This window comes from Ruegeria sp. AD11(2025), from assembly GCF_056542405.1.
The window spans coordinates 54,154-142,700 of the sequence record NZ_JBQFZU010000012.1 but is presented as its reverse complement, the minus strand read 5'-3'; the positions used below and the strand labels follow the sequence as shown (position 1 = coordinate 142,700).

The 88,547-nt window shown below is 58.4% G+C and carries 83 protein-coding genes and 2 pseudogenes (1 of these 85 running past the window's edge); 49 read left to right on the top strand and 36 right to left on the bottom strand.

The features are described from left to right. Window positions 1–93: pseudogene (locus tag ACR1XY_RS13550) on the top strand (bifunctional methylenetetrahydrofolate dehydrogenase/methenyltetrahydrofolate cyclohydrolase); the annotation flags it as partial. Window positions 94–298: 205 nt separating this feature from the next. Next, window positions 299–1,045, top strand: coding sequence for a LytTR family DNA-binding domain-containing protein (locus tag ACR1XY_RS13545; protein ID WP_480593952.1), 747 nt, complete (start codon window positions 299–301; stop codon window positions 1,043–1,045). 6 nt (window positions 1,046–1,051) lie between these two features. Here ACR1XY_RS13545 and pdeM read toward each other — a convergent pair whose 3' ends face one another. The 15 genes from pdeM to ACR1XY_RS13470 all read right to left on the bottom strand — a co-directional run bounded on the left by pdeM (window position 1,052) and on the right by ACR1XY_RS13470 (window position 16,302). Beyond that, complete coding sequence (gene pdeM, locus ACR1XY_RS13540; protein ID WP_480593950.1) at window positions 1,052–1,714, bottom strand: ligase-associated DNA damage response endonuclease PdeM; 663 nt, start codon at window positions 1,712–1,714, stop codon at window positions 1,052–1,054. A 41-nt stretch (window positions 1,715–1,755) separates the two neighbouring features. Next, on the bottom strand, window positions 1,756–4,167 hold the full coding sequence (locus tag ACR1XY_RS13535; RefSeq protein WP_480593949.1) for a ligase-associated DNA damage response DEXH box helicase: 2,412 nt from the start codon (window positions 4,165–4,167) through the stop codon (window positions 1,756–1,758). Between the two features lie 40 nt (window positions 4,168–4,207). Beyond that, a complete protein-coding gene (locus tag ACR1XY_RS13530) occupies window positions 4,208–5,515 on the bottom strand; it encodes a P-loop NTPase family protein (RefSeq protein ID WP_480593947.1) in 1,308 nt (435 codons plus the stop codon). 117 nt (window positions 5,516–5,632) lie between these two features. Next, window positions 5,633–6,178, bottom strand: coding sequence for a prepilin peptidase (locus ACR1XY_RS13525; RefSeq protein WP_480593945.1), 546 nt, complete (start codon window positions 6,176–6,178; stop codon window positions 5,633–5,635). A 3-nt stretch (window positions 6,179–6,181) separates the two neighbouring features. After that, window positions 6,182–7,033, bottom strand: a complete 852-nt coding sequence (locus tag ACR1XY_RS13520) for a tetratricopeptide repeat protein (protein WP_480593943.1) — start codon at window positions 7,031–7,033, stop codon at window positions 6,182–6,184. Window positions 7,034–7,062: 29 nt separating this feature from the next. After that, window positions 7,063–7,545 carry a tetratricopeptide repeat protein gene (locus ACR1XY_RS13515; RefSeq protein WP_480593942.1) on the bottom strand — a complete coding sequence of 161 codons (483 nt, stop codon included), beginning with the start codon at window positions 7,543–7,545 and terminating at the stop codon, window positions 7,063–7,065. Between the two features lie 103 nt (window positions 7,546–7,648). Then, window positions 7,649–8,635, bottom strand: a complete 987-nt coding sequence (locus ACR1XY_RS13510) for a type II secretion system F family protein (RefSeq protein ID WP_480593940.1) — start codon at window positions 8,633–8,635, stop codon at window positions 7,649–7,651. A gap of 10 nt (window positions 8,636–8,645) precedes the next feature. Next, window positions 8,646–9,614: a type II secretion system F family protein gene (locus ACR1XY_RS13505; protein WP_480593938.1), complete on the bottom strand. Its 969-nt coding sequence runs from the start codon at window positions 9,612–9,614 to the stop codon at window positions 8,646–8,648. An 11-nt stretch (window positions 9,615–9,625) separates the two neighbouring features. After that, window positions 9,626–11,059, bottom strand: a complete 1,434-nt coding sequence (locus ACR1XY_RS13500; RefSeq protein WP_480593936.1) for a TadA family conjugal transfer-associated ATPase — start codon at window positions 11,057–11,059, stop codon at window positions 9,626–9,628. A 26-nt stretch (window positions 11,060–11,085) separates the two neighbouring features. Continuing rightward, window positions 11,086–12,318: a CpaE/TadZ family protein gene (locus tag ACR1XY_RS13495; RefSeq protein WP_480593935.1), complete on the bottom strand. Its 1,233-nt coding sequence runs from the start codon at window positions 12,316–12,318 to the stop codon at window positions 11,086–11,088. Between the two features lie 198 nt (window positions 12,319–12,516). Then, on the bottom strand, window positions 12,517–13,137 hold the full coding sequence (locus ACR1XY_RS13490) for an OmpA family protein (protein WP_480593934.1): 621 nt from the start codon (window positions 13,135–13,137) through the stop codon (window positions 12,517–12,519). Window positions 13,138–13,153: 16 nt separating this feature from the next. Next, window positions 13,154–14,560, bottom strand: coding sequence for a type II and III secretion system protein family protein (locus ACR1XY_RS13485; protein ID WP_480593933.1), 1,407 nt, complete (start codon window positions 14,558–14,560; stop codon window positions 13,154–13,156). A gap of 192 nt (window positions 14,561–14,752) precedes the next feature. Next, complete coding sequence (gene cpaB, locus ACR1XY_RS13480) at window positions 14,753–15,628, bottom strand: Flp pilus assembly protein CpaB (protein WP_480593932.1); 876 nt, start codon at window positions 15,626–15,628, stop codon at window positions 14,753–14,755. A gap of 150 nt (window positions 15,629–15,778) precedes the next feature. Next, window positions 15,779–15,994 (bottom strand): Flp family type IVb pilin, encoded by a 216-nt coding sequence (locus ACR1XY_RS13475; protein ID WP_480593930.1) that lies wholly within the window; start codon window positions 15,992–15,994, stop codon window positions 15,779–15,781. Between the two features lie 98 nt (window positions 15,995–16,092). Beyond that, window positions 16,093–16,302, bottom strand: coding sequence for a Flp family type IVb pilin (locus ACR1XY_RS13470; RefSeq protein ID WP_480593929.1), 210 nt, complete (start codon window positions 16,300–16,302; stop codon window positions 16,093–16,095). Window positions 16,303–16,655: 353 nt separating this feature from the next. Here ACR1XY_RS13470 and ACR1XY_RS13465 point away from each other — a divergent pair, with 353 nt between their 5' ends. Then, window positions 16,656–17,522, top strand: a complete 867-nt coding sequence (locus ACR1XY_RS13465; RefSeq protein ID WP_480593928.1) for a lytic transglycosylase domain-containing protein — start codon at window positions 16,656–16,658, stop codon at window positions 17,520–17,522. A 42-nt stretch (window positions 17,523–17,564) separates the two neighbouring features. Here ACR1XY_RS13465 and ACR1XY_RS13460 read toward each other — a convergent pair whose 3' ends face one another. The 5 genes from ACR1XY_RS13460 to tldD all read right to left on the bottom strand — a co-directional run bounded on the left by ACR1XY_RS13460 (window position 17,565) and on the right by tldD (window position 24,553). Next, the gene (locus ACR1XY_RS13460; RefSeq protein ID WP_480593927.1) at window positions 17,565–18,191 is read right to left on the bottom strand and encodes a CoA transferase subunit B; all 627 of its coding nucleotides are present in this window, start codon (window positions 18,189–18,191) and stop codon (window positions 17,565–17,567) included. After that, window positions 18,191–18,895 (bottom strand): CoA transferase subunit A, encoded by a 705-nt coding sequence (locus ACR1XY_RS13455; protein WP_480593925.1) that lies wholly within the window; start codon window positions 18,893–18,895, stop codon window positions 18,191–18,193. Before ACR1XY_RS13455 ends, ACR1XY_RS13460 begins: the two co-directional genes overlap by 1 nt. Window positions 18,896–18,998: 103 nt before the next feature. Continuing rightward, window positions 18,999–21,617, bottom strand: coding sequence for a type I DNA topoisomerase (topA, locus tag ACR1XY_RS13450; protein WP_480593924.1), 2,619 nt, complete (start codon window positions 21,615–21,617; stop codon window positions 18,999–19,001). A gap of 159 nt (window positions 21,618–21,776) precedes the next feature. Then, complete coding sequence (gene dprA, locus ACR1XY_RS13445; protein ID WP_480593922.1) at window positions 21,777–22,904, bottom strand: DNA-processing protein DprA; 1,128 nt, start codon at window positions 22,902–22,904, stop codon at window positions 21,777–21,779. Between the two features lie 227 nt (window positions 22,905–23,131). Continuing rightward, on the bottom strand, window positions 23,132–24,553 hold the full coding sequence (tldD, locus tag ACR1XY_RS13440; protein WP_480593921.1) for a metalloprotease TldD: 1,422 nt from the start codon (window positions 24,551–24,553) through the stop codon (window positions 23,132–23,134). 176 nt (window positions 24,554–24,729) lie between these two features. On the opposite strand from tldD, the gene coxB reads away from it, so the two are divergent. From coxB to ACR1XY_RS13395, 9 genes are all read left to right on the top strand, one after another. Next, window positions 24,730–25,641, top strand: coding sequence for a cytochrome c oxidase subunit II (coxB, locus tag ACR1XY_RS13435; protein ID WP_480593920.1), 912 nt, complete (start codon window positions 24,730–24,732; stop codon window positions 25,639–25,641). 74 nt (window positions 25,642–25,715) lie between these two features. Continuing rightward, window positions 25,716–26,672 carry a heme o synthase gene (cyoE, locus tag ACR1XY_RS13430; RefSeq protein ID WP_480593919.1) on the top strand — a complete coding sequence of 319 codons (957 nt, stop codon included), beginning with the start codon at window positions 25,716–25,718 and terminating at the stop codon, window positions 26,670–26,672. Then, window positions 26,669–26,830 carry a hypothetical protein gene (locus ACR1XY_RS13425; RefSeq protein WP_480593918.1) on the top strand — a complete coding sequence of 54 codons (162 nt, stop codon included), beginning with the start codon at window positions 26,669–26,671 and terminating at the stop codon, window positions 26,828–26,830. Before cyoE ends, ACR1XY_RS13425 begins: the two co-directional genes overlap by 4 nt. Continuing rightward, entirely contained in the window at window positions 26,830–27,405 is a 576-nt protein-coding gene (locus ACR1XY_RS13420; RefSeq protein ID WP_480593916.1) for a cytochrome c oxidase assembly protein, read from the top strand. Before ACR1XY_RS13425 ends, ACR1XY_RS13420 begins: the two co-directional genes overlap by 1 nt. Before the next feature lie 22 nt (window positions 27,406–27,427). After that, a complete protein-coding gene (locus ACR1XY_RS13415; protein WP_480593914.1) occupies window positions 27,428–28,243 on the top strand; it encodes a cytochrome c oxidase subunit 3 in 816 nt (271 codons plus the stop codon). Window positions 28,244–28,398: 155 nt separating this feature from the next. After that, window positions 28,399–29,076 carry an SURF1 family protein gene (locus ACR1XY_RS13410; protein WP_480593913.1) on the top strand — a complete coding sequence of 226 codons (678 nt, stop codon included), beginning with the start codon at window positions 28,399–28,401 and terminating at the stop codon, window positions 29,074–29,076. Continuing rightward, window positions 29,073–30,461 (top strand): threonine synthase, encoded by a 1,389-nt coding sequence (gene thrC, locus ACR1XY_RS13405; protein ID WP_480593911.1) that lies wholly within the window; start codon window positions 29,073–29,075, stop codon window positions 30,459–30,461. The genes ACR1XY_RS13410 and thrC overlap by 4 nt, the downstream gene beginning before the upstream one ends. Beyond that, the gene (locus ACR1XY_RS13400; RefSeq protein WP_480593909.1) at window positions 30,458–31,720 is read left to right on the top strand and encodes a M16 family metallopeptidase; all 1,263 of its coding nucleotides are present in this window, start codon (window positions 30,458–30,460) and stop codon (window positions 31,718–31,720) included. Before thrC ends, ACR1XY_RS13400 begins: the two co-directional genes overlap by 4 nt. Continuing rightward, window positions 31,720–32,304 carry a GNAT family N-acetyltransferase gene (locus tag ACR1XY_RS13395; protein ID WP_480593908.1) on the top strand — a complete coding sequence of 195 codons (585 nt, stop codon included), beginning with the start codon at window positions 31,720–31,722 and terminating at the stop codon, window positions 32,302–32,304. Before ACR1XY_RS13400 ends, ACR1XY_RS13395 begins: the two co-directional genes overlap by 1 nt. 219 nt (window positions 32,305–32,523) lie before the next feature. On the opposite strand, the gene ACR1XY_RS13390 is transcribed toward ACR1XY_RS13395, so the two are convergent. Further along, complete coding sequence (locus ACR1XY_RS13390) at window positions 32,524–32,709, bottom strand: hypothetical protein (protein WP_480593907.1); 186 nt, start codon at window positions 32,707–32,709, stop codon at window positions 32,524–32,526. Window positions 32,710–33,015: 306 nt separating this feature from the next. Between ACR1XY_RS13390 and ACR1XY_RS13385 the strand changes: the two genes are divergently transcribed. Beyond that, window positions 33,016–33,834, top strand: a complete 819-nt coding sequence (locus ACR1XY_RS13385) for an MBL fold metallo-hydrolase (protein ID WP_480593906.1) — start codon at window positions 33,016–33,018, stop codon at window positions 33,832–33,834. 38 nt (window positions 33,835–33,872) lie between these two features. Beyond that, on the top strand, window positions 33,873–35,285 hold the full coding sequence (locus ACR1XY_RS13380; RefSeq protein WP_480593905.1) for an FAD-binding oxidoreductase: 1,413 nt from the start codon (window positions 33,873–33,875) through the stop codon (window positions 35,283–35,285). 39 nt (window positions 35,286–35,324) lie between these two features. Here ACR1XY_RS13380 and ACR1XY_RS13375 read toward each other — a convergent pair whose 3' ends face one another. After that, entirely contained in the window at window positions 35,325–35,807 is a 483-nt protein-coding gene (locus ACR1XY_RS13375) for a fasciclin domain-containing protein (protein ID WP_480593904.1), read from the bottom strand. Window positions 35,808–35,975: 168 nt separating this feature from the next. Next, complete coding sequence (locus tag ACR1XY_RS13370; RefSeq protein ID WP_480593903.1) at window positions 35,976–36,515, bottom strand: adenine phosphoribosyltransferase; 540 nt, start codon at window positions 36,513–36,515, stop codon at window positions 35,976–35,978. Window positions 36,516–36,837: 322 nt separating this feature from the next. Here ACR1XY_RS13370 and ACR1XY_RS13365 point away from each other — a divergent pair, with 322 nt between their 5' ends. Further along, the gene (locus ACR1XY_RS13365; protein WP_480593902.1) at window positions 36,838–37,011 is read left to right on the top strand and encodes a hypothetical protein; all 174 of its coding nucleotides are present in this window, start codon (window positions 36,838–36,840) and stop codon (window positions 37,009–37,011) included. Between the two features lie 3 nt (window positions 37,012–37,014). On the opposite strand, the gene ACR1XY_RS13360 is transcribed toward ACR1XY_RS13365, so the two are convergent. Beyond that, window positions 37,015–37,644: a LysE family translocator gene (locus ACR1XY_RS13360; RefSeq protein ID WP_480593901.1), complete on the bottom strand. Its 630-nt coding sequence runs from the start codon at window positions 37,642–37,644 to the stop codon at window positions 37,015–37,017. 246 nt (window positions 37,645–37,890) lie between these two features. Between ACR1XY_RS13360 and ACR1XY_RS13355 the strand changes: the two genes are divergently transcribed. Then, entirely contained in the window at window positions 37,891–38,763 is an 873-nt protein-coding gene (locus ACR1XY_RS13355; protein ID WP_480593900.1) for an alpha/beta hydrolase, read from the top strand. On the opposite strand, the gene ACR1XY_RS13350 is transcribed toward ACR1XY_RS13355, so the two are convergent. Then, window positions 38,760–39,632, bottom strand: coding sequence for an S-methyl-5'-thioadenosine phosphorylase (locus ACR1XY_RS13350; RefSeq protein ID WP_480593899.1), 873 nt, complete (start codon window positions 39,630–39,632; stop codon window positions 38,760–38,762). The two genes, ACR1XY_RS13355 and ACR1XY_RS13350, sit on opposite strands and share 4 nt — an antisense overlap. 204 nt (window positions 39,633–39,836) lie before the next feature. Between ACR1XY_RS13350 and ACR1XY_RS13345 the strand changes: the two genes are divergently transcribed. After that, window positions 39,837–41,471: a SulP family inorganic anion transporter gene (locus tag ACR1XY_RS13345; protein ID WP_480593898.1), complete on the top strand. Its 1,635-nt coding sequence runs from the start codon at window positions 39,837–39,839 to the stop codon at window positions 41,469–41,471. Window positions 41,472–41,598: 127 nt separating this feature from the next. On the opposite strand, the gene ACR1XY_RS13340 is transcribed toward ACR1XY_RS13345, so the two are convergent. Then, window positions 41,599–42,204, bottom strand: a complete 606-nt coding sequence (locus tag ACR1XY_RS13340) for a flavin reductase family protein (protein WP_480593897.1) — start codon at window positions 42,202–42,204, stop codon at window positions 41,599–41,601. A gap of 72 nt (window positions 42,205–42,276) precedes the next feature. On the opposite strand from ACR1XY_RS13340, the gene ACR1XY_RS13335 reads away from it, so the two are divergent. From ACR1XY_RS13335 to ACR1XY_RS13315, 5 genes are all read left to right on the top strand, one after another. Then, on the top strand, window positions 42,277–42,771 hold the full coding sequence (locus ACR1XY_RS13335; protein ID WP_480593896.1) for a GNAT family N-acetyltransferase: 495 nt from the start codon (window positions 42,277–42,279) through the stop codon (window positions 42,769–42,771). Window positions 42,772–42,824: 53 nt separating this feature from the next. Beyond that, window positions 42,825–43,568 (top strand): EcsC family protein, encoded by a 744-nt coding sequence (locus tag ACR1XY_RS13330; RefSeq protein WP_480593895.1) that lies wholly within the window; start codon window positions 42,825–42,827, stop codon window positions 43,566–43,568. 15 nt (window positions 43,569–43,583) lie between these two features. Next, the gene (locus ACR1XY_RS13325; RefSeq protein ID WP_480593894.1) at window positions 43,584–44,153 is read left to right on the top strand and encodes an NUDIX hydrolase; all 570 of its coding nucleotides are present in this window, start codon (window positions 43,584–43,586) and stop codon (window positions 44,151–44,153) included. 71 nt (window positions 44,154–44,224) lie between these two features. Then, the gene (locus tag ACR1XY_RS13320) at window positions 44,225–44,680 is read left to right on the top strand and encodes a DUF1178 family protein (RefSeq protein WP_480593893.1); all 456 of its coding nucleotides are present in this window, start codon (window positions 44,225–44,227) and stop codon (window positions 44,678–44,680) included. 3 nt (window positions 44,681–44,683) lie between these two features. After that, on the top strand, window positions 44,684–45,322 hold the full coding sequence (locus tag ACR1XY_RS13315) for an SDR family NAD(P)-dependent oxidoreductase (RefSeq protein WP_480593892.1): 639 nt from the start codon (window positions 44,684–44,686) through the stop codon (window positions 45,320–45,322). On the opposite strand, the gene ACR1XY_RS13310 is transcribed toward ACR1XY_RS13315, so the two are convergent. Beyond that, a complete protein-coding gene (locus ACR1XY_RS13310) occupies window positions 45,316–45,669 on the bottom strand; it encodes a hypothetical protein (protein ID WP_480593891.1) in 354 nt (117 codons plus the stop codon). The genes ACR1XY_RS13315 and ACR1XY_RS13310 overlap by 7 nt on opposite strands. A gap of 164 nt (window positions 45,670–45,833) precedes the next feature. On the opposite strand from ACR1XY_RS13310, the gene ACR1XY_RS13305 reads away from it, so the two are divergent. From ACR1XY_RS13305 to ACR1XY_RS13280, 6 genes are all read left to right on the top strand, one after another. Next, window positions 45,834–47,072, top strand: coding sequence for an aspartate kinase (locus ACR1XY_RS13305; protein WP_480593890.1), 1,239 nt, complete (start codon window positions 45,834–45,836; stop codon window positions 47,070–47,072). A gap of 46 nt (window positions 47,073–47,118) precedes the next feature. Beyond that, the gene (gene ptsP / locus ACR1XY_RS13300) at window positions 47,119–49,362 is read left to right on the top strand and encodes a phosphoenolpyruvate--protein phosphotransferase (protein ID WP_480593889.1); all 2,244 of its coding nucleotides are present in this window, start codon (window positions 47,119–47,121) and stop codon (window positions 49,360–49,362) included. Window positions 49,363–49,501: 139 nt separating this feature from the next. Next, the gene (zwf, locus tag ACR1XY_RS13295; RefSeq protein WP_480593888.1) at window positions 49,502–50,947 is read left to right on the top strand and encodes a glucose-6-phosphate dehydrogenase; all 1,446 of its coding nucleotides are present in this window, start codon (window positions 49,502–49,504) and stop codon (window positions 50,945–50,947) included. 1 nt (window position 50,948) lies between these two features. Beyond that, entirely contained in the window at window positions 50,949–52,754 is a 1,806-nt protein-coding gene (gene edd / locus ACR1XY_RS13290; protein WP_480593887.1) for a phosphogluconate dehydratase, read from the top strand. Between the two features lie 5 nt (window positions 52,755–52,759). Continuing rightward, the gene (locus ACR1XY_RS13285; protein WP_480593886.1) at window positions 52,760–53,392 is read left to right on the top strand and encodes a bifunctional 4-hydroxy-2-oxoglutarate aldolase/2-dehydro-3-deoxy-phosphogluconate aldolase; all 633 of its coding nucleotides are present in this window, start codon (window positions 52,760–52,762) and stop codon (window positions 53,390–53,392) included. Window positions 53,393–53,442: 50 nt separating this feature from the next. Continuing rightward, a complete protein-coding gene (locus ACR1XY_RS13280) occupies window positions 53,443–54,633 on the top strand; it encodes a pyridoxal-phosphate-dependent aminotransferase family protein (RefSeq protein WP_480593885.1) in 1,191 nt (396 codons plus the stop codon). Between the two features lie 14 nt (window positions 54,634–54,647). Here the strand turns inward: ACR1XY_RS13280 and ACR1XY_RS13275 are convergent, their stop codons facing one another. Continuing rightward, a complete protein-coding gene (locus tag ACR1XY_RS13275; RefSeq protein WP_480593884.1) occupies window positions 54,648–55,757 on the bottom strand; it encodes a pyridoxal phosphate-dependent aminotransferase in 1,110 nt (369 codons plus the stop codon). 131 nt (window positions 55,758–55,888) lie between these two features. Here ACR1XY_RS13275 and ACR1XY_RS13270 point away from each other — a divergent pair, with 131 nt between their 5' ends. Then, the gene (locus ACR1XY_RS13270) at window positions 55,889–56,671 is read left to right on the top strand and encodes a crotonase/enoyl-CoA hydratase family protein (RefSeq protein ID WP_480593883.1); all 783 of its coding nucleotides are present in this window, start codon (window positions 55,889–55,891) and stop codon (window positions 56,669–56,671) included. Here the strand turns inward: ACR1XY_RS13270 and ACR1XY_RS13265 are convergent, their stop codons facing one another. The 3 genes from ACR1XY_RS13265 to ACR1XY_RS13255 all read right to left on the bottom strand — a co-directional run bounded on the left by ACR1XY_RS13265 (window position 56,672) and on the right by ACR1XY_RS13255 (window position 61,520). Next, the gene (locus ACR1XY_RS13265) at window positions 56,672–57,004 is read right to left on the bottom strand and encodes a DnaJ family domain-containing protein (RefSeq protein ID WP_480593882.1); all 333 of its coding nucleotides are present in this window, start codon (window positions 57,002–57,004) and stop codon (window positions 56,672–56,674) included. It abuts the gene before it with no gap. Between the two features lie 39 nt (window positions 57,005–57,043). After that, window positions 57,044–58,207 (bottom strand): benzoate/H(+) symporter BenE family transporter, encoded by a 1,164-nt coding sequence (locus ACR1XY_RS13260; RefSeq protein ID WP_480593881.1) that lies wholly within the window; start codon window positions 58,205–58,207, stop codon window positions 57,044–57,046. A gap of 136 nt (window positions 58,208–58,343) precedes the next feature. Then, a complete protein-coding gene (locus ACR1XY_RS13255) occupies window positions 58,344–61,520 on the bottom strand; it encodes a valine--tRNA ligase (protein WP_480593880.1) in 3,177 nt (1,058 codons plus the stop codon). 139 nt (window positions 61,521–61,659) lie between these two features. On the opposite strand from ACR1XY_RS13255, the gene ACR1XY_RS13250 reads away from it, so the two are divergent. Further along, window positions 61,660–63,951: a xanthine dehydrogenase family protein molybdopterin-binding subunit gene (locus ACR1XY_RS13250; RefSeq protein WP_480593879.1), complete on the top strand. Its 2,292-nt coding sequence runs from the start codon at window positions 61,660–61,662 to the stop codon at window positions 63,949–63,951. Beyond that, the gene (locus ACR1XY_RS13245; RefSeq protein ID WP_480593878.1) at window positions 63,929–65,005 is read left to right on the top strand and encodes a DUF2235 domain-containing protein; all 1,077 of its coding nucleotides are present in this window, start codon (window positions 63,929–63,931) and stop codon (window positions 65,003–65,005) included. Before ACR1XY_RS13250 ends, ACR1XY_RS13245 begins: the two co-directional genes overlap by 23 nt. Window positions 65,006–66,918: 1,913 nt before the next feature. Here the strand turns inward: ACR1XY_RS13245 and ACR1XY_RS13240 are convergent. Beyond that, window positions 66,919–67,572: a GntR family transcriptional regulator gene (locus tag ACR1XY_RS13240; protein WP_480593877.1), complete on the bottom strand. Its 654-nt coding sequence runs from the start codon at window positions 67,570–67,572 to the stop codon at window positions 66,919–66,921. 208 nt (window positions 67,573–67,780) lie between these two features. Between ACR1XY_RS13240 and ACR1XY_RS13235 the strand changes: the two genes are divergently transcribed. The 14 genes and pseudogenes from ACR1XY_RS13235 to ACR1XY_RS13170 all read left to right on the top strand — a co-directional run bounded on the left by ACR1XY_RS13235 (window position 67,781) and on the right by ACR1XY_RS13170 (window position 81,858). Then, window positions 67,781–68,872, top strand: coding sequence for a Gfo/Idh/MocA family protein (locus tag ACR1XY_RS13235; RefSeq protein WP_480593876.1), 1,092 nt, complete (start codon window positions 67,781–67,783; stop codon window positions 68,870–68,872). An 88-nt stretch (window positions 68,873–68,960) separates the two neighbouring features. Beyond that, window positions 68,961–69,971, top strand: a complete 1,011-nt coding sequence (gene dctP, locus ACR1XY_RS13230; protein WP_480593875.1) for a TRAP transporter substrate-binding protein DctP — start codon at window positions 68,961–68,963, stop codon at window positions 69,969–69,971. Window positions 69,972–70,001: 30 nt separating this feature from the next. Then, a complete protein-coding gene (locus ACR1XY_RS13225) occupies window positions 70,002–70,577 on the top strand; it encodes a TRAP transporter small permease (RefSeq protein WP_480593874.1) in 576 nt (191 codons plus the stop codon). Further along, the gene (locus ACR1XY_RS13220) at window positions 70,574–71,869 is read left to right on the top strand and encodes a TRAP transporter large permease (RefSeq protein WP_480593873.1); all 1,296 of its coding nucleotides are present in this window, start codon (window positions 70,574–70,576) and stop codon (window positions 71,867–71,869) included. The genes ACR1XY_RS13225 and ACR1XY_RS13220 overlap by 4 nt, the downstream gene beginning before the upstream one ends. Next, window positions 71,869–73,761, top strand: coding sequence for a bifunctional sugar phosphate isomerase/epimerase/4-hydroxyphenylpyruvate dioxygenase family protein (locus ACR1XY_RS13215; RefSeq protein WP_480593872.1), 1,893 nt, complete (start codon window positions 71,869–71,871; stop codon window positions 73,759–73,761). The genes ACR1XY_RS13220 and ACR1XY_RS13215 overlap by 1 nt, the downstream gene beginning before the upstream one ends. Then, window positions 73,758–74,594, top strand: a complete 837-nt coding sequence (locus ACR1XY_RS13210) for a citryl-CoA lyase (protein ID WP_480593871.1) — start codon at window positions 73,758–73,760, stop codon at window positions 74,592–74,594. The genes ACR1XY_RS13215 and ACR1XY_RS13210 overlap by 4 nt, the downstream gene beginning before the upstream one ends. Further along, a complete protein-coding gene (locus ACR1XY_RS13205) occupies window positions 74,581–75,771 on the top strand; it encodes a Gfo/Idh/MocA family protein (RefSeq protein WP_480593870.1) in 1,191 nt (396 codons plus the stop codon). The genes ACR1XY_RS13210 and ACR1XY_RS13205 overlap by 14 nt, the downstream gene beginning before the upstream one ends. Beyond that, window positions 75,761–76,435 carry a hypothetical protein gene (locus ACR1XY_RS13200; protein ID WP_480593869.1) on the top strand — a complete coding sequence of 225 codons (675 nt, stop codon included), beginning with the start codon at window positions 75,761–75,763 and terminating at the stop codon, window positions 76,433–76,435. Before ACR1XY_RS13205 ends, ACR1XY_RS13200 begins: the two co-directional genes overlap by 11 nt. Then, window positions 76,428–76,568 carry a hypothetical protein gene (locus ACR1XY_RS13195; RefSeq protein ID WP_480593868.1) on the top strand — a complete coding sequence of 47 codons (141 nt, stop codon included), beginning with the start codon at window positions 76,428–76,430 and terminating at the stop codon, window positions 76,566–76,568. Before ACR1XY_RS13200 ends, ACR1XY_RS13195 begins: the two co-directional genes overlap by 8 nt. Before the next feature lie 18 nt (window positions 76,569–76,586). After that, window positions 76,587–76,865: pseudogene (locus tag ACR1XY_RS13190) on the top strand (Gfo/Idh/MocA family protein); the annotation flags it as partial. A gap of 15 nt (window positions 76,866–76,880) precedes the next feature. Further along, entirely contained in the window at window positions 76,881–77,618 is a 738-nt protein-coding gene (locus ACR1XY_RS13185; protein ID WP_480593956.1) for a Gfo/Idh/MocA family protein, read from the top strand. Between the two features lie 154 nt (window positions 77,619–77,772). Then, window positions 77,773–78,687 (top strand): sugar phosphate isomerase/epimerase family protein, encoded by a 915-nt coding sequence (locus tag ACR1XY_RS13180; RefSeq protein ID WP_480593867.1) that lies wholly within the window; start codon window positions 77,773–77,775, stop codon window positions 78,685–78,687. Next, entirely contained in the window at window positions 78,668–80,077 is a 1,410-nt protein-coding gene (locus ACR1XY_RS13175; RefSeq protein ID WP_480593866.1) for an aldehyde dehydrogenase family protein, read from the top strand. Before ACR1XY_RS13180 ends, ACR1XY_RS13175 begins: the two co-directional genes overlap by 20 nt. Then, window positions 80,077–81,858, top strand: a complete 1,782-nt coding sequence (locus ACR1XY_RS13170; RefSeq protein ID WP_480593865.1) for a thiamine pyrophosphate-binding protein — start codon at window positions 80,077–80,079, stop codon at window positions 81,856–81,858. The genes ACR1XY_RS13175 and ACR1XY_RS13170 overlap by 1 nt, the downstream gene beginning before the upstream one ends. A 370-nt stretch (window positions 81,859–82,228) precedes the next feature. Here the strand turns inward: ACR1XY_RS13170 and ACR1XY_RS13165 are convergent, their stop codons facing one another. After that, window positions 82,229–82,804 carry a GcrA family cell cycle regulator gene (locus tag ACR1XY_RS13165; protein ID WP_480593864.1) on the bottom strand — a complete coding sequence of 192 codons (576 nt, stop codon included), beginning with the start codon at window positions 82,802–82,804 and terminating at the stop codon, window positions 82,229–82,231. Between the two features lie 125 nt (window positions 82,805–82,929). Between ACR1XY_RS13165 and ACR1XY_RS13160 the strand changes: the two genes are divergently transcribed. Further along, window positions 82,930–83,733, top strand: coding sequence for an ABC transporter permease (locus ACR1XY_RS13160; RefSeq protein ID WP_480593863.1), 804 nt, complete (start codon window positions 82,930–82,932; stop codon window positions 83,731–83,733). Here the strand turns inward: ACR1XY_RS13160 and ACR1XY_RS13155 are convergent. Further along, entirely contained in the window at window positions 83,715–84,605 is an 891-nt protein-coding gene (locus ACR1XY_RS13155; RefSeq protein ID WP_480593862.1) for a DMT family transporter, read from the bottom strand. The genes ACR1XY_RS13160 and ACR1XY_RS13155 overlap by 19 nt on opposite strands. Window positions 84,606–84,898: 293 nt before the next feature. On the opposite strand from ACR1XY_RS13155, the gene ACR1XY_RS13150 reads away from it, so the two are divergent. Both ACR1XY_RS13150 and argF read left to right on the top strand, forming a co-directional pair. Beyond that, window positions 84,899–86,086 (top strand): acetylornithine transaminase, encoded by a 1,188-nt coding sequence (locus ACR1XY_RS13150; RefSeq protein ID WP_480593861.1) that lies wholly within the window; start codon window positions 84,899–84,901, stop codon window positions 86,084–86,086. Window positions 86,087–86,158: 72 nt separating this feature from the next. Then, window positions 86,159–87,085 (top strand): ornithine carbamoyltransferase, encoded by a 927-nt coding sequence (gene argF, locus ACR1XY_RS13145; protein WP_480593860.1) that lies wholly within the window; start codon window positions 86,159–86,161, stop codon window positions 87,083–87,085. On the opposite strand, the gene ACR1XY_RS13140 is transcribed toward argF, so the two are convergent. Together ACR1XY_RS13140 and ACR1XY_RS13135 are read right to left on the bottom strand one after the other, a co-directional pair. After that, window positions 87,082–87,678 (bottom strand): ferric reductase-like transmembrane domain-containing protein, encoded by a 597-nt coding sequence (locus ACR1XY_RS13140; RefSeq protein ID WP_480593859.1) that lies wholly within the window; start codon window positions 87,676–87,678, stop codon window positions 87,082–87,084. The two genes, argF and ACR1XY_RS13140, sit on opposite strands and share 4 nt — an antisense overlap. Before the next feature lie 6 nt (window positions 87,679–87,684). After that, the gene (locus ACR1XY_RS13135) at window positions 87,685–88,173 is read right to left on the bottom strand and encodes a twin-arginine translocation pathway signal (RefSeq protein WP_480593858.1); all 489 of its coding nucleotides are present in this window, start codon (window positions 88,171–88,173) and stop codon (window positions 87,685–87,687) included. Window positions 88,174–88,353: 180 nt separating this feature from the next. Here ACR1XY_RS13135 and ACR1XY_RS13130 point away from each other — a divergent pair, with 180 nt between their 5' ends. Next, window positions 88,354–88,547 carry the 5' portion of a phytanoyl-CoA dioxygenase family protein gene (locus ACR1XY_RS13130; RefSeq protein WP_480593857.1) on the top strand. 637 nt of this gene lie beyond the right edge of the window, so only the first 194 of its 831 coding nucleotides appear in the window; it begins with the start codon at window positions 88,354–88,356; its stop codon lies off the right edge, out of view.

Sequence of the window (88,547 nt, the reverse complement as noted above, 5' to 3'; positions counted from 1 at the left end):
GGCCCCATGACCATCGCATGCCTGCTGGCCAACACTCTCACAGCATGCTGCCGCACAAACAAACTACCAGAACCAGAAGGCCTGACCGCCTGATCCTGCGCGCACTACAATCTATTCGGGGCCGAGGGTTGGAAACACTCCTCGGCCTAATTGTTTCAACATACTCGCGTTAAGTTTTAAATCTTGGGGTTTGAATGTAACGGGTATCAATGATAAACAAGTGAATCCAGCCAGTTACGTTGTGATATTGCAAGTCTCTGGGGTTGCGCTGGACCCGCAGGCTTATTGTTGAGTTGGTATGAACATATTCCTGAGCCCAATTCTGGCCGAGGTCTCGTTGCGCAAAGTGATTGCCGCCGTTGCCTTTCCGCCTTTGCTGGCCTCTGCTTTCCAACCTTTTTCAACCATTGACCTGACCTTTTTTCAACGCCTGGTGTTTTGGGTCGGGGTCATGGGACTGGCCCTGATTGTGACAAGGATCGCAAGACACGTGACGCGGACCATTTTTTTGGGCGTTCACGTTTCCAGGCGCGATACCGCGTTGGTTCTGGTCAATATGGCGCTTTTCGTTCCGGCCCTTTGGGTGTTGTCCTACCTTTTGATTACCTTCAACGGGCAACAAGCCCCCGGTTTCCTGTCAGTGGCTCCGTACGGAGCGCTGTTTGTCACCGGTTTAGTGCTGGTACCGGGGCATACACAGAAAGAGACGCCGCCGGAAAAGGCTGAACCCGCGCCGCCGCGGCTGGCAAAGCGTCTGCCGGAAACGTTTAAGGGCCAGATTTATCGCCTGACTGTCCGGGATCATGCCGTTGATGTCGTAACGTCCGAGGGAACATTCACCATCCGGTCGCGCCTGAGCGATGCGGTCGCCGAGATGGAGCCGGTGCCGGGCCATTGTACGCATCGCTCGCACTGGGTGGTGGATGATGCCATTGCCGGGGTTGAGCGGCAGGGCGGCAAGACCTTTGTGCGGCTGAAGAATAACAATCTTGTTCCAGTCAGCCGAAAGTACAAACCGACATTGGAACGGGATGGTTTAATCTGAGCCACCTTACCTGGGCATGGGAATGATCTGTGGATGGGGGCCGGTCAGGATGGCCAGGGCCCCGTCGTGCATCAAAGCGTTCAGCACGTGGTCCGAACTGCGCAGCCCGCCTGTATAGGTGCCGTAGGCGGGCAGGATCAGCCGCGTCTTGTCGACCAGAAAAGCCGGGCGGCTGATCGAGCATCCGCGCGCCCTCAGCCGGGCCTTGGGGTGGTAATGGCCGGACACCTCCGCCTGTGCCTGGGGGTGTGCGATGTGCCGAAACGTCAGCGGGTCGATATTGCATTCAGACAGGTGTGTCCCACCCAGATCAATCGGGCCGGGATCGTGGTTGCCTTCTATCCATATCCAGCGACGACCAGCTTGCAGGGCGGTGACGTCCCGTTTCTCGGCCGTACCCATTGCCATCGAGGCATCCAAATCGTCAAAGCTGTCGCCCAAACAGACTACGGTGCCCGGATTGGTGTGCGTGATGTCGGTGGCCAGGCGGGTCAGGGTCTCCCGGCTGTCGTAGGGCGGCAGGGTCGAGCCTCCGTGCCGGGCGATGCGCTCGGACTTGCCCAGATGCAGGTCAGAAACACAGAGCAACTTCTTCTCGGGCCACCAGAGCGCCCCGGACCCCAGCGCGCTGAGGCATTGCCCGGCAAAAGAAAACGCGATGCTGTTCATGATCCGTTCTTTGCGCGTTTCGAGCCGGGGCGCAAGCGGTATCAGCCGGGTTCCAGCCCCGCAGCCTGCAACAGGCGGGCACTTTCCTCGGCGAGCAGGCGTTCCTCGGCCGCGCCCTTGACCGGAACCTTGCCGACCTCAAGGAACAGCGGTGCCGCAAGGGGTGAGACGCGATCCAGACGCAGCAGATCAATCCTGTCTCCAATGCGTTCAATCATCGCCTCGACTCGCCCGAAGTCCACCAGCCCGCGCATGGCTTCTTCTCGGGTGATCTGCATAAGCAGGTGATCGGGGTCGTATTTCAGCAACGTGTCGTAAAGGATATCCGAGGAAAATGTCGCCTGGCGTCCGCTTTTCCTTTGCCCACCGGTGTTGCGCTCAATCAGACCGGCGATGGTGGCCGAGGTTCGAAAGGTCCGTTTCATCACCGCATTCCCGGCCAGCCAGGTTTCCAGCCCATCACGCAAGGCATCCAGTTGAAACAGGGGGCGTGGATCAGTCACCGCGTCCAACCCCCAGATCAGAGTTGCATAGTCGGTGGCCACGAAACCCAACGGCGCCAGTCCGGTCTCCTCCATGCGTTTGGTCAGCAGCAAACCCAGCGTTTGCTGCGCGTTTCGGCCCGCGAAACCGTAGACACACAGATGCTCGCGCCCGTCATTGGGAAAACTCTCGATCAGCAGGCGGTCGCGTTGGGGCAGGCGGGACATGTTCCGTTGCAGGTCCAGCCAGTCCGCCGTGTGCGCGGGCAATTGCGGCCAGTTGGGTTGCGCGAACATCCGCAGGATACGGTCGCTTAGCTGCGTTGAGGTTGCGAATTTCGTGCCAGAGAAAACAGCCACCTTTGGCTTACGATCCGCGCGGCGGCTGACCTCGACCACCATTTCGCGCAGCCCTTCATAGCGGACGATTTGCCCGCCGATCAGAAACGTGTCTCCGGGGGTCAGAGAGGCAGCGAAGGCTTCTTCCACCTCGCCCAAGGGTTTGCCGCCGCGATTGCGCTTCAGGCGCACCTTAAGCGTGTCGGTATCCTGTATGGTGCCAAGGTTCATGCGGATACGCTGTGCCGCGCGGGGGTCGCGCAACTGCCAGCGACCATCGGCGCGCTGTTGCAACCGTTGCCACCTATCGTAGGCGCGTAGGGCGTAGCCCCCGGTGGCGCAGAACTCCAGACAGGCGTCGAACTCTGCACGACTTAGCTGCGCATAGGGCCCGGCGGCGGTCATTTCGGTGAATAGTGTATCCGCATCGAACGGCCCGGCTGCCGCTGCGATCAGTATATGCTGACACAACACGTCGCGGGGCCCCCGACCGCGCGGTTCTCCGTCAAGTTCGTGCGCCTTGGCAGCCTCGAGCGCAGCGACGCATTCCACCACCTCAAACCGGTTTGCAGGCACCAGTACAGCCTTGGAAGGCGCGTTGTACCGGTGGTTCGCCCGCCCGATCCGCTGCACCAGCCGTTTGACGTTCTTAGGAGCACCGATCTGGATCACCAAATCCACATCGCCCCAGTCGATGCCCAGATCCAGAGAGCCGGTGCAAACGATGGCACGAAGGTCCCCGCGGACCATGGCGGCTTCAACCCGCTCGCGTTGCTGCCGGTCCAGACTGCCGTGATGGATGCCAATGGGCAGGCCGTCTTCGTTGGCGAGCCAGAGGTTGTGAAAAAAAATCTCGGCCTGTGCGCGGGTGTTGTGAAAGATCAGCGTGGTCTTGTGTTGCTTGATCTGGTCCAGAACCGACGGGATCGCGTAAGCTGCACCGCCGCCGGACCAAGGCGGCATTTCCTGCGTTTCCAGCATCCGGATCTCGGGGTCGGGGCCTGGGTCGGCCTTCACGATCTGACACGAGTCAGGGTGCCCGGCCAGAAAGCGCGCGATGGCATCGGGGTCCTCGACCGTGGCTGACAACCCGACCCGGCGCAGGTCGGGGCACAAGGTTTGCAACCGTGCCAAGGCCAGCATCAGTTGATCGCCGCGTTTGCTTTCAGCCAAGGCGTGTATTTCGTCTACGATCACCCGCTGCACACCCGCAAACATCCGTGGTGCGTCCTCATATGAAGTCAGCAGGGCGAGGCTTTCCGGTGTGGTCAGCAGAATATGCGGCGGGTCCACGCGTTGGCGTTTCTTCTGCGTGGCAGAGGTGTCTCCGGTGCGATCTTCGATCCGGATGGGCAGACCGATCTCATCCGCGGGGCCGCGCAGATTGCGGCGGATATCGGCGGCCAGCGCCTTTAAGGGCGATACATAGATCGTGTGCAGGCCCGTGTGATCCTGTTCCGCCAACTCGGCCAGCGTCGGCAGAAACCCCGCCATGGTCTTGCCGCCGCCAGTAGGGGCGATCAGCAAAGTCGCCGGGTTCGAGGCCCGGTCGAACATGTCCTGTTGATGGGGGTGGATCGACCAGCCCTTGGTGGCAAACCAATCGGTGATCCGGGCGGGAATCTGCGTCATGGTCGCATGATTACCTGCCCGGGATCAGAATGGCAGGGGGTCAGTGAATGATCTTTTCTTCCTTGACGAACATGTTGGCCCAGGCGCGATCGATCAGATCGGGGCTCATCTGATAGGGGATACCTTCGAATTCGCAAATCGAGATCATCTGATCGATCAGGAAGATCGGCTGATAGTTCGCGTAGATATTGTTGATGGTCGGGTATTTGACCTTCAACAGATGTACCAGAGCCGCTTCGTCCAATGGCATACCGCGTTTGCGAGCCACCATGGCAAAGATTTTCAGGAAGTTTTCCTGATTCGGCCCGTCGATCTTGATCTTGAAGAAGATCCGGCGCAGGGCCGCTTGGTCGAAAATCTCGTTGGGGTGGAAGTTGGTCGAGAAGATGACCAGCGTGTCGAAGGGCACCTCGAACTTTTCGCCCGATTGCAGGCCGAGAATATCCTTCTTCTCTTCCAAGGGAACAATCCAACGGTTGATCAGCGCCTGCGGTGGTTCCTGCTGACGTCCAAGGTCATCCACGATGAAGATGCCACCGGTCGATTTCAGCTGCAGCGGTGCCTGATAGGTCCGCGCGGTGGGGTTGTAGACCAGGTCCAACATGCTCAGCGACAGTTCACCACCCGTCACAACGGTCGGGCGTTCGCACTGAACATAGCGCGTGTCGAATCTTTTGCGGCGGCGCAGGCTGTTGGGATCATCAGGTTCCTGCTCAACGGCGGTGTGCACGATCGGGTCATATACGGTAATCACCTGACCGGCATACTCGATGGCAAAGGGAACATAGACATTATCCCCCAGCGCATCCTTGATCCCGTTTGAAATCGAGGATTTCCCGTTGCCCGGTGGGCCATACATTAGGATCGAGCGACCGGCGCTGACTGCGGGGCCGAGATGGTCCAGCAGGCTGTCTGGCAGAACCAGATGGCCCATCGCGCCGGTAAGTTGGTCTCGGGTCACCTGAATGTTGCGGATCGACTGGCGTTTGACCTGTTCGCGATAGACATCCAGCGGTACGGGCATCGCGCCGAAATACTCTGACTGGCTCAGCGCATCCAGTGCACGGGCCTTGCCGGCATCGGTCAACTGGTAACCCATCTCGTTCCCGCTGTTGGCGTTCAGCGTCCCGGTTGCCTCGATCAACTTTTGCTCGCGGGCCATGTCGATCAGTTCCTGCGTGACAGAACCCGGCAGACAGACCGCAGCGGCGATTTCGGAGACGGTGTCCACATTCTTGCGGAAGATTGTTTTCAACAAGATGTCGCGCATCATGACGATGGGCAGTCTCATTTCGCCCAAGCCTTTTGGGGCAGGGGGGGCCATTACCGAGGTCGTCTGCATATTCATGAGCGTTGCCCGTCTATCCAGTTTTCGCGCAAAAGGCCCCGAAAAGGGCCGTTAGTGGAAAATCTGGCCCGGCTTTGTGTCAGCACCAAGGCGCGGACAAGGCGGCTTAATGATAGTTTACGAGCCGTAAACAGTGCCGAGAATCAGATAGAGGGCTAGGCTGCCGCCGAGAGAAAGACCCATCGGTATGTGTTTGGCCCTGCTCCAGCTTTTCCAATCGGGCGCGAAACTCCGAAGCCCCGTAGTGCGCGCCAGCCGGTGGGTGGCCAAAGCCGCCACATTCATCGTGGCCAGAATGAAAACCACCAGGAAATAGTCGCCGGGCCAGATAAATGGCGAGGCTGCGGCCAGAAACTTGGCGTCTCCAGCCCCCATTTGGCGCATCACGTTGAACAGGATACCAATGGCTAAAGCCGGAATGACATGCAATAAGTGCCAGACGTAGGGGGGCAGCGAGATCGACACTGGGCCTACGGTAGCCGTTGACCACGTGGTTGACCAAGGTGGCAGAACGAAAAGGCCAACGATAACGAACACCGCCAACAGCGCGTAGACCGCCTGATTTCTGATCTTCATGGCGCGCAAGTCCGTGAAGGTCACGTACAGGCAGATCGGTAGAACAAAGGGCAGAAATAACAGCGCCGCACTCGCGGGAATGTTCATCTATCAGGCATCCTCGAGCGCCCGGAGCGAGCGGACGGCCTCGTCAAAATGCTGAGGGTGCGTGGCGATGGCTTCCCGGAACAGGTTCTTGGCCGTGGCCACATCCCCTTGTTTGACTGCAGAAATCCCCATCGTGTTCAGCAACATGGCGCGCTCGGTCTGAGACATTGGAACAACCGGCAAACTGTAGTTGCCCTGCGCGGCCCGGGCCAGAACCAAATTGTTCTTGGCGGTGAACAGGTTCTTGTCCTGCTGGATCGCCTCATTGAACAAGCGTTCGGCTTCGGCATATTGACCGCGTGTCAGCTTGGAATAGCCCCAGTTGTTCATTACCCCGCCGGGGCGTGTGGTCAGGCCAACCGCGGTTTCATAGAAGTGATCCGCGCGTTTCCAATCCTTTTTGGAATCAGCCACCACTGCTTCAAGGCGATAGCGTTTGAAGGTTTCATACGTGGGCGGCACTGAGTCCAGTACGGATTTGGCCTCACTCCAGTTGCCGGCACGCACAAGGGCGTCGGCATATTCAACCTTGTCGACACTTGCGGCGCCCTTCATGGTCGTCACTTTTTTCCAGGCGGCGACGGCCTCGGTCGAACGTTTTGCCCGGGAAAGAGAGATCGCCAATCCGCGCTGCAGGTCAATCCTGCCGGGGTTTTTGGCTGCCGCGCCCTGAAAGTAAGTAACTGCTTCGTTCGGGTCCGCGGCGGTCAAAAGCACCTCGCTCAGGTTGGTCTCGTCAATGACGTTGACCTCCTGATAGGTGCGCTCGACTTTTTCTTCCTCGGTCTCTTTTTCGCAGGCGGACAGGATCAGCCCGCACATCATCATCGGCGCAATCAAGAATTGTTGGCGCATTTTTGCGTCCCTTACTGCTCTTGCCTGTGTTATGGGAGCTTGCGCAGCTTGTATTGCCCGTCGCCTTGCCGCTCCAGCGTATATTCTTGTTCTTCCGCTGTATTATTAGCAGGATTTTCCATTTTTGCGAGTGCTAAGCGCAGATTGTCGCGGATTGCGTCACTTTCGCCATTGTCCAGCGCATAGGCACGTTTGAAGACCTGTGCGGCCTCAGAGTATTCGCCTGTCTCGACCAGCAAAACGCCAAGATTGTTCCAGGCAACCGACCACTCGGGGTCAGCTTTTACGGCACGGCGCAGCAGGGTTTCGGCCTGCCCCAGGCGCTTGAGCCCAAGGTTGGCAGTACCCATCGCGGTCAGTATCTGCGACGTCATCCCCTGATCCAGAGCGGCGCGCGTGAAGGAATCCAGCGCCAGTTCGTATTCTCCGGCTGCCATCAACCGGTTTCCAACTGTAAGCTCGTCTGCGCCCCTACCGTTCGGATCAATCCCGGGGGCATCCAGATCATTCATTGAACCCGTATCAGTACAAGAGGCCACCGTGGCGATCACCACGGCGGCCCTTAGTGTGTGGCATATCCCAGAGCAGATACGCCTGAAGCTGAACTTCGCGGGCTTATCCGCCGGCACTTTTTCCAAAATCTGCGATCCCTTTTGCCGAAGGTCCGACCAGAATGACCAGCAAAGGCGGCACCGTCAGCATCATTGTGGCAAGTGTCATCTTGGTTGGCAACTTGTTCGCGGCCTCTTCGGCCCGCATCACGCGTTTGTCACGCATCTCGCTGGCATAAACCCGCAGAGCTTCGGCAATGGATGTACCGAATGTTGCCGATTGAATCATCACGGTCACGAATGAGCTGACATCCTGAACGCCGCAACGGGTTCCGAAATCGCGCAACACCGTATCCTTGTCCTTACCGGCTTTCATTTCATGGGCGACAACTTCGAATTCCTGCGCGATATCCGGGTAGGAGGTGCTCATCTCGCGGGCCACGCGCACAATGGCCTGATCCAGTGACTGACCGGCCTCGACACATACCAGCATAAGGTCCAGCGTATCGGGAAACCCGGCGGTGATTGCCTCTTTCCGTTCCTCGACGCGCCGGGTGACCCAATAGCGCGGCAGGAAATACCCTGCGGCTGACGGAATCAGAACGCGAATTGTCATTTGGCTTCCGGTGAATTCTTCTCCGCCTGACAGCACCGTTACCAACAACACACCGATCAGAATTCCGACGATACCCAGTGCAAACTGCGCAAAATGGAAGAATCGCACCGCATCCTTCGAGTGATACCCGGCCTGACGCAACTTGAGTTGCATCGCCGAAAGCTCTTCTTCGTTCTGGGGCTCGAGGAAGGTGGCGAATTTCTGAAGTTGTTCGTTGCGGCTGGCGTTGCGGAGCTTGTCCTTTTTGGACTTTTTATCCGACTTGGGTGCCGCGGTTGATTTCTGTAGCTTTTTCAGCGGATCCTCTGGCTGGTTCAGCATCAGAGAAACGGCGATCAGGATCATGAATAGCCCAAGAACGCCGATAACGATCAGCGGTCCGAACTCACCCAGGTATTGTTTGATCAGGTCGTTGATTTGGGTCAGGAATTCCATTGCTATGCCCTCAGACCTTAATGTTGGTAAGAACGCGCATCACAATCAGGTTCAGCGTCAGCATAATGCCGACAAAGAAACAGAGTGGGATGAACAGAGGGTGATCGATCACGTCGTCATAGTATCCGGGATCGTTCACAAGAATGAACAGCAGGCAAAAGACCGGGAAACCGGACAGGAATTTGCCGGACCATTGCGCCTCGGCGGTGATCGCCTTGACGCGCCGGAACAGGCGAAAACGGGCGCGGATCACCTTGGCCAGACCGGCCAGGATTTCGGCAAGGTTACCACCCGACTGTTGCTGAATCCCGACGGCCACCGACAAAAAGCGAAGGTCCTGCATGCCCAGACGCTCGGCCATGTCTTTCAGAGCCTCACCCACGTCACGGCCATAAGCGCATTCATCGGCGATGATGCCAAACTCTGTGCCCAACGGGTCCTGCACCTCGTTTGCGACGATCTGGACGGATGAGACGAACGGGTTACCGACACGCAGCGAACGGACCATCAGCTCAACCGCATCAGGCAGTTGCTCTTCCATCAGGGCCATGCGTGTTTTTGCCTTGCGATTTACCCACGTGTAAACGCCGCCAACTCCGATAAAGCCTGACAGAGCGACCCGAAGAACCATATCCGTCGCGGTGCCGATGCTCAGGCCTACAAAGGCAAAGCCGGACAACAGGATCATAACCATGATCAGTTGTCGCGGAGTAAAGGCGATCGCTGCCTTTTGTGCCTTGTCGGCCAGCAGCGAATAGAGCGGGATGCTCTGCGTCTTCATATGCTGCTGCATTTCCTTGCGCAGCTGTTCCAGAACCTGCTCCCGCCCGACCCCTTTGTCGAGCATGTCGAGACGGCGGTTGACTTTGCTGTTCAGGCTGATGGATTTCCCGAAGGCCACCAGATAGATGCCTTCGACCAGAAAGAACACCGCGATGAAGATCACGACATATATGAGCGCCTCAAGAGGCAGTTGCATATCCAGATCTCCTACATAGTCGTCGGTTCATAGATCGAAGTGGGCAGATCAAAGCCCCACAGGCGGAATCGCTCGGAATAGTGGCTTCGCACGCCTGTTGCCGTGAAGTGGCCGATGATCTTGTTGTCCGGTGTCAGGCCAACCCGCTGGAATTTAAAGATTTCCTGCATCGAAATTACATCACCTTCCATGCCGGTAATCTCGGTGATCGAGGTCATACGGCGCGAACCATCCTGCAGGCGGCTGGCCTGCACGATCAGGTTCACAGCGCTTGAGATCTGGCTGCGGACCGCCTTGATAGGCATTTCAATACCGGCCATAGCGATCATGTTTTCCAAGCGCGAGATACCATCACGCGCCGAGTTGGCGTGGATCGTGGTCATCGAACCGTCGTGGCCGGTGTTCATGGCCTGCAGCATGTCGATCACCTCGGCGCCCCGCGTCTCACCCACGATGATGCGGTCAGGACGCATCCGCAGAGCGTTTTTCAGGCAGTCGCGGGGACTGACTTCACCTTTGCCTTCAACGTTGGGCGGGCGGCTTTCCATCCGGCCCACATGGGTCTGTTGCAGCTGAAGTTCCGCTGTATCCTCGATGGTCAGGATGCGCTCGGCGTCGTCGATAAAGCTGGACAAGGCGTTCAGAGTCGTCGTCTTACCCGAACCCGTACCACCAGAAACGATGATGTTCAGCCGAGTTGACACAGCGGCCTGCAGGTAGGCCGCCATCTCCTCAGTAAACGCGCCAAAATTGACCAGGTCATCGATGCCCAGCTTGTCTTTTTTGAACTTACGAATCGACACCAGCGAGCCATCCACCGCAATCGGCGGGACCATTGCGTTGAAACGCGAACCATCAGCCAGACGGGCGTCAACATAGGGGTTGGATTCATCAACGCGACGACCCACAGCGGACACGATCTTGTCGATGATCCGCATCAGGTGCTTTTCATCCTTGAAGGTGATGTCGCTGATTTCCAGCTTACCGTTGCGTTCCACGAAGATCTGCTGAGGACCGTTGACCAGAATATCGTTGACCGTGTCGTCCTGCAGCAAGGTCTCAAGCGGACCCAGGCCAGTTACCTCGTCATACAGCTCCTTGTTGAGCTGCGTGCGATCCTCGCGGTTCAGGACGATGTTGCGCGATTCAAGAACTTCGCTGGCAATCGCACTGATTTCTGCGCGTAACTCCGCTTCGCCTGCGTTCTCAAGCGCGGCGAGGTTCAGGTTCTCCAGCAGCTCGCGGTGCAGTTCGATCTTGATTTCACCAAGACGCTCTTTGCGTTTGCGGTCGCGATCGGCCACCACAGGCTCGGCGGTTTTCTTTGGCTGGGGGCGTCGGGCGACCGCATTGGCCGACGGAGCTTTTTCAACCGTAGGCTTCGGTGTTGCGGCCGGGGATTGAACCGGCTGCGCTTCGGACTGTTTCTTGTATCTTGAAAACACGGCGGCTCGTTCCCTTTCAGACTGAGTTACGCAGCTTCAGCGTTGCTGCTGCCCAAGCTGTGAAGCGATTTAGCAAGTTTCGCGATTTCGCGACGCAGTGGGTTCTTGGCGGCTGCATTGGCCAGCGGTTGTCCGTGGTCACCGCTTTGCATGACTGGTTTGCCACCATCAGGCAGTTGCAGATCGATAGAGATACCCAGGCTTTCCGCCATCCGCTTTACCCGGCCCTTGCCGTTCAGATCGGTGAATTTCGGAGCCCGATTTAGGGCGAAACGCAATTTTTCGAACGGCAGTTCTTCGGCCTGCAGGGCACGTTTAAGCCGCAGCGCGTTCTGGGCCGAGCGCATGTCCAGTTCGATCAATGCGAAATACACGTGCGAGGCCTGAAGAACTGTCTCCGACCAGTGAACAAGCGTCGATGGCATGTCCACGACGACGTAGTCAAAGTGGCGGCGGGCCGTGTCGATCACCCGCTGGATATCTTCCGGCGTGATCAGGTCCAGTGGAACCATATCCGACGGTGCGGTCAGAACCTGCAGCTTTTCCTCGTAGGTTTGCAGCGCCTGCGCAAACACCTCCTCATCCATCGAGGCTGTGTCAGACAGCATTTCAAAGACGGTTTCGCGGCGCGGCAGGTCCAGATAGGTCGATACCGTGCCAAACTGCAGGTCCAGATCGAGCAGGCAAACCGACGGTTCTTCTTTTTCGGATACGGTGGCCAGTTCCCAGGCCAGGTTGACCGCCATCGTAGTGGATCCCACGCCTCCGGCCAGACCGTGCACGACGAACAGGGCACCTTCCTTTGATTCGCCTTGCGTTAGCGGCGAAGCCGTCTCGTGAACTGCGACCGGATCGGGCTGGTTCATTCGGGTGATCGCTTCCTGCAGCTCGCCTTCGGGCAGGGGGTAGGGGACAAATTCATCTGCACCCTTGCGCAGCAGCTGATGCAGAGACGCCGGTGTGACATCTTCGGCGATCAGAACAATCTTGATCTTCTTTTCTTTAGCGCGGGTTATGATTTCGCCCATCAGTGACAGGTTGTCTTCATCTTCGCCATCGATTGCCAGTGCCACAAATTCCAGAGAATCGGCATCGGGTTGGCTGAAAAAGGCCAGCGCTTCAGCGAAACCCAGGTCACCCCAGCGTTCCCCCAGTGCCGCCTCCATGTCCTCGATCAAAAGATCGAAGTTCTGGACATCACGGCTGATGGTGCAAGCCTGAATGGCATTCTTGTCGTCTTGTGGCGAAGCGCTCGTCATTAACACAATCCTCGTCGCGGGAGCAGGCAAACACAGTGGGCTTGAATACCCTGTCTGGTTCGCTCTTGCCCCAGTGCGGCCAGGATCGGCCGCAAGTCACCTAATTGTTGAAAATTTGGCTTGGAACTTAGGCAAGATTTGGGCGCAAAAGAACCAATTGTAGGGAAATGGGCGACGATGCCGCCCATTTCCTAAAGATTATTCACCACCAGAGCCGTCTTCGCGTTGGATGTAGCTCGCTCTTGTCGCGCTCTCGACATATTCGCGATAGATGACTTCGGCGTACTTGCCATCCAGCAGCTGCGGTGCACGATCCACAAAGCCTGAAACTTCTGTCACGGTGCGGCGGTTGCGGCGATCCCTGTCCGGCGTGTCGATAAGAGGCCGCGTTTTCCCAAAGGACACGACAGCCTCGAGGCGCGAGCGCGAGATGCCTTGCCGTGTCAGGAACGCAACGGCCGCATTAGCGCGCCGCTGACCCAGTGCTTTGTTATATGACGTCGAACCAACCGCATCGGTATGGCCATACACGCGGAATCGTGCTTCGGGGAATTGTTTGATCCACGAGGCCTGCCGCAACAGAACACGTTGAGCCGTTTCATCTAGCTGTGCACTGTCGAATGCAAAGTTGATCTGCGTCGGAACCTCGGCTGCGAAGCGCTGGCCTAGGATCTGAGCGTAGGTCAATTCGCCATTCATGACCTTGAGGTTATTCAGAGTCGCATTTCCGAATGCGCCTTGGTCTACTTCGTACCCCGCCTCACGCGTGCATGCGGAGACAGCGACCGAAAGACCCAGTGCGATAATCCACTTCTGCATTGGTCCTATCCTCCTATCAATCCAGAATGTAGCCGTAGGAGCTGCCAAAGTCCTGTTTGGCCACTTCCGAAGCCGCACCGGAACCCGGACGCGTTGTACGACCGACTCTGCCGTTTACGAACAGATCAAATTCGCTGGGCGGTTTGACCCGGTCCGTTGGCAATGCCAGGGCTTCGCCACGTGTTGGGGACACAAGATGAACTGTGACGATGATGACTAGCTCGCTTTGTTGGCGCTGGTAATTCGAGCTACGGAACAGGGCGCCGAGCACCGGAACATCGCCGATCCATGGAAGTTGACTGGCAGCGTCCCTGAAATCATCCTGAATCAGGCCGGCAATGGCAAAGCTTTCACCGTCTCGTAGTTCAACCGTCGTCTTTGTCTGTCGAACGATAAAGGTTGGGACGTTGTTACCTGCAATTGTGAAGGACGAGTTAGAATCAATGCTTGAAACTGAAGCCCCCATCTCGAGATTGATCAGATCACTGTCCACTACGCGCGGTGTAAAGAGAACCTGAACACCGAAGTTCCGGTATTCGATGGCGATTTGCCCGTCATCCCCGGGGACCGGGATCGGAACTTGGCCACCTGCCAGAAATTCTGCTTCTTGCCCCGAAAGGGCGGAAAGGTTCGGTTCTGCGAGGCTGCGTGCAAGCCCTTTGGCCTCAAGGGCCTCCAGCAGCAGGCGGACCTGAGTAGAGCCTGCGCCAAAACCGAACAAGATCGCGCCGGTATTAGTTTGCTGAACAGGAATGTTGTTGTTCAAGGCGTTGGCCAACGCACCAGCAGTGTTCAGTGTGTTGATACCTCCGGTTACGTCACCGCCGCCAAAACCTAACGATGCGGTCAGGCTTTTGGCCACACTACGGCTCATCTCGGCAAAACGTACCTTCAACATTACTTGTTGAACGTCGCCGACGGACATCAAGTTCGAAACGCGGTCGGGTGCGTATCGTTCGGCCAGTTCCAGTGCACGGCTAAGTTTCGCGCTGCTTGAAACCACACCTGAAAGCACGATTCCGTCATTGGCGGTCCGGACTTCGATCTGCTCAGCCGGAAGAATCTGCCGCAGCCGCTCCTTAAACTCGGACACATCCGGAGACACACGCACCCGAACGTTCGCCAGCAGGTTGCCCGCGCCGTCAAACAGGGTCAGCGTGGTCAGACCCGGTGTTTTGCCCAACACATAAATCGTACGATCCGAAAGCGACGAGATATCAGCGATGCCGGCATTGGCGATGCTGAGCTCGGCGAACGGTTCTTCGCTTTCCACGACAATTGCGCGGTTCATCGGAACGTCCAGCGTTTCCGCTGTGCCATTCTTCACCACGCGCAAAGTTTCAGCCCAGGCCGTTTGGCCGACCGGACCAACTGTAAGCGCCAACCCAAGCAGGGTTGCGCTGATCCAAGAACGTATTTTCATGTGACCTGCCTCTCCGATCACGCCTCGTTTTTTGGGTCTAATGCCCTATGCTGGGTAACACTGCGCGAATTACGAATTTATTGCAATAATCAATGGTTTCCGGAATTTTCCTTATGTGGACAATGCGCAACATCCAAAACGTAACAAGCCGCGCACATGGCGCGGCTTGCGGTCGTAAATCTCTGATTTACATCAGTTTGTACAAGGAATTTGGGTTTTGACGATCTCACCGCCGCGCCGCGTGTTCACGGTGCAGACCTTTTCTGTGACCGGGGCCGGAGCAGGAGCCGATTCCTTGAGGTTCAGCAATTTGCGCTGGTCCACTTCAACTGCAGTTGCGACCGTATCGTCCTGCACACCAACCAGGGCCAGTGACAACTGGCCAGTGTTCTGCGCCTGCGCCAAAGCCGCGATCTGTTCCGGTGTTGCAGCAACGGTCACGGTGCGCGCGATCGTCGCGCCGGTCAGGTCAGATCCGGCGGTCTGGTCCACTGCGATCAATTCGATGTTGGTCTGAATCAGGCGGGTGATTTGGTCACCGCCGCCTTCGAATTCTCGGCTGACAGAGCCGGTCCAATACACATCCACGCTGTCGCCTGGACGCAGAAAGCCGGAAACGCCCGACGAAACATCGACGCTGATAGCAAACGCGCGCATACCCTTTTCAATTCGGGAAACAAGGCCTGCTGCCTGGCCAGGCTTGGTGACCTTGACCTCCATCAGCGCTTCGTCTTTTTCCAACGCCCTTAGCACGAATCGATCACCTTTGGCGTCTTCGGGGAACAGTACTTCCATGTCCAAAAAGCTGCCTTCTGGAATGGCATCCTCGGGCCAGTTCACGATTCGAACATCATCCTCGACCAGCGGCTCGCCGTATTTCATGGCCCGGTTGGAAACGATGACGCCTACGGTTGGCACCGATTTGACGTTTGCCAGCGCATCCTTTGTGGCTTGGCGTTCACGGGCGAGCTGATCCTGGTGCTGAGCGATGTAGTCGCGAGCCATATAGACCGCACCCCCGGCCAAAGCCACCCCGGCAATCAGGACAAGTCCAAATACCAAACGCATTCGCGTCCCCTCGTTTTTCTTTTTCGTTTAGTTGCCGCAGAAACTACGACAAAGATCAGTTTTGGATAAAGGTAGATTGTGTCGAAAAAGGGGACAATATTTGAAATATTTTGCCTCCGTGGCATTCGGGACAATCAAGGGCCGTGTCGATCAGGGATCGGTTGCGCCGAATTTGACGCTGATCTCTTCAGCGACATCAACCTTGCTCAGGGCTGCGCCAGCTCTGGCATCCAGTTCTTTGACGGGTTGGCCAAAGTAAGCGTATACACCTGCGCCGATGCCCACGATCGCAGCTGTCAGCACGACCCAGTCAACAGTGACTGCCCCGTCTTCGTGCTCTATGAAAGTTTGGATTCTGTTCATCATGAAAGCGCCGGAGTTGGAGTTGTTGCAAAACAAATGGGGCCACGCCTGAACAGGCAAGGCCCCACAAAAGAATTTCTCAGACTAAGCTGTGGTTCCGATTACTTCGGGGTGATCGGAATATCGCTTGCAACGTTGGAGGCTGCGACATCCAGGGTCGAGCCAACGGCGTCTGCGATTGCTTTGGTACCATCACCAACTTGGGTGTAGGCAACGGCGGCCAGGCCAACAACAGCTGCGGTCAGAACAACCCAGTCAACAGTTACGGCGCCGTCTTCGTCTTTGCGGAAGTTCTTGATGAACTTGATCATGTTACGTCCCTCCTAAAGGATCAAAAAAGTCATTTAAACCTCGGCGTCTAACAGAGCTTTCTCTCTCAGTCCGCTCCCGACCGTCTCGGTATGGCATTATGTTTGCCTGTCTGGCATGGCAGGAATTGGGCCAAACACCGTCTTTTTTCTTCCGGGCTTAACTTTTTGGTAGTTTTATTTCTAACATATTGAAAATAAAGGTTTAAAAAATCACAAGGGAGGGCGCCCCATGTTGCCGCCGATGCAAAATTGCGGCAAATGAGGCGAAATTGCCCCAATTCGACGTGTTTTTCTGGCTTTTCAAAGGGATTCGCGCTTCAAACTGTTGAAAAGAAAAAGCACGAGGCAGGCAAATGAAACTCCGGGACGCTATGACCTGCGCCGGCATCTTGGCGCTGGTGGTGGCAGCACCAATGTCAGCTGTCGCAACCGAGACTGAACCCAGGGGCGTATATAAGAGAGTGAAGGCGCCAAAGCCTGGCACGCGGCCCAAGGTGACTGTTCAAATATCGCCCGAGGAACATGCGGCGGCCCCATACGCACCCAGCACCGGGGCTGAGATTTCCGTTCCCGAGGTTGCAACGCGCACAACAGCTGTCCCCCCTAGCGTTCCGGGCACAGGGCCAAAGAACAAGCCGGTCGGGTCATACAAAGCCTTCTGGGACAAAATTTCTCCGGCGCTCTCCGCATCGGGTGCGGGGCGGTTGAACGACGCTATAAAAGCGTTGGCCGCGACCAATGTGGCCTCACCACGACTGCAGACTCTTCAGAACATCGCACAACAGCAGGGCATCGAGATCCTGCGCTCGACCGTGGGGACCAATGTTTCTCCCGCATTGGTGCTGGCCGTAATTTCTGTTGAATCCGCTGGTCGCGCGGATGCAGTCAGTTCTGCCGGGGCGCAGGGGTTGATGCAGTTGATGCCAGCAACCGCCAAACGATTTGGTGTTAAAGACAGCTTTAAGCCCTCTCAGAATATTTCGGGTGGGGTGAAATACCTGAACTGGTTGATGGAAGAATTTGGCAATGATCCGATTCTGGTGTTGGCTGGGTATAACGCGGGTGAAGGCGCGGTCCGCAAGCACAGTGGTGTGCCACCTTATGCCGAGACGCGCGACTATGTGCCCAAGGTCCTTGCGGCCTTTCAGATTGCCAAGGCCCTGTGTTCAACTCCGCCTGAGCTTATTTCGGACGGGTGCGTCTTCCAGACCCAGAACTGAAAAAGACCCGCCAGTAACGGCGGGCCATTTTGGTGTAAAGGATCAGTTGACGATCTTGGCTTCGGTGGCGGCGCGGATTTCGTCCTCGGTTACGCCCTCGGCAATTTCGACGATCTTCAGGCCACCTTCGACCACATCCAGAACACCCAGATTAGTGATGATGCGATCCACCACCTTCTTACCGGTCAGCGGCAGGGTGCATTTCTTCAGCAGTTTGGACTTACCGTGCTTGTTGGTGTGATCCATCACGACGATTACACGGCCCACGCCGGCCACAAGGTCCATCGCGCCGCCCATGCCTTTGACCAGCACGCCGGGAATCATCCAGTTGGCCAGATCACCTTCCTCGTCCACCTCCATCGCGCCCAGAACGGCTGCGGCGATCTTGCCGCCTCGGATCATGGCGAAAGAAGTCGCGCTGTCGAAGTAGGATGTGCGGGACAATTCGGTGATAGTCTGTTTGCCTGCGTTGATTAGGTCGGGGTCTTCCTCACCCTCGAACGGGAATGGTCCCATGCCCAGCATACCGTTCTCGGATTGCAGGGTGATGTCTTTGTCACCCACATAGTTCGCCACCAGCGTCGGGATGCCGATGCCGAGGTTCACATACATGCCGTCTTCCAGCTCTTGCGCTGCGCGTGCGGCCATCTGATTACGATCCCAGGGCATTATGCTTCCTCCTTCTTACGGGTGGTGCGTTGTTCGATGCGCTTTTCGTGCTGACCCTGAATGATGCGATGCACGTAGATGCCGGGCAGGTGAATCGCGTCGGGGTCCAGCGAGCCGCGGGGTACGATTTCTTCGACCTCAGCGATGCAGATCTTGCCGCAGGTTGCCGCGGGCACGTTGAAGTTGCGCGCGGTCTTGCGGAAGATCAGGTTGCCGGTGTCATCGGCTTTCCAAGCCTTGACGATGGCCAGATCGGCGAAGATGCCCTCTTCCAGAATATAAGTCTCGCCGTTGAAGTCTTTGTGCTCTTTGCCCTCGGCAATCACGGTGCCCACGCCGGTCTTGGTATAGAAGCCGGGGATACCCGCACCACCGGCGCGCATCCGTTCGGCAAGGGTGCCTTGCGGATTAAATTCCAGCTCCAGCTCTCCGGCCAGGTACTGACGCATGAATTCGGCGTTTTCTCCGACGTAAGAGCTGATCATCTTTTTGACTTGCTTGGTCTGCAGCAGAATGCCGATCCCGAAATCGTCGACGCCCGCGTTGTTCGAGGCAAAGGTCAGGTCCTGAGCGCCCGAGTCCTTGATGGCCTCTAGCAGCAACTCGGGAATACCGCACAGGCCGAAACCGCCCGCGGCGATCATCATGCCGTCCGAAATCACTCCATCGAGCGCCTCGGTGGCATTGGCATAGACTTTCTTCATGGAAAACTCCCCCAATGACATGGTGATGGCGCAGGTTGTGCCGCCGCGTCACGGGGAAGTCAATGAAACCAAGGCGTAGGTAGTATTTCTACCTAGCCGACAGTCAGGTGGCCGCCTTTTTGGCCGTTTTCTTGGCGGCAGCTTTCTTCTTGGGAGCTGCTTTTTTCTTGGTGCCCTTTTTGGCCGCGCGCTCGTTGACCAATTCGATGGCCATTTCCTGCGTCACGTCTTCGGGCTTGATGTCCTTGGGAATGGTCGCGTTGACCTTTTCCCATTTCACATACGGCCCATAACGCCCGTCCAGAACCTGCATCGCACCGCCATCGGGGTGTTCGCCCAATTCTTTCAACGCTTTGGCTGCTGCGCGACGGCCCCGCCCGGGGTTGGCGCGCTTTTCGGCCAGCATTTCAACCGCGCGGTTCATGCCGATCTCGAACACGTCGTTGGGGTCTTTGAGGTTGGCATAAACCGGTTTGGCCTCATCCGCCAGCTGATGCATCAGATAAGGACCAAACCGCCCGAAGTTCGAGCTGATCATGCCGCCCTCGGGGTGTTCGCCGATCTGTCGGGGCAGGGACAGCAGGGTCAGAGCCTTGTCCAGATCCATGTCATCCTTGCTCCACCCGCGCGGCAGAGACGCACGCGGCGGTTTCTTGTTCTCGGGCGTCGGTTCGCCCCGCTGGACATATGGCCCAAACCGACCGGATTTCAGCCAGATCTCATCGCCAGCATCTTCGCCCAGCAGACGTTCATCGCCCTCGGCACCTTCACCGGCAATGGGGCGCGTGTATGTACACTCCGGATAGTTGCCACAACCAACGAAACCACCAGTGCGCGAGGTTTTCAGGTGCAATTGGCCCACGCCGCATTTCGGACAGACACGCGGGTCGGACCCATCCTCGCGCGGCGGATACAGCTGTGGCGCCAGCGCTTCGTCCAGCTTGTCCAGAACTTCGGAAATGCGCAGTTCGGACGTCTCACCAATGGCGGCCGAGAAATCGCGCCAGAACTTGCTCAGCAACTCCTTGTAGTCACGACCACCCGCGCTGACGTCGTCCAGCTGTTCCTCAAGATTGGCGGTGAACTCATAGCCCACGTATTGCCGGAAGAAATTCAGCAGGAAGATCGTGACGATCCGTCCCTTTTCCTCGGGGATCAGCCTGTTCTTGTCCTTGCGCACATACTCCCGGTCCTGAATCGTGGTCACGATCGAGGCGTAGGTCGAGGGGCGCCCGATGCCCAGCTCTTCCATGCGCTTGACCAAGGTGGCCTCGGTGTAACGCGGCGGCGGTTGGGTGTGGTGTTGCAAGGCTAGAACAGCCTCGTTGTCCGATAGGAGGGCGGCCTTGTCCTCCGCCTTCGCGTACTGATCTTTCAGAGAGGTTTTGGCGAACGGCGCCGGATCGCCCTGCATGATCTGCGGCAGGCGCTTTTCGTCGTCGTCAGAGACGTCATCGCGACCTTCTTCATAAACGCGCATGAACCCGTCGAACAGAACCACCTGACCGGTTGCGCGCAGGCCGACCTGGCCATCGGCGCTGCCAATCTCGACCGTCGTCCGCTCCAACCGGGCGGCGGCCATCTGGCAGGCGATGGTGCGTTTCCAGATCAGGTCATACAGTCGGCGCTGATCCTCATCCGTGACCTTCAGTGCCTTGGCGTCGCGCGACATATCCGTCGGACGGATACACTCGTGGGCTTCCTGCGCGTTCTTGGCCTTGTTCTTGTACATGCGCGGGCTGTCAGGCACGTATTCCGCGCCATATCGCTCGGTAATCGCGTCGCGGGTGGCTGCGACGGCTTCGGGCGCCATGTCGATGCCATCGGTCCGCATATAGGTAATGTAACCCGCCTCATACAGCCGCTGCGCCACCTGCATCGCGTGACGCGCACCCATGCCGAACTTGCGGCTGGCTTCCTGCTGCAGGGTCGAGGTCATGAACGGCGCGCTGGGATTGCGGGCGGCGGGTTTGGCCTCGACCGATGTGACGCTGAGCGCGCGGCTGGAGATTGCCTGAACCGCCAGTTCCGCCTGCGTGGCATTCGCCAGATCGTGTTTGTCCAGTTTTCTTCCGGCCAGAGTGACAAGCCGCGCTTCGTAGGTCTGACCACGCGGTGTTTCGAATAGGGCGCGCACCGACCAGTATTCAACCGGCTTGAACGCCTCAATCTCCATCTCGCGCTCGACAATCAGACGCAGGCAAACCGATTGCACCCGGCCCGCCGATTTCGCGCCCGGCAATTTGCGCCACAAAACCGGAGACAGGTTGAAGCCTACCAGGTAATCGAGTGCGCGGCGGGCCAGATAAGCCTCGACCAGAGGCATATCGACCTCACGCGGGTTCTGCATCGCCTCGGTCACCGCGTCTTTGGTGATGGCGTTGAAGGTGACCCGGCTGACCGGAGTGTCCTTCTTGATCGAGCGCCGCTTGGTCAGCGCCTCCTGAAGGTGCCAGCTGATCGCCTCGCCTTCGCGATCGGGGTCAGTGGCCAGGATCAGGGCGTTGTCTTCTTTCAGCGCGTCAGCGATGGCTTTGACGTGCTTGCGGCTGTCATTGCCGACTTCCCATTTCATCGCAAATTCATGCGCGGGATCGACCGATCCGTCCTTGGGCGGCAGGTCCCGCACATGGCCATAAGACGCCAAAACCGTGTAGTCGGGGCCAAGATACTTATTGATTGTCTTGGCTTTTGCCGGGGATTCTACAACAACTACAGGCATTTAAGGGAAAACCTCGCTCGACGAATTGGGCGCCTTCTATGATCGTGCAAAATGTGTAGGGCAAGAGCGAATTGTCAATGCGTTCCTTCAAAAACCGAAATTAGACGGCAATTTCAGCGTGCTAGAAGTGAAAATACCCGTGCGTCACGCGAAAGTGCGTCAGGCCGTCAGGGACAGCAAACCGCCGGGCTGGCGCTGAACTCGCCCTTCCAGTTCCAGATCGACCAAAGCCGGACCAATCTCGCCCGCAGTGGCGGAGATGTCGCGGATCAACTGGTCTTCGGCTATCGGTGACGGTCCCAGCCGGGCCAGTATCTCATCATGTAATGCTGCACTCGAGGGGGCCTGTTCCACAGATGCTTCAGGCAGCGAGGCCTCAAACAAGTCTGCCTGCTGCTGCGGCAGCGCTTCGATTACGTCTTCGACGGACCGCACCAGGTTGGCCCCGTCGCGGATCAAAAGGTTGCATCCGGCCGCACGGGCATCAAACGGGTGGCCGGGTACAGCCAGAACCTCGCGGCCCTGATCCAAGGCGTCCCGCGCGGTGATCAGGCTGCCGGATTTAGCGGCGGCTTCAACCACGACAACCGCCTGAGCCAGCCCCGAGATGATCCGGTTGCGGCGCGGAAAGTGCCGTGCTTGCGGGGTCACGCCCATCGGTTGCTCGGACACGCGCAGCCCCGATTGGGCGATCTCTCTGGCCAGATCGGTGTTTTCTGCTGGGTAGATTACGTCCACGCCGCCAGCCATGACAGCAACAGTGCCGGTATCCAATGCTGCCATATGTGCAGAGGTGTCGATTCCGCGCGCTAACCCTGACACAACGATATACCCTTGCTTTCCAAGGTTGACCGCCAACCCACGCGCCATCCGTGCACCCAGTGACGAACAGTTTCGCGCCCCGACCATCGCAATGCAGGGTTTACGCAGCAAAGACACATCTCCAATCGCCCACAACATCGGAGGGGCATCCGACAAGTTATTCAAGGCATCAGGAAAATCAGCGGACCCAAGGCACAAAAGCCGCGCATTTGCGGCTTTTGCGGCCTTGAGTTCCGCCTCAATCACGCCGGGCGGGCAAATTTCATACCCTTCAATTCCGGCTGCACGTGCCATTTCAGGCAGCGCGGCCAGCGCGTTCTGCGCCGAACCATGTTCGCGCAACAGCCGACGAAACGTCGCCGGACCGACCTTGCGCGAGCGCAACAGACGAAGCCAGGAAAACCGATCCTCTTCCGTGGTGGGTGGGAGTGTGGGGTGATAGGAAGAAAGCTGCTCTTCGGTCATCCGTTGCTCCGCCTGATTGCAGAGCTGGTTTACGGCTGCAGGGGTTAACAGCTTGTGAATCCTGTCAAATTATTCGGATTATTTTCGGGGCTTTATGTGCGAAACTTTGTAATAATCTGATTTTAAAGCGAAAAATAATGGCGCCCACTTGAGGTGTGAGTCAAGCAGACGCGAAAAAACCAAACTTCCAATTGCTCGGCGTTAACCATCGCGGGGGCGATTCTCTGTCAGGCTGCTGATCCGCCGACCGTCAGACCATCCAGCAGAACTGTAGGCTGACCGACGCCTACCGGCACCCATTGACCGTCCTTGCCACAGGTTCCCATGCCCGGATCCAGTGCCATGTCGTTGCCCAAGCCGCGGATGCGGTTCAGTGCGGATGGCCCGTCGCCGATCAGTGTCGCGCCTTTGACCGGCGCGCCGATTTTACCGTTTTCGACACGGTAGGCTTCGGTGCAGGAAAACACGAACTTGCCGTTGGTGATATCCACCTGACCACCGCCGAAACCCACGGCCCAGATACCGTCTTTGATATCTGCAACCAAAGAGGCAGGATCGTCGTTCCCGCCCAGCATCACCGTATTGGTCATGCGCGGCATGGGATTGTGCGCATAGCTCTGACGCCGCCCGTTTCCGGTGGGTGCAACCCCCATCAATCGGGCGTTCTGCCTGTCCTGCATGTAGCCGGTCAGAATGCCGTCCTCGATAAGCACGGTTCGCGAACTTGGCGTGCCTTCGTCATCCACCGTGATCGAGCCGCGCCGGTTCGCGATGGTGCCGTCATCGACGACTGTCACGCCTTTGGATGCAATCTGCTGGCCCATTAGTCCGGCAAAGGCTGAACTTCCTTTGCGGTTGAAATCGCCTTCCAGCCCATGCCCGATGGCCTCGTGCAGCAGGATGCCGGGCCAGCCGGGTCCAAGGGCGACCTCCATCACACCGGCCGGGGCAGGGACGGCGTCCAGATTGACCAGCGCGATCCGCAGCGCCTCGCGGGCTTTGTCCTGCCAATCAGAGGGATCAATCAGCCCGTCCAGACCCACGCGACCTCCACCACCTGCCGAGCCACTTTCGCGGCGGCCGTTCTGTTCAACTATGACCGAGATATTCAGGCGGGTCATCGGACGCACATCGCGCACCAGAACACCATCTGGGCGCAGGATTTCGACCTCTTGCACGGCGGCGGCAATGGTGGCGCTGACCTGTACGACGCGCGGGTCAAGGTCGCGGGTGTAGGCATCGATCTCGCGCAGGGTTTCGATCTTGACCGGGAAGCTGGCGGATTCGATCGGGTCTTCGTCCGTATAAAGTCGCGTATTTGTAGGGCGCGGTGCTTCTGCCAATGTACCGCCACCGTCGCCCACAGCCAGGCGGGCGGTTTCTGCTGCCCGTTTCAGCGCGGGAATCGAGACGTCGGTAGAATGGGCATATCCTGCAACCTCACCTTGAACGGCGCGCAGGCCGAACCCTTCGGATGCGTCATAGGATGCGGTCTTCAAACGCCCGTCATCAAAGACCAGAGATTCGGACTTTCGCCGTTCTACGAACAGTTCTCCGTCTTCCGCCCCGGCAGTAGCAGACTGCAAAACCGCGAGCGCTTCGTCCTGCGGAAGAGCGCTTTCAAAGGGGCGAAACGGGTCGTTGGGCATCACTTGGTACCTTTCGGGTTTGATCCAGATCAAAAATAGCGTCTGTTTGACGCAAGCATTTTGCTTTATCTAGCATCAGGAATATGGTTTTTAACTTCGCCAAAGACAACGGGAGAGGTGCGACCGATTCACACCTTTTCGCCAGGGACGCAAAGATCAAACGATCAGGACAGAAAATGAAGAATGCTTTGATGCTTTCGGGGTTCATGACAGCCCTCTCCAGCCTTCCCGCCATGGCTCAGGAGCTTGAGATTATTGGCAAACCGGTTGACGGCGGCTTGGGTTTCCAGCCCGCGGCCACCAGTCTTGCCGACGGGATTCAGCGGCTGGACAGCATGATTCTGGTGATCATCACCGCGATCTGCCTGTTCGTGGCTGCGCTGCTGGTCTATTGTATCTTGCGTTACAACCAGCGTGCGAACCCGACACCGGCGCGCTTCTCGCACTATACCCCGGTTGAAATCGCCTGGACGTTGGGCCCGATCCTGATTCTGGTCTTTATCGGTGCCTTCTCGTTGCCGGTTCTGTTCAAGCAGCAGGAAATTCCCGAGGGCGATGTTGTAATCAAGGTGGTGGGCAACCAGTGGTACTGGACCTACGAGTATGTCGATCACGATTTTGCATTCGACAGCTACCTGCTGGGCCACCCGGCCACGCTGGACGAAGGTTCGCGCCCGGGTGATGCGGATGTTACTCCGTTTGTTCTGGATGACGCCATGCGCGCCAAGCTGGCCGATGCCGGTTACAGCGATGACGAATGGCTGCTGGCCACCGACACCGCCGTTGTCGTGCCGGTCGGCAAGGTCATCGTGATGCAGGTCACCGCCTCCGACGTGATCCACTCGTGGACCATCCCGTCCTTCGGCGTAAAGCAGGACGGTGTACCGGGTCGTCTGGCGGAACTGTGGTTCCAGGCCGACAAGGAAGGTGTCTATTTCGGCCAGTGCTCGGAACTGTGCGGCAAAGACCACGCCTATATGCCGATCACGGTCAAAGTGGTCAGCGAAGAGGCGTATGAGCAATGGCTGCAAGGCGCTCTGGAAGAGTATGCAGGCCAGCCTGCTGCCTATCAGGTTGCCTCGAACTGAGCCTGCCAAGGCTTAGGTAAACACTCGCAGGCTGCGCGGGGATCGCGCGGCTTTGGCCCCCAGAAGGACCGGACATGAGCGACGCAAGCATCAATGCCAGCACTGTGACCGCCACGGCGCGCGCGGACGAGGCCAGTTTTGGCGACTATTTCGCCCTGTTGAAACCGCGCGTGATGTCTCTGGTTGTGTTTACCGCTCTGGTCGGTCTGCTGGCTGCGCCGGTACTGGTACATCCGTTTGTGGGCTTTTGTGCCATCCTGTTCATCGCCATCGGTGGTGGCGCGTCCGGCGCGCTGAACATGTGGTGGGATGCGGATATCGACAAGGTGATGAAACGCACGAAACGTCGCCCGATCCCGTCCGGTAAGGTCGATGAGGGTGAAGCTCTGGCGCTTGGACTGGCGCTTTCCGGCCTGTCCGTGATCATGCTGGGGCTGGCGACAAATTGGTTCGCTGGTGCCTTTCTGGCTTTCACCATCTTTTTCTACGTGGTCGTCTATACTATGTGGCTGAAGCGCTCGACGCCTCAGAACATCGTGATCGGCGGCGCAGCCGGGGCATTCCCGCCGGTGATCGGCTGGGTGGCAGCCACCGGGTCGATGACGCTGGAACCGTGGTTGATGTTCGCGCTGACCTTCATGTGGACGCCGCCGCATTTCTGGGCGCTGGCGCTGTTCATGCGTTCGGACTATGACGATGCGGGCGTGCCGATGCTGACCGTAACACACGGTCGCCGCGCGACACGCTGGCATATTCTGGTCTATACTGCGTTGTTGGCCGCGCTGGCAGTTGGCACCGCATTTTCGGGCATTGGCGGCCCGATCTATCTGACTGTTGCGGTGGTGATGAACGCTCTGTTCCTGCGCGGTGCGTGGCAGATCTCGCGTCGGACCGAGGACGACGCAGAGGAGGACAATTTCAGGGTTGAGCGCGCTTTCTTCAAGCTGTCACTGCTCTACCTGTTCCTGCACTTCGGTGCGATTCTGGCCGAGGCGCTGTTGAAACCCTATGGCTTGGGAGGATGGTCATGAGCCTGCGCAAAGGCCACGAACTGCATGAACGCCGCTTTAGCCGAAATCTGGGGGTTGGCCTGACACTGGCGGCCTTCATCGTGATCATCTTCGGCCTGACCATCGTCAAAGTCTCAGGCACAAGCCTGGGTGTGCCGGCGCAGGAGGTGCAGAACTGATGGCATTGACCGGTCCACAGAAAACGGTGGCGCAGACGGTGGGTGTGGTTGTCTTGATGGGCAGCCTGGCCTGGGCCGCTGTCCCGTTCTACGACTGGTTCTGCCGCGTCACCGGTTTTGGTGGCACCACCGGCGTTTCCGCACAGGCGCCCGAGGATATTCTGGACCGCACCGTGACCGTCCGCTTTGACGCCTCGAAGGCCAAGGACATGGCTTGGGAGTTCAAGCCCGTCGAGCGCGAGATGGAAGTGCGCATCGGTGAGACCGGGTTGGCCTTCTATGAGGCCTATAACCCGACCGACCGACCGATTGCAGGGCAGGCGTCCTATAACGTCGCGCCTTATTCGGCCGGTGGGTATTTTCAGAAAATCGCCTGTTTCTGCTTTGAAGAGCAGGTGCTGAAGCCCGGTGAACGGGTTCAGATGCCGGTAACTTTCTTCGTCGAACCTGAAATGGTCGAGGATCTTGAAGCCAAGTATGTGCATACGATCACTCTGTCGTATACATTTTATGAAATAGACCTGCCCGAGGGCTACGCCGCCCTTGAAACGCAGGCAGATACAAACACGAACTAACGCCTGTAGGTGAGGGACGCTGATGGCACACGCTAAAAACCATGATTATCACATTCTGACCCCGTCGATCTGGCCGCTATTTGGCGCGGTCGGCGGCTTTGTGATGCTGTTCGGAGCCGTCCTCTGGATGCACGGCATCACCTCGTTCATGTTCTGGGCCGGTCTGGTGGCAGTTCTCTACACCATGTTTGCATGGTGGTCCGAAGTGGTGGCCGAAAGCCGCGCGGGCGATCACACACCAGTTGTTCGTATCGGCCTGCGCTATGGTTTCATCCTGTTCGTGATGTCCGAGGTGATGTTCTTTTTCGCCTGGTTCTGGTCGTTCTTCAAACATCGCATGTACCCGATGTACGATTATGCAGGCACCGAATACATCCAGCCGGATATCCATGCGGTTGACCCGTTCCACCTGCCGCTGATCAACACTCTGGTTCTGCTGCTGTCGGGGTGTGCCATCACCTGGGCGCACCATGCTCTGGTCCATGGCAATGATCGCAGGGCGCTGGTGCAGGGTCTGGCCATCGGTATTGCTCTGGGCATCGCATTTACCTTCCTGCAGGGCTTTGAATATTATGAACTGCTGGCCCATGAAGGTTGGAAATTCGGCGATGACCAGTTCTATTCGAACTTCTTCATGGCCACTGGTTTCCACGGTGCGCATGTGATCATCGGCACCATCTTCCTTTCGGTTTGTCTGATCCGGGCTCTGCGGGGTGACTTTACGCCCGAAAAGCACGTCGGGTTCGAGGCCGCGGCCTGGTACTGGCACTTCGTTGATGTTGTGTGGTTGTTCCTGTTCTTCGCCGTCTACATCTGGGGTCAAGCGCCACTGATGTAACGCCGGTTGGGCTGTTCAATTGCAAAAGCCGCCCTTTGGGGCGGCTTTTTCTCAATTAGGTAGCAAGATTGCGCCCCATACAATTGCGTGGTTGCAATTCGGTCCGCGTGCCCCTTAACAAGACGCCGGTTCCGGATTTGCAACATGGTCTATAGATGCGCCGCATTCTCTTTTTGATGATTTTCGGTCTTGCCGGCTTGGGCGTGTTGCTCTGGCTGGGCATCTGGCAAGTGCAGAGGTTGGCGTGGAAACAGGAAGTGCTGTCGGACATCGAGGCCAGGATTGAGGCGAAGCCTGTGGGCTTGCCACGGGATATCTCGCCAGAGCGAGACAGATATTTGCCGGTGACGGTGGCCGGAGAAATGGAGCCGGGAGAAATCCATGTTCTGGTTTCGGTCAAGCAGGTTGGGGCGGGGTATCGGATCATTCAATCCTTCAGCACGGAAGCCAGGACCATTCTTGTGGACCGGGGTTTTGTGCAGACGACTGCCAAGCAGGCTGATCGCTTAACCGGGCCGATGGAGGTTACTGGCAATCTGCACTGGCCGGACGAGATCGACGGTTACACGCCCGAACCAGACATTGACGACAACATTTGGTTTGCCCGGGACGTGCCCAATTTGGCTGCGGCCCTGGGGGCCGAGCCTGTACTGTTGATCGCCCGATCGGAAACGGACCCGGGTGTTACGCCTCTGCCGGTGGATACGGCGGGCATTCCCAACGATCATCTGCAATACGCAATCACATGGTTTGGTCTGGCTCTGGTCTGGGCCGCGATGACCGGCTATTTCCTGTGGCGCAGTCGCGCCCCTTCTGAAAGTGAAGAACAATGAAATACATCTCGACCCGTGGCCAAGCGCCTGAACTGACCTTTGAAGAGGCGATGCTGACCGGGCTGGCCCGTGATGGCGGCCTGTACCTGCCCGCCGAGATCCCGGTGATGTCGAAGGACGAGATCGCTGCGCTGGCCGGTCTGCCCTATGAGGAGATCGCGTTTCGGGTGATGTGGCCGTATGTCAGCGGCTCGTTCGCCGAGGATGAATTCAAGGCGATCATCGCCCGTGCGTATGAGGGCTTTGACCATGATGCGCGTGCGCCGCTGAAGCAGCTGAATGAGAACCACTTCCTGCTGGAACTTTTCCACGGTCCAACGCTGGCGTTCAAGGACTTTGCCATGCAGCTGATCGGACAACTGTTCCAGGTGGCCCTGAAGCGGCGCGGTGAACGTGTGACCATCGTGGGCGCCACCAGCGGGGATACCGGCTCGGCCGCGATTGAGGCGTTCCGGGGGCTGGACGCAGTGGATGTGTTCATCCTGTTCCCGCATGGCCGTGTCTCGGAAGTGCAGCGCCGCCAGATGACGACGCCTGCGGATAGCAACGTGCATGCGTTGGCCGTGGATGGTGATTTCGATGATTGTCAGGCCGCGCTGAAAGACATGTTCAACGATTTCGATTTCCGGGATGACGTGAAGCTGGCGGGTGTGAACTCGATCAACTTCGCGCGGGTTTTGGCGCAGATCGTTTATTATTTTTCGGCTGCCGTCAGCCTTGGCGCACCCCATCGCAAGGTCAGTTTTACAGTGCCGACCGGTAACTTTGGCGACATCTTCGCGGGCTATCTGGCAAAACGTATGGGACTGCCCATTGACCGTCTGGTCGTGGCGACCAACCAGAATGACATCCTGCATCGCTGCCTGTCTGGCGAGGGGTATTTCAAGGGCGACACCATCCCCTCGATCAGCCCGTCGATGGATATTCAGGTCAGCTCGAACTTTGAGCGCGCGCTTTATTATACCTATGGCGAGGATGGCGGTGCTGTCGCTCAGTTGATGGATGAACTCAAGACCGGAGGCTTCAACGTCAGCCAGGGCGCGATGGAAGCCCTGCGCGAAAGCTTTGACTCGGGTCGCGTGTCTGAGGACGAAACTTTGGAAACAATCAAGCACACGCTGGCTCACAGCGCTGAGCTGGTCTGCCCGCACACCGCAGTCGGCATCAAGGTTGCGGAAGAGCACCGCGCGGCAGACGTGCCGATGATCACTCTGGCCACTGCACACCCGGCGAAATTCCCGGCGGCGGTCGAGAAGGCGAGCGACGTGCATCCGCCTCTTCCCTCCCGCATGTCTGATCTGTATGAACGTCCGGAACGGGTGACCCGCATTGCCAACGATCTGGGCGCCCTTGAGGATCATATCAGAAGGCATATTGCTGAGTGACAGTCAGACAAGACCAACTGAAGAACGGGTTTCGTATCGTCAGTGAAAACATGCCGGGGCTGCAATCTGCGGCCATCGGCATTTGGGTGACCGCCGGCGGGCGGCATGAGCGGATCGAGCAGAACGGGATTGCGCATTTCCTTGAGCACATGGCGTTCAAGGGCACCGAGCGGCGTTCTGCGCTGCAAATCGCCGAAGCGATCGAGGATGTGGGCGGGTACATCAACGCCTATACCTCGCGCGAGGTGACGGCCTATTACGCGCGGGTTCTGAAAGACGATGTGGCGCTGGCGATGGATGTGATCGGCGACATCGTTCTGAACCCGATCTTTGATCCGCGCGAGATCGAGGTCGAGCGCGGCGTGATCTTACAGGAAATCGGCCAGGCTTATGACACGCCCGATGACGTGATCTTTGACTGGTTGCAAGAGCAGAGCTATCACGATCAGCCGTTGGGCCGCACCATTCTTGGCCCGACCGAGCGCGTAAGTGCGTTCTCGCGTGAGGACCTGTCGGGATTCGTGGCCGAGCATTACGGCCCCGAGCAGATGATCCTGTCGGCCGCTGGCGCCGTGGATCATGACCAACTGATGAAAATGGCTGAAGAGATGTTTGGCTATCTACAGCCGCGCAGGGGCCTTATCCCCGAAGTAGCACGGTTCACAGGTGGCGAAGCGCGGCAGGAGAAAGAGCTGGAACAGGCGCATTTCGCGCTAGCGTTGGAAAGCCCGGGCTATCGCGACGATGCGATCTATACGGCACAGATTTACTCGACTGCATTGGGCGGGGGTATGTCCTCGCGCCTGTTTCAGGAAGTGCGGGAAACGCGCGGGCTCTGCTACACGATCTTCGCGCAAACCGGGGCCTATGCGGATACCGGGACGACGACGATCTATGCAGGGACCTCCGCCGATCAGGTAGCGGAACTGGCGACAATTACTATCGACGAGATGAAGCGCGCCGCCGAGGACATGTGCCCCGAAGAGGTTGCTCGTGCGCGTGCCCAGATGAAGGCTGGAATGCTGATGGGGCTGGAAAGCCCGTCGAACCGGGCGGAACGTCTGGCGCGGTTGGTGCAGATCTGGGGCCGAGTACCCTCGCTTGAGGATACCGTCGCCAAGATCGATGCGGTCAGCACCGAGGACGTGCGTGCCTTTGCCGAAGACATGGCCGTAAAGGCCCCGGCAGCGCTGGCCCTTTATGGTCCGGTTTCCGGTGCACCCACCTTGGCTGAATTGCAGGAGAGGCGCGCGGCGTGATGCTGTTGGGCAGACGCAAGCTGAAACTCGAAACCGAGCGCCTGAGCCTGCGCCCGCCCGTGCATTCCGACTTCAATGACTGGGCGGCGCTGCGGCGTGCGTCCAAGGAATTCCTGACCCCGTGGGAGCCGGTCTGGGCCAAGGATCACCTGAGCCGGAAATCCTTTACCAATCGGGTCTATTGGGCGCAGAGGTCGGTTTCCAGCGGCACCGCGATCCCTTTGTTCCTGTTCCGCCGATCTGACGATGTGCTGCTGGGCGCAATCACCTTGGACAATGTGCGTCGCGGTCCGGCACAGGCAGGGACGCTGGGGTATTGGACCGGTGAGGCCTTCGCCCGCAACGGGTATATGCGCGAGGCGATTGGGGCCGTGGTGCACCACGCCTTTACCCGTCTGGACCTGAGCCGGATCGAGGCTGCCTGTCTGCCGGAAAACAAGCCCTCACGCGGGTTGCTGGAAAGCTCGGGCTTCAAATACGAGGGCGTGGCGCAGTCTTATCTGCAGATCAATGGGCGCTGGCGGACGCATGTTCTCTATGCCAGCCTGCGGTCGGACCGGCGCGGAAAGACTGACGCAGGGTAGGGCGTGGCGCGGGCAAGGAAGCCGATGGTCTGGATCAGCCATGCAATGATGAGCGTTTCAAATATCAAAGGGTTTGAAGCTGAGCTAGTCCTGAGTGACAAATAACGCACTATCGAGGTGTTGACCCGGAATAAGCTTGGAAAAGTTCAGCCAGACAAAATTTCCCCAAAAGAATTACATGCAAAATGCAAAGACAAAAAGGAAGGGAAGCAACCCCACCTATTCATGGTTGGAGGTTTTTGGGCGGTTTCTTCTGACTGTGCCGCTGTTTTGCGTCAATTCGATCTGGGTGAGGGAAAGCTCTATCCAGTGAAACTGCTTCAACATGACCGTACCAAGCCCGTTGAAGGCGAGTACTTTTGTTTGAACTTTGGTGCGCAGAGGACGGCCGTTCTTGCGGATCAATCGCCACGCATAGATTAGCCTAGCGCGAACCATGACGTCTGGGAGCCTATGGCGTGCAGGACAAGGATATCGCTGCCTCGTCGAACGCTTAGGAAGGACTGGATCTTTGGATGGACACGCGGTTGCACCGCGCTTTTTTTGTGAGTGATCCGTTGGTACAAGCCTTACGCGTAGCGAAGGTTTCTCGCCCATTCGCGCTGCGCAAGTGCGTCGTCATCTAAGACTGCCGCTATGACCAGCCCCGTGTTTTCGCTGACCCACTATTTGCAGGGGTGACTTAACTGCGCGCTGCGCTACACTTCCCTCATGCGCTGGATTGTTGCGGCATTGATGGTGATTTCGGGCGGGGCTGCGGCGCAGGAGCGGCGACCGAGCCATTGTATAGCCATCGCGGATGCTGCGCCTGGAATCGAGTATGTTCACAAGGCCGCGTGGCAGGACCCGATACCCGAGTATTCAGTTCGGATCAGCTATATCGCCCATGCCTCGTTTCTGATCCAGACGCGCGGCGGGTTGAACGCGGTGACCGATTTCACCGGCTTTATCGGCAGCGCTGATCTGATCCCGGATGTGGTCACTATGAACCACGCGCACAGCACCCATTGGACCGCGCATCCCGATCCGGCCATTCCGCATGTACTGCCCGGCTGGGGAGATTTCGGGCAGGGGATCGAGCATCACCTTGATCTGGGTGAGATGCTGGTGCGCAATGTCTCGACCGATATCCGGTCCCCCTATGGCGGGGTCGAAGAGCGTGGCAATTCGATCTTTGTGTTTGAGATCGAAGGGCTGTGTATCGGTCACCTAGGGCATCTGCATCATGTGCCGTCGGACGAACAGTTTGCTGCCTTGGGGCGGTTGGATGTGGTGATGGCCGCAGTGGATGGCGGCACGACCATGCCTCTGCCCGAAATGATCTCGGTTTTGAGGCGGCTGAAAAGCTCGGTCATTATCCCGATGCACTGGTTTTCCGGCTTTTCGCTGGACCGGTTTCTGGTTGATATCCGCAATGACTTCCCGGTCGAGCGTAATGGTGTCTCGGAACTGACAGTTTCGTTGAAGACGCTTCCGGACCGGCCCACCGTAGTGGTGCTGGAGCCGCGCTATCTGATTGAATTGGAATAGGGCTTGTGGGGGTAAGGCTGCTTGGGCAAGGAATGGGTATGATACTGAATCCTGCCGATGAGACCCTTGCCAAACTGATCCGGGCCGATCTGGGCGACGATATCCTGCGCCCTGTCACCGAACGTTACTTGGAGGAACCGCGTCGCCGGTTTGCCGGGCAGGCGGGGCTGCTTGCCCTGCCGCGAACAGTTGAGGACGTGTCTGCATTGGTCCGACTGGCCTCGGAAGCGCGGGTTCCGGTTGTACCCTATGGCGGTGGCACTGGGCTGGTGGGCGGGCAGGTCATGCCCGATGGGCCTGCGCCGCTGTTGATCTCGCTGGAGCGGATGACGGCGATCCGGGCGGTGTACCCGACCGAGAACATTCTGATCGCCGAGGCGGGTGCCATTCTGGCCGATGTTCAGGCCGCAGCTGAGGACGCCGACCGGCTGTTCCCCCTGGCGCTGGCGGCGCAGGGATCATGCCGGATCGGTGGGAACCTCGCCACCAATGCGGGCGGGGTGAACGTTCTGCGCTATGGCAATGCGCGCAATCTGTGTCTGGGGTTGGAGGTGGTTTTGCCCAACGGTGAGATCTGGCACGGGCTAAGCCGCTTGCGCAAGGACAACACTGGGTATGATCTGCGCAACCTGTTGATCGGGTCCGAGGGGACGCTGGGGATCATCACGGCGGCCTCTCTGCATCTGTTTCCGCGGCCCGAAGCGGTGGGAACCGCGATGCTACAGATCACGTCGCCTGAGTCCGCGATCGAGTTGCTAGCGTTGACGCGGGACCAGTTGGGTGATGCGGTCAGCACGTTTGAGCTGATCCACCGGCAGGGGCTGCAATTCCTGACCGAGGTGCTGCCGGATGTGCGGCAACCCTTTGTGACCCAGCCGGAATGGTGCGTGCTGATCGAAATAGGGTTGTTTGCCGGGCACGCACCGTCGGAGGCGCTGGAAACGCTTTACGCCGCGGCGGACAAGGCTGGATTGGTTGGTGATGCGGTCATCGCGCAGAGCGAGGCGCAGCGTATGGACCTCTGGGCCGTGCGCGAACGCATCCCCGAGGCGAACCGTTTGATCGGGTCGGTGTCGAGCCACGATATCTCAATCCCGATCTCGCGGATTCCCGAGTTTATTGGTCGTGGTGCCGAAGTGGTGGCAGGGCTTGGCCCATTCCGCATCAATTGCTTTGGGCACATGGGGGACGGCAATCTGCACTACAACGTTTTTCCGCCGCTGGGCCATGACCGGTCAGAATTCGATGGGCAAAGGGAGGCTGTGAAGCACGCCGTGCATGATCTGGTTAACGCGTTCGACGGATCCGTTAGTGCCGAACACGGGGTTGGGCGGCTCAAAACCGGTGATTTGGAGACATACGGGGACGCGACTAAGTTGGCAGCCATGCGTGCCATAAAAACCGCGCTGGACCCTATGGGGATCATGAACCCAGGCGCGGTTCTAAGGTGAAGGCGCGGCCCTTGGCCGTGTCGGGCCGCGCCGAAGTATTTACGATCCCGGCAGGATGACCTTGTCGATGACGTGTATCACGCCATTCGAGGTCTCGATATCGGCCTGAACGACGTTTGCGTCATTCACCATGACACCGTTGTCCAGATCGATCGTGATGTCCCCGCCCTGAACCGTGGCTGCGGTCATATCGTCGGACAGATCGCCCGACATCACTTTGCCCGGCACCACGTGATAGGTCAGAACCGCGACCAGCTGATCCTTGTTCTCGGGCATAAGGAGCGTTTCCACAGTGCCTTCGGGCAGGGCCGCAAAAGCGTCATCCGTGGGGGCGAACACGGTGAACGGGCCTTCACCCTTCAGCGTGTCCACCAGATCGGCGGCCTGAACAGCAGCGACGAGGGTTTCAAAGCTGCCGGCACCGACGGCGGTGTCGACGATATCCTTGGAGTGACCATCAGCGAAAGCGGATGTGCCGACGAGCAGGCTGGCCACACCGGCGTAAGCGATTTTGCGAAACATGATACAAATCCCTTGTTGAAATGCCTCAAGCGGCATCAACAGGGGTACGGGTTCCCCTCACAACAAGATCACTGAATGTGTCTTTGGGATCGGGTTGATATTAGGCTAAACTGCGCTAAGCCCGCTTAGCCTCGGAAATCCACTCACAAATTTGTGACCGCAGAGTGCCTACAGCCCTTCGAATTCGCACAGAATATGCACGTCCATGCCCATGTCTTCCAGCACCTTGCGGCCGCCCAGTTCCGGCAGGTCGATAATGAAGGAGCATGAGACGATCTCACCGCCCAAGCGTTCGATCAACTTGATTCCGGCGGCGGCTGTACCTCCGGTTGCCAGCAGATCATCGACGACAAGGATTTTCTCGCCCGGTTGAATAGCGTCGTCGTGAATCTCGACGATGGCCTCACCATATTCCAGTTTATAGTCTTGGCTGATGGTTGTGCCGGGCAACTTGCCCTTTTTGCGGATCGGGACAAAGCCGACGCTCAACTGGTGGGCAATTGCGCCACCGAGGATGAAGCCGCGGGCCTCAAGTCCGACAACCTTGTCGATCTGCTCGCCAGCATAGGGGTGCAACATTTGGTCAATCGCCATGCGGAATCCGCGTGGGTCGGCAAACAGGGTGGTAACGTCCCGGAACATGATCCCTTCGTGCGGGAAATCAACGATGGTTCGGATGTAATCTTTGACCGACTTGTTTCTGGACATGGCCAACCCCTCTGGCGTCAAAACACGCGGGCGTGTTTGGCCCATTGGGGTCAGCCTTGCAAGGAAAGATTGCCGTCGCCTTACTTGCGACGATGCAAAACAGAGTTCGGCAGGCTTTTGTACCGGTAAAGCGAGGCAGGCAGCCACGACAGATGCGGTTTGCGCCAGTTGCGCTGGTCTCGCAAAAGAAATGCCTGAGCAGCATGAAGGTTCATTGCCATATTCCCCATTTTATTGTTAGGTGCTCGATAACTACAATTTCTATGCTATGTATATACAATGCATCGCTTGCAGAATCAAGGGTTGAACAGGGGCAAGACGCGTGGGAAAGAAAGACGGTAGAGGTTCTACCAAGAAAAACAGTCAGTTGGTCTTGCGATTGGACAAGGATGAACGCGACGCATTTGTCGAACTTTGCAAGGAACTGGATACCTCAGCCGCACGGGAAATCCGGCGGTTCATCCGTGGTTTCATGAAGGAACACGCCGAGGATTGATCCTCAGGCCGGGCGACGCAAGACGGCGGTTGCTACCCCCATTCCGATCAGAGTCAAACCGCCGAACCGGGTCATCGCAGTGATGACGCCAGCCCGTCCGATCATCCGACGCAGCCTGTCGGCCAGCAGTGCGTATGCCAGCGCGTTCAGCCAGGCGAGGCTGACGAATGTTGCGATCAGGATTGCGAATTGCGGGCCCAAGGGTTCTGCCGGTCGCAGGAATTGCGGCACGAACGCAATGAAGAATGCGATGGATTTCGGGTTCAGCGCGGTGACGGCGCCGGCGTGGCCAAAGACGCTGCGGGCGGTGACATCGCGCCCGGTTTCCACTGTCTGCAGCCCGCCCGCGGGCGCGCTGCGCAGCAATTTGATGCCCAGCCACACCAGATAGGCCGCACCCACCCATTTCAGCACGGAAAACAGGGTGGCTGAGGCCAGCACCAGGGCCCCCAACCCCAGCAGTGACGCTGTCATGGCCACCAGATCCCCTACCGCGACCCCTGTGGCCGAGGCCACGGCAACACTGCGCCCCTTCGAAAGAGCATAGCTGAGCACCAGCAGAACGGTCGGCCCTGGGATCAGAAGCAAAGCGGTCGATGCGGCCACAAAAGCCAGCCAAAGGTCAAGAGACATGGGGGTTCCTGTTCAAGTGTCGAACTCACCAAGCCTCGGAGCGGCGGCAAGGTCAAGCCTTTCGTGGATCGTTCCGATACCTGTTTCGGACGAACAGTTCACGAGCGTGGACAAGTTTTTGTTTCGTCTGTCCCGGGCATGGCGCCCGGCCTGCGCCGAATAAAGATTCTGTTAAGGCTCGTACATCTTTCTTGAAACACGCGTCCGACACTCCAAACTTGGATGAACTCAGGATTGGAGGCAAACGTGACGCAGACGTCCCCTGACTACTCGAAAGTGTTCGAAGACATGTCCCGGTCGAAGACCATGCGGGTGAAACGTGTGCTTACCCTTTTGGTCCTGATCGCTGGTGTTTTCTATGCCGGGATCGTCGGGTACATGTACGCAAATCAAAACGCGCTGCTGTACAAGCCTTCCGGAGAATTGCCCGACCCCAAGGCTGTTGGGCTGGCAGATGTGGACGTAATCAAAGTCCCCATGTCCGACGGTGTAGTACTGACCACATGGTCCGCACCGCCAGCGATTGAGGGCGCGCCGACGGTTCTGTTCTTTCATGGTCAAAGCGGTAATCTGGGCGACCGGGCTGACCGTATGCGTGAAATTCTCAACAGCGGTTATGGCTTGCTTGCGCCCAGCTATCGCGGATTTCCAGGCAGCGAAGGTGAGCCTTCGGAACTGGCGCTGGTCTCAGACGGGATTCATCTGTTTGACCGTTTGGAGGTAGTGGGCGCAGACATTGTCCTGCATGGCCAGAGCCTCGGCACCGGCATAGCGGCTGCGGTGGCCCAAGAGCGCCCAAATGCGCAGCTGCTGGTGCTTGAGGCACCGTTCACTGCTACTGTGGATGTGGCGGCCGAGCGGTATCCGTTTCTACCGGTCTCGGCCCTGATGAAAGATCAGTTCGCCACCCGTGACTTGATCGACAGTATCACCGTGCCAACACTGATATTTCACGGGACCGAGGACGAAACCATCCCGCTGCACCACGGTAAAGCTCTGGCGGCGATGTCTGGGGATACTGCCCAACTTCATGTTATCCCCGGCGGAACTCATAACGACCTCTGGTCGCATGGGCTGTGGGCCGAGGTCCAAAGCGCGTTGGGGCAACAACCTGGCTAAAGGATGCGACCAGCAACCGCATCCAGCTTGGCCAGCAGCGCCGGATCGCGTTTTTCCGGCGCAGTCAGGATGGCGTACTCCAATGCCCGGTCACACCCGTGCGGGCAGGGCACCCGCTCGGTGCCCAGCAGGTCGGGTAGGCCTTTCACCAACGCCCGGCCTTTTTCGGCATTGCCGGTCAGGGTGGCGATGATGGCGGTCACGTCGACCTCTCCATGATCCGGATGCCAACTGTCGTAATCGGTGACCATGGCGATCGAGGCATAACAAAGCTCGGCCTCGCGGGCGAGTTTGGCTTCGGGCATGTTGGTCATGCCGATCACATCGCAACCCCAATGTTCACGATACATTTTCGATTCCGCCAGTGACGAGAACTGTGGCCCTTCCATCGCCAGATAGGTGCCGCCGCGGTGAATGGTGATACCCGCAGCCTTGCCAGCCGTTTCACAGGCATCGGACAGGCGCGGGCAAGTGGGGTGGGCAACGCTGACATGGGCGACGCATCCGGTGCCGAAGAAGCTTTTCTCGCGGGCAAAGGTTCGGTCGATGAACTGATCCACGATCACGAAATCCCCTGGTGCCATATGCTCGCGAAACGACCCGCAGGCAGAAACCGAGATCACATCCGTCACCCCCAGCCGCTTCAGCGCGTCGATATTGGCGCGATAGGGGACTTCGGTCGGCGAATGCACATGCCCGCGTCCGTGGCGGGGCAGGAAGGCCATGCCCACGCCTTTCAGCGATCCGGTCAGAATCTGATCCGACGGATCGCCCCATGGGGTTTCAACGGTAACCCATTCCGCATTCTCCAGCCCATCGATCTCATAAATGCCTGATCCACCGATGATGGCGATTTTGGTCTGGGTCATGGCTGCTCTCCGCATAAAAAAACCGTTGAGGAATTTCTGCGGGGCGGCAAAGGATTTGGCAAGTGGCTTCAACGGTTTGTGTCAGGCACTTGTCCGGTATGCGTCTGGCGCATATCAGGGTCCCGTCTGACGCGGTATCTCAGGCGGGGTTTGACCGCTAAAAGGCCCCTTTCGCGCGAACAAAAATACCAACAGGACTGTCCCATGCCCCGAGCCATGCTGGCAAGCTTTGCCAATCGTATTGTCAAACCCGACTTGCGTTGGGTACCGGACGAGGGGCTGACTGCTTCGCGCCTGCGGATCGAACTGCTGTCCGGTCTGACTGTGGCGTTGGCGCTGGTGCCCGAAGCAGTGGCCTTTGCCTTTGTTGCCGGGGTGCATCCGCTGGTTGGTTTGTATGCGGCCTTCATGGTCGGTCTGATCACGGCGCTGATCGGCGGTCGTCCGGGCATGATCTCGGGCGCGACCGGGGCGCTGGCCGTGGTCATGGTGGCGCTGGTCGCTGAACATGGGGTTGAATATCTGTTCGCAACCGTAGTGCTGATGGGCATCCTGCAGGTGATTGCCGGGGCCATGCATTGGGGGCGGTTCATCCGTCTGGTGCCGCATCCGGTAATGCTGGGCTTTGTGAACGGCCTGGCCATCGTGATCTTCCTTGCGCAGCTGGGCCAATTCAAGGTGCCGGGTAGCATGGAAAACACCGGCCACGGCGTTGGTGGGGGCGAATGGCTCTCGGGTCTGCAGCTATACACGATGCTGGGGCTGGTGGCGCTGACAATGGCGGTGATCTGGGTCATGCCGCGTATCACGCGCATCGTTCCTGCACCGCTGGCGGGTATTCTGGTTGTCGCCGCGCTTGTGATCGGCTTTGGGCTGGATGTGCCACGCGTCGGCGATCTTGCTTCGATTGAGGGTGGGCTGCCCGCATTCCACATTCCGATGGTGCCGCTGAATTGGGAAACCTTTGAAATCATCCTACCTTACGCGGTCATTCTGGCCGCCATCGGCTTGATTGAATCGCTACTGACGTTGAACCTTGTGGGTGAAATCACCGGCAAGCGGGGAGGGGCCTCGCAAGAATGCATCGCGCAGGGTGTCGCCAACGTGGCCACTGGGTTCTTCGGTGGTATGGGTGGTTGTGCCATGATCGGTCAGTCGATGATCAACGTAAAATCCGGCGGCCGCACCCGCATCGCGGGCATCGCGGCAGCGCTGTTCCTGCTGGTGTTCATCCTGTTTGCCGCGCCTCTGATCGAGCAGATCCCGCTGGCCGCGCTGGTCGGGGTGATGTTTATGGTGGTGATCGGAACCTTTGCCTGGAACTCGTTCAAGATCCTGCGCAAAGTGCCTCTGACCGATGCGTTCGTGATCGTGCTGGTGACCGTTGTCACCGTGATGGAGGACCTTGCGGTTGCCGTCGTCGTTGGTGTCATCGTCTCGGCGCTGGCCTACGCGTGGAACAATGCCAAGCGCATTCACGCCGTTACCCGCGACTCTTCGACCGAAAAGGGGGCTAAGGTCTATGAGATCCAAGGCCCACTGTTCTTTGGTTCGTCTGATGGGTTTGTCGAGTTGTTCGATGTGCCGAAAGATCCGGCAACGGTGATCGTGGACTTTGCCGAAAGCCGCGTTGTCGACCAGTCTGCGCTGCAGGCGATCGAGAACATCGCCGCCAAATACGAGGCCGCAGGCAAACGCGTCATGCTGCGGCACCTCAGCCGTGACTGCCACAAGCTGCTCAACAAAGCCGGTCACCTGATGGTCGATAGCGATGATGACCCGGATTACGAGCTGGCGGTGGATTACTCGGTTCGCACCGGCATTCTTGGTGGGCACTGATTTTTGCGGGGCTCTGGCTCGGGCTCCTGGTTATTTTCAGTCAGATGAAAACAGGGTGTCCTTTTTCATCTGACTGGCCTCAAACCCCTCGGGGTAGGCGGCTGTGAGCAACGCCCCTAAGCCGGTGTCAATCGTCTGGGCGGCTGAGAGAAAACAGCTCGGTGACCACCGAATAGTCCCGATATCCAAGCCGCGCGAGTGGGTTAAAGGCCGTCACATCAAAAATACCGTCTTTCAGGCAATCGTCACGCAGGTGAACACCGGTGACCTCGCCGAACACGACCCGGTTTGACTCTCCCGGTAGAGTGACGATCTGCGTCAGCTTGCATTCCAATGCGGCCGGAGCGCCCTCGACCCGGGCGCAAGGGATAGTTTGGCATTCAACCGCTGTCAGACCGGCATGTTCGAATTCGTCGTGATGTTTGGGCAAGCCTGCGGAGCTGGCATTCATCGCATCCCGATGCGCGTGGGCAACCACGTTCACGCAGAACACGCCGGTTGCCTCGATATTCGATACACTGTCCTTACCGCCGTCCTGATCAAGCTTGGTTCCCGTTGATGCGAACATCACTTGCGGTGGCGTGTAGGCGACGCCGTTGAAAAAGGAATAGGGCGCCAGATTGTTGATCCCATCCGGACCGCGGGTGGAAATCCAGCCGATCGGGCGGGGGGTAATGACGGCGTTGAACGGATTGTGCGGCAGTCCGTGGCCGTCTTCGGGGCGGTAGAACATCTGATCTCCAAGCGTTTGCCCAAGGCGTACCGAAGTGCTAGGGCGAAAGCCAGCAAGTAAAAGAGGGCCGGGGTGCAGCAGTTCGAGATCAGGCCGGAAGAGCCGGATGATTGGTGGGAGGTCGAAGCCCTTTATGACCTGTGCTTTGCGCCGGGGCGCGAGGCGCTGTCCTCGTATCGTCTGCGCGATGATGTGCCACCTGTGACAGGAATGTCATTGGTGGCGCGGGACGGGCAAGGCATTCTGGCCGGGGCCATCCGATTCTGGCCAGTGCATGTGGGCGATCACGATGCGCTGCTGCTGGGGCCGGTGGCTGTGCACCCTACCCATCAGGGCGAAGGCTTGGGCGGATTTTTGATCCACGAAGGTATTGAGGCCGGTCGGGCGTTGGGCTGGGATCGCGTCATGTTGGTCGGTGATGCGCCCTATTACGCCCGATTCGGGTTCTGCCGTCTCAACGGGATAGAGATGCCGCCGCCCACCAACCCGGACCGTGTTCTGGGGTTGGAGTTGCTGCCAGGAGTTTGGAAGGGTGTACGCGGCCCGGTGACCCGGTGGAGTCGCTGACCTATTGAAACGCAGTCCATAAAACCCGATGTCTAAAGGGCAGGAGGGTGTTAATGCAGGACGTGGTTCTTGTCGAAAAGCTGGATGCAGAAGCGGAACTTGACCGTTTGGCCGGGTATTACAGGTCTGCTGGCGGTCCGGGCGTCAAGCTGTTGAACAGTCTGGGCGGGTCGGCTGAATCTCTGCTGGAACAATTGCCGGAACCTATCCGGCAGGGTCTAACGGGTGCGACGGAACAGGCTCTTTGGCTGGCGATGCACGTGGCGGAAGGCTCGCGCCGTGCTGTTCCCGATCAGCGTCCCTGGGTCAATACCGCAGTGACTACAGCAATGGGCGCGGCGGGTGGTTTGGGCGGTGTGTCTACTGCTTTGATGGAATTGCCTGCGACCACCGCGATGCTGTTGCGCGCGATTCAGGGCGCCGCGGCGCGCGAGGGGTTTGATCCATCCGAAGAAGGTGTGAAATTCGACTGTGTGCGCGTGCTGTCGGCGGCAGGGCCTTTGTCCAATGACGATGGTGCCGATCTCGGTTTCTTTTCCGTCCGATTGACGTTGACCGGCCCGGCCATGCAAAAGCTGGTCGCGACGGTTGCCCCGCGTTTGTCCGTCGTGTTGGGGCAAAAACTGGCGGCGCAATCCGTGCCCGTTCTTGGGGCGATCGCCGGGGGCAGCACCAACTATGTCTATACGCGCTATTACCAACAGATCGCCCGCGTTCATTTTGGTCTGCGGCGCTTGGCGATTGACGCCGATATCCCGCATGATGATCTGGTGCGGAAGCTGGCAGCGCGTATGTGATCCAAAGCCGAGGGCTTGGAGAAAAACGCTTTATATGGTACCTGTTTTACCGAGGGCCCGCTAAATAAGCAAAAAATTGCGGGAAGACAGGCAAGAATTGCAGTTGAAAGGCGGCACAGCGTGACTGATGCCAGACTTGCGCCATATGTTTCGCGAAAGACTCGGCACTTGCCGGTGCGGCAACAATCGGCTGCGTTATGCTATCGCATTGAGCAGGGGCGCCTCGAGGTTTTGCTGATAACGACGCGAAAATCCCGTCGTTGGATCATTCCCAAAGGATGGCTGATTGACGGTCTGAGCCCGTCCGAGACAGCCAGCCAGGAAGCATGGGAAGAAGCCGGAATTCGCGGGCTGTGCGAGACGCAGGCGCTGGGGCGGTTCCATTATCAGAAGCAGCGCAAGAAAAAGGGGCCAGTGCTATGTTCTGTCGATGTGTTTCCCTTATTGGTGCGGTCGGTGGCCTCTCGTTTTCCTGAATGCAGGCAGCGGGATCGAAAGTGGTTTTCTTCGAAAAAGGCTGCTCAAAAGGTAAATTCTCACGAATTGGCAGTATTGTTACGAAAGCTTGAGCCTGTTAGGCACTGAGTTGCCTTTGGAAGGGCTTGATCTTGCCATGTCCCTCGGTATCTATTCGGCAACCGACATTTGGACGGACCATGATTCAATACGCATTGAAATGCAGCAACGGCCATACATTTGACAGTTGGTTTCAATCGGCCGCCGCTTACGACAAACTGGCGACTGCGGGCATGGTAACATGCGCGGAGTGCGGGTGTCGTGACGTCGAAAAGGCCATCATGACACCACGCGTCCGTCCGGCCCGCAACGCCAAGGCGCGACCTCTTGCGCCGATGCCAGGAGCCGATACGATAGATGTGGCAGCCCCTGCACCTGACGTCGAAAAAGTGCTGGCTGAATGGCGCCGCAAAGTCGAGGAGAGCTCGGACTATGTCGGCAAGGATTTCGCTAGCGAAGCCCGTAAGATTCATCTGGGTGATGCCCCCGAACGGGCAATCTATGGCGAGGCCAGGCCGGATGAAGCGCAGGCCCTGATTGATGATGGGGTGCCGGTAACTCCACTGCCATTTGTGCCCAGCAGGAAGACTAACTAGATCATGCATGTTGTGATTACTGGCGCCGGTCGTGGAATCGGTAAAACGCTGGCGGATCACTATCGGGCGCGGGGAGACACGCTGACCGGCACCGCGCGGGACGGTAGCGCTCAAGTTTTACTGGATGTTACCGACCCGGCGCAGCACGCAGATATGGCGGTGCAACTGGCTGATCAGCCGGTTGATCTGCTGATCTGCAATGCCGGGGTTTATCTGGACAAGGGGCAGGACATCGACGGCTTTCCGGCAGAGATGTGGGCGCAAAGTTTTGCCACCAATGTCACCGGCGTTTTCCTGACCGTTCAGGCCTTGTTGCCCAACCTTCGCGCCGCGCGCGGCAAGGTTGCCATCCTGTCCTCGCAAATGGCGTCGCACACGCGGGCACCGGGCGGTAGCTACATTTACCGTGCCTCGAAAGCCGCCGCATTGAACCTGGGGCGGAATCTCTCCACCGATCTGCGCGCGGACGGCGTCGCCGTGGGCATCTATCACCCTGGCTGGGTGAAGACGGAAATGGGTGGGCCTGCGGCCGAAATCACTTCGGATCAGGCCGCAGAGGGCTTGATCGAGCGGTTCGACGCGTTGTCACTGAATACCACAGGCAGTTTCGAAACCTGGGACGGACGGCCCCACGCTTATTGACGGATCAGCGCGGCGGTGGGGATTTCGTAGACCTCATCCGGGTCAATGAATACCACCGTGAGATCACCGCGGGTTTCGTGGCTGATCTTGGCGGGCGAACTACTGGAACTCGGAACGCCATCGGTGAAGTAGATGCTGCGTACCTCTCCGGCACTCAGTGCCACGGCCAAAGTGGTGGTGCCGCCGTCGTGGTGACGCAATTCGGCGTGGCAGTCGCTTAGTGCCGCGCCGCCCACGGCGCAGGGAACAGTACCCAAAGCATTCTTGCCATCGGTCGCGGCCAGTGTGGATACCTGCGCAATGGCGGGAGAGGACAGCAGGACGGTTGCGATGACAAGGCGGAGCATGGAAAACCTCATGGAAAAAGCGTCGCCCAAGGCTGACACTGCAGCAGTCGGATGTAAAGCGACCCGATACCGCATTCGATGCAGTTTTTGAGCCCTTGCCCTTACGAGCCCCCTCGCATAAGACGCACGGGATCTGAATTCCAAGGCGCGGAGAGACCACCCTCATGCCCGTACTCGTTATGAAATTCGGTGGCACATCGGTTGCCAACCTTGACCGCATCCGCCGCGCGGCCAAACGCATCGGTGTCGAGGTGGCCAAGGGCTATGACGTGATCGTCATCGTTTCGGCCATGTCTGGCAAGACCAACGAACTTGTCGGCTGGGTTGATGAGACTTCGCCGCTGTATGACGCGCGTGAATATGATGCGGTGGTTTCTTCGGGTGAGAATGTGACCGCTGGTCTGATGGCCTTGACCCTGCAGGAAATGGACATACCGGCCCGCAGTTGGCAAGGCTGGCAGGTGCCTCTGAAAACTACCAGTGCCCACAGCCAGGCTCGGATCGAGGAAATTCCGACCGAGAACATCGGCCAGAAATTCGACGAAGGCATGAAAGTTGCCGTTGTCGCCGGGTTCCAGGGTATCAGTCCCGAAGGCCGCATTACCACGCTGGGTCGGGGTGGGTCGGACACCACTGCTGTGGCATTCGCCGCAGCGTTCGGTGCTGAACGCTGCGACATTTATACGGATGTGGACGGGGTTTATACGACTGACCCACGTATCTGTGAAAAAGCGCGCAAGCTGGATAAGATCGCGTTTGAGGAAATGCTTGAACTGGCCTCGCTGGGGGCCAAGGTACTGCAAACCCGCTCGGTCGAGCTGGCGATGCGGTATAAGGTAAAACTGCGCGTTCTCTCAAGTTTTGAAGAACAATCCGACGAGGCCGGTACGCTGGTTGTCGACGAGGAGGATATCATGGAATCCAATGTTGTGGCCGGTGTGGCCTATTCCCGGGACGAAGCCAAGATGACCGTCGTTTCGGTGGCGGACCGCCCTGGTATCGCCTCGACCATCTTTACCGCGCTTAGCGATGAGGGTGTGAATGTTGACATGATCGTCCAGAACATCTCGGACGAGGGTCGCACCGATATGACCTTTTCCTGCCCCACCGACCAAGTGGCGCGCGCCGAAAAAGCGCTGCTGGGCATCAAGGAAAAAGGCGAGCTGAACTACGCAGAACTGGTTGCCGACGAAGACGTTTGCAAGGTCTCGGTCGTAGGTATTGGCATGCGCTCTCAGTCCGGTGTTGCGGCCAAAATGTTTAAAGTCCTCTCGGATGAGGGGATCAACATCAAGGTCATTACAACCTCTGAGATTAAAATTTCCGTCCTGGTGGATCGGAAATACATGGAACTTGCGGTTCAGGCACTGCATGATGCCTTTGAACTGGACAAGGCGGCCTGAGCATTTCAGCCAAGGATCACGCCTAACGCACTAATTTGGTTGGGCCATGGCGGACGGCACCGAAACAGAATCCCGCAAGCTGCTGGGGCGGCTGCGCGAAGAGATGGCGAGCGAAGCCGCCGGTCAGGAACGTCTTGACCGGATCACCAGCCTGATTGCGGACAGCATTCGGGCCGAGGTGTGTTCGATCTACCTGTTCCGCGACGAAGATACGCTCGAGTTGTGCGCTACCGAAGGCCTGTCACCAGAGGCGGTCCACAAGACCCGCATGCGTATGGGCGAAGGGCTGGTGGGCCGCGTTGCGCAATCCGGCAAAGTGATGAACACGGCGGATGCACCTTCGGCCAAGGGCTTCCGTTATATGCCCGAAACCGGCGAAGAGCGGTTTTCGTCCTTCCTTGGCGTGCCCATTCAGCGCCTGGGCGAAAAGCTGGGTGTGCTGGTGGTTCAGTCCCGCGAGGCGCGCGAGCTTTCGGCGGATGAGGTTTATGCGCTGGAAGTGGTCGCTATGGTTCTCGCCGAAATGGCCGAGCTGGGCGCTTTCGTGGGCGAGGGCGCTGCCCTGTCGCCGTTGCACCAGCAATCGGTGCAACTGAACGGTGGCCCGGCGCAAGAGGGCTCGGCAGAGGGACATGTATGGCTGCACGAACCGCGCGTGGTGGTAACCAACCCCATCGCCGAAGACCCGCATCGTGAGCTTGAGCGCCTGAACGAGGCGGTGGAAGAATTGCGCGTCGGCGTCGACAAGATGCTGGAAATCTCGCAGGGGGCTGACAAAGAACAGCTTCAGGTTCTGGAAGCTTATCGCATGTTTGCCAACTCCAAGGGCTGGATGCGTCGGATGGAAGAGGATATCGCCCGCGGTCTCAGTGCCGAAGCTGCGGTTGAAAAGGAACAATCTCAGGCCCGCGCCCGTATGGGGCAGGTCACCGATCCTTATCTGCGCGAGCGGTTGGCCGATCTGGACGACTTGTCCAACCGGTTGTTGCGGATTTTGACCGGGCAGGGCAAGACCGATGGGGCCGACCTGCCGCCCGATCCGATCCTGGTTGCCCGCAATATTGGCCCTGGTGATCTGTTGGAATATGGCCGTTCGCTGAGAGGTATCGTGCTCGAGGAGGGTTCGGTCGGCAGTCATGCCACCATTGTTGCCCGCGCACTGGCGATTCCGCTGGTTGTTCACGTGGGCCGCATCACCACCGAGGCATTGAACGGCGACCACATCCTGGTTGATGGTGATCATGGTGTCGTGCATTTGCGTCCCGAAGACACCGTTGTCAGCGCTTTCAGAGACAAGATCGCGATGCAGGCCAAGGCGCAGGAACGTTACGCCTCGATCCGCGAAACCCCGACCGTGACGCGGGACGGCGAGCGGATCAATCTGGTGATGAATGCGGGCCTGATGGCCGATCTGCCATCCTTGAACAACTCGGGTGCCGAGGGTGTGGGGTTGTTCCGGACCGAATTGCAGTTTCTGATCCGAAACCAGATGCCGAAACGGTCGGAGTTGGTAGCGCAATACCAGCGTGTTCTGGATGCGGCAGGGGACAAACGCGTTGTGTTCCGAACACTGGATATCGGCTCGGACAAGGTTCTGCCCTACATGAAACACGTGGCCGAGCCGAACCCGGCGCTGGGCTGGCGCGCGATTCGCGTCGGACTGGACAAGCGCGGCGTGATGCGGATGCAGTTGCAGGCCCTGTTGCGCGCCGCCAACGGCCGGCCGCTGACAATAATGTTCCCGTTTGTGGCGCAGGCCGATGAATTCCGCGAGGCGAAGTGGGAGGTCAACAAGACCATCGAGCGGGAAAAGCGCCTTGGCCACGTCCTGCCCGAGACAATCGAGGTCGGCGCGATGCTGGAAACGCCATCGCTTGCCTTTGCGCCGCAGAAGTTCTTTGACGAAGTTGATTTCGTCTCTATCGGTGGAAACGATCTGAAGCAGTTCTTCTTTGCCGCCGACCGCGAGAACGAACTGGTGCGTCGCCGCTATGATACGCTTAATGTCAGCTTTCTCTCTTTCATCGAGCGGATCGTGGAGCGCTGCAACATCTCGGACACGCCGCTGTCCTTCTGTGGCGAGGATGCGGGCCGCCCGGTCGAGGCGCTGTGTCTGGCGGCGATGGGCATTCGGTCGCTGTCGATGCGCCCCGCCTCGATTGGTCCGGTCAAGAGCCTTCTGCTGCGGGCCGATTTGCAGTCGCTGCGCAAAATCATCGCTGACGCGCGCCACCGCGGAGAGCAGTCGGTGCGACCCGCTGTCATGGAATGGCTGCGCAATCAAAGCTGATTTCCCAAATCCGGGCTTGCTTTCTGCATCCGCATTGCCTATTCAGACCGTGAATGTTAGCGGTAACATGTTCCGTGTCAAGTGCGCTGCGAAGGGTCGGTGCTATGGTGACTCGGGTGGAAATTGAAGGAGCCTGTCGATGGTTTCACGTGTAATTCCGGTCAGCCCGTTCGATTTGGTGTTGTTCGGCGCCACTGGCGATCTGGCACAGCGCAAGATTTTGCCGGGCCTCTATCACCGTTTTGAAGTGGGCCAGATGCCCGAGGATGCCCGGATCATCGGGACGGCCCGTTCGGATATGGACAGCGATGCGTTTCGTGAGCAGATCCGCACCTCGATGAAGGAATTCGCGCCGGAGTTCAAAAAGGTTGTGCTGGATCAGTTTCTCGGCCGGGTCGAATATGTCCCGGTCGATGCAATGGGTGAGGCGGGTTGGCCAGATCTGGCAAAGGCTCTGCGCCCGGATGTGGTGCGTGCCTTCTATCTGTCGGTCGGCCCCAGCCTGTTCTCGGGCATTGCGCAACGTTTGCATGAACATGGGCTGGCCACGCCGGATAGCCGCATCGTGGTGGAAAAACCCTTCGGACACGATCTGGCCTCGGCCAAGGCGCTGAACGAAGGCTTGCGCGCCTGTTTCGAAGAGCATCAGATTTACCGGATCGATCACTATCTGGGCAAAGAGACGGTGCAAAATCTGATGGCCCTGCGCTTCGCAAATTCGCTGTTCGAGCCGCTGTGGAACGCGACCCATATCGACCATGTGCAGATCACCGTGGCCGAAACCGTCGGGGTCGAGGGGCGCGGAGCCTATTACGACCAGTCCGGCGCCATGCGGGACATGATCCAGAACCATCTGGTGCAGCTTCTGTGCCTTACGGCGATGGAGCCGCCCTCGAAATTCTCGCCCAACGCCGTACGTGATGAAAAGGTCAAGGTAATCGAGGCGTTGGAGCCGATTGAGCCTAAAGACATCGCGCGCGGTCAGTATCGCGCGGAACATGGGCAAGGCGGCTATGTCGATCATGTTGGCAATCCCGCCAGCCGGACCGAAAGCTTCATTGCCCTCAAGGTTCATCTGGGCAACTGGCGCTGGGCCGGGGTGCCGTTTTATCTGCGCACTGGCAAACGTCTTCGGGCACGGGAATCCGAGATTGCCGTGTTCTTCCGCGATCCCCCGCATACGATCTTTCCGAATGTCGGCCCGCTGCACGGCAACGTGCTGGTGATCCGTTTGCAACCGGACGAAGGCATCACCTTGCGCACCACCATCAAAGACCCCGGCCCGGGCGGCTTCCGACTGTCAGACGTGGCGCTGGACATGAGCTTTGCCGACGCGCTGGGCGCCGAGGCCAGTGTGCCTGACGCCTATGAAAGGCTGGTGATGGACGTCATTCGCGGCGACCAGACCCTGTTCATGCGCGGGGATGAGGCCGAGGCCGCCTGGGCCTGGGTCGATCCCATCATTCAGGGCTGGGAGGATCGGGGCGATCGCCCGGCGCGTTATGATCAGGGCAGTTCCGGCCCCGAAGAAGCATTGATGCTGATGCATCGCGATGGGCGCCGCTGGCGTCAGATCGGAGGTTAAATTGGTTCATTCTGTTATCACCGACGTCACCCAGCGGATCATCGACCGCAGCGCTGACCTGCGGGGGCCACATGTAGAGCGGATGGAACAAGCCTGCTCGAAAGGGCCGGCTCGCGCGCATCTGTCCTGCAGCGGTCAGGCCCACGCCTATGCTGGCGCGGGTCAGGATCAGCAATCTATGGCAACGGGGACTGCCGGGAATTTGGGCATTGTCACCTCGTATAACGACATGCTCTCGGCCCACCAGCCGTTCGAACGCTATCCCGGCCTGATCCGCGATGCGATCCGCGCGGCGGGTGGCACCGCACAGGTCGCAGGCGGTGTTCCCGCGATGTGCGATGGCGTCACGCAGGGTGAGGCGGGGATGGAACTGTCTCTCTTCTCGCGCGACGTGATCGCCTTGGCGACCGGCGTGGCGCTGAGCCACAATACCTACGACGCGGCGGTGTTCCTCGGCGTTTGCGACAAGATCGTGCCGGGCCTTATCATCGGTGCGCAGGCCTTTGGCCATTTGCCTGCTGTTTTCCTGCCCGCTGGCCCAATGACCAGCGGCTTGCCGAATGACGAAAAGGCCAAGGTCCGCCAGAAATTCGCCGCCGGAGAGGTTGGTCGCGAAGAGCTTATGGCTGCCGAGATGGCCGCCTATCACGGCCCCGGCACCTGTACCTTCTATGGAACAGCCAACACCAACCAGATGCTGATGGAGTTCATGGGCCTGCACTTGCCGGGGGCCAGCTTCATCAATCCCAACACCCCCCTGCGCGATGCGCTGACACAGGAGGGCGCCCGCCGCGCCCTGTCTCTCAGCGCTTTAGGAAATGAATACACGCCGGTCTACCAAGTGCTTGACGAGCGCGCCTTTGTGAATGGCATCGTCGGCCTGATGGCGACGGGTGGATCGACCAACTTGCTGATCCACCTGATAGCAATGGCGCGTGCGGGTGGTATCGTGCTGGATTGGGAAGACTTTTCCGACATCTCTGCCGTGGTTCCATTGGTCGCGCGGGTCTATCCCAACGGTCTGGCCGACGTAAACCATTTCCACGCAGCCGGTGGTCTGGGCTATTGCATCGGCACGCTGCTGGAAGACGGGTTGCTGCATCCCGACACGCTGACCGTGGCGGGGCAGGGCCTGCACAACTACACCAAAGAGCCCAAGCTGAAGGGCGACGAATTGATTTGGGAAGAGGGCGCGGGCCACAGCCTGAACGACAAGATCGTTCGCCCTGCCAAGGACCCGTTCCAGCCCACCGGCGGTCTGTCACGCCTGACCGGTAACCTTGGTACCGCTGTCATGAAGGTCTCGGCCGTGGCCCCCGAACACCAGGTGGTCGAGGCCCCCGTACGCGTGTTCCAAGATCAGGACGAGGTCAAAGCCGCCTTCAAGGCCGGAGAGTTCACTGGCGACGTCATCGTTGTTGTCCGCTTTCAGGGCCCCAAGGCCAACGGCATGCCCGAACTGCACTCGCTGACACCAATGCTGTCGATCTTGCAGGGCCGGGGGCAAAAGGTCGCGCTGGTCACAGATGGCCGCATGTCCGGGGCTTCGGGCAAGGTGCCCGCCGCGATCCATGTTTGCCCCGAGGCGCTGGAGGGCGGTGCAATTGCCTGTCTGCAGGATGGCGACCTGCTGCGCGTTGATGCGGTGAAGGGTGACTTGGAAATCCTCACCCCTGGTGTTCTGGATCGAAGCCCCGTCACCGCGGATCTGTCTGCCAATCAACATGGCGTCGGGCGTGAGCTGTTCACCGCATTTCGCAACAACGTCGGTTCTGCCGACGCCGGTGCCAGCATTTTCGGAGCGTAATTCCCATGTCGAAAACTCAACGTACCCGCGAAATTTGCGCCCTTGCGCCGATTGTACCCGTTCTGGTCGTCGATGATGCCGAGCACGCCCGTCCCCTCGCCGAGGCTCTGGTCGCCGGTGGGCTGCCCGCGCTCGAAGTCACGCTGCGCACACCTGCGGCGCTGGACGTGATCCGCGAGATGGCGCAGGTGCCCGGCGGTGTCGTTGGCGCAGGCACGCTGGTTACTCCTGATGATGTCCGCGCCGCCAAAGAGGCCGGCGCGCAGTTTGGCGTCTCACCCGGTGCAACTGATGTACTAATCGCCGCCTGTGAAGCCGAAGGCCTGCCATTGCTGCCCGGTGCCGCCACGGCCAGCGAGGCGATGCGACTGCTGGAGCAGGGCTACGACATGCTGAAATTTTTCCCAGCCGAAGCGTCGGGCGGCGCGCCTGCTCTAAAGGCAATAGGCGCACCTCTGCCCCAGATCACCTTCTGCCCCACCGGCGGCGTTTCGCCCGCAAATGCGCGGGATTACCTGTCGCTGTCAAATGTCGTCTGTGCCGGTGGCAGCTGGGTTGCGCCCAAGCAGATGGTTCTGGATGGCGACTGGGCCGGGATCGAAGCACTTGCCCGTGAGGCCGCCAAGCTGGTGGATTGACGCCACCTTTTGCGGCGCTAGGGTGGGGGCAATTCAAACAGGTTGATCCCATGACAAACCAAGTCTCTCGCGCGCGGGGTCGCGAGTATCTGGCTATTCCCGGCCCGTCGGTCATGCCCGATGCGGTTCTGCAGGCCATGCATCGCCCATCGCCCAATATCTATGACGGTGAACTGATCGAGATGATGCCCGCTCTGACCCGCGATCTGAAGCGTGTGGCCCGGACCGAGCATCACGTCGCCATCTATATCGCCAACGGTCACGGTACGTGGGAGGCCGCGCTGTCAAACGTTATCGCGCCGGGGGAAACCGTGCTGGCTCCGGCTTCGGGCCGGTTCACCCATGGCTGGGCCGAAATGGCCGAGGCAATCGGAGCCAAGGTCGAGCTGATTGATTTCGGCACGTCCTCACCGTGGGATCTGGAGCGTATAGCGGACGCTCTGCGCGCGGATACAGGCCACCGGATCAAGGCGGTTCTGGCGGTGCATGTGGATACCTCAAGCTCCATCCGCAACGACGTCCCGGCGCTGAGGGCGCTGCTGGACGACCTGCACCACCCGGCGCTTTTGATGGCGGATTGCATCGCCTCGCTTGGCTGTGACCGGTTCGAGATGGACGCCTGGGGCGTCGATGTCATGGTCACCGCTTGCCAAAAGGGGCTGATGACTCCGGCGGGTGTTGGCTTTGTTTTTTTCAACGACAAAGCGCAAGCCAAGCGGGCCGAAATGCCGCGAGCCTCTCAGTATTGGGACTGGCAGCCGCGCGTGAACCCGGACCTGTTCTATCAGTATTTCAATGGTACTGCGCCGACGCATCACCTGTTTGGACTGCGCGCGGCACTGGACATGATTCACGCAGAAGGCATCGAGCATGTCTGGGCGCGCCACGAACGCCTTGCCACTGCAATATGGACAGCCTGCGAAAACTGGGCTGAAGGTGGCGCGCTACACCTGAACGTCGCGGATCGCGCCCAACGTAGCCATGCCGTCACCACCCTGTGCCTGACGGATGAGCGCGGTACGCCATTGCGCCAGTTTACCGAGGGACAGATGGGTTTGACGCTGGGTATCGGCCTTGGCATGGAAGACTGGAACGGCTTTTTCCGTCTCGGTCATATGGGCCATGTGAACGGTCAGATGGTAATGGCTATGCTGGGCGGGATGGAGACGGCAATGGCCGCGCTTAACATCCCGCGCGGCAAAGGCGCGCTTGAGGCCGCTGCCGCTGTTCTTTCCCATTAAGGTACGGGCGCCTTTTATCGTTCGTCTCCACGCGCTATTGCCAAGGCATTCGGTAGCGCGGCGGCAAAGGCGTCCAGATCCGCCGCCGTGCCACAGCTGACACGGATACACCGGTTCTGTGGAGCGGCGAAGGGCATGCGCACAAAGATACCCTGTGTCACCAGTGCCTCCAGAACTGCCTTGGCAAAGGCGCCATCCTGCCCGCAATCGATGGCCACAAAATTCGTGGCAGAGGGCAGCGGCTCCAGCCCGTTATTCTGAGCGATTTGTACAATCCGGTCGCGTGCGGCCGCGATCTGCGCCTGCACATGGGTCAGCCATTCAGCATCCTGCAATGCGGCCAGGGCGCCTGCCTGTGCGGCCCGGTTCATGCCGAAATGGTTGCGCACCTTGTTGAAAGCTTCGATCAACCCCTGCGCGCCAATCGCATAGCCAACCCGCGCCCCGGCCATGCCGTAGACCTTGGAAAAGGTGCGCATCCGGATCACGCGCGGATCATCCGCCATGACCGGGGCTGCGGTGCCTTCGGGCGCGCATTCCACATAGGCCTCGTCCAGAACCAGCAGGCATCCTTCGGGCAGAGCCTCCATCGCGGCGACGATTTCAGCGCCGCTGTGCCAACTGCCCATCGGGTTGTCGGGGTTGGCCAGGTAGACCAGCTTTGCATCCACTTCAGCCGCTTTGGCGAACAACGCCGCGGGGTTCTCGTGGTCGCCCTGATATGACACCTTGTGTACCACGCCGCCATAGCCCGCGACGTGGTAGTTGAAGGTGGGGTAAGCCCCGTCCGAAGTGACAACCGCATCATCCGGTCCAACCAGAAGCCGTACGAGGTAACCCAGCAAGCCATCAATACCCTCGCCAACCACAGTGTTTTCCGGTTTTACCCCGTGGTGATCCGCAAGCGCATTGCGCAGGTCATGATTCTCGGGGTCGCCGTACATCCAGATATCTGTCGCCGCCATTGCCTGGATTGCACGGGGGGAGGGGCCGAAGATGCTCTCATTCGCGCCAAGCCGGGCCACAAAAGGCGCGCCACGCTGACGCTCTTGGGTTTCGGGCCCGACAAAGGGCACGGTTGCGGGCAGTGACAGGGCAAGCGGGGTATAGCGTGGGTCAGTCATGCAGCGAGATAAACCCAAGGTCGCCCGTCAGGCAACACCTGCAATAGCACCGCCAAACGTGCCCCGACGTTGCGGTGGAACTCGGTGAGCCTTCCGGGCATGGTTGGGGCAAGAGAGTTTGGGAGGTCTTCATGACACGCGTATCCGTCGAGTACAAAGATCACATCGCTCATGTCACCCTGACGCGCGGCGACAAGATGAACGCGCTGGATGACGCGATGGTCAAGGCGCTTCTGTCGGCCGGGCAAGAGGTCGCGGCCTCGGACGCGCGTGCCGTGGTTCTGTCGGGTGAAGGCAAGAGTTTTTGCGCCGGGCTCGACATGGCCAGCTTTGCCAAGATGGCCCATATGGACCCGACCGAGTGGTTGATGGCCCGCAGCCATGAAGACGCCAACGAGATGCAGGAACTGGCCTTGGTCTGGCGGCGCGTGCCGGTGCCGGTGATCTGCGCCATTCAGGGCGTGGCCTATGGTGGTGGTCTGCAAATCGCACTGGGCGCGGACATCCGTATCGCACACCCCGAGGCGAAGCTGGCGGTGATGGAAATGAAATGGGGCATCATCCCCGATATGGGCGGGATGGTCCTGTTGCCGCAACTCGTGCGATCGGACGTGCTGCGTTTGCTGACCTACACCGCGCGTCCTATTGGCGCGCAGCAGGCGGCGGATTGGGGGTTGGTGACCAAACTCTCGGACGACCCGTTGACCGAGGCGCAGGCGCTGGCAGAAGACATCGCGGGCAAAAGCCCCTCGGCCATCCGGGCCGCCAAACGCCTGATCGAAGTGGCCGAGACCAAGCCCCGCGCTGAGGTTCTGATGGAGGAATCCGCTGAACAGGTCGAACTGATTGGCAAACCCGATCAGATGGAGGTCGTGATGGCGCAGATGCAGGGCCGCAAGCCCGAGTTCAAGTAATCAGCGCATAAAAGCCCGCCGCGCGTCGCGTGCCATATTGTATCGCATCTCAAGGTCCGCGATCCGGGCCATGGCGGCTTTGCGTTCATCCCGGTCGGTCAGGCTGGCGTAGTTCTTTCGCGCCGAGTGCAGCCTTTTCTTGATCTCGAACTCTTCGGGAAGGACCCCGGCCTGTGCCATGATCCGATGACTGGCTGCAATTGCGGGGTCACTTTGCGCTTCGCTGGAGCGGTCTGGCAGAGGCCGTCCTTCGCCTTCGAGACCCTGCAAGAGGCCCTCGGACTGTGCCTTTTTGATCTGGTGTTCGATCAGTTTTCCCAGTGATCCAAGCATGGAGAGAGGATATCTCAGCCATTATTGCTTTTAAAGCGGCTACCGTGCTCGAAGTGTCACAAGATAGACGATCCCACCTGCCAGTAATCCCCAGACGGCCGCCCCCAGACCAAAGACCGAAATGCCAGAGGCTGTGATGGCAAAGGTCAGAATTGCGGCTTCTCTTTCGGCAGTCACCTCAAGTGCCGCGTGGGTTGCATTGGCCAAAACCCCGATCAGCGCAATTCCCGTCAATGTACCCATCAGCAAAGGATCGGCATGTACAGCAAAACCGGTAATCGCCACCGCAAAGATACCGAACAGACAATAGAACACACCCGCCATCACGGCCGACCAATAGCGCTGGGCCGGGTCGGGGTGGCTGTCCTCGTTTGAACACATCGCGGCGGTGATCGCGGCGAGGCAGGTGGCTGGAGCGCCAAACGGGGCTGACAGAATGCTGGCCGCACCCACCGAAGAAAACAGCCGACCAGGCGCAGGCGTATAACCAAAGCTTCGCATCACCGCGATGCCCGGGATGTTCTGTGTTGCCATAGTTACAATGAAAAGCGGGATTCCGATGCCGATGATGGAAGCCAGCGAGAAAGTCGGCATCGTCCAGACCGGTGCGGCCATCAGATGAGATAGTGCAACCGGTGTATCGCCTGCATTCAGGACCACAACAATCGCTGCAGCGATCACCGCCGCAGGGACGGCGCACAGTCGATTGATACGCCCGGCGATGAACCACGTCAGGATCACCGGCAAGGCTTGCCAGGGCAGGTCAACGGCTGCCTTGAACGGGACGATGCACAGGGGTAGCAGAACGCCTCCCAGCATTGCCTGTGCCAGCGTCGTCGGAATTGCTGCGGCCAACCGCCCCAATGGGCGCCAAAGCCCGGCCAGCACGGTTAGCGCGCCTGCACACAGGAACGCCCCTACGGCATCCGAGAAACCCGCCGCGGGCATCGCGGACACAGCCAACAGCGCGACGCCCGGCGTCGACCACGCGACGCTGATGGGTTGCCGGTACCACAGGCTGAGGCCAATGCCCGCCAGCCCCATGGCAATGGCGGCCATCATCAGCCCTGAGGCGGATTCCGACGGTGACGCCCCCATGGCTGCCAATCCCTGTAACACGATGGGGAATGAGCTGAAGAACCCGACAATAGCCACAACCAGCCCGGTCGAGACGGTTCGGATCGGCGGAATTGTGCGTGCCATTCTGACCTCGGGGCTTGCCACCGGCAATTGCTAACAAGGGTTAGGCTTTGGGGGCAAGTCCCTGCGTAAAAAGAAAACCCCACCGCCGGATTGGGAGGTGGGGTTTGGATTTAAGCGTTTTGTGAAAGGATCAAGATCAGGCGATTTCGGCCAGACGGGCGAGCGCCTCGTTCAGTTTTGCTTCTTCCTCTTCGCGGGCTGCAAGGTTGGCCTTGGCTTCAGCAACAACCTCTTCCGGGGCCGAGGCCACGAATTTGGGGTTGTTCAGGCGTCCTCGCAGACCGCCCAGTTCCTTGGCCAGCTTGCCCTTGGCTTTCTCCAGCCGCTCCTTTTCCGCGCCGATGTCGATGATATCCGCCAAAGGCAGGCCGAAGCTCGCGCCTGGAGCGGCAATCGAGATCGTGCCTTTGGGAAACGAATCCGCTTTGGTCAAACTTTCAATGCGAGCCTGACTTTTGATAAGCGCTTCGTTGCGATCCCAAGCCTCCTGACCTTTCGGATCGATATCCGTAACCAGCATCGAAACGAACAGACCCGCTGGAACGCGCATTTGCTGCCGCGCCGAGCGAGTGTTGTCGATCATCGAAATCACCCAGTTCATTTCGGCTTCGGCTTCGTGGTCAACGAGGTCCGCCGCAGAGTAAGTTGGCCAATCCTGATGAACCAGCATCTTGGAAGTGTCGCCGGTCTCGTAGCCACGGCTCGACGTGGCGTTCCAGATTTCCTCACTGACGAAGGGCATAACAGGGTGCATCAGGATCATGAATTGATCGATTGCCCACGCATAGACTTGACGTGTTTCCGCTTTGGCGGCTTCGTCATCCCCTTGGAAGATCGGTTTGGTGAATTCCAGATACCGGTCACAGAAGGTGTTCCAGAAGGTAGAATACAAAGCATGCGCGGCGTCGTTAAAGCGATAGCTTTCAAAGCTGCTATCAACCGTTTCGCGCAGCTTGGCGACTTCACCGATGATCCAACGGTTCAGCGTCAGGCTGGCCTTGGGCGGCATCGCGCCGCGCTCGGCGTCGAAGGCACCGATGACGTTGCAGCCGTAGGACGAAGCCTGCCAAATCTTGGTGACGAAATTCCGGTATCCGGTGATGCGTTCGCGGGACAGTTTCAGCACGCCGCCAATCGCCGCCATCGAGGCGTTGGTGAAGCGCAAGGCGTCGGCGCCGAATTCGTCCACGATTTCCAACGGGTCGATGACGTTGCCGGTGGTTTTGGACATCTTTTTACCCTTCTCGTCGCGGACGAGCTGGTGCAGGTAGACGGTGTGGAACGGGATCTGATCGACCACGGCCAGCTGCATCATCATCATCCGGGCGACCCAGAAGAACAGGATATCGAAGCCAGTGATCAGAACGTCCGTGGGGAAGTAGCGCTCTAGCTCCTCGGTCTGCTCAGGCCAGCCCAGCGTGCCGATCGGCCAGAGGCCGGAGGAGAACCAGGTGTCGAGGACGTCGGGGTCGCGCCAGACCGGATAGACCAGCTTGGTTGGGTCCTGTTCAACCGCATACTGCGCAAGGCTCTCGGCGAACCGATGCATTGCCTCGTGTTTGTCCGCGACTTCAACGACGGTAGCGTGGCTCAGCGGGCTGGGAATGTCGGCATTGTCATTGAGGAACTTTTCAGTGACCGCCTCGAATGTCGGCGCACACTCCATGACGCTGCCACGGTGCAACATGCCACCTTCATTGAGCAACCGGCCCAGTTCAACGAGATCAAGATTGCCGTCATTTTCATCATCCATGAAATTCTCTGCGGACAAATCCAGACCGTACCAGACCGGAATCTGATGCCCCCACCACAGTTGGCGCGAGATGCACCAGGGCTCGATGTTTTCCAACCAGTGGTAATAGGTCTTCTCGCCCGATTCAGGGATGATCTTGACTGTGCCGTCCTTGACCGCATCCAGAGCGGGGCCGACGACCTTTTCGGCATCTACGAACCACTGGTCGGTGAACATCGGTTCGATCACAACCTTCGAGCGGTCGCCGAAGGGCTGCATGATCGGTTTGCTCTCGACCAGCGCGACTTGCTTGTCTGCGCCTTCGTGGTCCGGCTTCAACGCGGTCGAACCCAGACGCGGATCATCCGCGCGGGTCATCACGGCCAAACCATCGGCGGTGATTTCTTCAACCACCTTCGCACGTGCCTCGAACCGGTCGAGGCCACGCAGGTGATCGGGGACGAGGTTGATGGCGTCGATCTCGTTCTCGGTGAACTCACGCCCACGCGCGTATTCCTGCGCTTTTCCCGCCTCGTCGGCGTAAGGCGCACCATCGGCCCGCATCGCGCCCTTGGTGTCCATCAGGCGGTACATCGGAATGCCGCCGCGTTTGGCGACCATGTTGTCGTTGAAGTCATGCGCGCCGGTAATTTTCACCGCGCCCGAGCCGAAATCGGGATCGGGGTAGTCATCGGTGATGATCGGGATCTGGCGGCGATGCTCTTTCGGACCAACCGGGATTTCGCAAAGCTTCCCTACAATTGGCGCGTATCGCTCATCCGACGGGTGAACCGCAACCGCACCGTCGCCCAGCATGGTTTCCGGGCGGGTCGTGGCGATCGAGATGTAGTCGCGCTCTTCCTCAAGGATGACGTTCCCGTCCTCGTCCTTTTCGACATAGGTATAGGTCTCGCCCCCGGCCAGCGGGTATTTGAAGTGCCACATATGGCCCGCGACTTCGATATTCTCGACCTCAAGGTCGGAAATCGCGGTCTCGAAATGCGGGTCCCAGTTGACCAGACGCTTACCGCGATAGATCAGGCCCTTTTCGTACATGTCGACGAAAACCTTGATCACCGCGTCGTGGAAGTTGGCCGAGTTCTCATGGCCCGTGCGCGGATCACCCGACGCACCGGCCATGGTAAAGGCGTTGCGAGACCAATCGCAGGAGGAACCCAGGCGCTTCAACTGCTCGATGATCGTGCCGCCGTACTCGCCTTTCCATTCCCAGACTTTCTCAAGGAATTTCTCGCGCCCCAGTTCCCGGCGACCGGGCTGCTGGGTGGTAGCCAGCATCTTTTCCACCTGCATCTGCGTGGCAATGCCTGCGTGGTCCTGACCGGGCTGCCAAAGCGTGTCAAACCCGCGCATCCGGTGCCAGCGGATCAGAATATCCTGCAGCGTGTTGTTGAACGCGTGACCCACGTGCAGCGCGCCCGTCACGTTGGGCGGCGGGATCATGATGGTAAAGCTCTCGTCGCGTGATTTGTTCGCGCCTGCCTTGAAGGCTCCGGCCTGCTCCCAGGCCTTGTAAATGCGGGCCTCGGCCTCGGCCGCGTTGAATGTCTTTTCCATCGCCATGGGTGCGTCCTGCGTCATCAATCTCGGGTCAGCGCCTGCAATAGCGAATGCGCAAGGGAAGGGGAAGGGTCTGCGGACGCACTGGACAACGAACTGGCGCAGCCTAATGTCGCCTGCAGGGCATCGACGGGAGCATGCAATGAAAAGGTTCGGAAAAAGCCAACCGCTTAAACGGACCGAGGATCAGCGCTTTTTAACCGGGCAGGGGCAGTACATGGATGATGTAGTGCCAAGCGACGCGCTGTTCGCCGCCTTCTTCCGCAGCCCGGTTGCCCATGGTCGGATCACCGTTCTGGATCTGGATGCCGCGCGCGAGGTGGAAGGTGTGCGGCTGGTCATGGCGTTGGACGATCTGACCGAAGCGGGGATCGATACAGTATTGAACGCGGCAACAGTGACCAACCGGGATGCCTCCAAAGCGGCGGCACCTGACCGGCATATGCTGGCGAAGGATCGGGTTCGGTTTGTCGGCGAGCCGGTGGCGGTAGTGATCGCGGACACCCCGATGCAGGCCCGCGATGCGGTCGAGTTGATCTGGTTGGAGACCGACGATTTGCCCGCCAAGCTGGATGTCGATGCCGGAGGGGAGCCGCTGCACCCCGAAGCCCCTGACAATCGCGCCTTTGACTGGGGGCTGGGGGATGAGGCCGCGACCGAAGCCGCGTTTCAGCAAGCCGCCCATACGGTTTCACTGAACGTGGCTGACAACCGGGTGATCATCACTTCCATCGAGCCGCGCGGGTGCCAGGCGCATTGGGCCGATGGGCGGCTGCATTTTGCCTATGGCGGACAGGGTGTCTGGGCTATGCGCGGGCAGCTGGCTCAGAAGCTGAAACTGAAGCCGGAAACTATCCGTGTCACCACCCCGGACGTAGGGGGCGGGTTCGGCATGAAAGTAATGCCGTACCCTGAGTATTTCTGTGTCGCAGTAGCCGCGATGAAACTGGACAGGCCCGTTCACTGGATGTCGGATCGGTCCGAAGCGATGCTGTCCGATCATCATGGCCGCGACCTGACCTCTCTGGCCGAGCTGGCCTTTGATGCCGATCACCGGATCACCGCCTACCGTGTCCACAGCAAGGTAAACCTGGGAGCTTACAACAGCCATTTCGGGCAGGCGATTCAAACCGACCTGTTCAGCAAGGTGCTTATGGGAGGGTATGACGTACAGACCACCTATCTGCGGGTCGAGGGCTTTTATACCAACACCACGCAGGTCGACGCCTATCGCGGGGCGGGACGGCCTGAGGCGATCTATGTGCTTGAACGGGTCATGGACCGAGCTGCACGCGAGCTGGGTGTCGACCCTTGGGAGCTGCGGCGGAAGAACTTTATCCGGCCCGAGTTGTTTCCCTACAAGTCCGCGACAGGCGAAATCTATGACGTCGGCGATTTCGATATGGTCCTGACCCGTGCGGGTGAACAAACGCGGGGTTTTGCTGCCCGCAAAGCTGCCGATGCCGAGCGCGGACTGATCCGGGGGCAAGGGCTGTGTTATTATATCGAGAGCATTCTGGGCGACCCCTCCGAAAACGCGAAGATCGCATTCTGTGAGGATGGAACCGTGAACCTTTACGTCGGGACACAGTCAAACGGGCAGGGGCATGAGACGGCCTATACCCAGTTCCTGTCGGACCAAACGGGCATTCCCATGGACCGGATCACCATCGTTCAGGGGGATAGTGATCAACTGCCCCACGGTGGCGGTACAGGCGGGTCGCGCTCGGTCACCGTGCAGAGTACGGCGACGCTGGCGACAATCGACGTAATGATCGCCGCATTCATGCCTTACCTTGCCGATAAGATGGGGATCGAGGAGGCTGACGTGAGTTTTGATCACGAAACATTCCGCGCACCCGGATCGAACCTGACACCGACCCTGACCGAGGCGGCTGAGATGGCTCGCGCCGATGGCCGCACCGACCTGCTGCAGCACGAAGCGCGCGCCAACCTAGATGCCCGCAGCTATCCCAACGGCGCACACGTTGCCGAAATCGTTATCGATTCTTTCACCGGTAAAACATGGGTGGACCACTATACAGTCGTTGATGATTTTGGTAACCTTATCAATCCGATGCTGGCCGAAGGGCAGGTGCATGGCGGTGTGGTCCAGGGCATTGGACAGGCCCTGACCGAGCATGTTGTGCATGATGCGCAAGGGCAACTGCTCACGGCTTCGTTGATGGACTACGCCTTGCCCCGCGCGGCCGAGATACCCATGATAAAGTTTACCTCGGCGCCGGTTCCGTCAACTTCCAACCCGATGGGTATGAAAGGCTGCGGAGAGGCCGGCACCGTGGGCGCGCTGGCCGCTGTGGCAAACGCGGTTCAGGACGCGCTTTGGGATCACGGGGTGCGGCAGGCGGATATGCCTTTCACACCCAGCAGAGTATGGGAATTGTTGACACATGGTTCTGTCGCGGCTGAGTAGAAAGGTACTGGGATGGCTCGGGCGGCCTCTGCGGTCCGAGCACTCGGCCGAGGCGCTGCACCGTGAGCCTGTCAGCCATGTCATCATCCTCGACGGCACCATGTCGACTCTGGAGCCGGGATTTGAAACCCATGCGGGTCAGGCGTTCCGTCTGTGTCAGGAAATGGGTGGCAAGGTCTCGGTGTTCTACGAAGCGGGGGTCCAGTGGGAAAGCTGGAAAACCTCGCTGGACGTGATGATGGGGCGCGGGATCAACCGGCAGATCCGTCGCGCTTATGGCTATCTGGCGTCGCGCTACAAACCCGGTGATCGGATCTATTTTATCGGTTATTCGCGCGGGGCCTACGGCGTGCGCAGCCTTGCCGGGGTGATCGACATGATTGGCCTGCTCAAGGCCGAGCACGCCACCGTGCGCAATATCAAACAGGCCTACCGCCACTACGAATGCAATCCCGACGGCACAGCAGCCCGGTATTTCCGCGATCAGTTCTGCCACGAAGAAATCGCCATCGAGATGATCGGTGTCTGGGACACTGTCAAAGCGCTGGGCCTGCGCCTGCCGCTGCTGTGGCGCCGGGCCGAGGAAAAGCACGCATTCCACAATCATCAGCTCGGACCTGCTACCCGGCACGGTTATCACGCCATGGCGCTGGACGAGACGCGCGAGGTTTATGAACCGGTTCTGTGGGAGTGTACCTCTGATTTCAATGGTCACGTCGAACAGGTCTGGTTCCGGGGCACCCATGGCGATGTCGGTGGGCAACTGAACGGGTTCGAAGAGGCGCGGCCGCTCAGCAACATTTCCCTGATCTGGATGCTGGACAAGGCCGAGCTGCACGGGTTGCCTCTGCCGGACGGCTGGCGCGACCGGTTCCCGACTGCGACCACCGCGCCTTCGGTCGGAACCTGGCGCGGCTGGGGCAAGATTTTTCTGTTGCGCAAGCACCGGAAAGTCGGGCGCGATCCCTCAGAACGCCTGCATGTCTCGGTCGCACCGGATGAATTACCGGGCTGGGTGCCGATGCCGGATTTGCCGTCGCATCCGGCTCAGTAGGGGCCAGCCGGGGACGCAGACCTTTGTGACTGGTTTGATCAGCGCATCCGGGCGCTCAACCAGATCGAAACACCTTCGTCGCGGCGACCAATTGAAGATGCGTTCTTCTTCGGGATCATCGACAATTAGCAGACCGTGAAAGTACCATTCGGAAGTCGACTTGTAGCCGGCCTTTGCTGTGTAGAATGAAAACCCACGTAGTTGGCGCAAGGTTTCGATCGGAGAATTTTCCACATGTTCGGCCATGCAATAGGATGAACCATCCGCGATCACACGTGTTTAAACAAGGATCATCGGGACGGTCAGCAAAGACCACAGCGCTGCGACAACCGACACCGCTATTCCAAGCATTGCAAAACGTGAGGGACATACGTTCCTATCTTTTCCGGACCAGATGGGAACCCAAGCCCAATGCAATTGTCAAGGTAAGACCATGGAGCAGTTGAATGGTGGAAAACAGAGAGAGCACGCCAGAGGCTAGTGTGAAGAAAACTCCAATAAGAATTGTGGCGCCGAAAAGGGTATGGGAGAGGAAAGCGGGTATCCGGCGCAGCCCGATGAAAACCATAACTGAAAGGATCAACGGCACCGTAGGTGCAATCCAAACCACGAGATACCTGGCCTGTATTCCGAATGGGAAAGTTCCGAAGGAATAGTCCGGCTCGAAGACAGTTCGATCAAATGGTGTAGGGCGACACACAGTTCTGCCACCAGCGACAAAACCTTGCCATTTTCGCCTCACTTCTTTTATCCAGCACCTAGACCGATCTCATTGATCCTGACTTCCTTTTGGGAAAATCTGGGCTTATTTGCAGATCAGACGCCGAAGACGCCTGTTCCTGCTGATCTGCCACGTGGCGAACGCGGATGTTGGCGAGGCAATGCTATTCGACAATAGTGGTGCGGCCCGCAGGCGCTGCCGAGGACACGGTGTTATCTAACAGGTTTGCCCGAGGGAGAAGGCAGCGTCTTACCCCTGATGGCCAGGGGCGTTTGGCTTGTCCAAATCCCACTTGCCCCAAAACAAGTGCGGAAGCGTAGGCTGCGCCGTCACTCTATGTGCCAGAACACGTTGTTTTTTAAAAAATGGGCGGGAACCGGACCTTCGCGGCAGGTGTTGGAAACGCCTCGTACCAATGTATTTAAAGCCAACTTTGGCGTCATCACGTAGACATGCCCAGGTTCTCCTCAGGAAATCACTTGTCTCCTGGATATCGGACAAGGGTATGGTTGGAGAGAATTCGATTATCGAGATCAGATTCCGTTCTCCTTTCTCATAGCTAACATTTTTTTGCAGCGCGAGTTTCTAATGTGTCGCCGATCGAAGCGACGCTCATCGCAAGCAATAGCAGGGAGTGGGGTTGATGCACGAAAATTGACGGATCAGAGCTTTCGGCGATTCTGAATTCGAGTGCCGTTCTCAATCCACTTGAAGTTATCCAAGCAACCTTTGTCTCGTCAGTACAGACGAGGTTGAGTTCAAAGTTCCGTTTTATTCTCATCTCAGCCGTTGGTGGTTGTCGCAGCGAATTTCCGCTCTCCGCCCATGGTGTTTTTCGTTGCGGTAGCCGAGTGCGCAAAGCAGCCGTTCGATTTCGAAGGGTCAACGACAGCATCGTCTCGCGAGGCAGCCTTTCGTACTCGTTCCAATGAACGGCCATCACTCAACCAGAGATCGCTTCACATAAAATTGCTACTGGGACGTTTGGGGTTTGTAATGGTGGTGCAGAGCAACCCTTGGTTGCGGAAGCTTAGCGTTCTCATCCCTGTTAATAAGGCCGCCTGATGCAGCGGGGTTAGGATGTTGAATAATGAACTTACGAAATTCGTCTGGTAAGCACAGGTATTAAACTTGCCTATCAGGTCCCGTGTCGCTGATCCAGTTGTTGGTGAAAGGCAGCAACAACAGCGAGCTACATAGCCTCCAGCGTATGTGAGAGACCGTTTCGGATGTGATCTTTCAACAGCTTGATTGCGGTGCCCGCGTCTCTGGCCAATGCGGCATCGAACATGCCCTTGTGCTCCCTTACGGCCTCTTCGCCGCGATAGGTCAGCACGAGCATCTGATACCGCAGATACTTGTCATAAATGATCGAGTGCAGAGACAAAAGGTTCTTGGAGTTGCAGGCTGCGATCATCGCTTGATGAAACTCCCAATCATATCGTTTCCAGGTTTCTTTCTCGGACTCGTCGCCCTTAAGAAGCTGCTGTTCCATCAGGTGCAGTTTGTGATGTGCGGCAACAAGGTTGCCTTCCCAGTCCGTGTCGCCATTCGCAATGGACAACTCCAAAGCGTGGCATTCCAACAGGACCCGCAGCTCTGAAATCTCGGTCAGGTCTTCTCGTGAAACCGGCGTGACCAGGAAACCTCGTTGCTCGGGAGCTTCTACAAATCCGTCACTGGCGAGCCTGTTCAGCGTTTCACGAAGTGTCGAAAGGCTTGCCGAGTAGCGCTCCTTCAAGGCGTCCAGCTTCAGTTTGGAGCCGGGCTGCAGCTCCCCGAAGATGATGTCCCGCTTGATGCGCTGATAGGTGCTTGCACCTATCGTAGACGGCTGTTTCGCCATACGTTTCACCCGATATTATCAGTTTCTTCGTTCAACTAGCATTTTTCAGAGACATCAGCAATCCAAACTGATGTATGGTATAAATAAAAATATCATACATTATTGCGGAATCGCAAAAACCCCAATACGGTCATGTTCAAATTGGGCAATGCAGCCCGGTCGCAAACATCGGTTCCGGGTTTTCCCGGACCCTCCGGAAGGAAGCAAAGTGTCTAAGAACTTTCGCATTGCCATTGTCGGCATTGGCCTTGTTGGACGCCGCCACGCAGACGCCATCCGAGCGTTGCGCCATGTTGATTTTGTCGCGGTAGTTGATCCCAGCGACGAAGGCCGTGCGTACGCCGTTGAGCACGGGGTCGAGTTTTACGATACCCTTGGCGAGATGTTTGCAAATCTGACGCCGGATGGAGCTGTGCTTGCGACCCCCACGACGCTTCATGTCGAACAAGGCCTCACGTGTGTTCGAAACGGTTGCCCCGTTCTCGTCGAAAAGCCGATCGCCGTGGAAGCCGCTGCAGCACTGGAGCTTGTTCAGGAAGCGGAGAAGGCCAATGTGCCTCTGATGGTCGGACATCATCGTCGGCACAATCCTCTGATCAGGTCAGCTAAAGAAGCCATTGTGGATGGGAAGATTGGAGATGTTCGCGCTGTCCATGCGAATTGCTGGTTCTATAAGCCAGACGAGTATTTTGACGCTGCGCCCTGGCGAAAGAAACCAGGTGCAGGGCCTATCTCGGTCAATCTGGTCCACGATGTGGATCTGCTGCGGTACCTGGCCGGAGAAGTTGTGACCGTACAGGCCCAGTCGGCTGCATCGCATCGGGGTTATGATAACGAAGATGTTGCTGGTGCGTTGTTGACGTTTGAAAGCGGGGCGATTGGGACCATAAGTGTGTCCGACAGCATCGTCGCTCCGTGGAGCTGGGAGATGACGTCTCAGGAATATCCAATCTATCCTTCTACCACTGAGAGTAGCTACATGATAGGTGGCTCTCATGGTTCGTTGTCTGTTCCCGATCTTCGCCTGTGGAGTTACCAGAGAGAGCAAAGGGATTGGTGGACGCCAATCTCATCAACCGCGCTGAAGAAGGGTGCCTCTGACCCTCTGGTCAATCAACTCAGGCACTTTGTTGAAGTTGCTCGGCGCGAAGCAGATCCAATTGTGTCTGGATGGGAAGGTTTTAGAACACTTCAAGTTATTGAAGCCATTCAGAATTCCTGCAGGACTGGCGAGACTGTCAGGATAGGAAACCTTCAGGAAACGCAACAACAGAGATCGCAGGTAATGAAAAATATCTGATATTTTGTAAAAAATCTTGCAAAATTATCAAAATAGGTCAAAACTCAGAATCGGAAAAATACATCATGATGTCTCAGGGAGGAGCAAAGTGATTACCAAACTTACCCGCCGGGCTGCTGTATCAGCCCTGGTTGCAACCGGTGTTTTGTTTAGCGCAACAAGCGGTGCGCTGGCAGAAGACAAAGTGCAACTTCGCCTCGCAACATCAGGATCGGAGACCGACCAGCGTTCGGTCGCCATGGCCGAGGTTTTCGCGCCCATGGTCGCTGATTTCGCAAGCTACGAGCCCAGCTATAATGGAACCATATTCGCCCAAGGCACCGAGTTGGACGCCATCAGCCGGGGTAACCTGGAAATGTCGATCACCTCGGCGCAGGAACTGGCACAGTTCTTCCCTGAGTTTTCGATCTTTACCGCAGGCTATGTTCACCAGGACGCCGCGCATCAGGTGGCTGTCTTCAACGATCCCTTGATGGATGCCTTTAAACAGAAGGCCGAAGAAGAACTGGGCGTCAAACTGCTGTCGGTCATGTATCTGGGGCGACGTCAGGTGAACCTGCGCCAACCCAAGGACGAACTGACCGTCAGCACTCCGGCTGATCTGGAAGGTGTGAACCTGCGGATGCCGGGCACAGATGCATGGCAGTTCCTTGGCAAAGCACTGGGTGCTGCCCCGACACCAATGGCGTTCTCAGAGGTATATACGGCTTTGTCGACCGGTGCCGTTGACGGTCAGGACAATCCACTGCCGACCGTTGTGGACGCAAAGTTCTACGAAGTGACCAATCAGATCGTTTTGACGTCTCATCTGGTTGACCTGAACTACATCGCCATCGGCAAAGAAGTTTGGGACGGGCTGACACCGGAACAGCAAGCCAAGGTTCAGGAAGCTGCCGACGCAGCGGCTGAAGCTGGTCGCCAGAAGCAGCTTCAGAAAGAAGAGGACCTTGTTAGCTTCCTGAAAGAGCAGGGCATGGAGGTCTATGAGCCCGACCTCGCGGCGTTCCGGGATCAGGTACAGTCGATGTATCTGGAAAGCGAGTTCGCCGGATCATGGCCGGACGGTGTTCTGGAGCAGATCAACGCTCTGGGCAACTAAGCTCATCTGAAGAAGGAAGGGAGAACCGCAATGAAAGGCTTCATAAAGGGGTTCTCCCGACTGACCGAAGCGATTGCCGGCGGGATGCTGGCGGCAATCTTCCTGATCTTCCTTCTGCAAATTCTTCTGCGGTACTTCTTTACGCCCGCCGGTTGGACTCTTGAACTGATTGGCATTCTCTGGGTCTGGGTGATCTTCTTCAGCTGCGCTTTCATCGTGCGCGAGAGGGATCACGTAAAGTTCGACATTATCTATCTGTCTGTGCCCCGGCGCGTCCGTCAGGTCTTTGCGATGCTCGCGGCTGCGGCAATCGTGGTCGGGATGCTCTACAGTTTCCTACCGACGTGGGACTACATCGACTGGATGAAAATCCGCAAGACCGCGACGGTTCGCAATCCCTTCTCGGGCGAGAAGATACCGCTGCGCACCGTGTTTTCGATCTATGCCGTGTTCATGCTGGTCGTTGCCGCGCGGTATGCTTGGCTGTTCTTTGACATCATGCGCAACGGCCCACCAAAAACTGAACTTGAAATGGTCGTGGGATACAACGTGGTCGACGAACATCCCCGCGTTGACGTGGAAGAAGACGAGGGCGCAAGAAAATGAGTTTCGAACTTCTTTCTTGCCTGCTCACACTCTTTGTTCTGGCAGGCATCGGGACCCCTATCGGCTATTCCATCCTTTTGGCGTCACTGATGTATCTGGGCGTCGCTGGTCTGGACGTCGCGCTGGCGGGTGAAAAAATCCTGCAAGGCTTCTACAAAAGCACGATCCTGCTTGCCGTGCCATTGTTCATCGTCGCTGCAAATATCATGAACGCGGGGTCGATCACGGACCGTCTTCTAAACTTTTGCGTCGCTGCGGTCGGGCGGTTCAAGGGTGGCCTCGGTCACGTCAACGTGGTCGCGTCGCTGATATTTTCCGGCATGTCCGGCTCTGCAGTCGCGGACGCGGCAGGCATCGGCAAGATTATCATTGAGATGATGACCAAAGATGGCCGTTACAGCCGGGGCTATGCAGCCGCAATCACTGCGGCGTCGGCGACGATTGGTCCGATCATTCCGCCCTCGATCCCGATGGTTCTTTATGCGCTGGTCTCAAAGGCGTCTATCGGGTCGTTGTTCCTTGCTGGTATTCTGCCGGGCCTGATCATGGGCGTCGTTCTGATGGCGATGAATTACTATCTGGCCGGAAAGCGAAACTTTGCCCTGGAAGAACCCATTCCTCTGCGCGAGTTGCCCGCAAAAACCGCCAACGCGTTTCCGGCGCTGTTGATGCCTGCGATCCTGCTCTATGGCATCTACGGGGGTGTCACTACACCGACCGAGGCCGCCGCGGTGGCCGCATTCTATGCCCTGCTGCTGGCAGCGTTCTTCTATCGCGCCCTGTCGTTCCGTGGTCTCTATCAGGTCTTCGTTGACAGTGCCCGTTCGTCGGCAGCCGTTGGGGTAGTCATCGGTGGCGCGTTCATTCTGAACTTCATCGTCATTCAGGAGCAGATTCCACAGTCGATCTCGGCCTTGCTGGAAGGTTCTGATGTCAGCCCGATTGTGTTCCTAATCCTGGTTAACCTGCTGATCCTCGCGCTGGGATGCGTGTTAGACGCAACAACGATCATCCTGGTGATTGTGCCCCTGTTCATTCCGACCTGCGAAGCGCTCGGGATTGATCTGGTGCATTTCGGGGTGTTGGTTGTCGTGAACTCGATGATCGGTCTGATCACGCCTCCCTATGGCATTCTACTCTTTGTGATCAACGCCGTAACGGACATTCCGCTGCGTGAAATCATCTCGGAAATCTGGGCCTTCCTCGCGGTTCTCATCTACGCTCTAGTGATAATGATGCTGATGCCGGATCTGGTCCTGTGGTTGCCGCGTATGTTTGGATATCAGGGATAATGTGCCTCTCGGTTTCGACAACGTCGATCCCCGGTGATCTGGCCGAAAAACTAAGTGCTATCGCTGAAGCGGGATTCGGGGGCGTCGAGTTGCACGAACCTGACCTGACCGCGTTTGACGGGCCGCCTTCGCACATCCGCGATATTGCGTCGGACCTCGGCCTGAAGATTTGCCTGCTACAACCCTTCCATAACCTTGAAGGCCAGCCCGATGCCGGACGTGAGCGCGCCTTTGATCGACTGAAGCGCAAACTCGACCTGATGAGTGAGTTGGGAACGGAACTACTGCTCATGGGGTCTGCGTTCGAGGTCGATGCCGCTGCGACCGAAGAACAGGTAATCTCAGATCTTGGCGAGGCGGCCCAGATCGCGAAAGAGATGGGGTTGCGTCTGGCCTATATGGGCTTGCCATGGTCGGATCTTATTCATTCGGATGAGCAGGCGTTAGGCGTCGTTGAAGCAATCGACAGCCCTCATTTGGGGCTGGCCTTGAACTCCTTCTTCTCGCTTGCCGACGGGTCCAAACCAGCCCGCCTTCGGGGCATTCCCGGAGAGCGGCTGTTCCATGTGCAACTGTCCGATGCACCCCGGCTTGAGATGGATATACGTCGGCTCAAGCGGCACTTTGGGCTTCTTCCGGGGCTTGGGTCGCTGAACCTTGCGGGATTTGTGCGGGTGTTGTCCCGCGCTGGGTACAAGGGGCCTTGGTCCATTGCGCGCGTCAACGAAGCAGCTCCTCAACCCGGTGGCCGAACACTGGCCCGAGACAGCTACAGGTCGCTGGTGAACGTCCTGGATGAGGTATCCCGGACCGAGCCGGGAACCGATTTCGGCATCCCGGGCCTACCGGAACGCGTCTATGCGTCAGGCTTTGAGTTCGTCGAATTTACAGCCGACGAAACAAGCGGCGCGCAGCTGGCAGATATGTTGTCAGCAATGTGTTTTCGAATGGAGCGAAAGCATGTGAGCAAGTCCGTCGAGTTGTGGCGGCAGGGCGCGATAAACATCGTTGTGAATACCGAAAAGGAAGGCTTTGCCCATTCGGCGTTCCTGGGTCACGGCCCCTCCGTTTGTGACATGGGGTTGCGTGTCAAAGATGCGGATCAGACGGTTCGGCGCGCCACCGCGTTGGGCGCACCGGATTTCTCACAACCGGTGGGGACCGGAGAGCTGGATATCCCGGCCATCCGTGGTGTCGGCGGCAATGTTGTCCATTTCATCGATGAGAAATCCGATCTGCACCGGGTATGGGATATCGAATTTGAACCGGTAGCAAAAACCAAAGCGACCCAGCCTGCCGGTCTGCGCCGTATCGATCATCTGGCCCAGACGATGCGTCACGATGAGATGCAAAGCTGGCTGCTCTACTACATTTCGACGTTTGAGATGGCAAAATCCCCTATCGTGAACGTCGCCGACCCGTCAGGTGTTGTGCAAAGTCAAGCTATCGAAAGCCTGGAGGGCGAAGTGCGCCTGAATCTGAATGGGGCAGTTGGGCGTCGAACTTTGGCAGCGTCATTTCTTGACGATGGATTTGGGGCCGGTGTTCAGCATATCGCTTTCCAGTCGGATGATATTTTTGAAACCTCAGCCCAGTTGCTCAAGTCCGGCTTTCCCAGCCTGTCCATCCCTGAAAACTACTATGCTGATCTGCAAGCGACTTTCGGATTGGATGACGATCTGATCGCCCAATTGCAACGGGGTAACATCCTCTATGATCGGGCAGCGGGTGCTGAGTATTTTCAGATCTACAGCCGCCCCATCTTCAACGGCTTCTTCTTCGAAATTGTTGAACGCCGTATGGGCTATGCCGGTTACGGTGCGCGCAATGCACCCATTCGCCTCGCTGCGCAAAGCAAAACCCAGACGCTCAAAGAGGTGCAGACTCAATGATTGTGCTGGATGAAAACATGACGATGGATGAGCGCGCCGTTCGCCAATGGTGGCGTACCTCCATCATCGACATGAAGCCCGGTCAGATCGCTTTTCGTGGCAACGCCATAGAGGACCTGATCGGGAACATTTCATTCCCGCAGATGATCTGGCTAATGGTGCGGGGCGATCTGCCCAGCGACGCACAAGCGCGCCTTTTCGAGGCAGCTTTGGTCGCAGGCGTGGATCACGGTCCGCAGGCCCCCTCGATCGCGGCGGCGCGTATGGCTGCGACCTGCGGGGTAGGTCTCAATAATGCGATGGCGACTGCGGTGAACATGCTGGGAGACGTGCACGGCGGGGCAGGAGAGCAGTGCGCAGAGCTGTACTATGATATCTCGGCTCGCATGGATTGCGGAGCATCGTTGAATGACGCTGTGAAGGACGGTCTGGACAGCTGGCGCGAGACCCACGGCAAGATCGTATCTGGCTTTGGTCACAGGTTTCACAAGCCTGTTGACCCACGTGCACCACGATTGATGCAACTTGTTCGTGATGCGGCGGCAGAAAGCACAGTTTCTGGTCGGTTTGCCGATGTCGGAGAAGAGGTTCAGGCCGAACTCGGTCGTCAACGCGGAGGTCGACCTATTGCCATGAATATCGATGGCGCGACAGCTGTGATCTTCTGCGAACTTGGCTTTCCTGCGCCCTTGTCGCGAGGGTTGTTTTGCCTGTCCCGCTCGGTCGGAATACTCGCCCACGCCTGGGAGCAGATGGGGCAGGGCGGTCGGAACAAAGGACCGATGCCCCCGAATTACTTACCCCTCTACGAAGACAGGAATGATGACACGTGAGACATCGAAATCCTTCCGGGTCGGCCTTATCGGCTGTGGTCGTATCAGTGATATCTATCTAAAAACACTATCCAAATTTTCGATCGTCGAGGTCGTGGCTTGCGCAAGCCTCGATCCATCAGAAAGCCGCGCCAAGGCGGATCAATACGGCATCGCCAAGGTCTGCACGCCGGATGAGGTGTTCGACGATCCGACAATCGACTGTGTTCTAAACCTGACAATTCCGGCGGCGCATGCCGAAATCAGCCTGCGTGCGTTAGAGGCGGGCAAGCACGTATATTCCGAAAAGCCACTGGTCATGAACCGATCGGATGGAAAAGCGATCCTGCATACTGCCACTGAAAAGGGGCTACTGGTCGGTTGCGCACCCGACACGTTTCTGGGCGGTCGTTGGCAAACCGTTCGGCGCTTGATCGACGAAGGCGCTATCGGGAAACCAACAGGGGTTTTTGCCCATGTCGGGACCCACGGGACGGAGCGCCACCATCCCAACCCGGATTTCTACTACCAGGTCGGTGGCGGGCCCTTGCTGGATCTTGGCCCCTATTACCTGACCGTCATGTTTTTTTGCCTTGGGCAAATTGACCGGGTCGCCGGAATGGCGCGACGCACGTTCGACAAGCGGATGATCGAAAACGGCCCTCGCAACGGCGAATGGATGGATGTCGAGGTCGACACGCACTCCTTAAGCCTATTGCAGTTTTCGTCCGGTGCCATCGGGTCGATGACCATGAGTTTTGACGTCTGGGACAGCGAATCGCCGCGGTTCGAGATCTATGGTGAAGATGGAACCATCAGCATCCCTGACCCTGACCCGGTTCATGGTGCCAATATCTTTCAGGGGGATGTCTGGGTGAAAACGCGGGACACCTCGCGCTGGTCTCATCAGCCTCGCCCAACCGGTCGCGAAGACTGGCAAGTGGTCGAAAACAAGCATGGGTTCAATGAAGACAGCCGCGGGATCGGCCTTTTGGACCTCGTCCTGGCCGCAAAAGAAGGACGCCAACCCCGTGCGAGTGGCGCGCTTGCCTACCACGTTTTCGAGGTCATGGACGCAATTGAACGGGCACCGAAATTCGGAGCGTATCAGACGATAGAAAGCCGTTGCGAGGTACCCGAGCCTTTGCCGGTCGATTTCCTGAACGATGAGAGGAAGGAGTTGGCGAATGCCGATTGAGACACTCGACTTTGCCCAGCCATTCTTTCGCGTCCAGCACATCACCGATGAAGACAGAATATCTGTCGAGGGTCGCGCAATTGTTCTGAACCTTGGGGGAAGGGGCCTTTCGGTCGAGGATCAGACCGTTGCGCCGCTTTCGTCTGTGATCGTGCAAGACAGCGTGCTTAACGGCGTGGAACGCGCAGTAATTGTCTATGGTTTCGACGCCCATGCCGATGACAACGAGCTGTTCGCATGGGTGAAAGATACATGGCCATCTGCTTTTGATGTTCGCCAAGAGGAGCGTCTGCGCGGTGTCAGCCACTACATGTCGCCAAAGGTCTTCGTGGGTAACGTTGGACTGACCATGTACCATTCCGGTTCGGTCCCATTGAATGTCGGATTGCACAAGGATCACCCGTTCTGCCCGGTACCGGGGTTTCGCGAAGTGCATACGCAAATCGTAGGCTTTGGCAAAATACAGCAATGCCGTGAGCGGGATCTTGAAACCCTTTACCTCGAGGAATTTATGGCCCCCGGCACGACGCACAGGCCGATGTATAACGCTGAAGGCAACTATCCATGGCATCAATACGAGACGATTACCCCCAGCATCTTCATGGCGGTGGAAATACTGCCCGAGGGCGCAGGGGTCCCGGATATGGAGGTTCAGAATGGCTGAGAGACTTTTACCCGAAGACCTGAACTTCGACGGCCCTTTCCCCCGGTTGTCTCGCCGTTTGCGGCTGGGTGTTGTTGGCGGAGGACGGATCTCTGTCACGCAAGCAAAGGCTGCGCGGATGACCGACCGGTAGGAGGTCGTCGCAGGCGCGCTTAGTTCAGATGCCGCGCGCAGCAAGGCGCGTGGGGCTGAGTGGTATCTGCCAGCAGACAGGTGCTATGCGTCATTCGACGAGATGGCACAGGCCGAGGCGTCGCGCCCGGATGGCGTAGATGCCGTCATGATCACGACCCCGAACCACGTTCATTTCGAAGCGGCCAAAGCCTTTCTGGAGGCGGGCATTGACGTGCTGTGCGATAAGCCACTGACGAACGAAGTCGCCGAGGCCGAAGGGCTGGAAAAGGCTGTCGCGCACACGGGCCAGGTCTTTGCCGTCGGATATGCGATGTCGTGCTTTCCAGTGATCCGGCAAGCCAAGCAAATCGTGGCCGACGGAGCTATCGGAAAAATCAACCAAATACATGTTGAGTTTTTGCAAGACTGGATGACGCCCGATGATGCGGCTGATGCGCCCCACGTCAAATGGCGGCTGGACCCAAAGATTTCTGGTCCGACCAGCTGTGTCGGTGATATCGGCACCCATGCCGCGCATCTCGCCAGTTTTGTCTCGGGTCTGCCAATGACCCACCTGCGCGCCGAGTTTCATGTTTGCGGCGCGCCAAAGCCTTTGGAAGACACGGTATTCATGTTCACCCGCTATCAAAACGAGGTTCCGGGCACTCTGATGGCAACGCGCCTTGCCCCCGGAAACCGGGGCGGGTTGCGGTTGCGGGTCTTCGGCAGCGAAGGGGGCTTGGAGTGGGATCTGGAGAATTCGGAGCAGCTGAAGTTCAATCGGTTTGGTGAGCCGGATCGTATCATCAGCCGAGGTCACGGGCACGGCATCGGCCGCGGTGCGGAACGTCTGATCCGTACCGCGCGTGGCTTCCCCGAAGGGATTATCGAAGCCTGGGCCAACCTCTATACGGAATTTGCCATGGCCGTGGCCGCGCGTTGGGATGGCGTTACCGTTCCGGCCGATTGGCTTGCTTACCCCAGTGTCGAACAAGGCGCAGACGGTGTCCGATTCATTGATGCCTCTGTGCGCTCTCACCAGTCCGGAGGGGACTGGGTCACTCTCTAAGGCTTTGCCAACACAAATGTAAAACACGCCTGGGCTATTGCTCGGGCGTTTCTATTTTCTGTTCAGTATTAAAAGTTGATAATTTATATAATATCAGATATTTTTAATAACGCGTGATGAAATTGAGATTCGCAGACACGTGGAGCTGTCGTTCATGGTGAAACCCGAAGAGGCTGGCACAAGCCCCTCTCTCTATTCCTTGGCGCATCTGACGCTGATTGGCTGTACGCCGCCCGAGCTGGTCTATATCGCCGCGCGGGCCGGTTACGATGCCGTCAGCCCCCGATTCATTCCGATGCATGTGCCCGGTGAATTCACTCAATCTCCAATCGACAAGGCACAGGTGCATGCCACCAAAACTGCTCTCTCTACCACCGGCTTGAAAGTCCTTGATGTCGAACTTGCGCGCATCACGGAAGATGTCGATCCGCGCAGTTTTGAGCCTTCATTGGAGATCGGCGGAGAACTCGGCGCCAAACGCATGATCATGAGCGCGTGGACAAACACCCGCGATGATCGCGACTATCTGATCGACGTCTATTCTGAAACCTGTGAACTGGCAGCGCCCTACGGTTTAACGGTGGACCTGGAGTTCCCGAGCTTCTCTCGCTTGCGCACTCTGGATGAGGCATTGGATATTGTCCGTGCCTCCGATCAGCCGAATGGCGGAATTCTGGTCGATACGCTTTATCTGCATCTCAGCCGCGTTGATCTGGGAGAGTTGCTACACGTCCCCTCGGGCCTGTTTCACTTCCTGCATATCTCTGATTGCCTGCCCGGCATCGCCGATACGCGCGAGGGCATGATCCAGCTGGCGCGCGATGCAAGGTTGTACCCCGGCGAAGGCTGGATCGATTTCACCGGCATTATCGAACGGATGCCGCCCGTCGACTATTCCATCGAACTGCCCAACCAAAGCCGCGTTGCCGAGTTGGGATATGAAGAACACGCGCGTCGCTGTCTCAGCCACGCCAAACGAACATTCGGCAAGGCGCGATCTCAGCGTCGTGTGCCCGATGCAGCAATTCCAAAACACCAAGAGGATCATCATGGGCAAAGAGCTCACTGAAAACGACCGCAACATGGCGGCCGATATGCTGGCGCGCGCCCGCGCTGCCATGGCCGAGATCGAGGATTGGGATCAGGACAAGCTGGACCGCCTGTCTCAGGCCATTGCATGGTACGCAGGGAACGAGAAAACCTTCACCCGTCTGGCCCAGCAAGGCGTGGACGAGAGCGGTATCGGAGATCGCGAAGGACGCCCAGCAAAGCGCTTCAAAATTCACATGGTGCTGCGTGATGTCCTGCGCACTCCATCGACCGGGATCGTCGAGGTGGATGAGGAAAAAGGTCTGGTGAAGTATGCCAAACCTGCCGGTGTGATCGCCTCCCTTATCCCGATGACCAATCCAGCAATGACACCACCGGTGACCGGTGTTTCCGCCGCAAACGCCCGGAATGCCGTCATCTTCAGCCCGCATCCGCGAACCGCTCATACGACCTTTGAAATGGTCGAGGTCATGCGCGCAGCGTGTCGTGCTGCCGGTGCCCCCGAGGACTTGTTTCAATCCATTCGCAAACCGTCGATCCCATTGACGCAACATCTGATGGAGATCTGCGACCTGACTTTGGCGACGGGCGGCAAACCCATGGTCAAAGCAGCCTACAGTTCAGGGCGTCCAGCCTATGGTGTCGGCGCGGGCAATTCATCCATTGTCATCGATGAGACAGCCGACTTGGATATCGCCGCGCAGAACACTCGCATTTCAAAGACCTCCGACTTTGGGTCGGGCTGCTCGGCCGACGGCAACATCATCATCCAGCGCTCAGTTTACGACGATATGGTCAAGGCGCTTGAAGCCGAAGGCGGGTACCTGTGCTCGGATGAAGAGAAGGCTATGCTCGAAGCTGCTATGTGGGATGAAAAGGGCAACCGCACCTTCCCAACCATCGCTTGTCCGCCTCAACAAACGGCCAAGGTCGCCGGATTCTCGATCCCAGAAGATCGCAAATTCCTGATGGTTGAAAATCAGGGGCAAATCGGACCGCAGCATAAGTTCTCCAAGGAAAAACTGACCACGCTGATGGCGCTTTATCACTTCGACACGTTCGATGACGCGCTGGAAACGGTCAACCAGATTTACAACACTGGGGGCAAGGGCCATTCCTGCGGCATCTACAGCCACAATGACGATCATATCGACCGGCTGGCGCGTCTGGCTCCGGTTAGCCGCATGATGGTGCGACAGCCTCAGTCCAAGGCCAATGCAGGCGCCTGGACCAATGGCATGCCTATGACCAGCAGCCTGGGTTGCGGCATCTGGGGCGGCAACATCACCAACGAAAACGTCACCATGAAACACATGATGAACTACACCTGGGTCAGCCGTCCGATCCCCGAGGATCGCCCCTCGGAGCCGGACCTGTTCGGTGAATTCTACGGACAGGAGGTCGCGTGATGGACGGAGCGAAACTAGACGGCAAGACGGTCGCCGAGCATATCGTTGATTTCCTGGAGCGTCGTGAGGTCAAACATGTGTTCGGCCTGTGTGGGCACACGAACATCGCGGTTCTGGCTGCGCTGGCCGAAAGTCCAATTGATTTCGTCACAGTACGACACGAACAAATCGCCAGCCACGCGGCGGACGCATATGCCCGCGTGACGGGCAAGGCCTCGGTGGTCTTGTCTCACCTCTCCCCAGGTTTGACAAACTGCGCCACCGGGGTCGCCAACGCGGCGCTGGACTGTATCCCCATGGTTGTGATCGCAGGTGACATTCCCACGCATTACTACGGCAAGCATCCGCATCAGGAGGTGAACCTCCATGCAGACGCCGCCCAGTGGGAGATCTATCGACCCTTCGTAAAACGCGCCTGGCGGGTAGACCGTGCAGACTTGATGGCCGAAATTCTGGAAAAGGCGTTCCATCTGGCTGAAAGCGGCCAGCCCGGGCCGGTACTGGTCAATGTCCCCATGGACATCTTTTCAGAGGTGATCCCCTCGGACAGCTTCGACCGTATCCGTGACAACACGCGCGCGCTCAAGAAACCGTCGATTGACGACGAGACAGCGCGAGAGATTGTCGAAGCGTTGGCTAAAGCCGAAAACCCAGTCGCTTATGTCGGAGGTGGTATTCTTCTGGCACAGGCCAGCGAGGAGCTGCGAGAATTTGTTGAACAAATGGGCCTGCCAGTCGCGCATTCACTGATGGGCAAGGGCGCGTTGCGGGACGACCATCCGCTTGTGCTGGGAATGACTGGCTTTTGGGGCACAGAACTGGTCAACCAATCCTGCCTAAACGCGGACTATGTCTTTGCCGTAGGCACAAGGTTCAAAGAGGCCGATTGCTCCAGCTGGTATCCCGGTTACACGTTCAACATTCCCGGTTCGAAGGTCATTCACATCGACATTGAGCCGCAAGAGATCGGTCGGAACTACCCCACCGAGATCGGCGTCGTTGCGGACGCCAAGGCCGCGCTTTGTGTACTCAATCGGGTGGCCCGCGAGATGTATCCGGACGGCTTCAAGCACCCCACGCTGGAGCAGGAGATCGCTGACTTCCGGACGGAATTCAAAGCGCACAATGTGGAAATGGCGACCTCAGCAGCCTTTCCGATGATGCCCGAGCGTATTCTGGCGGATACCCGCAAGGCACTGCCTGAGGATGCCATCATCACCACGGACGTTGGGTGGAACAAGAACGGTGTCGGACAGCAATTCGATGTCCTGACACCCGGCTCAATACTGACCCCGGGCGGGTTCGCGACGATGGGATTTGGCCCGCCGGGCGCGATCGGCGCGAAGCTGGCAGCACCTGAACGTGTGGTGATCAGCCTGGTTGGCGATGGCGGTTTCGGTCAGAACCCGTCAATGCTGGCAACGGCTGTCGAACTTGATCTGGGCATCATCTGGCTGGTTATGAACAACAACGCCTTCGGCACTATCGCGGGTCTTCAAAAGGCGCACTACGGTCTGACTTATGGAACAACGTTCCCTGGATCAGCGGCAGCTCCTGCAAACGGACCGGGTTACGCAGACATTGCACGAGCTTACGGTGCAGAAGGGCACAGGCTCAGTACTGCTGATGAATTGTTGCCCGCATTAGAAGCAGCGATCGCCAGCGGCAAACCAACCGTTCTTGACGTCCCAATGATCAACAACCCGACACCAACAACCGGGCATTGGAACATTCTCGACATCTATTCGCCAGACAGGGATGTTTCGCACGTTGCAACCTAAAGCAATTTAGAGCGTGCGATCCGCCTGTGCATACGGCTTTTGCCCGTATCTGTTAAACAGAAGGGCAATTGCCGCTTTGCGATGGTTTCAGCCTGACGGAAAACCCTTGAGTCGCAAATGGCAAAACCCGTGCGCCCATCAAAAATCGAATGACTCAAAATCAATGACTTAGCTGTCGATGAATGGCAATACTATGTGTCGCCCGACAAATGGCTGGAAAGATGCCAAAAAGATAAGGGCAGCGTAGCCGCAGAAATAGTATTTAGGATTCAATCTGAACTGAATCTGAAAAAATCTTGTAAAGAAAACATAGTGGTAAGGTTGGTCGCCCGCCATTGGGCGAGCGGCCAGCCTATTTGTCAGATCAAGCTTACCGGCGGCGGTCGCGGCGCGAGCTCATGGGTTGGAAGGCCACGCCCACATGCGCCTCGCAATAGGGCTTACCGGCTTCAACGGGCAGGCCGCAGAACCAGAAATCCTCGGTTGCGGGGTCGCCGACGGGCCACTTGCAGGTCTTCTCGGTCAACTCCATGAGCGTCAGCTTCTTGGCTTTCTTTTCGATCTCGTTGACCTTGGCCAGAGCCTCGGGGCTGATTTCATTGGCCGAGGGCTGTGGCGGCAGCGGTTGGCCTGCCGGGATGATCTGGCGGCGGGCGGGGACTGCGGGTTTCGCCTCGGCCGCCGGGGTTGGGGCCGGGCGGGCGGGTTCGGTTTTGGGTGCAGGTTTCGGCTTGGCTTCGGCCTTAGGGGCGGGTGCCGGTTTTTCTTTGGGTTCGGCTTTGGCCGGGGCGGCACCGGTTGCGCGGTTCGACAGGCCCAGACGGTGCACTTTGCCGATCACGGCGTTGCGGGTCACACCGCCCAGTTCCTTGGCGATCTGGCTAGCCGACTGGCCCTCGCCCCACATTTTCTTCAGAAGTTCTACGCGCTCGTCAGTCCAGGACATCGGTTGCCTTTCAAAAGCGGAAAGCGGCCCCGGATTCGGGCCGCCTTGGGAATTCGTCTCAGCGACCTATTTTAATCACTGCGGGCCGAGTTACAAGCGGTCTTCGAATCAGCTATGGGGCAGACATGCAGAATCTTATGGATCAGGACGCGCGCCGGTTTGGGGCGGTCAACTGGATGGGCCTCTACACGCTGGCCAAACGTGAAACCCTGCGGTTTCTGGCGGTCTGGACACAGACCCTGCTGGCACCGCTGGTAACGGCAGGTTTGTTCCTGCTGATCTTCACAATCGCCATTGGACCGGGGCGACCCGACGTGATGGGCGTGCCGTTTATCCTGTTTCTGGCGCCGGGGATCATGATGATGACAGTGATCCAGAATGCCTTTGCCAACACCTCATCCTCAATCATCATCGCCAAGGTTCAGGGGAATATCGTCGATACTCTGATGCCGCCGTTGTCGCCGTTGGAGATTCTGCTTGGTTACTTGGCCGGAGGCATCGCCCGAGGCGTCCTGATCGCCTTTGTCGTTTCGGCGGCGTTTCTGGTGTTCCTGTCTATTGCACCGCAAAACCCGTTGATTTCCCTGATCTTCGTGATCCTGGGCGGTGCTTTCATGGGCGCTCTGGGTCTTTTTGCCGGTATCTTCGCCAACAAGTTCGACCAGATGGCGGCGATCACAAACTTCATCGTCACTCCGCTGGCCTTCCTGTCGGGTACCTTCTATTCGGTCGAGGCGCTGCCTCCTGTTCTCAACAGCCTGAGCCATCTGAACCCGGTATTCTACCTGATTGACGGCTTGCGCTATGGGATGATCGGCGTGTCCGATAGCTCTCCGTGGTTGGGTATGTTCGTCTGCACTGGCGCAACACTTGCGGTCGGTGGGATCACATGGCAGATGCTGCGCACCGGTTACCGGCTCAAGGCCTGACGCTGCCGCGTTTCGCGCCACACCAGGATCAGCCCGCCGATCAGAATGATGGCCGAGCCGATCTGGCTGATCGCATCCGGAATCACGCCGAAAACCGCGAAATCGTAAAGGGCGGCAAAGATCAGCGTGGCATAGCTGATCGGAGCCACAAAGGACGCATCCGCGCGCGCCATACCGTTGACAAAACAGGCCTGCGCGCAGGCCATCAGCACGCCAATCCCAACCAGTGCTGCCCATTGTTGTGGCGTGGGCATCTGGAAGACAAAGCTTACTGCGACCGAGGCAATCGTTAGCCCTATCGCGTTGTTGATCAGCAGAATCTGGATCGGGATTTCCCGGTTAGAGAGTTTCTTGATGAAGATCAGCTCCATTCCGATCACCACCGCTGCCGTCAGGGCCAGCAGGGCCGCGGGCTGGAAACTGGCAGGCGTTGGTCGCAGCAGGATCAACGCTCCGGTCAGGGCGACTGCGGCGGCCAGCCAGCGCCATGGGCCAACGCCCTCTTTCAGCAACGGAATCGCCAGTACCATCGCGAAAACCGGGTTCAGAAAGGAAATCGCCGTGGCGTCAGAAATGGGGATAAACGCGACCGAGGCAAACATCAGCGTGATCCCGACCCAACCGAAACTGGTCCGCCCGATATGCAGCCCCCAATGTGGGCGGCGCAGCTTCGGGCGCAGGATACCCACCGCGCTGACGATCACCAGAAAGGCAAACAGAAACCGTCCGTGGCTGATCTGCATCGGATGCAGCGCCGGACCCAGCGTATCCGTCCCCAGCGCTTTGGCCAGCAGTGTGGTGCCAGCGATGAATGCGCTGGCAATCACGATCAGCAAGGCCGCAAGGGCAGGGTTGTGGCGTACGAGCGTCATGCCTCTAGCGGTGGGCCAGCATCAGGGAATTAGCAAGCAAGAAACATGCGTCTCAGTATGAAATTTCGGGTGCCGCGATTTTCAGGGTTTTCAGACCGCCACCGTATCGCTATACGCGCCGACATGATCAAACACGTACATATCCTGCGACTCCGACGCCGACGCATTGCCGCGTAACCGGCCCGTTTGATCAATTGCGCGCTGTAAATCCGCGCAAACCCCACCAAATCTGTTGACGAACCCTGCCTTCGTGTATCACTCACGGGGCTTAACTTATCGAAAAGGATGATCCGATGATCCCGTCCGTTCTGCCGACCTACAATCGTGCGCCCCTGACCTTCGTGAAGGGCGAGGGCGCTTGGCTGACCGAGGCGGATGGCCGACGTTTTCTGGACCTCGGCGCCGGGATCGCGGTGAATGCGCTGGGGCACGCGCATCCCGCTTTGGTCAACGCATTAACCGAGCAGGCACATGCGCTGTGGCATGTCTCGAACCTCTATCGGATCCCGCAACAGCAGGCGCTGGCCGACAAGCTTGTCGAGCATACCTTTGCGGACACGGTGTTCTTTACCAACTCGGGCACCGAGGCCTGCGAACTGGCCGTGAAAATGGCCCGCAAGTATTTCTATGACAAAGACCAGCCCGAAAAGGTTGAGATTATCACCTTCAGCGGCTCGTTTCACGGCCGGTCCTCTGCCGGTATCGCCGCTGCGGGGTCCGAGAAGATGACCAAGGGTTTCGGCCCGCTGCTGCCGGGTTTCGTGCATGTCACGTTCGGGGACCTCGACGGCATCACCAATGCCATCACCGACAAGACCGCTGCCATTCTGATAGAACCGGTTCAGGGCGAAGGTGGTATCCGCCCTGTCCCCGACGCTGAGCTCAAGGTCCTGCGTCAAATCTGCGACGAAAACGGGCTGCTACTGATCCTGGACGAGGTGCAATGCGGCGTCGGCCGGACCGGCAAGCTGTTCGCGCATGAATGGGCGGGGATTACCCCAGACATCATGATGGTCGCCAAAGGCATCGGCGGCGGCTTTCCGCTTGGCGCGGTACTGGCCACCGAAGACGCGGCCAGTGGCATGACGGCGGGCACCCATGGCTCGACCTATGGCGGCAACCCCCTGGGCTGCGCCGTCGGTTGTGCGGTGATTGATCAGGTCGCCACACCGGCCTTTCTGGAAGGTGTGAACCGCAAGGCTGGACTGCTGCGCCAAAAGCTGGAAGGCCTGGTCGCTGACCACCCTGAGGTGTTCGAAGAGGTACGGGGCACTGGCCTGATGCTGGGTATCAAGTGTAAGGCAACCAATACGGACGTAGTGAACGCGGGCTATGACAATGAGGTCATCACCGTTCCCGCCGCCGACAATGTGATCCGCCTGCTGCCGCCGCTGACCCTGACCGAGGATGACATTGCCCAGGCCATGATCCGCCTCGACAAGGCTGCTGCTCAGGTCGAAGGTGAGCTTGCGACCGCCTGATTTCCATCTGTTCCCAATTACCTTGGGTGAGGGGGGCTGACCCCACCACCCGACAGCCAAAAGCGAAACGAAATGAACCATTTTCTCGATATCCACAAAACCGACGCAGGCGACCTGCGGGCGATGATCGATCAGGCCTCTGAGATGAAGCAGGCCCGACTGGGTCAGCCCAAAGCCGCCCCGGATGATGATCTGCCGCTCAAGGACCGCATGGTTGCGCTGATCTTCGAAAAGCCCTCCACCCGGACTCGCGTGTCCTTTGACGTGGGCGTGCGCCAGATGGGTGGGCAAACCATGGTACTGTCGGGGAAGGATATGCAACTGGGCCACGGCGAAACCATCGCCGACACCGCCCGTGTGTTGTCGCGCTATGTCGACATGATCATGATCCGGACCTTTGACGAAACCATTCTGACCGAAATGGCGGAATACTCGGATGTTCCGGTGATCAACGGCCTGACGGACCGTACCCACCCCTGCCAGATCATGGCCGATGTGTTGACCTTCGAGGAACACCGCGGTCCGATCGCTGGCAAAAAGGTTGTCTGGACTGGTGACGGCAACAACGTCTGCGCCTCGTTCCTGCACGCGGCGGGCCAGTTCGGGTTTGACCTGACCTTCACCGGCCCGGCCCAGTTCGACCCCGAGGAAGAGTTCATGGGTTTTGCCCGCAAGAAGGGCTCGAAAATCGTGGTCGAGCGTGATCCGTTCAAAGCCGTTGAAGACGCAGACCTGGTGGTCGCTGACACTTGGGTGTCGATGCACGATTCACAGTCGGCCAAGGAACGTCGCCACAACCTGCTACGCCCGTATCAGGTAAACACCGAGTTGATGTCGCACGCCAAACCGGACGCGCTTTTCATGCACTGTTTGCCCGCGCACCGAGAGGAAGAGGCTACATCCGAGGTGATGGACGGGCCGAACTCGGTGATCTTTGACGAGGCCGAAAACCGCCTGCACGCGCAAAAGGCGGTAATGCGCTGGTGTCTGGGCGTTTAACGCCTGCGCACATCCCAGACACGCAGTTTGGCGAGCGTCCGGGCGCTTGCCAACAAGACCAGCGCGCAAAGGGCGGTTTTGGTCATGATCTCCATCGTGCCTTCGATCAGCATTGCGTGCACGACGCTGCCCGTTATGGTTACAGCGGCCAGCCCGGTATGACCCAGCCTCCAGACCCGGAACCGCAGTTTCAGACGTTGTCTGTAAAGTCCCAGACAAACGGCCGCAAAGGCCGCCCACATCGCGATGACGCCCCAAGCAGAAAACGGGGTGGGCGAGACAAACAGCAAAGCGTCCACAACATCCGGCGGGCTGGTGACCCACAAGCCACCTACGTGAATGAGGATGGCGGCAACCAGAGAGATGCCAACCTTTCGGTGCCATTGGCGGCTGGCCAATGGGGAAAGACCAGGCAGGTATCGACCGGCCAGAAGAGGTTGTACCAACAGCAACCCCATTCCGACTGCGCCGGCAAACCCCGCGATGATGTAGACCGGGTCACGCCACGCCAGAAGCGGGCTGTTTGCCGCCGCGATCAGCGGAACCGCCAGGATCAGGGCCAGAACAGTCCAGGTCAACAGGGCGCGGGTCACAAAAGGTCAGGCGGGTTGCAGGACGAAATGTGCGGCAAGGGTCTTGTCCTTTGAACTCGCCATGATCGGCCGCAGGAACACGGTCTCGAATTCGCCGCTGTCATAGGCCAGATGGCCATGTGGTTGGCCAAAGGCCGGCACAATTTGCGGCATCTCCAGCCGAAATACTCCGTTCGCATCTGTCAGCGTTGCGCCGTGGCTCTGCGGGTCGCGTTCGTGCCCTTCGGTCGTGTGCGCCCAGATCTGGATGCGCTGGCCGGGCAAGGGGGCTCCATCACCTGCGCGGCGCACCGTGCCGGTCATCCAGAACCCGCCGCCACCGATCCGATCAACGATGGGCGCGCCGGGACGGTAGTTGTTGGATCCACCGCGCATTGACCGCGTGGGGGCCGGCCCCGCCGCACGCGCGGGCAGCAGCAGGCCCGTCGTGCCGGTCGCCAGAATAGTACCGCCGAAGGCGATCACGGAACGACGGGTAAAGCGTGTATTCGTCATGTCGGAACCTCCTGCTAGGTGTCGTCCAAACGGGCTAGGACGAGCCACAGCGCAAAGATAGCACGGTTTACACCTTTTCCGAGGCAGCCTTCACGTCCCCGTGATCGATGCGCGCGAATTTCTTTGACCCTGCTTAAAAAACGGTGCCATCTTTGCGATACCGATCCGAAAGGCTGCCCAATGGACAAGATGCAAGCAGTGTCACCCGATGAAATCGCCGCCTTCAAGCACGACGGGGCGGTTGTTCTGCGTTCGAAATTTTCGGATCATTGGCTGACGTTGCTGCGCGACGGGATCGATGCGGACCTTGCCGATCCAACCGACAACTTCACCCGCCATACCAAAGACCCGCGCGCCCCGGCCTATTTCGAGGA

Coding starts and splice junctions, on each gene's coding strand:
- ACR1XY_RS13545 (WP_480593952.1), top strand. CDS start 299: ATGAACATATTCCTGAGCCCAATTCTGGCCGAGGTCTCGTTGCGCAAA.
- pdeM (WP_480593950.1), bottom strand. CDS start 1,714: ATGAACAGCATCGCGTTTTCTTTTGCCGGGCAATGCCTCAGCGCGCTG.
- ACR1XY_RS13535 (WP_480593949.1), bottom strand. CDS start 4,167: ATGACGCAGATTCCCGCCCGGATCACCGATTGGTTTGCCACCAAGGGC.
- ACR1XY_RS13530 (WP_480593947.1), bottom strand. CDS start 5,515: ATGAATATGCAGACGACCTCGGTAATGGCCCCCCCTGCCCCAAAAGGC.
- ACR1XY_RS13525 (WP_480593945.1), bottom strand. CDS start 6,178: ATGAACATTCCCGCGAGTGCGGCGCTGTTATTTCTGCCCTTTGTTCTA.
- ACR1XY_RS13520 (WP_480593943.1), bottom strand. CDS start 7,033: ATGCGCCAACAATTCTTGATTGCGCCGATGATGATGTGCGGGCTGATC.
- ACR1XY_RS13515 (WP_480593942.1), bottom strand. CDS start 7,545: ATGAATGATCTGGATGCCCCCGGGATTGATCCGAACGGTAGGGGCGCA.
- ACR1XY_RS13510 (WP_480593940.1), bottom strand. CDS start 8,635: ATGGAATTCCTGACCCAAATCAACGACCTGATCAAACAATACCTGGGT.
- ACR1XY_RS13505 (WP_480593938.1), bottom strand. CDS start 9,614: ATGCAACTGCCTCTTGAGGCGCTCATATATGTCGTGATCTTCATCGCG.
- ACR1XY_RS13495 (WP_480593935.1), bottom strand. CDS start 12,318: ATGACGAGCGCTTCGCCACAAGACGACAAGAATGCCATTCAGGCTTGC.
- ACR1XY_RS13490 (WP_480593934.1), bottom strand. CDS start 13,137: ATGCAGAAGTGGATTATCGCACTGGGTCTTTCGGTCGCTGTCTCCGCA.
- ACR1XY_RS13485 (WP_480593933.1), bottom strand. CDS start 14,560: ATGAAAATACGTTCTTGGATCAGCGCAACCCTGCTTGGGTTGGCGCTT.
- cpaB (WP_480593932.1), bottom strand. CDS start 15,628: ATGCGTTTGGTATTTGGACTTGTCCTGATTGCCGGGGTGGCTTTGGCC.
- ACR1XY_RS13475 (WP_480593930.1), bottom strand. CDS start 15,994: ATGATGAACAGAATCCAAACTTTCATAGAGCACGAAGACGGGGCAGTC.
- ACR1XY_RS13470 (WP_480593929.1), bottom strand. CDS start 16,302: ATGATCAAGTTCATCAAGAACTTCCGCAAAGACGAAGACGGCGCCGTA.
- ACR1XY_RS13465 (WP_480593928.1), top strand. CDS start 16,656: ATGAAACTCCGGGACGCTATGACCTGCGCCGGCATCTTGGCGCTGGTG.
- ACR1XY_RS13460 (WP_480593927.1), bottom strand. CDS start 18,191: ATGCCCTGGGATCGTAATCAGATGGCCGCACGCGCAGCGCAAGAGCTG.
- ACR1XY_RS13455 (WP_480593925.1), bottom strand. CDS start 18,895: ATGAAGAAAGTCTATGCCAATGCCACCGAGGCGCTCGATGGAGTGATT.
- topA (WP_480593924.1), bottom strand. CDS start 21,617: ATGCCTGTAGTTGTTGTAGAATCCCCGGCAAAAGCCAAGACAATCAAT.
- dprA (WP_480593922.1), bottom strand. CDS start 22,904: ATGACCGAAGAGCAGCTTTCTTCCTATCACCCCACACTCCCACCCACC.
- tldD (WP_480593921.1), bottom strand. CDS start 24,553: ATGCCCAACGACCCGTTTCGCCCCTTTGAAAGCGCTCTTCCGCAGGAC.
- coxB (WP_480593920.1), top strand. CDS start 24,730: ATGAAGAATGCTTTGATGCTTTCGGGGTTCATGACAGCCCTCTCCAGC.
- cyoE (WP_480593919.1), top strand. CDS start 25,716: ATGAGCGACGCAAGCATCAATGCCAGCACTGTGACCGCCACGGCGCGC.
- ACR1XY_RS13425 (WP_480593918.1), top strand. CDS start 26,669: ATGAGCCTGCGCAAAGGCCACGAACTGCATGAACGCCGCTTTAGCCGA.
- ACR1XY_RS13420 (WP_480593916.1), top strand. CDS start 26,830: ATGGCATTGACCGGTCCACAGAAAACGGTGGCGCAGACGGTGGGTGTG.
- ACR1XY_RS13415 (WP_480593914.1), top strand. CDS start 27,428: ATGGCACACGCTAAAAACCATGATTATCACATTCTGACCCCGTCGATC.
- ACR1XY_RS13410 (WP_480593913.1), top strand. CDS start 28,399: ATGCGCCGCATTCTCTTTTTGATGATTTTCGGTCTTGCCGGCTTGGGC.
- thrC (WP_480593911.1), top strand. CDS start 29,073: ATGAAATACATCTCGACCCGTGGCCAAGCGCCTGAACTGACCTTTGAA.
- ACR1XY_RS13395 (WP_480593908.1), top strand. CDS start 31,720: ATGCTGTTGGGCAGACGCAAGCTGAAACTCGAAACCGAGCGCCTGAGC.
- ACR1XY_RS13385 (WP_480593906.1), top strand. CDS start 33,016: ATGCGCTGGATTGTTGCGGCATTGATGGTGATTTCGGGCGGGGCTGCG.
- ACR1XY_RS13380 (WP_480593905.1), top strand. CDS start 33,873: ATGATACTGAATCCTGCCGATGAGACCCTTGCCAAACTGATCCGGGCC.
- ACR1XY_RS13375 (WP_480593904.1), bottom strand. CDS start 35,807: ATGTTTCGCAAAATCGCTTACGCCGGTGTGGCCAGCCTGCTCGTCGGC.
- ACR1XY_RS13370 (WP_480593903.1), bottom strand. CDS start 36,515: ATGTCCAGAAACAAGTCGGTCAAAGATTACATCCGAACCATCGTTGAT.
- ACR1XY_RS13360 (WP_480593901.1), bottom strand. CDS start 37,644: ATGTCTCTTGACCTTTGGCTGGCTTTTGTGGCCGCATCGACCGCTTTG.
- ACR1XY_RS13350 (WP_480593899.1), bottom strand. CDS start 39,632: ATGACCCAGACCAAAATCGCCATCATCGGTGGATCAGGCATTTATGAG.
- ACR1XY_RS13345 (WP_480593898.1), top strand. CDS start 39,837: ATGCCCCGAGCCATGCTGGCAAGCTTTGCCAATCGTATTGTCAAACCC.
- ACR1XY_RS13340 (WP_480593897.1), bottom strand. CDS start 42,204: ATGTTCTACCGCCCCGAAGACGGCCACGGACTGCCGCACAATCCGTTC.
- ACR1XY_RS13330 (WP_480593895.1), top strand. CDS start 42,825: ATGCAGGACGTGGTTCTTGTCGAAAAGCTGGATGCAGAAGCGGAACTT.
- ACR1XY_RS13320 (WP_480593893.1), top strand. CDS start 44,225: ATGATTCAATACGCATTGAAATGCAGCAACGGCCATACATTTGACAGT.
- ACR1XY_RS13315 (WP_480593892.1), top strand. CDS start 44,684: ATGCATGTTGTGATTACTGGCGCCGGTCGTGGAATCGGTAAAACGCTG.
- ACR1XY_RS13310 (WP_480593891.1), bottom strand. CDS start 45,669: ATGCTCCGCCTTGTCATCGCAACCGTCCTGCTGTCCTCTCCCGCCATT.
- ACR1XY_RS13305 (WP_480593890.1), top strand. CDS start 45,834: ATGCCCGTACTCGTTATGAAATTCGGTGGCACATCGGTTGCCAACCTT.
- ptsP (WP_480593889.1), top strand. CDS start 47,119: ATGGCGGACGGCACCGAAACAGAATCCCGCAAGCTGCTGGGGCGGCTG.
- zwf (WP_480593888.1), top strand. CDS start 49,502: ATGGTTTCACGTGTAATTCCGGTCAGCCCGTTCGATTTGGTGTTGTTC.
- ACR1XY_RS13285 (WP_480593886.1), top strand. CDS start 52,760: ATGTCGAAAACTCAACGTACCCGCGAAATTTGCGCCCTTGCGCCGATT.
- ACR1XY_RS13280 (WP_480593885.1), top strand. CDS start 53,443: ATGACAAACCAAGTCTCTCGCGCGCGGGGTCGCGAGTATCTGGCTATT.
- ACR1XY_RS13275 (WP_480593884.1), bottom strand. CDS start 55,757: ATGACTGACCCACGCTATACCCCGCTTGCCCTGTCACTGCCCGCAACC.
- ACR1XY_RS13270 (WP_480593883.1), top strand. CDS start 55,889: ATGACACGCGTATCCGTCGAGTACAAAGATCACATCGCTCATGTCACC.
- ACR1XY_RS13265 (WP_480593882.1), bottom strand. CDS start 57,004: ATGCTTGGATCACTGGGAAAACTGATCGAACACCAGATCAAAAAGGCA.
- ACR1XY_RS13260 (WP_480593881.1), bottom strand. CDS start 58,207: ATGGCACGCACAATTCCGCCGATCCGAACCGTCTCGACCGGGCTGGTT.
- ACR1XY_RS13255 (WP_480593880.1), bottom strand. CDS start 61,520: ATGGCGATGGAAAAGACATTCAACGCGGCCGAGGCCGAGGCCCGCATT.
- ACR1XY_RS13250 (WP_480593879.1), top strand. CDS start 61,660: ATGAAAAGGTTCGGAAAAAGCCAACCGCTTAAACGGACCGAGGATCAG.
- ACR1XY_RS13245 (WP_480593878.1), top strand. CDS start 63,929: ATGGTTCTGTCGCGGCTGAGTAGAAAGGTACTGGGATGGCTCGGGCGG.
- ACR1XY_RS13240 (WP_480593877.1), bottom strand. CDS start 67,572: ATGGCGAAACAGCCGTCTACGATAGGTGCAAGCACCTATCAGCGCATC.
- ACR1XY_RS13225 (WP_480593874.1), top strand. CDS start 70,002: ATGAAAGGCTTCATAAAGGGGTTCTCCCGACTGACCGAAGCGATTGCC.
- ACR1XY_RS13220 (WP_480593873.1), top strand. CDS start 70,574: ATGAGTTTCGAACTTCTTTCTTGCCTGCTCACACTCTTTGTTCTGGCA.
- ACR1XY_RS13215 (WP_480593872.1), top strand. CDS start 71,869: ATGTGCCTCTCGGTTTCGACAACGTCGATCCCCGGTGATCTGGCCGAA.
- ACR1XY_RS13210 (WP_480593871.1), top strand. CDS start 73,758: ATGATTGTGCTGGATGAAAACATGACGATGGATGAGCGCGCCGTTCGC.
- ACR1XY_RS13205 (WP_480593870.1), top strand. CDS start 74,581: ATGATGACACGTGAGACATCGAAATCCTTCCGGGTCGGCCTTATCGGC.
- ACR1XY_RS13200 (WP_480593869.1), top strand. CDS start 75,761: ATGCCGATTGAGACACTCGACTTTGCCCAGCCATTCTTTCGCGTCCAG.
- ACR1XY_RS13195 (WP_480593868.1), top strand. CDS start 76,428: ATGGCTGAGAGACTTTTACCCGAAGACCTGAACTTCGACGGCCCTTTC.
- ACR1XY_RS13185 (WP_480593956.1), top strand. CDS start 76,881: ATGTCGTGCTTTCCAGTGATCCGGCAAGCCAAGCAAATCGTGGCCGAC.
- ACR1XY_RS13180 (WP_480593867.1), top strand. CDS start 77,773: ATGGTGAAACCCGAAGAGGCTGGCACAAGCCCCTCTCTCTATTCCTTG.
- ACR1XY_RS13175 (WP_480593866.1), top strand. CDS start 78,668: ATGGGCAAAGAGCTCACTGAAAACGACCGCAACATGGCGGCCGATATG.
- ACR1XY_RS13170 (WP_480593865.1), top strand. CDS start 80,077: ATGGACGGAGCGAAACTAGACGGCAAGACGGTCGCCGAGCATATCGTT.
- ACR1XY_RS13165 (WP_480593864.1), bottom strand. CDS start 82,804: ATGTCCTGGACTGACGAGCGCGTAGAACTTCTGAAGAAAATGTGGGGC.
- ACR1XY_RS13160 (WP_480593863.1), top strand. CDS start 82,930: ATGCAGAATCTTATGGATCAGGACGCGCGCCGGTTTGGGGCGGTCAAC.
- ACR1XY_RS13155 (WP_480593862.1), bottom strand. CDS start 84,605: ATGACGCTCGTACGCCACAACCCTGCCCTTGCGGCCTTGCTGATCGTG.
- ACR1XY_RS13150 (WP_480593861.1), top strand. CDS start 84,899: ATGATCCCGTCCGTTCTGCCGACCTACAATCGTGCGCCCCTGACCTTC.
- argF (WP_480593860.1), top strand. CDS start 86,159: ATGAACCATTTTCTCGATATCCACAAAACCGACGCAGGCGACCTGCGG.
- ACR1XY_RS13135 (WP_480593858.1), bottom strand. CDS start 88,173: ATGACGAATACACGCTTTACCCGTCGTTCCGTGATCGCCTTCGGCGGT.